The sequence below is a fragment of the Arthrobacter psychrochitiniphilus genome (genome assembly GCF_003185915.1).
Taxonomy (GTDB): domain Bacteria; phylum Actinomycetota; class Actinomycetes; order Actinomycetales; family Micrococcaceae; genus Specibacter; species Specibacter psychrochitiniphilus.
Genome location: NZ_QHLZ01000002.1, coordinates 344,638 through 459,980, shown reverse-complemented (window position 1 = coordinate 459,980; position 115,343 = coordinate 344,638). Strand labels below are relative to the sequence as shown.

The window sequence follows — 115,343 nt, the reverse complement described above, 5'->3', positions numbered from 1 at the left end:
CCTGCACCGTTGGCTAGCACGGCCTCAAACTGCTCAAAGGTGGGGACAAAGAAGAACACCGGCGGATTGGACGCGGCGGCCGATTCCGGCTTGAACGCCGTCATGACCAGCCAGATCACAGGGGCGAAGAATACAAAGGCGAGCAGCCACGTGAGGGTGGTGAGAGCGGAACCTGAGAAACGCCGTCGTGCTTCACGGGACTTGCGCTCAGCGGACTTGACGGCCGGGGGAAGAGTGGATGGTGTGAGGGTGGTAGTCACGGCTTAGTCCTTTGCGTCAAAGCTGCGGAAGATCAGGCGGAGGGCGAACGTGGCGATGATGATGGTGGCAATGACAACCACCACGCCCATTGCTGCGGCCTGGCCAATGTCGAAGCCTAGGAAGGCCCGCTGGTAGATGTAGAACGGCAGGTTGGCGCTGGCAGTGCCGGGCCCGCCGGCCGTCATGAGGTAGATCTGGTCGAAGGTGTTGACCACGTAAATGGTGCCCAACAGCACACCGAGTTCAATGTAGCGGCGCAGTTGGGGCAGGGTGACCCAGATGAACGTCTTCGTCCAGCCGGCGCCGTCGATCTGGGCCGCCTCAAGCACATCCTTGGGTTGGGACTGCAGCCCGGCCAGTACCAGCAGCATGGTGAATGGGGTCCACTGCCAGACCAGCGCCATGAGGATGGAGACAATAGGGTGCGACGCCGTCCAATCGACGGGCGGGATGCCCACCAGGGAGATGACCCAGTTCACCAGACCGAAGCTGGGGTTCAGCATGGAGATGCTCCACAGCGTGGCACCTGCAACCGGCATGATCAAAAACGGGGTGATCAGCATGGTGCGCACCACTCCCTGGCCGCGGAATTTGCGGTCCAGAAGGAGGGCGAAGATGATGCCCAAAACCATGGCGAAGAAGACACAGCCCAAGGTTATGAGGATGCTGTTCAGTGCAGAGCTGCGGAACGTGGAATCCATGAAGATGTCCACATAGTTCGTCAGGCCGATGAACTGGTTGCCGTCGGGGCGCAACAGGTTCCAGTTGCGCAGTGAGTACCAAATGGTAACGAGGAAGGGTAGTTGAGTGATGACGATGGTGAAGATCAGCGCTGGCAGCAGCGGGCCGCGGCGGCGCCAGCCTTCGGCCTTGGAGATGCCGGGGCCCTGCTGGGGGGCCTTGGCATTCTTGGCGCTCTGGCGGGCGTGTTGTTTGAGGTTGTGTTGGTCAACCAGCGTGTTCGCCATCACTTGCCTCCTTCTTGGTAGGACTTGGCAACGGGTTCGGCATACTGCTGGGCCTGTTTGAGTGCCTCATCAACGGATTTTTGGCCGGCAATGGCGGCCGAGATTTGCTGGCTGACCCGGGTGCCCAGGTCCTGGAATTCCGGGATTCCCACAAATTGCAGGCCCGGGTAAGGGACGGGGTTGACCATGGAGGTGGCCTGCTTGGCGCCGTACATGGCGTCAAGTGTCGGCTTGGCGTAGGCCTTGGCGACAGCGGCGTATTCGGGGATCTCATAGGTTGACTGGCGGCTGCCGGGCGGCACCCGCTCCCAGCCAATCTCATTGCCTACTAGCTTGATGTAGTCCTTGTTAGTCATCCAGGAAATGAAGTCCCAGGCGGCGTCCTTGTGCTTGCTGGTGGAGGGGATGGCCAGCGACCAGCTGTACAGCCAGCCGGCATCCTCTGTCTTTTCCACGGGTGCCGGAGCATACTTTGACTTCCCGGCAACCAACGACGACGACGGGTCCTCAATGCTGGAGACCATGGCCGTGGCGTCGTACCACATGGCCGCCTTACCCTGACTGTAGCGGGTGATGCAGTCGCCGTAGCCGCTGGTTGCGGCTCCCGGCTGGCCGGCGTCGTGCAGCAGGTCAACGTAATCTGTGACGGCAGCCTTGACCTCGGGAGAGTCCAGCTTCGCGTTCCAGTCCGTGTCGAACCACTGGCCGCCATAGGTGTTGATGACGGTGTCTAGCGGGGCCATGACCTCGCCCCAACCGGCCAGGCCGCGCAGGCAGATGCCGGCGAAGTCCTTGGTGGGGTCGTTCAACTTGCGGGCGATGGCGCCGATCTCATCCCAGGTGGGGTGCTCCGGCATGGTGATGCCGGCTTCCTTGAACAAGTCCTCGCGGTAGACAACAAAGGAAGACTCGCCGTAAAACGGCACCGAGTACATATCACCTTGGTAGCTGAGGGCATCCTTTATTGTGGGGATGAAGTCCTCGGTGTCGTAGCCTTCGGTGGCATCGGCTGCGGGCTGTAGATTGTCAATCCAACCGTTTGCCGCCCACATTTCGGTCTCGTAGTTGGAGATCATGACGACGTCGAATTCGCCACCGCCGGTGGCCACGGATGCGGTGATCTTGGCCCGGGCCTCATTTTCCGGCAGGGTGACGAATTTGACGTTTACTCCGGGGTGTTTTGCCTTGAAGTCATCCTGTAGGGAGACGGCATCCTTCATCTGCGGGTTGGCCACAATGGCAACAACAATAGACTCCTGTGCTGCGCCAGCGGGGGTACAGCCGCTGAGCGCAAGTGCTGCTGCGGACATGGCCGCCAGCCAGATCGGGGGCCGGGTGGCAAGTGCAGGCCGGTCTTTCGGGCGGTTAGCGGCCTTAGCTCGGAATGGGGGGAACTTCATCGGTCACTCTCAATCTCGTTGCTCATTTGAGAACATGATCTTGCTCATTTGTTAAGTGACTCTAGTCATATATACTCATTTGAGCAAGAGCAGTGGCTCAAATGTTTCACATGAAGTCAGTTGAGGAAGGTGCGCAATGCCTGAAATCTCCCATGAGGAGCTGCTTGCCCGCATTGGGCAGGCCTATTACCTAGATAGTCGTTCCAAGGTGGAGATCGCCACTGAACATGGCATCTCGCGTTTCCAAGTGGCACGGTTTCTGGACGAGGCGCGAGCCGCGGGCATAGTGCACATTGAAATTCGTCGTACCGGGCGCCACACGGCGGTGGACGCTGCGGCGCTCGCCGCAACCCTCGGGCTGCAGCGCGTGGTGGTGGTCAACACGCTCGATGACGACTTCGCGCAAAGAGACCTCCAAGCTCAGGCAGTGGCGTCGGAACTCATGGCAGAAGTCCATAAGGGAATGACGGTGGGCATCTCCTGGTCGCGCACCCTGGATCTGGCCGCCCGGCATGTCAAAGAGCTGCCGCGTTGTAATATTGTCCAGCTTGCCGGTGCGCTGCCTGTCCCGGGAGCAGGTAATCCGCTGGAAATCATCCAGCGGCTGGGGCGTTTAGGTGGCGGGACCACTTGGCCCATGTGGGCACCGCTAGTTGTTGACAGCGCCGCTACAGCATCAGGGCTTCGCCGGCAGCCGGAAATTGCCGATGCCATGGCCAAGGCTGATGCTCTGGATCTGGCATTTGTTGCCATTGGTGCCTGGGCCCCCAACCTCTCCACCGTCTGGGACCGCGTGGATAACTCCTCACGCCAGGACGGCATTGCCAAGGGTGCCGTGGCTGAATGCTCCGGACGGCTGATAGCGGCGGACGGCTCTGCGGTAGCTGCAGAGCTCGACGCGCGGATCCTCTCCGTGACCCTCAAGCAGCTTCAACGCACGCCCAAGGTCATTGCCGTTGCCCAAGGCGAAGCCCGCGCCGACGCCGTACGGGCCTGTATTGCCGCCGGTATTGTTCACACGCTGGTGGTTGATGAGTCTCTCGCCTTGGCGTTACAGGCATCAGCTGATGAAGAAGGAGCCTTGGTTTGAGCGAGAAAATGAGTGCAGCCAAGGCTTCCGGCCAGTTGGTGGTGGGCATTGACTCCTCCACGCAGTCTTGCAAGGTGGTGGCAATAGAGCTGGCCACTGGGGTGCAAGTGGCTACCGCATCTGCCGCGCACCCGGACGGCACCTTTCTTGATCCACGGCTGTGGACCGCTGCGCTAGAAGAAGCCTGGGCGGCGGCCGGCATTGCCGCCTTGGCAGGCAAAGTGGCGGCAGTGGCTGTGGCCGCGCAGCAGCACGGCATGGTGGCTGTGGATGCAGAGAATGTGCCTGTCCATGACGCGCTGTTGTGGAATGACATCCGCAGCGCCGAGGAGGCCAGCACCATGGTTGCCGAGCTGGGAGCCCAGACGTGGATTGACGCCGTCAATGTGCTCCCCGTGGCCTCATTTACGCTAACCAAGTTGGCGTGGCTTGCCCGCAACCGGCCTGCTGCGGCCGCCCGGGTGAGAACCGTGGGGCTGCCGCACGACTGGCTGAACCTGCAATTGACCGGCTCGTGGAGCACCGATCGCAGTGATGCCACCGGGACGGCCTATTTTGACCCGCTGAGCAACGGCTACCGGCATGAACTTTTGGAGCAATTTTTTGGCGGTGTCCCTGAGCTGCCACCGGTCCTTGACCCGGAGGCAAGTGCCGGGACGCTGCTGCCGTGCTGGGGCGAAAGTGCCGCCGTGGTGGGGGCAGGGATGGGGGATAACGCCGGGGCTGCGTTGGGTCTGGAGCTGGCGCCGGGGGAGATTGTGGTTTCAATCGGCACCTCTGGCACTGTTTTTGCCGTCTCTGAGCACCCCATTCATGATGTCAGTGGCCAGATAGCTGGTTTCGCTGACGCCACGGGCAGGCACCTGCCCCTGCTAGCCATGATCAACTCGGCCCGCGTCATGGCGGCCGGCGCCAACATGCTCAATGTGGATTTGGCCGAGTTTGACCGGCTGGCGCTCGCCGCCGCGCCAGATGCTGACGGCCTAACGCTGCTGCCGTACCTTGACGGGGAACGTACGCCCAACCTTCCCGACGCCACGGGCACGCTGGTTGGGCTGACCCGGACCAACATGACGGCTGAAAACATGGCGAGGGCCTCGGTTTTGGCCGTGCTGAACTCGCTGGCCGACGGGCTGGATACCCTTGCCGCTTCCGGGGTTCCTGTTGAGCGCGTGCTGCTCATTGGAGGCGGCTCCAAGTCCCGGGCGCTGCGCGAAGCTGCCGCAACTGTGTTTGCTGTTCCCGTGGATGTCCCTGAGCCTCGCGAATATGTTGCTCTGGGAGCCGCACGGCAGGCTGCCTGGGCTGCCACGGGGGAGCTTCCTGTCTGGGGCCGCCGGATTGAGGAGTCCTTCATGCCCGGCGGCGGCTGGGGTGCCCAGGTGCGCGAGCGGTATACGGCTGCGCGAAAGTCCGTGTACGGAGTGTAGTTAAGCACCGCCACATTAAAATCTGCGCCCGCCCCCCGCATCTGCCCCCGTTAGACCGGGCGCGGATGTGGGGGACGGGCGCGGGAAGCGCCGGGGAGGTTAGCGCCCCAGATTCACCAGCTCCTGCACGGCCGCGCGGGCGCCCTTGCTGTGCAGGGTGTCTAGGGTGCGCAGGTAGGCGTCGGTGAAGCGTTCGTTGTCCACCAGGTCACCAAAAATATCCCGGTTGCGCAGGAAGGCGAGCTTTTCCTCACTCTGCTTCGCTGCCGCGGCTATGAGCGGCTCCCTGAGCCGGTCAACCACCGTGATTGGCTGCCCCGACTCGTCCGTCCCCTCGGCATAGCGGGCCCAGGAGGCGACGATGCCGGCGGAACGGGCGATGGCGGCGTCGTTCTTCAGGTTGATCCACACCACCGGCACCAGCCACTTGGGAATCCTGTCCGAACTCTCGGCGCACAGCCGGGCCAAGGTGTCGCGGACGTGCTCGTTGGCGAAGCGCTCAATGAGCGTGTTTTTGTACAGCTGAAGGTCCACACCGGGCAGCGGGGAGAGCGCCGGCGTGCCCTCAAGGTCCATGTAGTCCAGCAGGAACTGCACAAAGAGCGGGTCCTGGGCCACCTGGTGCGCGTACTCGTAGCCGGCCAGGACGCCGAAGTAGCACAGGGCCTGGTGGCTGGCATTGAGCAGGCGAAGCTTCATGAGCTCATACGGCTCCACGTCCTCAACAAGCTGCACACCGGCGTCCTCGTAGGGCGGGCGGCCCAGCGTGAAGTGGTCCTCCAAAACCCATTGCTCGAAGGGCTCGCACACCACGGGCCACTCGTCCACGATGCCGAATTCCTTGGCAATGGCGGTGCGGTCGGCGTCGGCTGTGACGGGCGTGATGCGGTCCACCATGGAGTTGGGGAACATGACATTCTCACGCATCCAGGCGGCCAACTCCGGATCCCGCAGCTGCGCAAACGCCGTGAACATCTTCTTGGCCACATCGCCGTTGCCCTGGATGTTGTCACAGGACATCACGGTGAACGGGGCAATTCCACGGGCTCGACGGCGGGAGAGTGCCTCTGTGACCAGGCCAAACGTTGTGCGCGGGGCCGCGTTGGGGGCCAGATCGTGAATCACATCCGGGTTGCCGGCGTCGAATTCACCCGTGACGTGGTGGAAGTTGTAGCCGCCCTCCGTCACGGTGAGCGAGACGATGCGGGTGTTGGGGCTGGCCATCTTCTCAATGACAGCGTCCGGGTTTGCCGGGGCGAAGAGATACTCCGTGATGGATCCGATCACGCGGGCCTCACGGCGGCCGTCGGGGTGCTTGAGCAACATGGTGTACAGGCAGTCCTGCTGGGCCATGACGTGAGCCATTTTCACATCATGGGGCAGAACGCCCACACCGCAAATGCCCCAGTCGAGTGCCTTGCCTGCATTCATGAGCCGGTCAATGTACATGGCCTGATGGGCTCGGTGGAAACCGCCCACACCAAAGTGCACGATCCCCGTGGTGACCTTGGCGCGGTCATACTGAGGGACTGCGACATTTTCAGGCAGGCGGCCGAGGTTCTCAGCGGTGAGTTGCGGCATGAGGGGCTCCTTAAAGACGTGATCTTCATCCCACTGTATCAAATGAGCGCAATGTAACTTCTCATCTGAGCGTGTGGTGAATTTGGGTCGCCTCGATGCGTCGGGTTGGGCGAGGGGCTATATTGGCCAGTATCTGCCCACCCACACCTTGCAGCAGGAAGGTCCCCCCCATGGCCAAGGAACTTGCCACCCAGCTCATTGAACAACTGCAGCTTGCCGGCGTGCAGCGCATTTACGGGATTGTGGGTGACAGCCTGAACCCCCTGGTCGATGCGGTGCGAAAAACCGGCGGCTCCGCCAACGGAGGCATTGACTGGATCCATGTCCGGCATGAGGAGGCGGCCGCCTTCGCGGCGGGCGCAGAGGCTCAGCTGACAGGAAACCTAGCCGTGTGCGCTGGATCGTGCGGGCCGGGAAACCTGCACCTGATGAACGGGCTGTATGACGCGAACCGCACAGGGGCACCGGTGCTGGCTATCGCCTCACACATCCCCAGCAAACAAATTGGCAGCAGCTTCTTCCAGGAAACCCACCCGGACCGGATCTTCGAGGAATGCTCGGTGTACTCCGAACTTGTCAGCACGGCAGAACAGGCCCCACGCGTCATGCACAGCGCCATCTCGCATGCGCTGGGCTTGCGCGGGGTAGCCGTTATAACCCTGCCGGGCGACATTGCCAGCCTCCCGGCCAGTGCCCCTACCCCGCAGTGGCAACCATTCACTCGGGCCTCGCTGGTACCGGCCCCCGAAAGTGTCGCCGAGCTTGCCCAAGCCATCAACCAAGCGGATAAGGTGGCAATCTTTGCGGGGGCCGGCGTTGCAGGCGCCCACGATGAAGTCATAGCCCTGGCCGAAAAGATCAAGGCTCCCATTGGGCACAGCCTGCGGGGGAAGGACTTCATCCAGTACGCAAACCCGTACGACATTGGGATGACCGGCCTGCTGGGCTATGGTGCTGCAGCCGAAGGAATTGAAGGCGCTGATTTGCTCATCCTGCTGGGCACCGACTTCCCCTACGACCAATTCCTGCCCGGCACCCGCACCGCACAGGTGGATTGTGCACCTGAGCATCTGGGCCGGCGCACCGACGTGGACATCTGCGTCCACGGCGACGTACTGCCAACCCTGCAGGCCCTCATGCCACTGCTCGAAGCCAAGACGCATTCGAAGTTTCTGGACCAAATACTGAAAAAGCATGACCGGCTCATGAATAAAGCGGTGGGTGCCTATACGCGCAAGGCGGATAAGTTGGTTCCCATTCATCCGGAGTATGCGGCGTCGCTGCTGGATGAAATTGCGGCCGAGGACGCCATCTTCACCGCAGACACGGGCATGTGCAACGTGTGGAGCGCCCGCTACATCAACCCGTTGGGCACCAGGCGCCTCATTGGCTCCTACCTGCATGGCTCCATGGCCAACGCACTGCCGCAGGCCATTGGCGCCCAAGCCGCCCACCCCTCCCGGCAGGTCATCTCCATCTCCGGGGACGGTGGGTTGTCAATGCTGCTCGGCGAATTGATCACGGCCGCGGCCCACAAGCTGCCCGTGAATGTGGTGGTGTTCAACAACTCCACACTGGGCATGGTGAAGCTGGAGATGCTGGTGGACGGGCTGGCCGACTTCGGTGTGGACGTGCCCGACACCAACTATGCGGCCATCGCCACGGCCATGGGGTTCCATGCCATGCGGGTCACCGATCCGGCAGACATTGCCGGCGCCTACCGCGCCGCATTTGCCCACAATGGGCCTTCGCTCGTGGAGCTCATCACCGACCCCAATGCACTGTCCATCCCACCGAAAATCAAGGGCAGTCAGGTCCTTGGCTTCGCCACGGCCATGTCCAAGATCGCGCTGAACAAGGGCGCGGGCGAGGCGGTGAGCATGGCCCGCAGCAACATTCGAAACATCCCCCGCAACTAACCGCGCGCCACAGCGAAAAGTCACCTACACCCTGAGAAGGTCTCAATGCTCCTTGCATCCCTCGTATTCACCGCTTTGGCCGCCTTGGTCCACGTCTATATTTTCGTGTTGGAATCGCTGCGCTGGACGGCGGAGAGTACCCGGAGGACCTTCGGACTCAACGCTTCGCAGGCTCACGCAACGAAGGAAATGGCGTTCAACCAAGGCTTCTACAACTTGTTTCTGGCATTGGTGGCTGCTGCTGGCATCATCGCCGCAGCCTTGGGCCACCACGGTGTGGGTGCGGCGCTAGTCCTGGCAGGGTGCGGGTCCATGGTGGCGGCTGGGATGGTCCTTCTCATTTCCTCGCCCAAGAAGGCCAAGGCCGCGGTGGTTCAGCTCGCGATGCCGGCGTTCGCCGTCGCCCTTTTGCTGTTGTGGCTGGCGGCCAGCTCGTGAGTCCCACGTAGTGCACAAGCCGGGAAGCGCAGCCGGACGCGGTGGTCCTTGGGTGGTGAGCGTGCTGGCGAGGAAGCACGCCAGTTACTGGCTGGACATCACCAGCAGCCATGTGCCGAACACGCTCAATGCCACGAAGGGCAGGCACAGGATCAGGTGGAGTTTCTTATGTTCGCGCAGGATGGCGGCAAATTCGCGGAGGAACGCGCTGGGCAAATAATAGCGGGCCGTGGGGGAGCCCACCACCTGCGCGTCGAGCCCCAGCTTGCGGGACAGCAGCGCTGCACGGAGGACGTGGTAGTTATTCGTGACCACAACCATGGCCCCGCCTTTCCCGCGCTCGCGGGCCACCGCAGCAGAAAACTGCAGGTTCTCCGCTGTGGAGGCGGCCTTCTCCTCGGCCACCACATGGCCCGCTGGCGCCCCTGCCATGAGCAAATATTCGGCCATGGCCTCGCCCTCGGGTCGGGACTCGTTGGCACCCTGTCCACCGGAGGGAATCAACAGCGGCGCCGTCCTAGCGGGACCGTTGGGGCTGAGGGCTTCCCGGTACATCGCAAGGCCTTTGTCGAGACGTGAGCGCAGCAGGGGAGGAACCGTACCGTCGATGATCTGCGAACCGAGGATGACAACTGAATCCGGTTCAACGGTGTGTTTCATCCGCCCGTAGGCAACCGCATAAGCCAGGAACACGACGAACACCACACCAAAGTAGCTGCACAGCGAGAACAACAGTGCGGCAAAGCCAATGGCTACCGGGTTCAGTGTGGCCACGAGTAGAACTGCCAGGACGGGCAGCCCCAGTAACGCAATGCCGGCCAGCAGGGATAGCAGGTTCCCGATGCTCCGGCCCTCACGGCGCAACATGGTGACACCGTTGCTGATAAGAAACCCGGCCAGGACAATAACGGCCAGCGGGGTCAGGGCCACGATGCTGAGCGCTATCAGGGCTGTCCACGGGAACCATTGGGAGAGAATGTCGGCAACGCCCGTGAGCGTGAACCAGCAAGCAGCCACCAAGACAATTCCGTTGCGCAGCATACGGGCATCCTTGCGGCGCAAATATACGTAGGTGGCGGCAAGGATTGCGGCCAAAAACAGGGAGAACATGTCCTCAGCCTAGTTGTTTCAAGTGCCTGCCGGCGTGGCACTCCGGGTGGAGATTTCGCCGTGCGGTCAAGGAAAAAATGTGATCTTGGCGGCGGACGCGGGACACTGAAGGGGAAGTAGGGGATGATGGAAAGGATGACTTCCCCCAAAAACATTCCCAGCCCCGCCGTCTCCGCTTCCGCCGCGAACGATGCCAAAACCACGACCGCTCCCAAGAGCCGGACTGCCGAGGCCCGTTCCGCTGCCCGCCGCCCGGCCCAGGTCATGCCTGCCACGGAGGGCTGGGATCAGGCTAAGAACCCAGAAGGCCGCCCGCTGCTGCAGTTCAAGTCCCCGCGCGTCTCTCAGCCACCGGTGCACCTGGCGGATATGACGCTGCCCGAACGTGAGGCGAGGTTCAAGGAGATGGGCCTGCCGGCGTTCCGTGCCAAGCAGCTCTCCGTGCACTACTTCCAGCACTACACCACCGATCCCGAGCGCATGAGTGACCTGCCCAAGGACCGCCGCACCGAGATCACCGAGACCATGTTCCCGAAGTTGCTGACAGAGATCAAGCGCCTCACCACGGACAACGGGGACACCGTGAAGTTCCTGTGGCGCCTCTTTGACGGTTCCCTCGTGGAGTCCGTGCTCATGCGTTACCCCGGCCGGATCACCCTGTGCGTGTCCAGCCAGTGCGGTTGCGGCATGAACTGCCCGTTCTGCGCCACGGGCCAGGCCGGGTTGACCCGCAACATGTCCACGGCGGAGATCCTGGACCAGATTGTCCAGGCCAACCGCGTGATTGCCGAGGGTGGGTTGGGGAACCTGCGCCGCGATGGCGGGCACGACGCCGACCGGGTCACCAACATTGTCTTCATGGGCATGGGTGAGCCGCTTGCGAACTACAAGCGCGTCATGAACGCCGTGCACCGCATGGTTGCCGAAGCCCCCGAGGGTCTGGGCATGTCCGCCCGCGGCATCACCGTATCCACCGTGGGCCTGGCCCCGGCCATCAGGAAGCTGGCGGAAGAAGGTGTGGCCATCACCTTCGCGCTCTCCCTCCACGCCCCGGATGATGAGCTGCGCGACGAGCTGATCCCGGTCAACGACAAGTGGAAGGTGGATGAGGTGCTGGACGCCGCGTACAACTACTACAAGGTCACCGGCCGCCGCGTGTCCATTGAATACGCGCTGATCAAGGACATGAATGATCACCCCTGGCGTGCCGAGATGCTCGCCAAGAAGCTCAACGCGCGCGGCCGCGGCTGGGTCCACGTGAATCCGATCCCGCTGAACCCCACCCCCGGCTCCATTTGGACCTCCTCCGAGCCAGCTGTCATGGCGGAGTTCATCAACACGCTGATCGATCTGGGCGTGCCCACCACGCTGCGCGATACCCGCGGCAAGGAGATCGACGGCGCCTGCGGCCAGCTCGCCGCCGCCGAGTAGCGCTGACGCAACTGATCCACAGCGCAACTATAGAACGACGCCGGAACTTAGGTTCCGGCGTCGTTCTTTACGTTATGCGGTGGTTGGGCCCGCTAGCGCACCTTGGTGGCGCTCACATAGGCGGTGGTGGAACCGGGCTCAATCTCGGTCCGGCCCGCGTCCTGAATGACGGGCCCGGCTGACTTCCGTGCACCCTTGCGGAACTCCTTCGCCGGGAGCTCAAGCACGCTCAACGGGAAACCGTCGGCCACCCAGGCCTCCACCGTGCCGGGTTTGGATTCCAAAACCCACGCAAAGAGTGCGTGGGCGGCCTGGGCGGCGGCCTTGCCCGTGGACATCTCCAGGGAGGCGTTGAGTACAATCGTCAACGGTGCCGGCGGCAGCGGTTCGCCGCGGGGCAGCTGGGTGCCGGAAACCTGCAGCTTGGCCAGCAGCTTCGGCAGTGCGGCGGCGGGCATGGGTGGCAGACCCGCGGCGCGTCCTTCGCCAACTTCGACTAGCGCATGCTCCGGGAACGCTGCGAGCACCTTGGCGAACATTTTTGCGTCGGCCCGGCGCACCGTCTTGCCGAATGCCGCGGAGGACCAATCCTGCCAATCCGGGTTCTCGGGGTCGCGCAGGAACGCCTGAACGGAGGCCAGGGCGGCAGCCGCAATACCGTGGTGTTCCCCTGCCGGATCTTCCCGGTCCACCAGCAAAATGATGGGTTGAATCAATTCTTCATCGCTGCGTTGCGTGTATTCACTCACCCCACCAGCGTAGGGGTAATGCTTGCTGCGTGTGACAAGCTGGGATCCTGGCCGTGATTCCACCGGCCGTTCCAGCTGCAGCATCCAAGGAGTTCCCATGACCAAGCCGCTCACTGTTGCCAGCCGTGCCCAAGTACCGCCCTTTCAGGTCATGGACATCCTGGCACGCGTGGCCGAACTGCGTGCCGAGGGGCGGGACGTCATTTCACTGTGCGCAGGGGAACCCGGCAGTGGCGCGCCGGCGGAGGTCTCGGCCGCAGCAGCCGCGATCCACGCGGCCGGAACACCACTGACATACACCCCGGCGCTGGGCATCGCCGAGCTTCGCGAAGCCATCTCCGGACACTACCGGCGCTGGTACGGGCTCGCTGTCCCGGCGCGGAACGTGGCCGTCACCACCGGCTCCTCCGGCGCCTTTGTGCTGACTTTCCTCTCAGCCTTCAACGCCGGTGACCGTGTAGCCCTGGCCCGGCCAGGTTACCCGGCATATAAGAACATCCTGAGTTCGCTGGGTGTGGAAGTGGTGGAGCTGGACTGCGGCCCCGAATCCCGCTTCCAGCCCACACCAGCACAACTTGAGCAGGCAGTACGCACACACGGACGGTTGAGCGGGCTAATGCTGGCTTCCCCCGCAAACCCCACCGGAACCATGGTGTCCAAACCGGAGCTCGAAGCACTCACCCGGTGGTGTGCGGATGCGGGAGTACGCCTCATCAGCGACGAAATTTACCACGGCATCGCATACCCGGAATCCGGTGCGGAGAACCCGCGCGGAGTGTGCGCTTGGGAACTTGACCGCTGCGCCGTCGTGATTTCCAGCTTCTCCAAATACTGGGGCATGACGGGCTGGCGGCTGGGTTGGGCCATTGTGCCCGATGACCTCATCGACACCGTGGATGCACTCGCTGGGAACGTGGCCCTGTGCCCACCAGCTCCCGCCCAGATGGCGGCCGTGGCGGCGTTCAGCGAGGCGTCCTATGAGGCGGCCGATAATTTTGTGGCCGAATATGCCCGTACTCGGGAGTACTTGCTGGCCAACCTTGACCGGTTGGGGTGGGGCGATGCTGCGCCCGCGGACGGCGCTTTTTACCTCTACGCAAACCTAGGTGCAGCCATGGACGGATTTGCCGATTCGGCTGCGTATTGTGCGGCGTTGCTGGAATCGGCAGGGGTTGCGGTTGTGCCCGGGCTGGACTTTGATTCGGTGGCCGGAACGGACACGGTCAGGCTGAGTTTTGCTGGCGGGTACAGCACCGTCCGCGAAGGTTTCGAGCGGATCGTTGCCTTCCAGCAGGAACGGTAGAGGCGCTACTGGTCAACTTCTTTTAGGTGCATGGGCAACCTGTCGCGGTCGTAGGTGATGCAGTCATAACCGTGGGCAGCAGGGTTGCCGTCAGAGCCCAAGTTCACGAACACAATCTTTTCGATGGTCAGGATTGATTTCCGCGTGAACATGTTGCGTACTTCGGCGCGCATTGTCAATGAAGTGCGGCCAAAATGAGTGGCTGTCAGGCCCATTTCAATGAGATCGCCCTTGACAGCGGACGAGACAAAATTGATCTCCGACATGTATTTAGTCACTGCCATGCCGTTGCCGAGTTGGACGATCGCATAGATGGCCGCTTCCTCATCGATCCAGCGCAGCAGGCTGCCGCCGAAGAGGGTGCCGTTGGCGTTGAGGTCCTCCGGGCGGACCCATTTGCGCGTGTGGAAAGTAATATCACCATTGTTCATACAGCCAAACCTAACGGCGAACACTGCTCGCGGCCCCGGATTGTCGTCGGAAACACAGCATGGGTGTGCCACAGTGGCCGGGAATCCTCAGTGTTCATTCCTTTCAAAGCTGCAGCCGCCGGGACCTTGTTTACAAAACTCGTTGTTGCCCTTTTGCGCGGATTCCTGAACTGGAAGTTTGGATCCATGGAAAGGAAAAACCATGGATGATTCTTTTGGCCCCAATGACCACGGTACCTGCGAGAATGAGGCTGATCGAGAGTTTCTTCAGCTGAGAAATTCAATGGGAACCCCTCGCTACAACGAATGCCTAGTGTGCTTCCTGGGACGAGTCATAGCAATGCTGGAGCCTGCGGGTTCACCATGACCCAAGTATTTCGGACAACTAATGCCCCACGTGCCACCAATCTCGGCGAACGGCTATCGCACCTGGGCATTTACGGTGATGCCCAGCTCCTCCAGACCGGTGTCGTAGCCAATTCGACGATTTGGGAGGTTGAACGCTGTGCTGACTGCGGTATTCCCTTGGGGGCGCCGAATTGCTTCTGAGTCCGTAAGGGATCCACGCAGCCGTGGCCGTTTTAGGTAACAGTGGTTCGCACGGCTCGGCACTTGAATCCGCCCACTTGCCGATTCCGTTAGGAATGACACTCACTACTCTCGGCGTTATGGTGCTCGGAGCATATGTCTTCGATCGCGTTTCACGGCGGAAGAAAAACGGGGCCGCATCGGTCTCTATCGATTCAGGAAACCACCTATTATCGAACGTTGGTGCGGCGCCGGCGAAACGCTCAATTGCCACTGAACTTGCACTTCTATCTGAACTATCTTCACAAGGGGCTCTCTCCGCGGCCGAATTTGAAGCGGCTAAGCGCCGTGTCCTCCATAACTGATCCTTGAGTTGCCGCGCCTAGCTTCCATAAACGACGGCGGCACCCAAGGTGCGCTTGATGCGGCGGATTCTAGAACTCGCCTGCGCAAACTTCAGTGCCGCCGTCGTACTTCATCTTCGCCAAAAAACGGCGGAGGGGGTGTTACTTGTTCAGGTGGTCCACCAAGGACTCTGCGATGCCGATGTACTTGCCAGGGGTGAGGTCCAACAGGCGGGCCTGCGCCTCCGCGGAGAGGCCCAATCCGGAGACGAACTCCTGCATGCGGTCCGCGTCCACGCGGTGACCGCGGGTCAGGTCCTTCAGGCGCTCGTAAGGATCGTCCATGCCCTCAACACCGGCGATGGCCTCGGCGCGCATGACCATCTGGATGGCCTCGGCGAGGACTTCCCAGTTGTGGTCAAGGTCGTCGGCCAGCACGGCCTCTGCAGTGTCTAGGCGGCCCAGGCCGCCCAAAACATTGTTGATGGCGAGTATGGAGTGGCCAAAGGCTACGCCAATGTTGCGCTGGCTAGAGGAGTCTGTGAGGTCGCGCTGCCAGCGGCTCGTGACCAAAGTGGCGCCCAGAGTGTCAAGGAGTGCGTTGGAGATCTCAAGGTTGGCCTCGGCGTTTTCGAAGCGGATCGGGTTGACCTTGTGCGGCATGGTGGAGGAACCTGTGGCGCCGGGAACCGGAACCTGGGCGAAGTAGCCGATGGAAATATAGCTCCACACATCAGTGCACAGGTTGTGCAGGATGCGGTTAAAGCGTGCCATATCGGCGTACAGCTCAGCCTGCCAGTCGTGCGATTCGATCTGGGTAGTCAGCGGGTTCCAGGTCAGGCCCAGGGACTCAACGAAGGACTTGGCAACCGCTTCCCAGTCAGCTGTGGGAACGGAAGCGTAATGGGCGGCATAGGTGCCGGTGGCGCCATTGATCTTGCCCAAGATTTCGGTTTTGGCAATGCGGTCCAGCTGGCGGGTCAGGCGGAAGGCGGTGACGGCCAATTCCTTGCCCAAGGTGGTGGGCGTGGCCGGCTGGCCATGCGTGCGGGAGAGCATGGGGACGGCGCGGTTTTCCTCAGCCATCGCGGCGATCTTGGCGACCAGGGTCCGGGCTGCGGGTAGCCAGACGTCCTCGACGGCGCCCTTGACGCCTACGGCGTATGAGAGGTTATTGATGTCTTCGCTGGTGCAGCCAAAGTGGACCAGGGGCTTGAGGCGCTCCAAGCCCAGGGCGGCAAGACGGTTGCCAATGAAGTATTCCACGGCCTTGACGTCGTGGACCGTGACCTTTTCAATGTCGGCCAGTTCTTTGACGGATTCGGCGTCGAACTCGGTGACGATGCCGCGCAGGCCAGCCTGCTGCTCAGCGGTCAGCAGCTCGGTACCGGGCAGCACGTTGTTGTTGGTCAGGTGGATGAACCACTCGACTTCAACACCCACGCGGTCGCGGTTCAGGGCGGCCTCGGAGAGGTAGTCAACCAAAGGTGCAACAGCACCGAAATAGCGGCCATCGAGTGGGCCCAGAGCGATGCGCTCAGAGGAGGCGGCCAGGGACTTACGGCCGGAAGGGATGCGGGCTGTGGCGTTTGCGGAATCAGACATGGTGCCAATTCTTCCATGAACCGCCAATTCCTCCACAGCGGTGGCTTCCTCCCGGACGGGCCACAATCCAAGGCAGGGATGTAGCGCAAGTAAAGAGTGGACTTTTAGGCTGGCAACACGGGGGCATTTCGGGAGAGTTTCTTTAAAAGGTGGTGCCGCAGATGGCAGGGGCAGGAGATTTTCTTGGTGGACCGGGAGCCAGGGCTGGACCGCCGCCAGATGCTGTGGCGGCACTGGCCCAGAGGCTGGCAGGAATCGCAGCTGATATTGAGGGCCTCCGGCTGCAACTGGGCCAGCTAGTTTCTGTGGATTGGAAGTCGCCGGCGGCAGCTGCTTTCCGAGATGCGCTGACCGAACGGAACATGGCGATACTGGCCGTGGTCAGGGCCATTGAGAATGCAGCGGATGAGACTCGCAGCTATGGGCTTTTCTTAAGCACCAGTGCGCAGTCATGCCTGCGCCCGGGCCTAGACGGGCCGCATACTGGCGGAATCGTGTGGGTACCGCCGAGATGAGCCGAGTAGAAGGGTGGTATTTCCCGTGACGGGTTAAATCGTGGGTCTTACTGCCAGCGCCGGTGACAGTGCCCGTGCCGTGGGATGGCCCGGGCCAGGGTGCGGGAACAGTAAGGCAGCGAAACGCCGGGGTGGAGGGCAGAGGGTGGAGGATATGGCTGAAGAATATAAGGAGCGGACAGTGTTTTCCGTTGAGGGCGGCCCAGGATCCGTCAGCTACACATTGGCGGAGATTGCTGGGGCCGGTGTCGAGTTGGGCCAGCTAGCCAGAGATATGCTCTCGCTCGTGGAGCGAATACAGGCGGAATGGTTTTGGCTAAACGGAGCTGCTGCGGGAGCAGCGCCCTATCCCCACGGCCCACTTGACGCACTGCTCAATGCGCTGTGGGCCGGCAGGCGTGTGCAGGAAGACACCGCCGCACTTGCCCGCAAGACGGCTCAAGCGGGTGCTAGTTATGCTGCCGCGGAAGCGCGCAATGCAGCCATCACGGCACGGCTGGAAAGTCTTGCTGCACTTCGTCAGGGCCTCCATGCTGGCTCGTTGGGCCCGCTGGCACTCTTTGGAGTTGCCCAAAACATCGCGACGTCGTTACGCAAGCCAGGAACCGGGTTGCGGGATGTGGTGGAGAAGATTCTCAATGATGCTGGACCCTACGGCGCAGGCCTATTGGGTCCGGGCTTTGGGATGGCGTACCTGCTCTCCCAACTCCGGGGGCAGGGGACCAGCACGCCCGGAGTTAAGCAGGCGTTTGTGCTCCGAAAACTATTTGATACGGCCGGATTGGCCCATCCCGGTCATATGGTGGTTCGGCAGCTTCCGGCGCAGGAATGGGACTCTGCTGAGCCTTCCTTCCCGTCAGGGCATGCCTCCTCGACCGAGGGCCGGCCTTGGACGGTCAAAGCAAGTATTGAGGGCCTGCTGGATGGAAGTAACGACGCCTACAAATATCCGCCCGGGTCCATCGGGGTGGTACGTGTTCAGCGGCCCGACGGCACTCCGGTTTGGTTGGTCCACCTTCCGGGAACTGAAGACTGGTCCACGGTGGATAGTGCCAACCCCTTCGATATGGAAGGGAACTTGGAGGGGCTGACAGCTGCCCAAGCAGAAGCATTCAAACAACAGGAAGTGCTGATGCAGCAGCTCATCAAGGAATCTCTCAGGGCTGCGGGGGCCTTGCCAGGGGAAGAAGTGCTCCTCACCGGCCACAGTGGCGGCGGCATCCATGCTGCGGCGGCGGCCGCAGATCCGGCTTTTCTGGCCGAGGTCAATGTGAAGATGATAGTCATTGCAGGAGCACCTGCACGGAACGCGGAGGTTCCCGCCAGTACAGCTGTGCTGGATCTGGAAAATGAGCACGATCTCGTGACGGCAGCAGACTTCGGCCCACCCGCCCCAACTCCCAACTGGGTGACGGTGACTTCTCACCGGCCCCCTCTGCCCGAGGGGACGGATTTGGGGGACATCCTCAAGGAAGCCCACTCCCTCGACAACTATCTTGACGACGCCGCAGCCCTAGACAATCCCGAAAATTCGGCAACTGACGGATCCAGAGAGGCCATCAAAACAATTTTGGGCGCTGGCGTTGCTGGAGCGGCAGTGGCAGGGACAAAATGGGTTTTCCAAGGGAAGGACGTCGACGATCAGCCCAGGTCCGGAACAAAATCCGAAAAAGGGGCCGGGACGAAGAACAAAAGTGAAAAAAGTGACCGCTACAAACTCGGCGTCCGTTAGAGGCAGGAAGTTCTTAGTGCCGAGTATCGTACTTTCTCAGGTTCCCAGTCAGCATGGACACCACGCTGATGATGAGCGCGGCGAAGATGGCTGTCCAGAAGAAGTCATCAATGCTGAAATCGACCGGAGTATAACTACTTAGCCAAGCGGTCAGCCACAACATGGCAGCGTTGATAACGATCGTGAACAAACCCAATGTCAAAATAGTCACCGGTAAAGACAGCAGTTTCACAATCGGTTTCACCAGCGCATTAACTACCCCAAATACCAGGCCGATAAACAAATACCCCAAGACCGTATTGACGGTAGCCGCAGTGCCTTCGGGTCCGCCCAAATTGGACTCAAGAACCGCTGCGGACGCGATGTGCATGCCGGGCAGGATCCAGCTGGCAAGCCACAGCCCAACGGCGTTGATGACTACTTGAATGATGAATCGTCGCATGTCCCCATGGTTACATAGTCCAGCAGCAGACGGCTGCAATGAATCCTTTTCTAGCACCCTCCCCGGGCTCACTCCGCTCGCGTGGGGCCCCTCGGCCGCTACGCTTGGGGGTATGACTGAGATGAATGCTGCCAATTCTTCGGTGCGGCCTCGCCCTGTAGTTGCCCGCCTGCCTAAATACGCTGCGGGAAAGCCGCCGGAAGACGTCCCTGGGCTGGAAAGCTTCAAATTGTCTTCCAATGAAAACCCGCTAGGTCCGGTCCCTGCAGTTCTGGACGCGATCCGCAACGCCACGGATGTCCACCGTTACCCGGACCCGAGTAGCACTGGACTACGCACGGCGCTCGGCGCATTCTTGAACGTGTCAGCTGATGACATTGTCACAGGCACAGGAAGTCTCGGGGCGCTGGATCAGATCCTTGCGGCCTTTGCTGGACAAAATGAGAACGGCGTGCAGGACGAGGTTGTCTACGCGTGGCGGTCCTTCGAGGCTTACCCCATTTCTGTTGGGCTTGCCGGCGCCAAGAGTATTCAGGTCCCGGTCCGCGCTGATGGCAGCCACGATCTCAAAGCAATGGCTGGCGCCGTCACCAACAACACCAAGGTAGTGCTGTTGTGCACGCCCAACAACCCCACCGGCACCGTGCTGCGTACGGAGGAAACAGAAGAGTTCATCCGTAGCATTCCCCAAGACGTCGTAGTAGTCATCGACGAGGCCTACCAGGAGTTTGTCCGTGCGGAAGATGCCGTCAGTGGCCTGGATTTGTACCGTAAGTACCCCAATGTGATTGCCCTTAGGACATTCTCCAAGGCGCATGGGCTGGCTGGGTTGCGGGTTGGATATTCAATTTCACAGCCTTGGATCAGCCAATATTTGCGCGCCGCCGCAACACCGTTTGCCGTCTCCGGAATCGGAGAAGCCGCAGCGGTCGCCTCGCTGGAAAACAATGACCAGGTTGTGGAAAGAGTACAAAGCCTGGTGGAGGAACGTGACCGCGTTGTGGCGGGCCTGGAGAAACTGGGATGGGAGATTCCCGATGCCCAGGGCAACTTTGTGTGGCTGGCATTGGGTGCCAATAGTCAAGAGTTTGCAACATTGGCACAGAGCCACGGCCTCTCATTGAGGGCCTTTGGTGATGAGGGCGTGCGGGTCAGCATCGGGGAAACGGCAGCAAACACACGATTCCTTGAAATCTGTGCTTCCTATACAAAAGAGCCACGGCGTTCCTAGCGATTAACAAAGGCAGGTTTTGCCGGGCTCTACCGATACAGTTGTAAATCGAAAACGTATATATATGCGCCCCCCGGAATGCATTCCGTAGGTGGCATATATCGGTACCAACGAGTCGAGGCGGGGCGCTTGAAGCCCTGGGTTTGGCAGACGAGGAGACAGCATGGGCACCGCCCAGCAAGCTGACACAGGCAATTCGCGCACCAGTGCCCAGGCATCGACGCGCCCACAAGCGGGGACCTCAGCCGGCGTCCTGCGCGCAGCCACAGTGGGCCCAGATGAGGCAGTCCAGCTCCTTGATGAGCATGGCGCCATTCATCACGACGCCACCTTTAGCCCTTACATTGAGAAGCTGGACCCTGAAGTTGTGCGTGGTTTCTACCGCGACATGGCAATCGTGCGCCGTTTCGACACGGAAGCAACCGCCCTCCAGCGGCAAGGTGAGCTGGCCCTGTGGGTTCCTGTTATTGGCCAAGAAGCCGCCCAAATTGGTTCCGGCCGTGCCATGAACAAGGCCGATTATGCCTTCCCCACGTACCGTGAGCACGGGGTGGCGTTGACGCGCGGCTTGGATTTGGCAGATCTCTTGAAGCTCTTCCGGGGCATTTCCAATGGCGGCTGGGATCCTCGCGAGACCAACTTCCATCTCTACACGCTGGTGCTCGCCGCGCAGACATTGCACGCAGTGGGCTATGCGATGGGCATCTCGCGCGATCTGGCAGCTGACCCCACAACCGAGCCGGCCGCCGTGGTGGCTTACTTTGGTGACGGTTCCAGCAGTGAGGGTGACGTTCACGAATCCATGGTGTTCGCCGCTTCCTACGACGCCCCCGTGGTATTTTTCTGCCAAAACAACAACTGGGCTATCTCCGTTCCCTTCGAGGTTCAGTCCAAGGTTCCGCTGGTCAACCGCGCTGCCGGATATGGCATCCCGGGCGTTCGCGTTGACGGCAACGATGTTCTGGCCGTCTACGCCGTGACCCGATGGGCGCTGGAGCATGCCCGCGATGGCCATGGCCCCGTATTCATCGAAGCCTCCACTTACCGCGTGGGCGCACACACCACGGCCGATGACCCCACCAAATACCGTATGAGTGCTGAAGAAGAGTTGTGGAAAACCCGGGACCCATTGGACCGGCTAGAAACGTACCTGCGTGCCGCAGGATTGGCTGATGAGGCGTTCTTTGAACAGGTAACAAACGACGGCGACGAGCTGGCTGCCCATGTCCGCCGCGCCACATTGGCGATGGGTGGGGCGGATATTCGCCAAAAGTTTGCCACGGTCTATGCGCAGGCCCACCCTCTGGTGGCCGAAGAGCTGGCCTGGTTTGAAAACTATGAGGCGTCCTTTGCTGAGGAAAATACCGAGAATTCGCAGACCCAGGGCGGCGCAGCATGAGCACAATGACCATTGCCAAGGCCATCAACGAAGGTCTGCGCGCAACACTTGCCAATGATCCCAAGAGCTTCCTCATGGGTGAGGACATTGGTTCTCTGGGCGGGGTCTACCGTGTGACGGAAGGCCTGAAAAAGGAATTTGGCGCCCACCGTGTCATGGACACGCCGCTGGCGGAATCCGGCATTATTGGGACCGCCTTGGGCATGGCTTTGCGCGGCCACCGCCCCATCTGCGAGATTCAATTTGACGGTTTTGTGTTCCCGGCGTTCAACCAGATCACCACGCAGCTGGCTAAAATTCATACCCGCTCCGACGGCCAGCTCAGCGCCCCAGTGGTCATCCGTATCCCCTACGGTGGCGGTATTGGCTCCATTGAGCACCACTCTGAATCTCCCGAGGCGCTCTTTGCCCACACTCCGGGGCTGCGTATCATCACCCCCTCCAACGCAAATGACGCCTACTGGATGATCCAGCAGGCCGTTGAGTGCAAGGATCCGGTGATCTTCTTTGAACCCAAGCGCCGCTACTGGCTCAAGGGTGAGGTCAATACGCAGGAGAGCCCGGGGGATCCGTTCAAGGCACATGTAGTGCGCGAAGGTAGCGACGCCACCCTTGTGGCCTACGGCCCGCTGGTCCCCGTGGCCCTGGCTGCTGCCAACGCGGCTGCCGAGGATGGTCACAGTGTGGAAGTCATTGACCTGCGCTCCATCTCCCCGATCGACTTTGACACCATTGAAGCGTCCGTGAAGAAGACTGGCCGCCTGGTTGTGGCCCACGAGGCTCCAACTTTTGGTGGCATTGGCGGGGAAATTTCCGCACGCATCAGTGAGCGTTGTTTTTACTCGCTGGAGGCACCTGCCATCCGCGTGGGTGGCTTCCATATGCCGTACCCGGTAGCCCGAGTTGAAGAGCACTACTTGCCGGACATTGACCGCATGTTGGAGGCGCTGGACCGCGCCTTCGCATACTAGGAAGGCCTCCCATGTCTACCCAGAATTTCTTTAAGCTGCCCGATGTTGGCGAGGGCCTTTTGGAGGCCGAAATTGTCTCCTGGAAGGTCAAGGCCGGCGATGTTGTGGCCGTCAATGACGTGATTGTGGAGATTGAAACAGCCAAGTCGCTTGTTGAACTGCCCTCACCCTACGCGGGAGTAGTTGCGGCGCTGATGGTTGCTGAAGGTGACACGGTTGACGTGGGAACACCCATCATCGCCATTGGCTCTGAGGCGCCAGCCGGTGATTCCAAGGGTTTTTCAGCCGAGGCTCAGGGTCCGGCCCCCGCCGCCTCCGAGGTGCCGAACGAATCAGAGCAGATAAAGCCGCTGGTAGGTTCTGGACCCAAGGCTGACGCCGTCAAGCGCCGTGCGCGGAAAACTCCAGCCCATTCCACTGCAGCCCCTTCCACTGCAGCCCCTTCCACCCCGGCCCCTTCCGCTCCGAATGGGGACCCATCTTCGGCTCCGGTCTCGGCTCAGGCAGAGCCGCAGTTCCCGGCGGCAAACACTGCGCTCTCGGCGCAAGCAAAATCCAATCGCGTGTTGGCAAAACCGCCGGTGCGTAAGGCTGCCAAGGATCTGGGTATCGATCTAAGTCTGGTCTCCGCCTCCGGAGTGCGCGGCGAAGTGACCAAGAAGGATCTGCTCAGCTACCAAGATCAGCGCGCGGCTGGAGAAGGCCAGGGCGCATCAGCTCCGGGCCAGTCAGCCCAGTTCTGGTCAGCCTCAACTCCCGCCACCGGCAAGGTGGAAAACCCGCGCCAAGATGACCCTCGCATTGAGCGCATCAAGGTCAAGGGTGTCCGCAAGGCGACCGCCAAGGCCATGGTGGAGAGCGCGTTCTCGGCCCCGCATGTCAGCATCTTTGTTGATGTGGACGCCTCACGGACCATGGAATTTGTGAAGCGGCTCAAGGCGTCACGCGATTTCGAGGGCATTAGAGTTTCCCCCCTGCTGATTCTGGCCAAGGCCGTCATCTGGGCCGCCGCACGCAACCCCTCCGTCAACGCCACGTGGGCAGGCGATGAAATTATCATCAAGCACTTCATGAACCTAGGCATTGCGGCAGCCACGCCGCGCGGGCTTATGGTGCCAAACATCAAGGACGCACAGGACCTTTCCTTAAAGGAACTGGCCATTGCGTTGAATGGATTGGCCACAACCGCGCGGTCAGGCAAGACGGCACCGGCGGACATGGCCGGCGGCACGCTGACGGTCACTAACATCGGCGCACTGGGCATTGACACGGGCACGCCCATCATCAACCCGGGCGAGGTGGCAATCGTGGCCTTTGGTACCATCAAACAAAAGCCGTGGGTGGTGGATGGTGAGGTTGTGCCGCGCTGGATCACCACGCTGGGCGGATCCTTCGACCACCGCGTGGTGGACGGCGACCTCTCAGCCCGATTCATGGCTGACGTTGCCGCCATCATGGAAGAGCCGGCACTCCTGCTGGACTGAACCGGTCAGAAAATCCGCGCCTTGTGAAAAATGCCGCCGTTTGACGTAAATGCCATGGTTCAAACTAGGGCATTTACGTCAAACGGCGGCATTTCTGTGTAGCTACCGTACATGGCGGCTGCGGGCAGGGCCTCCGCTACACCCCGGCGATCGCCTCGGCCAGAACTGGAGCCAGCCGCTTCACTCCTTCACGCAACGTTTCCGGAGGTACGGCGCTGAATGCCAGGCGCAGCTTGTTGCTGGGGCCTTGCTGGGGAGAGAATGCTGCGCCAGGAACAAACACCACACCGGCATCGATCCCCTTGTGCAGCAGCGGGTATGTGTCGATCCCTTCAGGCAGGCTCAGCCAGACGAAGAAGCCGCCCTCGGGTTTGGTCCAGGAGACAGTGTCCGGCATGAACTCGGCCAAGGCCTGCAGCAATGCCGTGCAGCGCTCCTGGTACAGCGCACGGTAGGTGCTGACCTGGCCCTGCCAGTCGTAGTTGTTCAGGTAGTCGCTGACCAGCATTTGATTGAAGGTGGGCGGGCATAGGGTCACGGCCTCGCTAGCCAGGTAGAAGCGCTGCTTCAAATGTGCCGGGACCAGGGCCCAGCCAATGCGCAGCCCCGGTGCAAAAATCTTGGAGAACGAGCCCAAGTACAGCACGTCTTCAGCGTTGGCCGCACGCAGGGGCTCCGGGAGAACGCCGTCGAACTTCAAGAGCCCGTAGGGATTATCTTCCAGTACCAAGATATTTGCTTTACGGCATATATCTACAATTTCCTGGCGCCGTTCCCGTGCCAGCATGACGCCGGAGGGGTTGTTGAAGTTCGGGATGGTGTAGAGCAGCTTGATGCGCTTGCCCTCGGCCTGTAACGCGGCAATGCGCTCCCGCAGCAGTGCAGGGACAATGCCGTGCTCATCGCCAATCACTGGCTGTACGTCAACTTCGTACGCCTCGAAAGTGTTCAGTGCGCCAACGTAGGTGGGATCCTCGATCAAGATGACATCGCCTGGATCGCAAAAAACCTTCGCCGCCACGTCCTGCGCGGATTGCGATCCGGCCGTGATGACCACGTTCTCCGGATCGGCATCGAGAATTCCCTCCGCTGCCATGACCTGGCAAATTTGGGTCCGCAGTTCCAAGGTGCCCTGCCCGCCGCCATATTGCAGGGCCTCCAGACCGTGCGTGGCAATGATGGCGGACGCCGAAGCGGCCAGCCGATCCAGCGGCAGTGACTGCAGGTAAGGGTTGCCTCCGGCCAAGGACACCAGGCCCGGCTGCATGGAAATTTCGAAAACATCCCGGACGGCTGATTGCTTGATGTTGGCAGCCCGGGCAGAGAGCAGGGCTTCATGCCTGTGCGCGCCCGGGGGCAGTGTGCTGGCGGAGGCTCGCGTCAGGGCGTCGACGGCTTCTTCGGACAGGGTTTCGGCGGCGTAGGCGTCGGAGGCTGAAGTGTTCACGTGCTCAGGATATAACCAATGTTGCTAAATAGGCATCAAAAGTTTTTCTTTAGTGCGCGCTACTTCAGGCTGAGTGCCGCGCTGAGCGGTTGCCCATTGAGTGTGATCGCCACAGGTGCTCCGGCGGCCTGCTTGGCGGTGAGTAGAAGTTGCGCTTCCACCCGCGGGATGTCACATTCCCCGCCCATCACCAAGGTGCCCGTGAGGTGGGCCGTAATGCTTGTCCCCGACCGCTCAACTGAGGACACCGCAACAGCAGATTGCCAGAGAGCATTGAGCAGACCTGATTGTCCGTAGCTCTTCGAATGGTTATCGAGAAGTGTTTGCAGCGCCGCCTGGACGGGGTCCGTATAAGTTACGGGCGCGCTTTTTACGGCAACCGCACTATCCCCGCAGCCCACCGCCGGTCCAGAGACGCCGGAATCGTGCTCGGCGATGAAGTACAGGCTCAAGGTTGCCGTGGTGGGCGCAGCTGTTGCGTGTGTCGAGGACGACGCCGGATCCTGGCTTGGTGCCCCAATCCCACCAGTGCTTGAGGTGCTCAGGCTTGAAGTGGGGGAGGAGGTGGCCGTTTTGCTGGCGGCTGTGTCGCTGGCCGCCGGGCTTGCTGAGCCGCCCCGGTTGCCTCCCGTGCATCCTCCCAATGCCAGGACGATTCCTGCCAAAAGTACCAGAGCTGATGATGTCCTCATGACGGCCTCCCGATGAGACGTAGGTGGATGCGATGCTTGCACACCGCTTCTGAGCTGCCGCGTTTCTGAGCCGCCACTTTTTTCTGGCAGCCACGCTTTTGGCAAGCAGTATCTCTACAAATCACGCTACGTCAGCCCACGGTGCGAATAAAGGAGCGCAAGGCAACAGGCGTTCAACTGCAACCACGTCGCAGGATGGTCACGAGCCCACGAGCCCACGAGCCCACGAGCCCCTAACTGCGGCGATGAAGCCTCATACGAGCACGCGCCAGTCAGTGCTCAGTGGCAGGCCATGTGCCGTGGAAACCGAATGGTGCGTGATGGAGCCGCCAGCCACGTTGAGCCCTGCCAGCAGGGCTGGATCGGCGTCAAGCGCGGCGGCCACGCCACGGTTTGCCAGGGCCACCACGTAGCGCAAGGTGACGTTGGTCAGTGCGTAGGTGGAAGTGTTGGGTACCGCGCCGGGCATATTTGCCACACAGTAAAACAGTGAATTGTGGACAGTGAAGGTGGGATTGTCGTGTGTGGTGGGCCGGGAATCTTCAAAGCAGCCGCCCTGATCAATGGCGATGTCTACTAAAACCGAGCCCGGCTTCATGCGGGACACCAATTCATTGCTGACAAGCTTGGGGGCCTTGGCGCCGGGAATCAGCACGGAGCCAATCACCAGATCTGCCTGCAGTAGTGATCGCTCGATCTCCAAGGTGTTAGAGGCCACGGTTTTGAGCCTGCCATGGTAATCGTCATCCAGTTCCTGCAACCGCGGGATGTTAATGTCCATGATGGTCACGTCGGCGCCGGCGCCAATGGCCATGGCCGCGGCCTGGGTGCCAGAGACCCCCGCTCCCAGGATGGCCACATTGGCTGGGCGAACACCCGGAACCCCTCCCAAGAGCATGCCCTTTCCGCCAAACGGGGCAGTCAGGTACTGGGCTCCTACCTGTACTGACAGGCGCCCTGCCACAGCTGACATGGGTGCCAACAGGGGAAGAAACCGTCCCACCTGAACGGTCTCGTACGCAATGGCCGTGACCCCCGAATCCATGAGTGCGCGCGTTAGTTCCGGCTCTGCAGCCAGGTGCAGATACGTAAACAGCACCAGCCCCTTGCGGAAGTAGCCGTATTCGCTGCTGACGGGTTCCTTGACTTTGACCACTATCTCAGAGCGAGCCCAGATCTCACCGGGATCCCCAAGGAGTTCCGCGCCAGCTAAGGCAAACTCGGCGTCACTGATACCTGAACCAGTTCCGGCCCCGTTCTGGACCAGCACGGTGTGCCCGTTACGGACCAGTTCATGAACCCCGGAAGTAGTGAGGGCCACGCGGAATTCGTTATTCTTTACTTCTTCTGGAACGCCAATGATCATGATGTACCGTCCTCACTAAATTATTGTCAAAAAATTGGCTGGTTTGGCGCCCTCAAAGAGGTGCGCTGAAGGGACGTGCGGCCGCGGCTGGCCGGTCAGGGTGAGCGCCGGTCAGGGCGAGCACCGGTCCGCGCGAGCCGGAAAGCGGGCTACTGGGGGGGCTCCCCGGCACTGAGACCTTTTGGCTGGCTAACCAGTCCGTAATATCTTGACGGCGGATGCGCCGGTGCGAGCCGCGGTATTCCACAGCAATCTCGCCTCGATCCGTAAGGTTACGCAGAAAGGTGTGGGAGATCCCGGCCAGTTCTGCGGCCTGAGACGTGGTGAGTAGCTCAGCAATGCTGGCTACATTCACGGCGTCCCCTTGCGAAAGCCGGCGCAGGAGGTCCAGCACGGCTTCCCGCGCACCAGTATCAAGACGGTGCGCGGTTCCGTCCACGAATACCGTCACATCATCACTGTCGGCGAGGGTCCGTGTCAGGGCAGCCTGTTCTTCGGGACGCAAAGGGGAACTGATTCGGGGCGCATGCAAGGTCATGGATCACATGGTAACCCGGACTGTAGGGTATGACCCATGGAACAAAGAATCCGCACGGCAGTCTTGGGATATGGATTGGCGGGAAGTGTTTTCCATGCCCCGTCAATCGCCGCGTTGGATACGTTTAGTTTGGACGTCATTGTCACCTCGGATCCGGCCCGCCAAGCCGCGGCACTAGCAGCCCATCCAAGTGCCCGGGTGCTCTCCCGCGAGGAGTGGGATAGCGCCACAGGGGATGGGGCCAACAGTCATGAAAACCTTGACCTGGTAGTGGTGGCCACCCCGCCAGCTACACACGTGAGGCTGGCAAGCCGGGCGTTGGCAGCAGGCTGCGCGGTAGTGGTGGACAAGCCTTTCACACCGAGCAGCGCTGAGGGCGAGGCGTTGATTGCCCTGGCCAAGGCGCGCGGACAAATTCTCACCACCTACCAAAATCGGCGCTGGGACGGGGAATACCTCACGCTGGTGAAACTACTCGCTGACGGTGCCCTCGGTTCGGTCCACCGTTTCGAATCCCGTCTGGAACGGTGGCAGCCAGTCATCACCAAGGCCTGGAAGGCGCAGGCAACAGTGGATGCAGGTGGCGGGATCCTTTTCGATCTGGGCACCCATCTCATTGATCAGGCGTTGGAACTTTTCGGCCCCGTGACGCGGGTCCATGGGGAATTGGCCGCCAGGCGCCCGGCAGAAATGGCCGACGACGATGCTTTCGTTGCGTTGGAACATGCCAACGGGGTGATTTCTCACCTCTGGATGAATCTGACAGCCGCGCATAAAGGCCCGAGGCTGCGTGTGCTGGGCTCGGAAGGTGCCTATGTGAAGCAGGATGGCGATATCCAAGAAGCGCAGCTCCAGGCAGGGATCCGCCCGGGTGATGCAAGCTACGGTGTTGAGTCCCCGGAGCAGTGGGGAAATGTGTGGCGGGCGGGGGAGGCCGCACCGGTCCCCACCGAACGGGGAGATTTTTCAGTTTTCTATGAACTGCTGGCGGACGCTATTTCCCAGGGCGGCCCAGTGCCGGTGGATCCGGCCGATTCCGTGGAAGGATTAAAAATCATTGAATTAATTCGAGCCAGCGCAGGGCGATCTTTACCCGGCAGCGCAACTTCCGGCAGCGCTACTTCCGCCAGCGCCGATTCCTAAAGGGTCACTTCCGCGGAGTCAGCGTCAAAGTCGACGCGGCAAGTAGCTCGGCACGTAGGCTGGGGCCATGCAATTCAGGATGGTACGGATCAGTTGGACTGAGCGGGAGGCACGGGCGTGACTTTCAAAGATGCAGATGCAGGAGCCATGCCCACCGCCCAAAGTGTGGCGTTGGCTGAACCCACAATCAATGTCAGGCACCGCTGGACAGCGTCTATTGTGCTAGTCAACGTGGGTATTAACGCCGCCTTCTTTGGCCCCATACAAGTTCTGCTGGGGCAGCAGGCCATGACCTTTAACGCCGATGAGAAAGAGGGCATTCTAGCGTTGGTGACAGGTGCAGGTGCCGCTGTCTCCCTTGTTGCCAACCCACTTTTTGGCACGTTCAGTGACAGGACAACCTCACGCTTTGGCCGGCGCGTCCCCTGGGTTTTCATCGGCGCCTTACTGGGCACCATTGGCCTGGTGGGATTGGCGGGTGCGCCCAGTGTTGCGGCCATGACGCTCCTGTGGTGCCTGGTGCAATTGGGCTGCAACGGGGCGCTTGCCGCCACCACGGCGGCCATCCCGGACCAGGTTCCGGTGCGCCAGCGCGGCAGCATTGGCGGGTTGGCGTCCATGGGCACCGTGGTGGGCATCCTGGTGGGGGCGGCCATTGGTGCCGTAGTGTCCGGAAACTTCGCACTCGGTTTCATTATCTGCGCCATTGGCCTGGTGGTGGGCATGGTGCCGTACTTGTTTTTCGCCAATGACCCAGTATTGGATGCGAGGGAGAAGTCGCCCTTTCGCTGGGTGAGTTTCATCGCCGGCTTTTGGATCTCACCACGCCGTTACCCGGACTTTGCGTGGGCGTGGATCACCCGCTTCCTGGTCAACGTGGGCAACCACCTGGTCACCTTATACTTGCTGTTCTTTCTCACTGACGCCGTGCATCACAAGGATCCCGCGTTCGGCGTCCTGGTCCTGACGGGCATCTACGCCGTTTTGACGCTCATCACGGCCGTCATTGGCGGGCGGTGGACTGACAAGGTGGGCAGGCGCAAACCATTTGTTATTGCCTCATCGGCAATCATTGCCCTCGCCGCCCTGATTCTTGCCTTTTTCCCAACCTGGACCGGAGCCATTGTGGGCGCTGCGGTTCTGGGTATTGGCTACGGGGTGTACCTGGCCGTGGACTTCGCGCTCCTGACCCAGGTCCTGCCATCTTCCGCCAGCCGGGGTAAGGATATGGGGGTCATCAATGTGGCTAATTCCCTGCCGCAGGTCATTGCGCCCATCATTGCGTGGCCACTGGTTACCCTGTTCGGTGGCTATGTGACCCTGTATGTGGCGGCCGCCGTGATTGGGCTGCTTGGCGCCGTGTTCGTCGTCAAAATCAAGGGGGTTGACTAAGGGAGGGCCGAGGGCTGCGCCCCTCTGAGCAATTTGAGTGACACTGTGTCGTTAAGATCTTGACAGACTGTCACTATCTTTGATTAGCTAAGGCTTACTTAATCTAATTATGGAGTTTGCCATGTCTGCACCCGCAGTTGAATCCGCTCTACCCGAGACTGCTGCTGAGCTCTCGCAGGAACTTAAAACTCACACCGCGGCAGCCCACGCGGCGGCAGAGGATTCCAGCTTCGTGGCCGAGCTGATGGGTGGGACTTTAGATGCTGCCGCCCTGATCAGCCTGCTGGATCAGAGCCTGATCATTTACCGCGCCCTGGAAGCTGCCTTGGCTTCCCATGTAAACCACCCCCAGCTGGGTGCTTTCATCGATCCGAAGCTGGCCCGCGTTGGAGCACTGGAACGCGATATGGCCTACCACCACGGCGCCGACTGGGAGGCGCAGCTTGCTGACGGGCGCATCACCATTGTGCCCGCCACCCGCACCTACGCCGATGAACTCTCAACTCTGGGCCGCGAATCAATCGAGTTCCTGCTGGCCCACCACTACGTGCGCTACATGGGCGACCTCTCCGGCGGGCTCATCATCCAGCGCATGGTCCAGCGCCACTACGGCATTGCCGATGAGGGCCTGAACTTCTACGCCTTCGATCAGATCGCCAAACCCAAGCCGTACAAGGACGCTTACCGCACCCTCCTGGACACCACCGATTTCACCCGGGAACAAAAGGATTCCATCCTAGCTCACGCCTCGAATTCCTTCGAACTCAACCGGGCAGTATTTGTGGACTTGGACGCTGCCCGCAAGGCCGCTGCCTAGTCACACCCTCAACAAGTCACGCGCTTAACAAGCCACACGCTTAACCCAAAGAACGACGGCGGCACTCCCGTGCCGCCGTCGTTCTTCCTCCCGAAGGGGTACTACTCCTTGCGGGCCACTTGGTAGTGAGCGTCCGCATAAACAGTGACAAAGCGGGTACCGGGGAAGCGCTGTTCCGCCTCCTGGGCGATGGCGGTGGCAGCCAGGCCAGGGCGGCCGGAAACATCGAAGAAAACGTAGTCCGGGACCGGATTCTTGTTGCCAATCCAATACACTTCGGTGCGGTCCACCAAATAGCTCATGAGAGAAATATCGGTTTCCACCGTGACACCATCCGGCACGGCGGCCAAGGCGCTTTGTGAGGAAGCTGCCGTGGTGAGCGGGAAGTTTTTGGCCGGGTCGGCCAACTTTTCAAAAGCGTATTGGCTGCTCAGTACCACGGCAATGACCATGATGGTGGTGCCCAGCAGCAACCGTAGCCGCATGCCGGAGAGGACTTTGCGCCGGGACAGCGCATCAATGGCGGCGATGAAAACCACTGGCATCAGGACGGCGCTGTATTGCCATTCCTGCCCCCAGTACACGGGGAGTTCCGAGAGGAAGCGCCAGGCCAGAGTGGGCAGGACAATCAGCGTTAGTGGTGAAAACAAGCAGAGGCCGGCGGTGATGGCTGCCAGGAGCAGCACTGTGGTGACCTTGTCCGGCTGGAAGAGGGTTGCGGGGTCTTTTAAGAGGCCTGCGATGTTGAGCTGGCTCTGGTAGGCCCATTCGGATCCGGGGTTCATCGAGGGCAGAATGACTTTGGTGGTCAGCACGAACCAGCCCACACCCCAGGCTGAGAGCCAGAGGCCGGCGGCGGTTCGGGCTCGCCACGCCATGACCAGGCCAATGACAAACACCGTCAGCCCCAGGTCCTCCTTGACGAAGACAAGCAACGAGGCCCATATCCAGGCGGAACGCCACTTTTCCTCCAAGAGTGCAACCAGGGATAGGGCCAGCAGCGGGACAGCAAAAGCAATCTCATGGAACTGTGAGTCCACGGCAGATTGCAGCCCCCAACTCAAGGCGTAACCAACCCCCAGGCATGCGCCGGTGATCCTGCCCAGCCGTTTGATGGCCAAATGGGCAACAACCACCACGGAAATAGCCAGCAGCATGTTCTGCACCACCAGCAAGGTGTAAGCGCTGGGGAAAAGCTTGTAAAACGGGGCCAGCAACACCAGTATAGGGTGGAAGTGATCGCCGAGCAGGTTGTAGCCATCGCCCTTCAGGCTCACAATGGGCGGGCGGAAGTTTGCGTAGTCCTTGGCTAATTGGGTGAAGATACCCAGATCCCAGGACCGGACGGTGAAGCTTTGCCACTGCAGCCAGGAAAACATGGAATACACCACGAAGGCCATGGCGCCTACCAGTCCAGACAGGGACAGGGCTGAGGCAGCCACCTCCCGCAGTCCGGCCGAGATGCGGGGTCTCGTACCGGGCGGAACGGCCGCCGCGTCCTGCCCATCCCGGGCGTCCTGGCGACTAGTCGCCTCGGGGCTGATTTTTTGCACTGTGCTCACCGTGAAAGTCTAGGCTGGGAGCCTGCTAACCCGGGCATTGTGAAATGCCTGGCTGCGGCCGCGGGCACTGCAGAGTAAGGGCGTGCCCAAGGTCTGGGGCTTGTTAGCTGCGCTTTACCTGCGCGGAAAAATGATTGTGCGGCCTGTGACGGGATGGGCCATGACATCGATTCCGTGTTGGTAAACGCGGCTGAGGATCTCCTCCGTCAACACCTCTTCGGGTGTGCCAAGGGCGGCCAGCTGGCCCTTCTCTAGAACCGCAACCTTATCGGCATAGCCAGCTGCCAGATTCAGATCATGGAGCACAACCACCACGGCGCGGCCGGCGGCGGCACGAGCGCGGGCCACTTGGAGCACCAATTCCTGGTGCCGCAGATCCAAGGCTGCGGTGGGCTCATCGAGCATCAATACAGCGGTGTCTTGGGCCAGTATCCGCGATAACGCCACGCGAGCCTTCTCGCCACCCGAGAGGTGGGAGAAACGCCGTTGGGCAAAGTCACTGATATCAGTGGCGGCCATGGCAGCGGTGATGAGTTCGTCGTCGTGCAGGGAAGCTGCCGTGTTGGACCAAGGGGCGCGGCCCATCTGGACCACTTCAAGCACATTGAAGGGGAAGCTGAGCTGGATCTGCTGCAAGAGCACGGCCCGTCGCAGCGCCAACTCCTGTGCACGCCATTGGTGCAGTGGGCGGCCGGAGAGTTCAATCTGGCCGCTTTCTAGCTCTAGATCGCCGGCCAAGGCGGCTAGCAGCGTGGACTTTCCGGCGCCGTTGGGCCCCACCAGGGCCAGTACCTCCCCGGCCATGACGGATAAGTCAACACTGTTGAGCACCCTCTTGCCACCCAGCTCTACGGAGACGCCGGTGGCCACTATTGCTACCTCGCCGGGGATCAAAGGGTCCGGAATCTCTGTGGGCGGGGCGCGGAAAACATCCAACATGCTCATGCCCAGCCTCCTTGTTCGTTGCGGGTCCGGCGCAGGAGCCAGAAGAAGAAGGGGCCGCCAATGAGTGCCGTCAACATGCCCAGGGGAAGGTCTGAATACGTGACGAGGGTGCGGGCTCCAAGATCGGCCAGCAACACTAGGAGTGCGCCGCCCAAGGCGCTGGCGGGCAGGAGTAGTTTGTGGCCCGGGCCTGCGATGATGCGGATCAAGTGCGGCACCACGAGTCCCACGAAGCTGACAATCCCAGTGAAGGCCACCCCTGCCCCCACTAGCAGGGCTACCGTGATAATCATTCTCATGCGAAGCCGTTCCACATTGACACCCAAATGCCTGGCCGAGCGTTCTCCCAGTGCCAGCAAGTCCAGTTTTCCGGCCGCAGAAAAGGCCATGACCAAGCCGGCAACTAACAGTGGCAGCACGGAGAGAACACTGATCCAACTGGTTCCGTTGAGGCTGCCCAACTGCCAGAAGATGAGCTGGTCACGGGCGTTGGGATCGGCAACATAGGTATAGAAGGCGATCATTGCGAACGTGAAGGCGTTCACCGCAATACCCGTCAAGACAAGCGTCACCACTTCAGTGCGGCCCTTGCTGCGCGAGAGGCTGTACACCAGCAAAGTGGTGATGAGCCCGCCCATGAACGCGAAGATGGCCACCACCCAATTCCCGTGCGTGGCCAGACCTGTCACTATGGCGGTGCTGGCCCCCACAGCTGCGCCGGAGGACACCCCCACCACAGCAGGTTCCGCCAGCGGGTTGCCAAAGACTCCCTGCATGACGGTGCCCGAGCACGCCAGTGCGGCACCGACAATCATGGCCAAGGCGACGCGGGGAAAACGGACTGACCAAAGGGTTTCATAGCCTCGAGGATGTTCCGGAAGCGGTGCTCCGCCGAAGGGGGCACTCAGTCCGGTGCCGAAGTAGTCCAGCCAGCCCTGCAGCCAGTTATTGATGCCGTGAAGAATGCTGCCAATGACTTCCACGGGGGCAATGTGCAGTTGTCCCGTGCCGGCGGCGATGATGGCGGTAATGGCCAGTGCCGCCGAAAGGACACCCAGGATGAGGCGGTCCTTCGCTCTACCTCTAGATTTCTTTGGGGCTTTGCGGGGCTTGGGTGGTTTGCTAATTTCTAGCTGTGCGGCGGCGGACTCCGTGGTGTTGGTGGACGTTTTTGTGCTCATTCGGAGTTTCCATGGATGGCTTGAGAGAGTGCCTTGATGATTTGGCCTGAGCGGGGGCCGAAGCTGAGCAGCGTGCCATCGGCCACATCAATCACACGCTTGTTGGCTCCGGCAGGCGTCTGGGCAATGCCTTGAATCTTGAATAGGCCTTCTGCTCCACCCACGCTTTCGAGGCCTCCGGACATAAGGAGCAGCACGTCAGGGGCGGCCTTGATCAAAGCTTCGGAGGTGAGAGGAGTAAAAGGCATCTTCAAGCCAATGTCTGTTCCGACGTCGGCAGCGCCAGCAGCCTTGATCATGTCATCGGCGCCGGATCCGGGGCCCGCCATGAGGTAGACGCCAGCGGTGCCGCGTACATACAGGAAAGCGATGCGCGCCGGGGTAGCGTCGCGGGGAACCATGCTCAGTGCGGCAACCATGTCCGCGCCAACCAGCTTGTTGAGCTCAACGCCGGCGTCAGGAATACCCAGGGCCCCGGCAACGGCGGTGATCTGGTGACTGACCCCGTTCATGGTGCGGGACGGGTCAAAAAATATTACCGGGATGCCTACTGCCCGCAATTGTTCTTGTACTTCCAGCGGGCTGATGGTGGTGTCAGTGAAGATGACGCTGGGGTTCAGTGCGGTAATAGATTCGGCATTGAGATCATGGCCTGTGGGGGTGACAATCGTGGCATTTTTCGCCTGCGGGAAGTCTGCTGCACGGTCCCGGCCAATGACGTTGGCTCCCAAGCCCAACCCATAAACAATTTCAGTCAACGTGCCGTGCAAATCAATGGTGACGATTCGGCTCACATCTGTAACTGACACTTGCACCCCGTCGCAAGAAAGCACGGTGGTGGGGAGTGCGGGGGTGGGGGTGGCGGCCACTATGGGCAGGGTGATCCCCGATGTATCAACTGTTGTGGGGCCCGCCTGAGTGGAACTGGTAGAGGTTGTGCTGCCGGCTGAGGCGCCCGGGCTTGTGCTTACTGCCTGCCATTCGGTGGGGAGCGGTAGCTTGCCGGCTGTGCCGTCCGTGCATGCGGACACAGGAGCCGCGGTTGTGGAGGTGGCCGCGCTGGGGGAGTCTGCCGGGCCCTTAGTGCCGGGTTCTGCGGGAGCGCATCCACTGACAAGCCAGGAAAGCAACACCACTGACGCGAGGGTTGCAAAAGAGTGTTTCCGGGCGCTTGATCGGCGTTCGGGCGCAGCAAAGGGCTGAAAAGCAAAAGTCATTAGTTCCCCAGAGAGAGGCGGCGACGGTGCAAAAGTCGGTCCGCAGCAAGCCGTAAACCGTCCTTTTTCTTAACTAAGCCTACCCTAGGTTAGGTTATGTTTAGGTCAATCTAATCTTGCGTAATGTGCGTGCCTGAAAAGTTGCTACATGCTTCGCCGGGAATCCAGAGAATCAACGCGATATTGCGTCATCACAGCATGCGCACGGACAGTTCGTTCTGTGCGCATGGCGGGCTGCTTCCGGGCAGGCCCCCAACAAGGAGGATCATGAGGGGAATCACCAGCCGCGATGTGGCACAGGTGCCACAAAGGGGTGCTCAGACGCGCCTCACCCGCATTCTGGGTGTTTTAGTGCTGTCAGGCGGCTTGGCTCTGGCGTCAGGTGCTGGTGCGTTTGCAGCATCGAGCAGTGGGCCCAGCGGCCAGTCGCTGACTGTGGACAGGTCAACAGGGTTGGCCGAGGCAGGAGACTCCGTGCAGGTCAGCGGTGCCGGTTTCGATCTGAGCAAGGGCATTTACGTGGGTGTCTGCGTCAATAATGGTCCCGGCGTTGTAGCCTCGCCATGCCTCGGCGGTGTAGATATGACCGGTGGGAGCGGCAGCTCATTGTGGATTTCCTCCAACCCTCCGGCCTATGGTCAGGGACTTGCGCAGCCGTTCTCCCAGAGCGGAGGCAAGGGCTCATTCTCTGTCTCGTTGGCTGTGAGTGCGGCCGATGCGTTGACGAGTTGTCAAGATCCGGCCACTGCGCCCAATGGTTGCGTCATTGCCACTCGCGCAGATCACACCCGTAGTGCAGACCGCAGCGCTGATGTCATGGTTCCCATTAGTTTCGGGGCCGCAGCCGCGGAAAAGGGCGCCGGTACAGTCGCCGACGCCGCCGGGCAGAGCGGCGAGAAGAAGGCAGCCAAGGGTGGCCTGGCAAAAACGGGTGCCACAACAGGCATTTACATTGCTGGCGGCGCAGTGCTGCTGGCGCTGGGCGGCGGCGCCGTTGTCATGACCACCCGGCGTCGAGGTGGGAAATGAACCAGCCCAATTCCACAAGAAATTCTCCCCGATCACAGAGGAAGACCATGACATCGCAACAACGAGGCCTCTGGTGGCGGCGGCCTTTGGCCGTCCTTGCCGCACTCGCCATGACAGGAGGCGCCGTGGTGGTGAGCGCCCCGGCAGCTTCTGCCGCACCGGCCACCCCTGAAGTGAGTGCTGGCAGTCTCGATTGGGGAGTTAAGGAATCATTCCGCAACTACCTCAAGATGTCTTTTGCCGGGGGAACAACAACACTAGGCGGCGGGGCTAGCGAAAACGCTGATGGTACCTACAATTTTCCGGCCGCGGCTGTTGACCCTGCCGCGCAACTTGTCAGCTTTGGCGGGTCAGTAAGTTATTCTGCCCATGAGGGGCAGCTCGCCGTCGAGATTTCGGACATTCGTTTAGACCTGGCGCGTGGCTTTCTGGTAGCTGATGTGGTGAGCAAGTCGCGCGTGGGCACCGCAATGGTGACTTACGACGACGTGGACCTCACCACCCTGGGCGCTGGTGCGAGCGTGGCGGACGGTGAAGCCAGTGGGACTGCTTTGCCTGCGAAATTGACCGCCGGTGGAGTTCCTGCGTTTGCATCCTTTTACGGTGAGGGTGATCCTTTTGACCCCGTAAGTTTTGCGGTTTCCTATGTTGCTCCCGTTGAGGTGCCGGTGGTGACCGCGTCGCCGGCTGCGCAGGCAGTGGAGAGTGGCGCTCCGGTGACATTCACGGCCGCCGCCACCGGGCATGATGCGCTGCAGTGGCAGGTTCTTGCCGCTGGCTCCGCGGACTGGGCTGATATTGCTGGGGCTTCAAGCCCCACACTGACCATTACTGCCTCGGCGCTCGAGAATGGCAACCAATACCGTGCCGCGTTCACCAACGCAGGCGGTGTTGTCTACAGCGGGGCTGCGGCTCTGACAGTGACCGAAGCGGAGGAGCCTGTTCCTGTGTTTACGCCTGAGTTGAAGGTGTTTGCTGCTGATGGTGTGACGGTTTTGAGTGGTCCTGTTGCTGAGGGTGCGAAGGTTGTTGTTAAGGGATCTGGTTTTGATCCGCAGGCCAATATTGCGCCTGCTGGTTCGCGTCCGCCGATTGCTGCTGGGAATCCGGCGGGTGTGTATGTGGTGTTTGGTAAGTTCGCTGATAAGTGGCGGCCGTCTGAGGGGGCTCCTTCTTCTGCTCGTGTGGTGGGGGATCAGTTGTGGGCTTTGAGTCAGGCTGCGCTTGATGCAGTTCCAGCGGCGTACAAGAAGGTTGTTAGTGATCAGTGGGTTGAGATTTCCCCTGAGGGTAATTTCACTGCGACGCTGACGGTGGCGAAGAAGACTGACAAGAACGGTGAAGTTCAGTGGCCTGAGGCTGGCAATTTTGGTGCTTACACCTACCCTGCGGGTGGGACGAGCAAAGCTGCGCAGGAACTTTACGCACCAATCACCGTTGGCAAGCCTGTTCCTGTGTTTACGCCTGAGTTGAAGGTGTTTGCTGCTGATGGTGTGACGGTTTTGAGTGGTCCTGTTGCTGAGGGTACGAAGGTTGTTGTTAAGGGATCTGGTTTTGATCCGCAGGCCAATATTGCGCCGGCTGGTTCGCGTCCGCCGATTGCTGCTGGGAATCCGGCGGGTGTGTATGTGGTGTTTGGTAAGTTCGCGGATAAGTGGCGGCCGTCTGAGGGGGCTCCTTCTTCTGCTCGTGTGGTGGGGGATCAGTTGTGGGCTTTGAGTCAGGTTGCGCTTGATGCAGTTCCAGCGGCGTACAAGAAGGTTGTTAGTGATCAGTGGGTTGAGATTTCCCCTGAGGGTAATTTCACTGCGACGCTGACGGTGGCGAAGAAGACTGACAAGAACGGTGAAGTTCAGTGGCCTGAGGCTGGCAATTTTGGTGCTTACACCTACCCTGCGGGTGGGACGAGCAATGCTGCGCAGGAACTTTACGCACCAATCACCGTTGGCAAGCCTGCAGAACCCGTTGCCAAGCCTGCTCTGAAAGTTGAGCCGGCAACGGGCCTCAAGCATGCTAGCAAGGTCATGGTGTCCGGTTCTGGTTACACAAAAGACCGCTGGATTTATATTGCAGAAACCGCTCAGGGCCCCGGTGCTGACAGGGTGCCGGAGTCCTACGAGAACGCTGTTCGGCTGAAGGTGGATCCAGACGGAACCTTCGGTCCGGTGGAATTCTCGGTAACAACAGTATTCAAAAATGGTGGCTTTAATGCCATCGACAACACGCTCTACATTTCCACGTTTTCCTCACCGTTGGATATTGACAACATTGAGCACAACTACTCCGCGGACCGCAGTCAAGACGAATTCGTCAAGCTAGCCTGGGCCGATGCCTCAGCACCGAACGTCCCGGAGCCCGAAGTTCCTGCCAACGAACCGACTCTGACTCTCGATGCGGCCAGCGTTGAAGCGGGCAAAACCGTCAAACTCACAGGCGCTGACTTTGCCCCGGGCAGCACACTTGCCTTTGACCTCAATGGTGAAGAGATTGCGCCAGGGGCTCCCTCCGCAGCCGTCGGCGGACTGGAGTGGGGTGTTAAGGAATCATTCCGCAACTACTTGGGCAGCTCCATCGCACAGGGCACCATCGTCACGGATGGTGGCGCCACGGACAACCCGGACGGCACTTACCACTTCCCGGCAGTCAGCTTCGATGCTGCGAACAAGATTGCTAGCTTTGCCGGCTCGGTATCCATGGTGGGTCACGACGGTGCGCTTCAAGTCACCTTGAGTAATCTCCGCGTGGACGTCAAAGCTGCTAGTTTGCTGGCCGATGCAACTAGCAAGTCATTGGACGGCGAGCTGAATAAGTACTCTGACGTTGCCCTGGTTTCAATCGATACCACTGCAGTCACGGGCGGCAATGAGGGCGTTTCCGGTAAAAATCTGGCCACGGTCCTAACCAAGGCAGGGGTGCCGGCTTTCGCTGACTTCTACCCGGTGGGCACATCCTTTGATGGCTTGAGCTTCGAGGTGCGGAGCCTGGCTCCTGCAGAGCAGCTGCTGGTTGATGCCAACGGAGCTTTCTCACTCGAGTGGACTGTTCCCGCCCGGCAGAAGTCAGGCAAGTACACCGTCACTGCCACAGCAACTGCTCCTGAAGTAGCCACATTGGCTCACGGGGTTGTTCAGACTGGTGGGGTGCAGAAAGCTTCGGCAGCCCTAGAGATTACAGCTGCTGCGATCACGCCGCCCACCACTGACAAGCCCACGGCACCGCCAGTGACTGACAAACCGACGCAGGCTCCAGAAGGAAGCCTAAATGCGGATGCGAAGTGCAGCAATGGCAAGGTTGTGGGCGGCACCCTGACGTGGGGAGTCAAGGAATCCTTCCGGAAGTACATCACCGGCAACATTGCCAAGGGTCAGATTACTTTCAACGGTTCTCCCGCAACGTGGGACCAGCTCTTCACCTTTACCAAGGGTGCCGGCAGCATTGATGCCGGCAAGCGAACGGGTGAGGTTGTCTTCGACGGCGTTGTCCGCTTCCAGGGCCACGATTACGGATCCGGCCCGGTCCTGTCCGTGACAATGCAGAAATTGACCTTGGTCATGGACGGCAACGTTGGCACGCTGCAGGCAGATGTGGTGAGCCGTTCCTTGGAATCGGCAACTGTTGGAGCAAAGCCCGGTGCCAACACCACCTACAACTCGGTGGTTTTGGCAACATTGGATCTGTCCGGCGCCGCACTGAACACTGCGGAGACCATGTACTCCGGAACCGCCGTCCAGACCACACTCGCAGCCAGCGGGGTTGCGCCGTTTGCTGATTTCTATGCAGCAGGGGAATCACTGGATGCCTTGAGCTTCAACCTTGGCTGCTCCGAAGGTGCTGTGTTGCCTGAGAACAATGCAGGCGCTTTAGCTGGTACTGGTACTGGTACTGGTACTGGTGCTGGTGCGTTGGCGAAGACAGGCGCCATGGGCATGGATGCATCCGTCATTGGGGCCCTGCTGGTCCTGATGTTCGGTTCTGGCGTCATTGTAAGCAACCGTTTGGTGCGCCGCCGCCGCTACTAAAGGACGATGGTAATACCAACGTCTCAATAGAAACGTAGCTGTAAATAGCTAGGAAGGGGCGGCTTGTGCTGATGCACAAGCCGCCCCTTTGTTTAAGTTTGTCAGTGATTGTGCTTCTTGACGTAGCTGACGAGGAGTTGCTCGAGTGGGCTGGCGTTGCTTTCGGTATTCGTCCCGGATGCTGCAGGTTGTGAGGTCCCGTGCGCAGTTTCTTGTGCAACAGCGGGAGGTGCGGATGGGTTCAGGAGCTTCTCGAGCCACGTGGGATAACAGGGACGCTGATGGTCCTTGCGCCGGGTGCGGTGCTTCCTGCCCGATGGTGCCACCCAGTCAACGCTCCCGCCAAAGTCCACGGTGGGGGTCCAGCCGCGCAGGCGAATGTTATGACGATCGGGATCGTCAATGCTGCGGCAGATTCCGTGCCGGTTTTTATCGTCCTTGTAATGCCGAAGTGCGTGGTGACGTTTGCAGGCGGGACGTAGGTTTTCCAGTAAGGTCTGCCCGCCGTTTCCGTAAGCCAACAGGTGGTCGGTTTCCGTATCCATGACGGGATTGGGGCAACCCGGAAAGTAGCAGCCGCCAACAAGCGCCCGCAGCACTGCCTTGTCCGCTTCGCGGAGCTGGTATCTCTCCGGATGCAACCCTAGAGGTTCACCTGTGGCCGGATCGGTCAGTACACGCAGGAAACTGCCCGCGTTGATTAGCAGCTTGCGGGCTATGTGCAGTGAAACCGGCCCGGAACAGGCCTCGGATCCTACTAATTCAGCGGGCTCATGGGTGATGCCCAAGGCCCCCAAGAAGGGCACAGTGATCAGGACCGTCGCTTCGGGTAGGGGTGGGTCAGCAACTGGCAGGTTGGCTTGGAGCGCTGCCAGCTGATCCAGATATTCCTGCGAAGCGTTTTCGTCGATTCCGTCCACCAACCCGTGTGCATACCCGCTGGGCCTTGCTTGCGAGCCTGGAGGGGTGCTGCTTGCCCCTGTGATGCTGGCGCTGTCCTCGGCGCCAAAACCAGGAAGCGGCGGCTGCCCGAGCAACAAAGCTGCGGCAACATCCACGCGCAGCTGCGTCAAGGTGCGGTTCTCGGTGTCCCGGGCCAGAGGGCTGCTTGCCAGATCCCCGCCCCGATCCCTGCCTAGATCCGCTCCTGCTCGCGGACGGTTCTTGAGAGCGCGGGCAGTCCGGGTGCACTTGACCCAGATTCCTTCCGCCGCCAGTGATGGAACGTGAAGTGTCAGCCAGGACATGCCATCCTTGCCCGGCGCCAAGGTCATGGAGCGTGCTGCGTGGGCGGCTTTGCTGCGCGTGCTGATGGTTGCCGGATGGAGTGACTCTCTGGTCCGTCTGGCTTTTGGCGCAAAACTGGCGGCGCTGGAACCTGGTGCCAGCTGAAGAAGGCGCTGTTCAAAGGCAGCCGTTTGAGCGGCCGTTATGCCGGGGGTCTCAAGGAGCGTTTCCACCTCATCCACAATGATCCACGCGTGCCTGGCGGAGAGGGCCCCGGCCTGCAGTTGCGCGAAGGCCAGGGGATGGTTATTGAATAATTCCGTGGAGTGGTGGGCCAAGGTAGCTGCCGTACGTTCGGGGATGCACAGGGTTAAGGCGAGCTCACTATGGGCGCTGGATTCGCAGATTCCCGCCTGCCACGGATCCAGAGACATTGACTGACCTTCCACGGCGGCTGCCCCCATGAGCTGGGCCACCAAAGCGGCCTTGCAGGCGGCCACCCCGTCTTCAAGGCATTTCATGGCACCTAGCGCGGCTACCGCAGAATCGTAGACAGTCCGGGCCACGCTCAGTCTTGAACGTGGTTCCTGCGAAGGAGACTGAAAAGGAGCCGGAACATAGGCGGGTAGACCCTCAAGGGCAGGACTGTCAGTGCCAAAGGGTTCAATGGAAGGAAGAGTAATTGCGCGAAGGGCTGAAGCCACATCCTGTGTGGCTTCAGGGCCCCGGTCTCCGGGGTCAATCTCCGGAATACTCATATATCCATTATAGAGAATACGTTATAATAATGCTATAGTTCCCCATAAATTTATTCTATAAAATAGTCAGTCACCACCGCGGCTGGGAGAGTTGCTCTATGGATGCGCAGATCGTTTGGACAGTGGTTTGTGGGCTCGCTATTGCTGTCGGTGCCGTTGGGATTATTGTTCCGGTGCTGCCCGGCAGCATGCTCATTGCGGTGAGTCTGCTGGTATGGGCGCTAGCGGTGGGTGGCCCGGTAAGCTGGATTGTTTTCGGTGTGGGCCTGGCCCTCGTGGCTTCGGGTATGGCCTCCAGCGCCGTGCTGACGGGCAGGGCAATGAAGAAGCGGTCCATTCCCGGCCGTTCGGTGGTCATTGGCCTGGCGCTCGGCGTTGTGGGCTTCTTTGTGGTTCCCGTGGTGGGGTTGCTGTTGGGCTTTGCGGCAGGGCTGTTCCTCTCGGAATTTGCCCGCCAGAAGGAGTTCAAGCCGGCAGTGTCCTCATCCGTGGCTGCGCTTAAAGCCACCGGGTTGGGGATCTTGGCCGAATTTGGCTTCGCCGCGCTGGCTGCCGGAACGTGGGCTGCGGGAGTGCTGATCTACTTCGTGAATCGGTAGAGCTTCTTCGGCGGCCACTAGCAAGCCATGCGCCTAGGGGACGTTGAGCACCACGTTGATGGAAGCCATGCGTCCGCCGCAGCGCTCATCACCTGAGATACGGGTCCAGTTAAGGGCGGTGGACTGAGCAGCCACAACGTTCCACGCTTTGTCATAAACGCGGAACGTGACAGCTTTGGGCGGATTTGTAGCAACTTTGAAGAGCCAGGACCCATCCTTTTGCTGCGTCAGCATGCCGGAATTTTTTGCCGAGCTCTTCGCAAAGGTGGGTGGCAGTGGGACGCATTCCGTTCCGGAACAGGCAGTCACGGCACCCGCGTCAACGTTGCCCGTCAGCGAGAGTGTGAGCTGGTTGTTCCAGGTGGGAGCGGGGCAGGGCCCGGAATCTCTGTCAAGAACTATGGCACCAATGATGAAGGCCATGCAAAAGGCGGCCACTAGGGGAACTAAGACAAGTTCCACACGGCGGCGGGTAAGCGGAACGGCAGGCATGGCCACATGCTACCGAACCACTCTGACTGTTTGCCGCGAATTCGGCACTAGTATCTGTACATGCAAGCTGACACCTCCAAGATCCCGGTAGCAACTCAGCCCAACTACCCTTTCGTGCGGGGTGATGTTCGGCTGCGACCCGTTACCTTGGGCGATATCCCTGCTGTGAATGGCTACAGATCAATGGCAGAGGTTGCCCGTTATCTCCCGCACCAGCCGCAGACACTGGCAGACACCGAGCTGACAATCTCCTCCATGGTGGCCCAACAGGGCCTGACTATCCCTGGGCAATGGTTGGACCTTGCTGTGGAGGAGGGGCCGTCGTCGGAGGTGGTGGGGGAGGTGTTGCTCAAATGGGATGCCGAAAACTGGCGCCGTGGTGAAATTGGGTTCGTATTCAGCCCGGCAGCTCAGGGCCGGGGTATCGCCTTCGCTTCGTGTACTGCGGCCTTGGATATGGCATTCAACCACTTTGGTTGGCACCGGGTCGAAGGGATTTGTGATGAACGCAATGAAAAATCGTCCGCGCTAATGGCCCGGCTGGGGATGCGTTTGGAGGCCACCTTTGTAGAGTCGGATTGGAGCAAGGGTGAATGGGTCACCTTGGCGCACTATGCCATCTTGAACCGAGAATGGCAGGATCAAAAACAGAAAAGGAGCGCCACTCATGGCAGTGCCTGAGGGGATGCCCGACGCCGGAGTGCGGCTTACGCTCAATGTCCCCCTGCGCTGGGCAGACATGGATGCTTATGGGCACATTAACAATGTAGAGGTCCTGCGGATCTTGGAAGAGGCCCGTGTGCACGCCTTTGGCCAACCCGCTGGCACCGGGCTACCGGGAGTGGAGGTGGCCTTGCCAATATTTTCCGATCTTGCGCAGGACATCCAGGCGCTGGTGGTGGAGCACCGGGTGAAGTACTTGGCCCCGCTGAACTACCGCAATATTCCGGCGGTTGTTGAGGTGTGGGTCAGCGCCATCAAGGGCGCCAGCTTCACTGTTGCCTACGCCATTTTTGATCCGGTCACAAAGAGCAAATGTGTCATTGCTGAGACGGTCTTGGCGTTCTTCCATGAACCGAGTGGCACGGTGGTGCGGCTGGCAGAGTCCAAGAAAGCCCAGTTGGAGCCGCTCAAGGGAGTCAAAAACTTCAAATCCTGATCCTGGGAAAGTAAATCCCTCAACTGCATACCAGCCGAAATCGGCCTCAAGTAGTGTCCCGAAGGACTTTCCTTGCAAGGACGGAGGTTCACAGTCTTCGTCATGGGGTTCGGCGCTGACGATTTTGGTGATGTCGAACGGATGGTGCACGTCAAACATCGTTTCTCAGTATGCCGAGCCGAGCACGATCAGGATGGCTGATGTTAGGGTTCAGTGATGGGTGGAACGTCGCGGCCACCACCTGGGCAGGAGGCGATTGGTGTGACGGCGGACGAGGTAACGATCGGGTCCTACCCACGGGATGATGTCTTCAATTCTTGGGTGAAGGACGGTCGGGTCAGGGCAGGAACAGCAAAGATCAGCGTCCGCATCGCCGACGGTTCACTCAAGCAGGTCGGTGAGCTGGTCCTCGGGAGTCTTGACGTCCTGCATCCTGCCGTCGAGGTCGGTGCTGAGATCATAATCGACCTACACGGGCAGTTCGACGGTCTGGTTTTCGAGCGGCAGGTCACTTTCTTCGCCACCGGCGACGAGGGTCACGACGTGTATATCTCCGCAGTTGGCCCTGGGGCACGCGCAGAGCCTAAGACAGGTCGCCTATTTAGTAAGACGCGCTACTCTGGATTCGAATTCGGGGTGCTGGCCATGGCGGTGACGACACAGCAGGGCACTCGGGTCACGAGTCGATCAGGTCCGCTGATCGAGCACGATCCCGGTGATGGCGTAGCCCCGAGCTGACAGCGCTCCAACGATCAAGTACACATCAGGCGTTCCCCTTGCAGCGCATCGACCCGGTGCAGACGTGTACTGAAATTGGTGGTGCCGGGTGCGGCAACATGGCTAAGGCAGCTCCGCCGTTGACGGCACTGTATTCCAAACTCTCCACTAGTGGAATGTGCCAGGAGTGGCCATGCCAACTCCCGGATCGGCAGGTGATGCACAGACCATCGCTGGTCGCGAGCATCAAGGCATCAAGAGTGTAAATCCACGCAGCATGGGCCGCCACACTCCAAATGAGGTGGATCAATCCCCTTGACAATGTGTCGGGCTTCACACAAGATGGGACAACAAAAGTTTTCTTTCAGACAACATTTGTTTACCAATTTCGTCCGCTAGTGAATGTTGAGGCGCCAGTGCCCATGAATACCGAAGTGAGTGCTCAGCGAAGAAGCGGGCTCTCCCCCTGGGGCCGGCTCTCCAAGCGGCTTAACGCCGATTCCGATGGCTACGGCCCCATCAAGGGCACCCTTGGCGCCCGGCGCATAGGCCTTATTTGGCTGGCGGCCAATCTTGTGGTCACCACCCTCCTGACCGGAACGCTATTTGTCCCCGGAGTCTCATGGCCCCTAGCCATCGGGCTGATCATTGCCGGGTCTCTAGTAGGCGGTGTGGTTCTGGTGCTCATCGGCAACATGGGGACCCGAACAGGGCTTCCCACCATGTCACTGACCAAGGGAGCCTTTGGCCTCCGGGGATCCTTCCTTGCAGTGGCCGCCAACGTGGTGATCCTGATGGGCTGGAGCTGGGTCCAGGCCATGCTGGCAGGGGTGACGGTCAATTTCCTGGTTGAGCAGGCCACCGGCTTCTCGAATCCAGTGCTCTTCTCCGTCCTGTGCCAGCTGTTTGTTGTTGGGTTGGCAATATTTGGTCACGCTGGTATTGCCAAGGTTGAGCCATGGCTTGCGCTGGTAATTCTCGCCATCATGGCCTACATCTTCATTGTTGCCTTTACCTCGCACCCGCCTGCTGATTTCGCCGCCATCAAGGTGGACACCACTTTGGGCTGGTCAGGCATCACCGTGCTTGACGTCGTCATTGCCACGGCCATCTCGTGGACGGTGCTATCCGCCGAATTCAACCGGCTGGCCAAGACACAGGCCGCGGGGGTAGTGGGTTCAGGCATTGGGTACGTTGTCTCCACAGTCCTGTCGATGAGCTTGGGGGCCACCGCCATCGGATACGTGGTGCTGTCGGGCGGTGATGCGCTTGGATTCGACCCGACGGTCATTGTTGCCGCCTTTGGCGCTCCGCTGGCGATCGTCATTTTCCTCTCCGTAATGGCAACTAACACCATGGTTGTCTACGGCATGGTCTCCTCGGTGGTGAATATGGCCCCCTCACGCAGGATCCGGTTCCTGCCCACTGCGCTGGTTCTGGGGGCCATCTCCGTCCTAGGAGCAACATGGCTGGCACTCCTGGAACAATTCACCTCGTTCCTGACAGTTGTTGGCGCGTTGTTCCTGCCCGTGTTTGCCATCATGATCGTGGACTACTACATCGTGAACAAGTGCTACTACGGCTCGGACATCCTGCGTGGCCGCGGTGGGCGCTTTTGGTACCAGGGCGGGGTGAACATCGCCGCGATTGCCGTGTGGTTGGTGGGCGCCGGCACCTCAGTCATCTTGACCTATGTGGCGCCCAGTCCTATTGGTGCCACCATCCCCACTTTCGTCATTTCTTTTGCCCTTTACCTCGGGTGGGCGCTGCTCACCCGGAGCATCAGGACAGACAAACCGGTCTCACGCCACCTGACGGTGACAGAGCCCGAATCAAGCAACCCAGAAAGACAAGAAAATGCACATCGTTGACCTGAGCCAGCCCGTTTCCACCGGAATGCAGGTTTTCCCGGGGGATCCGGTTGTTTCATCGAATGAAGTGGCCACCAACGCCGCCGATGGATTCCAAGTCGCTGAACTCCATCTGGGCACTCACACCGGCACCCATGTTGATGCTCCCCTGCACACCGTCGACGGCGGCATGGCCGTTGACGAGCTAGATCTGGCGAGGCTGTACGGCCCCGCGCGGATCGTCCACGTGCCGGGGGCTGCCCCCCGCAGCATGATCGAGTTCAGTACGGTCGAAGCCCAGCTGAACAACCTCAAGCCAGGCACCATTGTACTTTTCCACACGGGCTGGTCCGCATACTTCAACACATCCGCTTACCTTGACCATCCCTACCTGGACCCGGACATTGCCGCGCACTTGCTGGCCCAAGGGGTTTCTGTCATCGGTGTGGACTCACTGAATCCAGATCCCACACCGGAGACGCAGACAGAGGCTCCGCTGCACTTGCCCGTGCACCAGCACATTCTAGGAGCAGGAGGTGCCATCATTGAGAACCTCACCAACTTGGCAGACATAACGTGGAAAGATCCACTGTTCTCTGCGCTGCCGCTGCGACTAATGGGCTTGGACGGTTCCCCAGTCCGGGCCGTGGCCATGCGTCCGTTCCCCGGATAGGGCCAAGGGAACAAGGCACAGGGGTAAAAAACGGTAGTGCACGTATCCATCTGACACACAGATTGCTGTGATGGTCTATGGGTCTGCTACTAACTTGGCAGGAGCAGCCAAGTTAGTAGCAGTTCAAACTCGCGCTCTTATTGTTGACGGATCTGATAAAAATGGGGCGCAAATTGCTCTGGCAGAGCACACGGCACCGCACATGAGAATCCCGTCAGTGCGGCGAGGGTTTACACCCTCTGTTATTTCTTTTCCTCAAGTTTTAGTGCCACACCTAGGGCGAAGAACGTAGGTGCCCAATGGCCAACAAAAATGCCCCACCGGTCCGATTGGGCCTTGGAATGGTCGGATTTGGCCCGGCTGACCAGCCAAGAACCTAGGGAGAGCGCGATGGATGCGAATCCCCCTGCGTATGCGTACTCGCTCTTGACGCCGGCATTGTGCAACATTTCGATCATGATGGCTTTCTCCACTCTAGAAATTACTGAGGTAACTCGACTCTGCCACAAGAGAAGCCGTATTTGAAGAGGCCTTCCGCTCGGAAGCGGATTAATTTGGGCTAGGTTGCAGCGATAGGGCTCAGCGGTTCGGCCGCTGTGAGATCGGAGAAATAGTTATCCTCGTAGTCCTGCCCTATCTGTAAAGTCTATCTACCAATGAGGACGTCCCTGCCATCTAGCCGGATACTAGAATTCCGTCTGGATCGGCATAGATCATGGCCCCGGGACGGATCTGAACGTCACCTAGACGCACGGTTCCATCCAGGTGGCCCAAGCCGTCCTTGGCGCTCTTGGCCGGGTTGGTGCCCAGCGCCTTTACCCCCAGGTCCAGGGTGCCGATGGCCACGGAGTCGCGGATGGCGCCGTTGATAATGACGCCCGCCCAGCCATGATCCACAGCAGATTGGGCAATCATGTCCCCCATCAGGGCGCTCTGAAGGGAGCCGCCGCCGTCCACCACAAGGACCGAACCGTTCCCTGGTGTGGCCAGAACCGCCTTCACCAGCCCGTTGTCCCGGTGGCATTGAATGGTCCGGGCCGGTCCGCTGAAAGCGGCCACGGCGCCAAAGTCCCGAAATTGCAGCGAGACGGAGGCCAGCTCCGGCCCCCGTTCGTCATACATATCTGCCGTAGAGATACCCAAAGTGTTCCTGTTCTGTGAGATCGTCTTTGGCCAGCATAAGGTGCAATACTCGTGGAACGCGAGGGATACCTCCAACAGAAGCGAGGGCGCTGCGTTTCTGGCGCAGCGGAATTTAGCAGGGAATGCAAAGGGGTTGGGATGGCGGCGCAGACACACGGAATTACTGGGGACACAACAACGCTGGGCGGATTCTTAGAGCGGGAGATCCGCGCCGCTATGGCGGACCCGGCACAGACCCGGACCCGCGCCCTTGACCGGCACGCCAACGCGCATGACGCCTCCCATTTTCTCCTGATTCCACAGGCCGTGGCGGTCCCTGCGGATGCTGCCGAGGTTGCTAATCTCATGCGCGTCAGCGCCACCCATGGGCTGGAGCTGACACTTCGCTCCGGTGGCACGAGCCTGAGCGGGCAGGCCGTTAGTGGCGGGCTGCTGGTTGATGTGCGCAAGAACTTTCGCAGTATTGAAGTGCTCGACGGCGGTGCCCGGGTCCGTGTGCAACCGGGGGTTACGGTGCGGGATCTAAATGCACGGCTGCTGCGCTTTGGCTACAAATTCGGCCCGGACCCGGCCAGTGAAGCTGCCTGCACCATTGGCGGGGTGGTAGCCAACAACTCCTCAGGAATGGCCTGCGGCATTACCGATAACGCATACCGGACCCTTGAATCCCTGACGCTTGTGCTCCCCAGCGGCACCGTGATTGACACGGGCGCCCCGGATGCCTCCGCCCGGCTGCGCTCCCTAGAGCCCGAACTTTTCAAAGGACTGGGCGAACTTGCGCAGCGAGTCCGCAGCAACCCGGCCTCCCGGGCCACCATTGAGCGCCAGTTCGCCATGAAAAACACCATGGGTTACGGGCTCAATTCACTCTTGGACTTTGATGATCCTGTGGACATTCTGGCCCACTTGATAGTAGGCAGCGAAGGCACTCTGGGCTTTGTGGCCGAGGCAGTTTTCAGAACTGTTCCCCGACTGGCCCATGCCACCGCTGGGCTGTTGGTGTTCAAGGATCTGCATGCCGCCAACATGGCCTTGCCAGCGCTGGTGGACAGCGGCGCCGCCACCGTTGAATTGCTCGATTCGCTCTCATTGAAAGTGGGTCAGGGACTCACCCAGGTGCCCGGTGTGGTGCGGGATCTGCGTGTGGAGCAGCACGCCGCCCTGCTGGTGGAATATCAGAGTGGCAGTGCGGCGGAACTTGTGGACCTCAACGCCAAGGCTGTGGCGCTCGCAGGATCGCTGGGGCTGGACGGGCCAGCGGATTTCAGCTCAGATCCCACGATTCGAGCGGAGCTCTGGCACCTGCGTAAGGGGTTGTACACCTCGGTGGCCGGCGCCCGCCCGCAGGGCACCACTGCGCTATTAGAGGACGTGGTGGTCCCGGTCCCGGCACTGGCCCGCACCTGCCTAGAATTGAACACCCTCTTTAATAAGTACAACTATGCTAATTCCGTCATTTTTGGACATGCCAAGGACGGCAATATCCACTTCATGTTGACTGACAAGTTCTCCAGTGCGGACGAGCTGAGCCGCTACTCATCTTTCACCGAGGACATGGTGGATGTGGTGCTCGGTGAGGGTGGCTCACTCAAGGCCGAGCACGGCACTGGCCGCGTCATGGCGCCCTTTGTGCGCCGCCAATACGGCGATGAGCTCTACGGTGTTATGCGCAGAATCAAGGAGCTGTGCGATCCCTCCGGCATGCTCAACCCCGGCGTTATTTTGGACGACGATCCAACAGCACACTTGCGCCATATAAAATTGGCACCGCCGGAGGTTGATCCCGAAGTGGACCGCTGCGTCTCCTGCGGATATTGCGAACCCGTATGCCCCAGCAAGAACCTGACCTTGACCCCGCGGCAGCGTATTGTCACCCTGCGCGACATGGAGGCGGCCCGCCAGCGCGGGGACACTGAGCTCGCCGAAGCCCTCGCCAAGGACTATGACTACGCCGGTATTGACACCTGCGCAGTGGATGGCATGTGTCAGACCGCCTGCCCCGTGGATATCAACACCGGCACCATGGTCAAGCGCCTGCGCACCAAGGACGCCGGCATGGGAGAAAGTGCTGTGTGGGGGACCGTCGCCAAACACTGGGGTGCGCTCACCCAAAGTGCCGGGCTGGCACTGAGCCTTGCCGCGAAGGTGCCCTCTGTGGCCATGCAGCCTGTGAATAGATTGGGGCGGAAGGTGCTTGGGGCGGACACGCTGCCGCTGTACTCCTCCGAATTGCCGTCCGGTGGGAAGGCGCGACGCCGGCCAGCACCGTCCGGTGTTCCGGCGGCCGTGTACTTCCCCGCCTGTGTCAACGTGATGTTCGGCCCTGCCGGTGACGGCAATGCCGGGGTGCAGGCAAGTTTTGAGCAATTGTGCACGGCTGCCGGGGTGGAGCTGTTAGTTCCGGAGGGTATTTCCGATGCGTGTTGTGGAACGCCGTGGTCCTCCAAGGGGATGGCGGCCGGGCTGGAGACGATGCATGCACGGACACTGAAGTTGCTCCGCAAGGCAACCCGGGACGGCGAGCTGGAGGTTATTTGTGATGCCTCAAGCTGCACGGAAGGGCTGCTACACACCATTGAAACCGAGGTTCTGGACCCTGGCCAGCGGCCGTTGAGGGTGGTGGATGCCGTGGAATTTACCGCTGCGGCGCTGCTGCCGCTACTACAGGGGACCTGGAAACGGGTGGAATCGATGGCCTTGCACCCCACATGTTCATCCGCCCGGATGGGCCTGAACCCCGCCCTCTTGCAGATCGCCGAGGCCGCTGCAGAAACAGTTCAGGTGCCGGAAAGCTGGGGTTGCTGCGGATTTGCTGGAGACCGGGGCATGCTGCATCCGGAACTCACGGAATCAGCTACGGCCGCACAAGCCGGCGATGTAGTGGCGATGGGCGCAGCTGTGCATGCTTCCTGCAACCGGACCTGCGAGCTGGGAATGACCCGGGCCACGGGCGCAGACTACCGGCATGTGCTGGAAGTGTTGGCCGAGGTGGTTTCCCGCGAGATTCCCGTAACAGGGCAGTAAGTTCGCGCACGTTTAGGCCTATTTGTGCAGCTTTGTGACTAAAGTAGGTCAAAAGACTGGTGTCAGTGCGCAAAGCATGGGCGCCTTGGATCAAATAAGGGGATTAAGCATATGGCTGGAATCATCATTGTCGGCGTAGACGGCAACTCAACGTCCATGAAGGCTGCCCGTGTTGCCGCGGAACTGGCTAAGGCAACGGGCCGCACCCTGCGCGTTGTGACAGCATTTGGCGAGGACAAGACCGAGAAGGTCTCTATTGGCAACGACGAATGGTTCCTCTCCACGGCGGATGAGGCTGAGCGTGTGGCCCAGCGCGTTGCCGAAGAGCTGAAGATCAGCGGCGTCAAGACCGAGTACTCATCATCCCTGGGCAAGCCTGCCGATGTCCTGCTGGAAGAAGCCACCAAGCTCCAGGCGGACATGATTGTTGTGGGCAACGTCCGCATGCAGGGCCTGGCCCGCGTACTGGGTTCGGTTGCCAACGCGATTTCACACAACGCCCCGTGCGACGTGTACATCGTCAAGACCGACGGCTAATAACTGTTGTTTGCAAAACCCCCGCGGCCTGAATAGCTGCGGGGGTTTTGTGTTTTGGTGCGGCAGCCTGAGTGTTATCAGCATTCAGCGGTATGTGCGGTGCTGATTTTCCCGCTGTGATGGGCCCGGCGAGGCATCAGCGATCCAAGGACCCGTGCCCTCGGAAGGGTCCAATACGCCGTCCTCCAGCCAGTTGAAGTTCCCGGCCAGCACGTCCTGGGAAAGTTTCCTGTCAGAGTCATCCGTGTTGTTCCACAGCTCGGCGAACAAAGTCTCTACGCGCAGCCTCGACTGCCAGGAAAAGGCATCCGCGAGTGCCAACGCGGACCGGCCCTGGCCGGCGTCCTTGAGGCGCAGCATTTCCGCCCGGGAGCAGCATGCTGAAATGGCAAACAACTCGGCGCCGATGTCCACAATCCGGGCCAGGAACGCCTGCTTGTATTCAAGCTTTCCCTGCCAACGGCCCATGGCGTAAAACGTCTGGCGGGCCAACTTGCGTGATTGACGTTCCACAAAGCGCAGGTGCTTGGCAAGCGGCCCAAACTCGTTATAGGAGCGTGGATCCATACCCTTGCCCACAACAAGTTGTGGCAGCCACTTGGCGTAGAAACCGCTGGCACCCACGGCAGCCCTGCCCTTCTCGGCCAGTGTTGCCGTAGTGGAGGCTAAATCGCCAGCCGCAGCAAGATGGGCATCAACTGCCTCGCGGGCAATCAACAAATGCATGATCTCAGTTGATCCCTCGAAGATCCGGTTAATGCGTAAGTCCCGCAAAAGCTGTTCAGCGGGGACGGCACGCTCGCCACGGTCAGCCAATGACTGAGCTTTCTCATAGCCCCGACCGCCACGAATCTGCACCAGCTCATCCGCACACTGGTAGGAGAATTCAGAGGACCAGAGCTTGGCCAGCGCCGCTTCAATGCGAATATCCTTCATCCCTGCATCGGCCAGTGCTGCCGAGAGCTCAAACACTGCTTCCAACGCGAAGGTGGTGGCCGCCATGAATGCCAGCTTCTTGCCTACGGCCTCGTGCTGGCCCACCGGATGGCCCCATTGGGTTCGGGCGTTTGACCATTCGCGAGCGATCTTCAGTGACCACTTTGCAGCACCGGCGCTCATGGCTGGGATGGACAAACGCCCGGTGTTCAGTGTTGTCAGGGCGATTTTTAGGCCCTGCCCCTCCCTGCCCAGCCGGTTTTCCGCGGGCACCCTCACCTGGTGGAAGCGGGTCACCCCGTTTTCAATGCCACGAAGACCCATGAATTCGTTGCGGTTCTCCACCGTGATGCCAGGGGAGTCCGCTTCAACCACAAACGCCGTGATGCCTCCCGTTTTTCGGCCGGCCGGATCAAGCCCCCGGGACGGCACTAGCGCCATGACCACAACAAGTTCAGCAATGACGCCGTTGGTTGTCCAGAGCTTCACACCGTCCAGGACGTACTCGCTGCCGTCTTCCGTGGGCACCGCAGCGCACCCCATACGGGCGGGGTCAGAGCCCACATCGGCCTCGGTGAGCAGAAATGCCGTTACGGCGCCCGCGGCGCAACGAGGCAGAAACTTTTGTTTTTGTGCAGCTGTGCCAAAAACCTTTACGGGTTCCGGCACACCAATGGATTGGTGTGCGGAGATGAGGGCGCCAAAAGCCGGGTGGACGCTGCCCAAGACGGCCAGTGCCCGGCCGTAATAAGTCAGGTTGAGCCCCAGCCCGCCATACTCCTGAGAGATTTTCATGCCGAACACGCCCAGCTCTGCCAGCCCGGCCAGGTATTCCTCCGGAATTTTCGCCTCCCGCTCCACCCGGGCCCCGTCCAGGGTTTCGGCATAGGTCTTCACCTTGTCCAAAAACTCCTCCCCACGCTCGGTTTCTGCGGCGGTGGCTTGCGGGTGTGGATGGATCAGGGAGATCTCAAAATCACCTAAATACAGTCCCTTGGCGAAACTGGGCCTCTCCCACGTTGCTTCCCTAGCTGCTTCAGCAGCGTTTCTGGCATCCTGGGCACTGACCTGATGAGCGTCAACACCCGGATCAGCGGTGTTGGTGCTCTCAGCAGCTGAGTTGTGGCTCATGACAACCTCAATTCCGCCGGCACAACGGTGTCCGCATTGCCGGCTTGGGGCGAATCCCGGTATTGCCTCGATGCTACGCGCCGGTAAGTGTGCCCGCTAGGGTGCGTGCGTCCCGGAGCTAGTGCCATGCGGCACCGGGTACACCAGTGGTGAAAGGGGTGCCAGCGTGCATCAACTCGCCGCGTCGGCGTAAAAGTCCTGCACCACTTCCCTAAACAGCGGGCGCAACGTGGCAGGGTGGGCTCCGTTCTCCCACTTCCCTGTGATTCTTGCGGCCAGTTCATCCGCCAACGAAAGCCCCTCCGGCCATCCCGTTGGGACCCGCAAGAACCAGTCAAAGCCGGAGGGGCGGGCAGGAATTCCAGCCGCCAGTAGATACTCATTGACGGAATCTTCTATGGTGCACCGATCCTCTGGGGTGAACGGCGCCGCGCGGGTGGTCGCGGTCTCACCCTGATGGCATGTCACACGGACAGTTTTGGCCCAGTCACACTGAACCGCTTTTCGGGTATTGCCGGGCCCTGCAGCCCAGGCCATCATGGCAAACCAACCATTTTCACCCAGCAGCTCCCAACCGTCTGCGGATTCCTCAAAGGCCGCCGTGTCCCAGCGTGATACCTCATCCCAGTACGCCACTTCACTGAACATGGACGTCCCTTCCGTTCTAGTTGACCACGTCGGTGATGCCGCGGGCGGCGAGGTAATCGGCGTCGGAGGTCTTGGTGGAACGGACCAGGGTGGGCTTGGTGCCGGACGCTGCGCGCGCCAGCCAGGCCGTGAACAGCTCCCCCGAAGGGTCCGCAATGCTACGCCCAACACCGGTGGCCTCATCGCCTGGATCGAAGGACAACGCCGTGGTGCGTTGTAGCGGCGCCGTGGGGTTGGCTTTCTCGGCGGCAATCAGCTCAGCCAGGCGCAGGCCCGCGGGTTTGGGGCGCCGGTCCGAATCCAAAAGGCCCAGCGTGTATTCCAGCTCAGGGAAATCGGCCAGCTTGCGGCTGACATCGTGCGAGCACCACCACGTGACACCCCATAGGTTGGGGGTGTCCAGCACAGGAAGCAGGCTTTGCTCCAGGAAGTCGGCCGCGCCGTCGAAGGGCACCGCTGGATAAGGGGCACCGATCTCCTGCAGCCAGATGGGCCGGGCGGGATTCTCGGCGTAGGCGTCGGCAAGCTGGACCAGGTAATCGGCAAAGAGCGTCCTGGCCGGGTGGCCCTGCGGGAAGAGGTGCGCCACGGCAACGAACACCCACGAGTGCACCGTGGTGGCATCGCCCAGGGTTGCGGCATGGCGCGGCGTGACGGGGCAACTGTCCACAAACCAGGCGTTGTCATCAAAGCTGTGCTGATGCATGCCGGTGGGCCAGGCCTTGCGGGCGGCCGCGAGCAGGGTTGTGAACCATTCGCCCATCTCTGCCGGAGAGGTGACTTGCTGGTCAGGGTGGCGTTCCACCGCGAACTGGTTGGTCTCATTACCTACCGTCATGCCGAGCACGTTGGGGCGGGAGGTGACCTCCTGGGCCAGAGCCGTGATGAGTGCCGCCTCCGCAGCCACAACCTGCGGATCGGTGTAGATGTTGCGCCGGTGCCAGCTCGTCACCCAGGACGGCAGGAAATCAAAGCTTGAAAGGTGCCCTTGCAACCCGTCCACCGAGACGTCTAGGCCAAATTCGGCCGCCGCATCCACCACTGCGCCCACATCGGCAATACCTGCCGGGCGAATGAGCGACCGGTTGGGCTGCAATAGCGGCCACAGCGGAAAAATGCGCACATGGTCAAGTCCCAGCTTGGCGATCGAGGAAAAATCGGCCCGCACCGCATCCAGATCGAAATCCTGCCACGAGTGGAACCAGCCCTCGCTCGGGGTGTAGTTCACACCCCAACGCAAAGGCATCTTGCGGGCGGGTGCGGCGTGGTGTGCGGAGGGAGAAACAGGGAGGCTCATTGGCCAGCTTTCTGCAGACGGAGGGTGAGAATTTGGAAGGGACGCAGCTTCAGCGTGATGGTGGGGTTGCCAGATGTGCCGGGATCTCCGGGAGCGCCGGCTGCGCCGGGATCACCGGGGGCGCCCACGGTGAGGGATCCGGATGCGTACGGCTGCTCAAGGAGGTTGTTCTCCGCCACGGAAGCCACGGCGAACGACGCGCTCAGGGTCAGCTGCGCGCGAGCACCGAGCGGTTCGTACAGACGCACGATGACGTCGCCGCTGCGGTCATCGGCCAGCTTGACGGCCTCGATGATGGCGGACTGCGAATCCGTGCGCACCAGCGGCTCAATGGGGCGGCCGGTCCAATCGCCCGGTACGCCATGCCACGGCAGGTTCATGGCGTAGCCGGCAGCCACGGCGTCGGCCACCTCGGCGCCCACCACCAGCCCGTACGTGAAGGAATGCTGCCCCTGATCGGTGGTGGGATCGGGGAAGCGCGGCCCGCGCAGCAGGGAAAGCCGCACGGTGGTGAAGCTGGAGCCGTTGGTACCGGGGTGGCGGGAAACGTCGTGGCCGTAGGTGGAATCGTTGATGACCGCTGCGCCAAATCCGGGCTCGCCCACATGGACCCAGCGGTGCGCACACACCTCAAAACGTGCGTTGTCCCAGGACGTGTTCTCATGCGTGGCACGCTGAATGTGCCCGTACTGGGTCTCAAAACGGGCATGGTCCGCGTGCACATCGAGGGGGAACGCGGCCTTGAGTAACGTCTCCTGCTCCCGCCAATCAACCTCGTTGTACACGGTGATGACCTTGGAATCCGGGGAGATCCGCACCCGCTGGGTAATGTGCGAGGCCCGGAAACTGCGCTTAATGGTGATCTCCGGCTGACTGCCCAACATGGTGACCTCCAGCGAATCCAGCTCGCGAAGATCCGTGACGGTGTTCTTATAGAAGGCGTCAATGTCCCAGGCATCCCACATATTGGGGAAGTCGGTGTGCAGCTGCAGCAGGTTGGCGCCCTGACCAGCCGGCACCAGCTCGCGGTTCGCGGCCACATCCACAATGGAATTAATGACACCGTCCGCACCGAACCGGACCGTGATCAGCCCGTTGTGTACGACGACGCCCGTGCCGTCCCGCTCCACCGTCACCTCCGCGGTGGCCGTGTCCGGGACGCCCGCGCTGAGTGGGGCGATGCCGCGGCGGGGGTAGGGGGAGGCGTTGAAGTGCAGTGCGGTGTCGAAATCCTTCTCAGTGGGCGGCCCGGACGTCAGCTCCGAGATTGCCTGGGGAGTCAGGGGCGCCAAGGCGTCCACCGCCGCAAAGATGACTGCCTGGAGGTCTTTGGCGATCTGGGCGTATTGCTCAGCAGCTTCGCGGTGCACCCACGCGATGGCGGAGCCGGGGAGGATATCGTGGAACTGGTTCAGCAGCACCAGCTTCCAGATCCTATCCAGCTCGTCGTAGGGGTACGCGATGAGTGAGCGTGCCGCGGCCGTGGCACTCCACAGCTCGGCCTCACGCAGCAGGTGTTCGCTGCGCCGGTTGCCCTGCTTGGTCAGCGCCTGCGAGGTGTAGGTGCCGCGGTGCAGCTCAAGGTACAGCTCACCCTTCCACACAGGGGCATTAGGGTATTCGGCCTCGGCTGCCGTGAAGAACTCTGCCGGGCTGGCGATGGTGACCTGAGGTGAGCCTTCTAAATCACGGGTGCGCTTGGCCCGGGCCAGCATTTCACGCGTTGGCCCGCCGCCGCCGTCGCCCCAACCAAACGGGATAAGCGAATTTTTAGCAGCACCCTTGTCGCGGAAATTCCGCACGGTATGCGCCAGCTCGGCGCCGGAAAGTTGGGAATTGTACGTGTCCGCGGGCGGGAAGTGCGTGAACACGCGGGTGCCGTCAATGCCCTCCCAGTTGAAGGTGTGGTGCGGGAACTTATTCACGGTGTTCCACGAGATTTTCTGCGTCAGGAACCACTTGGCCCCGGCCTGCTTCACAATCTGTGGCAGCGCTGCCGAGTAACCGAAGGAATCCGGCAGCCACACCTCCTGGCACTGCATGCCAAAATTTTCACGGAAGAAGCGCTGGCCGTACGTGAACTGCCGGGCCATGGCCTCCGAGCCCACCATGTTCGTGTCCGATTCCACCCACATGCCGCCCACGGGGATGAAACGGCCCTCTGCCACGGCGGCCTTGACCTTGGCGAAGACCTCAGGGCGTTGCTCCTTGAGCCATTCGTACTGTTGGGCTGAGGACATGGCGTACTGGAATTCCGGGTTATCTTCCAGCAGCTTCACCACGGACGACGCCGTTCGGGCCACCTTCCGCACGGTCTCGCGCACGGGCCACAGCCACGCCGAGTCAATGTGCGCGTGCCCAATGGCGGTGATCTGATGCGCGCTGGCGTTGGCCGGCTGGGCCAGCACAGCCGCTAGATGTGCCCGGGCCGCGGCAGCGCTGCCGGGTATGTCGGTGAGGGAGACGGCGTCGAGCGCGCGTTCCAGAGCGTACAGGATGTCCCAACGCCGGGGATTGCCCAAATCCAGCTCCTGCTGGAGCTGGTCCAGCACCTCAAGATCTTGGACCAACTCCCACACTTCGGTGTGGAAAATGTTGATGTCGGCGCGGGCCATGGTGTAGCGCGGGGTGTCCCCGGCCGTGAACTTTTCGCCCAACGGAGTGGGGACGAACGGGTTGTCGGTGAACACGAACGGGTTCGCAGCCGCCTCCACATAGAGATCGATTTCCTCCCCGCCCTGCGCCGGCGCTCCGGGAGCGATCCCATCCACGGGCACCCAGGTGTTCAGCGGGTTCAGGGCCTTCACGGTCTCCCCATTGGGACGGTAAATTAGACCTTCGGCCTGGAAGCCGGGCCACGACTGGCTAAAGCCTAAGTCCACCACGAGCTCCACCCGTTGCCCGCGCGCCTCTTGGGGGACAGTGCCCGTGAGATGAATCCAGCTGGTGCCCCACGGTGGACCCCACGCCTGGCCCACGGCGAATGGCTCAAAAACGACCTCAGCGGCAGGTGGGGCTTCCGCGCGAGCCGGGTGTCCGGCGTCGTCCGGCAAAGTGCTCTCACTCAACCCGAGTGCGATGGCTGGTGCCACAGGTTCGCCCTGCCCGCCCTCCACATGCCAGGCGCGTAACTCTAGCGGCGCAACGGGGGTGTGGATGGCCGGAACAATCCGCTCCGTGAGGACTCGCTTGAGCCGGTCCTGAATCAAGGCGTGCTTGTCATGCATGGGCAAAAAACCTTCCGGGAGGGGAATTGTTCGCTCGGTACGGCCAGTCTAGTGCGGCGCCACGCGCGGGTGGCTTCAGCTGTCCGAACCGCCCCTGAGGGTGGCGGCAAAACCTTGTCCTGACCGGAGCATTCTTTGTGCCGTTGGCAACCGCTGATGCTCGTAGGCGCTGCGGACTTGGCTGCCGCGCCGCCCGATCACCCCGTGGAGAGTGAGTTCGCCTAGGGATTGAGCATCCCCCAGCCCCGTGTCGAACCCGGCGCGGGACATATTCGGCGATGGTCTTCGTCTCTCCCACGATCATGGCCCCGTCCTGGTTCGGCAGGGAGCTCATGTCCATATAGTTGTGTCCCTGCTGCCATCCGGGGGGCCGCCTCAAAGGGTGCTTTCCCGGTCCAGATCGTGTACCCCGCATCCGGGTATCCACGCATCCGGGTATCCGGGTATCCCGGGTCCACATGCTGGCGGACCAGGCTGCGGTGCCCGTCAGCACCGAGCCGGATGTCGCTGCGGTGCCCGTCAGCACCGAGCCGGATGTCGCCGCGGCGCCCCCGGCATCAACGGCCCACGCCGAATCGGTGCCCTGCCCGATTTTCACGGCCTCATTCCCATAGTGAATGCTGAGCCCCGGCTCCTGCTCCGCGGCTGCCGCGAGCCGACGCCGGACTGTGGCCCAACCTTCGGGGCCGGTGGTGCCGGGGAGAGCTCAGGGCGTTTCACGGCGGGCGCACCGGCCGGCCCCGAGTGGGGATGGTGCCGGGACATTGCTGCCCATAAGTGTCTAGAAGTCCTTAGAGTGGAGGCATGACACATTCACTGCCACGCGGCGCCGGTGCATCCCAAGGTTTGACCACAGAGAAGTTCACCAGCGTTCGTGAACTTTTTGATTCCATGCTCGACGCCGACCCTCGCTACAGTGCGCAACTGGCCGTCTACGTTGCGGGGGAGAAAGTAGTGGACCTGGTGGGTGGCCCGGATTCCTCTGCCAATTCCCTCACGGGCGTGTTCTCCTGCTCTAAAGGCGTCTCCGCCCTGGCATTCAGCCTGCTGGTCCAGGACGGTTTGGTGGATTTGGACGCCACAGTTGCTAGTTACTGGCCCGAATTTGCGCAGAACGGCAAGGCGTCCGTGACGGTGCGTCAACTGCTCTCACACCAGGCGGGATTGGTGGGGGCCCAGGGTGGCTTCGCCATGGAGGAATACAGTGACCTGCCCGCTGTCGCTGCCCGGTTGGCCGCCATGGCACCCATGTGGCGCCCTGGCAGCGGCACGTTTGGTTACCACGCGCTGACCATGGGCGTGTTCCTGGAGGAGTTGTGCCGCCGGGTTTCGGGGGAGCGGCTGCAGGACGTGTACAACCGCCGCATCCGTGTGCCCTTCGCCGCCGACATGTTCCTGGGGCTGCCGGAGTCGGAAGAGTCACGTTTCCGTCCCGTACTCTTTGATGAGGAGGCTCCCCCGGCCTTTTTTGACCCGTTCTGCCTTGCTGGAGTCTCCGGCAATGTGCAGGCAGGAAACTTACTGGAACTGCCCAATGTGCGCAGCGTCCGGGCCGCAGGCAGTTGCAGCGGAGCCGGCGTAGGCTCCGCTGACGGGCTGGCCCGCGTGTATGCGGGTGCCATCACCGGAATTGAGGGCCAGCCGGCTTATCTAACCCCGGAAACGATTGCCCTCATGAGCCAGGAACAGGTGTGGGGGCTGGACAGGGTCTTTTGCGACACTGGTGCCTTCGCCATCACGTTCATGAAAGCCCACCCGCGCATGGACTTTGGCAGTGCCCAAGCCTTCGGCCACGATGGCGCCAACGCAGCACTGGGCTACGCTGACCCGCTGTACGGGATTGGATTTGGCTACGTGCCAGCCTGGAATGAGGAAGGCTCCACCACCGGCCGGGCCATGCAACTCAGCGCAGCCGTCCGCCAGGTGTTATTAGCTGGCAACTGATCTCCAGGCTCCGCATCTGCTGCCATTGCCTCTGGTGCCATGGCCACTGCTGCCATTGCCACTGCTGCCATGGTCACTGTGGCGATGTGCCCCAGCGTCTAGTCCATGCTGCACGGGAGCATCAGTGAAGGTTTTTGAGGGCTTCCGGGATGGCCCGGTGGAACGTGGGGTAGGCGTAAATCATGGATTCCAGCGTGGAGACGGGGATCCGCGCATGCACGGCCAGTGTCAGCATGGACAGCACCTCCCCGCCCATGGGCCCCACAGAAGTGGCGCCCACTAAAACTCCCGCATCGGCGTCTTCAATGACCTTGATGAATCCGTCGTTGCCTGCGCCATGGATCCAGCCGCGGGCGGACTCGCTCACCTTTGTCAGGCCTACCCGCACCGACAGGCCGGCGTCCCGGGCTTGGCTCTCGGTCAGGCCCACTACGCCGATCTCCGGATCCGTAAACGTCACGCGCGGCACGGCGTGGTTGTCTGCGGTGCCCCGGTCCGCTTGTTCTAAATGGCGGGCCAGGATGTGCCCTGCAACAATATTTCCTTGATACATGGACATGTGGGTGAATGCTCCGGCCCCTGCAGCGTCACCAATCAGGTAGAGCCCATTCGCTAGTTGTAGGTACTGATCGAGCGCGGGGGCGCCCTTTAGATCCCAGCTGATTTCTGCCGCTGACAGGCCCACCTCTGCCAGAGCCTGGGCGCGTCCGGTGGCCACGAGCAGTTGCTCGGCCCGCAGAGATGAGGGGGAGATGCCGTCGGAAAAGCTCAGCTGGAAACGGCCCTGCGCATGCGTCACCGACGTGAGCGCCTTATTTGTCAGGATCTTCACGCCCTCGTTGCGTAACACCGAGGCCAGCAGTTCGGAGGTCTCCGGTTCCTCCCGTGTGAGCAGGCGTGACCCGCGCAGCACCATGGTCACCTTGGTGCCAAAACGGGTGAAGGCCTGTGCCAACTCAACAGCGATGGGTCCCCCGCCCCACACAACCATGGAGGCAGGGGCATCCGCGGCCTGGACCGCCTCCCGGTTAGTCCAAAACGGCGTCCCAGCAAGGCCCGGCACCTCCGGAACCGCAGGATTCGTGCCCGGGTTGAGCACTATGGCTAGCCTGGCGCGGAAGGTGCGGTGGCCGCCGTCGTGCGTGGAAACAGTGACCTCACGGGGACCAGTGAGCCGGCCCGTGCCACGCACCAGCACGCCGCCCTTGGCCGTAAACCGCTCGGCGGCTACCGTGTCATCCCAGTTATCGGTGCCCTCGGTACGGATGCGCCGGGCCACTTGAGTGAAATCCGGTGCCACCTCAACGGTTCCGGCGAGGTCTGGGATACGCAACGCCTCGGCCATGACATTGCCTGCCCGGATCATCATTTTGGACGGGATGCAGCCATAGTACGGGCATTCCCCGCCCACAAGCCGGGCCTCAACACCCACCACGGACAAGCCCGCGGCAGCCAGCTCACCGGCAACCGATTCGCCGCCCGGACCCATGCCGAGCACCACAACATCAACAGTTTCGGGCTTGTTCTTGGAGGCCATGAGAGTTCCTTACTTGGTGATGCCCTTGTCCTTGAGCCACTGTGCCGCGGCATCCTTAGGGTCCATCTTCGCTGTGCCGCTCACCTGATCGTTGAGTTTGATCAGATCTTCCGTGGTCAGGAGGGAGGAAACCTTGTTCAAAGCGTTCTTGGTTGCGTCATTGACCGAGGCGGTCTTTATCACGGGCAGAACTTGCTGTGCCAGCCAGTTGTTCTTCGGGTCGGTCAGGACCACCAACTTGTTGGCCGGGATGGCAGGGGACGTGGTGAAGATGTCTGCCACCTGGATCTCATTGTTCAGGAGCGCCTTGATCGTCAGCGGCCCGCCACCGTCACTGATCGGTGTGAACTTTTTTGGCACGCAGTTATAGTTTGCCTTCAAGCCGGGGAGCCCGTAGGAGCGGGTGGCGAATTCCGGAGGGGCACCGATGGTCAGCTCGCTGCACACCTTCGCCAGATCCTCAATGGAGGTCAACTTGTACTTGGCGGCGGTCTCTGCGGTGACCACCATGGCGTCCTTGTCCTCTGCCTTGGCGGCATTCAGCACGGAGAGGCCCTCGGGCATGGCAGCCGGCAAGGCAGCGAGAACCTCTTCGGCCGTGGTGGCCTTGGTGTTCTCATCAAAATAGCCCAGCAAGTTCCCGCTGTAGTCCGGGATGATGTCAATGGAGCCGTCTTTAACCGCGGTGATGTAGGCCTCACGGGCGCCAATGTTCAGCTTTGTGGTGGCGGTAACGCCTGCGGCATTGATTGCGCCGGCATAAATTTCTGCCACCGTGGCGCTTTCGGGGAAGTTGGCGGAGCCCACAACTACCGATTCGCCACCGCCAGCGGGTGCGCTGCTGTCACTGGCCAGCGGATCTCCGCCGCCACAAGCCGTCACTGCTAGTGCCACGGAGAGGCCAGCTGCCGCCCCCAGGATGGCCCGGCGGGTGGGTCGCAAGTGCTTGTTCATGTTCTAACTCCTCTAGATGAGACTGCATAAATCGACGTGACTAACGGGTTGGTGCCGGTTCTGCCAGCTGTGCCTGTGGTGCCGACACTTGGGTGGGAGCGGCGGAACGCTGCAACCCGGGAGAAACAATAAGCCGTTGGGCCAAGACTAGTAGCCCGTCCAAAGCTATGGCCAACCCGGCAATTACCACTGCGCCGCCAAGAACTTGACCGTAGTCCTGCACCGCCAAGCCGTCAATGATGTACCTGCCTAAACCGCCAAGGCCCAAGAGTGCCACCACTGCCACTGTGGAAACAACTTGCAGGACCGCTGAGCGGAAGCCGCCAAGCATCACTATCAGCCCGTTGGGTACCTCTACTCCGAAGAGGATCTGCGGCTCGGTCATGCCCATGCTGCGTGCGGCATCAACCAAGTCCCGCTCAACGGAGGAAATTCCGGCATAGGTGGCACTCACAATGGGCGGCACCGCCAACAACACCAGTGACCAAATGGCTGGCATGAGAGACAAGGTGGAGGTGGCAATCAGGGCAAACAATGTCATGACACCCAAAGTTGGCAGGGCCCGGAGCATGCCGGCGAGGGCAATGATGATGGCACGCCCCCTGCCCGTGTGCCCCACATACAGGCCCACCGGAACCGCGATCACTAAGGAAATTACCAAGGTCAGTCCGGTATAACCCAGTTGTTCCAACACGCGTGTGGGCACTCCCATGGGTCCTTGCCAGTTAACCGGATCGGTGAGCCACTGCCAGCCCTGGGCGAAAGCGCCAGAAGCAGTGTATTTCGTGGCCGGAAGCAGCATTGCTGTGGCACTCATGCGATCACCTCCATGGTCTGCGGGGACGCCTTGCTGGCCCGCAACCACGGTGTCAGCAAGCGCTGCAAGAGCACCAAAAGCACGTCCATGAGCAAGGCCAAAATGAGGGTAATGACAATTCCGACCACAATTTCAGTGGGAAAATTGCGTTGCAATCCATCTGTGAAGAAGAAACCCAAACTGGGGATGCCCAGCAGTGAACCCACCGTGACAAGGGAAATGTTACTGACGGAGATAACGCGCAAACCGGCAAATAACACCGGGATTGACAACGGCAGATCCACCGTGAGGAAGCGTTGTAGCGGCCGGTAGCCCATGGCGGTGGCGGATTCGCGGATGGTGCGCTCAACTGAGTTGAGCGCGTCCAGTGTGGAACGGACCAGCAGGGCTACGGCGTAGATGGTCAGGGCAACAATGATGTTGGCGAAGTCCAGTATTTTGGTGCCAAGAATGCTGGGCAGAATCACAAACAGTGCCAGCGACGGGATGGTGTACAGCAGGGAGCCCACGGACAGAATGGTTGCGCCTACGGCCTTATTCAAGCGGGCCAGCTGCGCGAGCGGGATCGCGATGATGACGCTCAAAACAAGCGGCACTACGGACTGAATCAGGTGGTAGCCGGTCAGGTTAAGCACCTGCGGCAGGTTTGCCAGGAACCAGTCCATCAGAGCCGGCCTTCCCGGGCGGCCTCAATGGCTGCCAACACTTCGGAGGCAAGGACGACGCCGGTCACGCGCCCTTCGCTATCAACGGCAACTCCCAGCCCGGAGGGGGAGGACAACGCCGCGTCGAGGGCGTTGCGAAGGGGATCGCCCGCACGGAATAGGGAGCCGCCGGGGATCAGGCCCGTGGTGGCTTTGGCGTTACCGGGACTGGCGGACGTGCTGGGGGCGTGCCAGCCCAGCGGCCGCTGCTCATCATCTACGGCCAGAGTCCAGCCGGATTGCGGTGTTGTTGAAAGCGGTGCCGGGTGCACGGGTGTGGAGGCGCCCGGACTGAAGGAAAGGTGCCTGAAGCCGCGGTCACGGCCAACAAAGTTGGCCACGAAGTCGTCCACGGGGGCGCGCAGGATTTCTTCGGGCGGCGCATATTGAGCAACCCTGCCTCCGGTGGCAAAAACAGCCACACGGTCACCAAGGATGGTGGCCTCGTCAATGTCATGCGTGACGAAGATGATGGTCTTCGCCAGTTCTCGCTGCAGCCGGAGTAGTTCTTGTTGGAGCTCTGCACGGACCACCGGGTCCACCGCGGAGAAGGGTTCATCCATGAGTAGCACGGGAGGATCGGCGGCCAGAGCACGGGCCACTCCAACACGCTGTTGCTGTCCGCCGGAGAGTTGGTTGGGGTAGCGCTTTGCCATCGAGGCAGGCAACCCCACGGTTTCTAGCAGCTCCAAGGCGCGTTGGCGGGCGGGCGCCCGCGGCACTTTGTTCAGGCGCAACACGGTGGAGACGTTATCGATGACTGTGCGGTGGGGGAGTAGCCCTGCTTGTTGCATGACATAGCCCATGGAACGGCGCAGCTCATGGGCGGGGATGCTACTGACATCGCGCCCGCCCACTGTAATGGTGCCGGAAGTGGGTTCCACCATGCGGTTGATCATGCGCAGTGACGTGGTTTTCCCGCAACCTGACGGGCCCACAAAGACAGTGATTTTGCCCGTATCCACGCTCAGGGTGAGGTCCTCAACGGCGGCTTGACCCGGATAGATCTTACTGACGCCGTGAAATTCAACCATGGCACGCCCTGCCTTGCCGATGGTTTCCCGCGCGGAGATGCTGGTGCCGTGCGTTGCTGCCGTGGCTTCTTGTGGCGCCATGGATAGTCCTGACTGTTGCTGATGCTTAGCTTCTGCCAATAGATCATAGGCAAGGGAAAATTTCAGAGTAAAGAGTCATTGTCTGTGACAGCGAACTTACCCCGGATGGATTCAGGCAGCAAACATCGCGGGAGGGGTTCATGAGCTATTCGGAGCGGTAGGTGTGGCCGGATTGGATAGCTGGGGCATAGGCTAATTTTATGGCCACAAAAAGCACCAAAAACGAGACAGAATTCAGCACCAAGGGCGCCTACGTGACGGGAGCACAGTTCACGCGGGACACCAATTATATTGAAACCCGTATTACGCGTGATGGCGCTGATGGCTACCCCGTTGAAGCTGGCCGCTACCGGTTGGTGGTCTCTAGAGCGTGCCCGTGGGCGCACCGCTCCACCATTGTTCGGCGCCTCTTGGGCCTTGAAGATGCCATTTCTATCGGTGTGTGCGGTCCCACTCATGATGTCCGCTCCTGGACCTTCGATCTAGACGAAGGCGGGGTTGATCCGGTTCTGGGCATTGCACGTCTGCAGGAAGCGTACTTCAAACGCACCCCCAACTATCCTCGCGGCATCACTGTCCCAGCCATGGTGGATATACCCAGCGGGGCAGTGGCAACCAACAACTTCCCGCAAATCACCCTCGATTTCTCCACAGAATGGAGTGAATTCCACCGTGAGGGCGCCCCGGACCTGTACCCGGAAGCCCTGCGCGAGGAGATGGAAGTAGTCAACAAGCGGGTCTTCACCGAGATCAACAACGGCGTGTACCGCTGTGGGTTTGCCGGTAGCCAGGAAGCCTACGAGGCAGCCTACAGCCGCCTGTTCACGGCGCTCGATTGGCTCGAGGAGCGCCTGGCAACCCAGCGTTTTCTCATGGGTGAGAGCATTACGGAAGCAGACGTGCGCCTCTTTACTACGCTGGTTCGCTTTGACGCCGTCTACCACGGTCACTTCAAATGCAACCGGAACAAGCTCACCGAGATGCCCGTCCTCTGGGCCTACGCCCGTGATCTCTTCCAAACCCCCGGGTTCGGTGACACCGTGAATTTCGAGCAGATCAAAGCGCACTACTACATTGTCCACACGGATCTGAACCCCACACAGATTGTCCCGGTTGGTCCGGACACCTCGGGCTGGGCCACGGCGCACGGGCGTGAAGCCCTGGGAGGTCGGCCGTTCGGAGCGGGCACTGCGCCAACGCGTCCCATGGATGCCTGAGAGCGTGTGCAGTGTTGAGGGCGCGGGGGGGTGTCCGTGTTGTTGGGCGAGGCGTGAAAAGATGGCGCCATGACAAACACGGAGCCCCGCTGGCTGAATGTGCAGGAGCGCGCCGCGTGGCTCTCCCTGTTGTCCGTAATGACACTGCTGCCAGGTACGCTCGAAGGGGCGCTTCAGCGGGAAGCTAAGCTCTCTCTTTTTGAGTACAACATCCTGGCCATGCTCTCCGAGGCGCAGACCGAGGCGCAGGTGCTGCCCATGAGTGAACTGGCCGCCCGCACCAGCGCATCCCTTTCACGCTTATCTCATGTGGCCAAAAAGTTGCAGGCCCGCGGCCTCGTGGAGCGTTCCGTCCATGCCGAGGACGCCCGGGTAACCGAGGCATCCATTACGGAGTCAGGGATGGAACTCATTCGGGCCTTGGCGCCACTTCATGTGGAGTCCGTGCGGGCCAGCGTGTTCGATCAACTGAGCACGAAGGACGCTGCTGACCTGGCCCGCATTGGCCGCAAGCTGGTACAGGGGCTGGATGAGAGCCATTGGACGTTGCGCCCGGCTCAACCCGCACCTAATTGCCGCGCCGATCCCTGAGGTGCCGTCCAGCTGACTCGGGAGCGTGATGCTAGGCACATTTCAGCGTAAAAATGCCCGAGTTTTTGCCACCACCAAGCCCCGACCGTCAAATAGGCCAGCAAAATGTTGCCTAATCACTTCAAGGTGCCGTAACGTAGCTAAGGCTTGCCTAACTCTGGCGAGCGTAGTTTTGGGGGTTTACGGAATGGGAAGTGCTATGGAATTTACTCGCCGCCAGGGTCTCAAGCTGGGTCTGAGCGCATCGCTCGCCGTATTGGGAGTTGGCTTGGCCAGCTGTTCCACGGGCGCAGTGGGTGGAACTGAGCCGCAGGACACGCAGGCCGCAGCGGATAAATTCCCCGTCACCATCAAGCACATCTACGGCGAGACGCTCATCAAGTCCGCCCCGCAGCGCATCGCCACCGTCTCCTGGGTCAATGACGATATTGTCATTGCCCTGGGTGTGGTCCCCGTTGGCATGCCCACGAATGAATGGGGCGGCAATGCCCAGGGCTCGGCGCCGTGGAAGGATGCCGCGCTGGAGAAGCTCGGCGCCGCCATTGGCACCGAAAAGGCGCCCGTACAGTATTCCGAGGCCGACGGCGTGAACTTCACCGAAATTGCCAAGACCAGCCCGGACCTGATCCTTGCCGCCTACTCTGGCATCACGCAGGAAGACTACGACAAACTCAGCAAAATCGCCCCCGTCATCGCCTTCCCGAAGGACCCTTACGCCACCGCTTGGCAGGATTCCACCACCATGATCGGTGCAGCCCTGGGCCGCTCGCAGGCCGCCAAGGACCTCATTGGTGCCACGGAAAAGACCGTTGCCGAGCAGGCAGCCAAGTACCCCGCCATCAAGGGCAAGACGTTCATTTACGGCAATCTTGAGCCGGCCAAGTCCGACGGCGTCAACGTCTACCTCTCCGGCGACAACCGGCCCAAGTTCCTCACCAGCATCGGCATGGAATTGGCTCCCGTTGTTGTAGAGGCGGAAAAGGGCGCCAAAAACTTCTACCTCCCCTGGTCCGCTGAGAAGGCCAACGAGCTGGTCTCCGACGTCTTTGTCAGCTGGGTGCCGGATGACAAAACCAAGGAAGTCATCGCGAAGGACCCACTGCTGGGACAGATCCCGGCAGTGAAGACGGGCGCCTTCGTGGCCGATTCCGATCAAACCCTCACCCTGGCTATTTCTGCTGCATCACCGCTGAGCCTGCCGTGGGCGCTGGATGCGTTCCTGCCGCAGATCAACACCGCTGCCGAGAAGGTTTAAGGGCCGTATCTTATGGCCAGCGCAGCAGTGTCAGTGAAGGAAGGTACGACGCCGGAGCCAGCCTCCGTGCCCTTCGCCGCTGCCGCTGTGCCCACCCCGGGTCACACAACTGCCGCCAGCCAGGGCTCTAGCCAGCGTTTTTCCACGGTGCCGGCCAAGACGTTTGGCACGCGCCGACGCCTGCTGTGGCTGACTGCCTTGGTGCTCGTCTTGGGCGTGGTGGCCCTGGTGTCGCTGGCCATCGGCGCACGTAGCATCGCCCCCGGCACGGTGCTGGATGCGCTGTTCCATTTTGATCCGGCCAATGGCGACCATGCTGTTGTGCATTCGCGTGTTGTTCGAACCGTGGCCGGGCTCATTGTTGGCCTGTCACTGGGCTTGGCCGGCACCTCCATGCAGGGCGTGGCCCGCAACCCGCTGGCCGATCCGGGCATTCTGGGCATCAATGCCGGCGCCTCATTGGCCGTGGTGGCCGGGATCTTCTTCCTTGGTGCTGCGAACGTCTCCAGCTACCTGTGGTTCGCCTTTGCGGGGAGCGCGGTGGCCGCCGTCGTGGTTTATGCCGTGGCCAGTCTGGGTCGCAGCGGCGCAACTCCTGTGAAACTCGCCCTGGCCGGGGCTGCCATTGCGGCCGGCATGGGCTCGCTCATGAGCGCCATGCTGGTCACGAGCCAGGATTCGCTGGAGCTGTTTCGCCGCTGGCAGGTGGGCGCCTTGGCCGGGAAGTCGTGGGATTCAGTGGTGGCGGTGCTGCCGTTTGTGGCCGTTGGTGTCGTGATCCTGCTGTGCACGGGAAGGCTGCTGAACATGCTCGCACTGGGTGATGACATGGCCCGCGGTCTGGGCCACCGGCCAGGGCTGGGGCGTGCCATTTCCGCCGTCGGCATTGTGCTGCTCTGCGGCTCCGCGACGGCGCTCGCCGGCCCCATTGGGTTCATTGGACTCGTAGTTCCGCACCTGCTGCGCGGACTGGTGGGCCCGGATTACCGCTGGCTGCTGCCGCTTTCACTGCTGGGCGCACCCGCCATTTTGCTGGCTGCCGATGTTGTGGGCCGGGTCATTCTGCTGCCCAGTGAGGTGCCTGCCGGGATTCTGGCCGCGCTCATTGGTGCCCCGGTGTTCATTGCCGTGGTGCGGCGTGGAAAGCAGGCAGAGCTGTGAGTGTCCAGACTGCTGTCAAAGGGCATGGCAAGACTGCGTCCACTGTGGTGGGTGGCGCCTGGGTGAGGGATGCGCGGAAGGCGCCGCGCCGGCGTCGTGCCTGCCTTATGGGCACCATGGCTGCTCTGGTGTTTGCGCTGTTGGCCGTGAACATCCTGCTCGGCAGCTACACCGTCACCATCCCCGACTTCTTCGCCATGCTCGGCGGGAAGACCATCCCCGGGGCGAGCTTTATCGTCATGGAAAACAAGCTGCCGCAGGCGCTGTTGGGAATGCTGGCTGGGGCGTCGTTCGGCGTGGCCGGTGCCGTGTTTCAGACCATGCTGCGCAACCCGCTTGCCAGCCCGGACATCATTGGCATCAGCTACGGGGCAAGTGCCACCGCGGTTGCCGCCGTGGTGCTGTTCGGGGTGCGCGGGGCGGGTGTTTCGGTGGCCGCGATCATCGGTGCGCTACTGGTGGCCCTGGTCATCACGGCCCTGGCGCGGAGGCGTGGCGGCACAGGCCTGATCCTGATCGGGATCGGCGCTGCAGCATTCATGCAGGCCGTGGTCACGTTCTTAATGTCGCGCGCGGACGTCAGCAATGCGCAGGAGCTCATGGTGTGGCTGACCGGTTCGCTGAACTCCGCCAACTGGGAGCGGGTGGGCCTGCTGACCATTGCCCTTGTGGTGCTGGCACCATTCGTGGCGGTGGGTTCGCGGGAACTGCGCGGGCTCTCGCTGGGCGGTGATACGGCCGCGGGCCTGGGCTTCAATGTGCCGCGTGCCCGGCTGCTGCTGACCATTCTCGGCGTGCTGCTCGCGGCACTGCCGACGGCGGCTGCCGGGCCCATTGCCTTCGTGGCGTTCCTGTCCGGACCCATCGCCAAGCGGCTGAACGGGGGAGCGGCGTCGCTGCCTCTATCCGGTTTAGTGGGGGCCGCAATAGTGCTCGCAGCCCACTTTGTCGCCGTCAATGCCATACCCGGAACGTCCCTGCCCGTGGGTGTTGTCACCGGTGCGCTCGGTGCGCCGTTCCTGCTGTGGCTGCTCATTTACACCAACCGCGCCAACCAAGGAGGCTGACATGGCCATGCGCCCAAACAACCCGGATGCGATGCCCCCGGTAGCAACCCTGAGTGCCACCGGCCTCTCGCTAGGCTACGGCGAGAGGACCATTGTGGCGGACCTGGACGTGGAACTGCCGGCAGGGAAGGTGACCATCATTGTGGGCGCCAACGCCTGCGGCAAATCCACGGTGCTGCGCGGGTTGGCCAGGCTACTCAAGCCAGGTGCCGGCGTCGTCCATCTGGACGGGGAGGATATTCACAAGGTCCCCACCCGTACCCTGGCCCGCAAGCTGGGCATCCTGCCGCAAACGCCCACCGCACCGGACGGCATTAGCGTGGCCGACCTTGTGGGGCGTGGGCGCAGTCCGCACCAGGGCTGGTTCCGGCAGTGGAGCACGGCGGATGATGACGCTGTGGCTGCCGCGCTGAACGTCACAGGTACGGCGGAACTTGCCGGGCGCAGCATTGACGAACTCTCCGGCGGGCAGCGCCAACGCGTCTGGATTGCCATGGCGCTCGCGCAAGAGACCGATGTGCTGCTGCTGGATGAACCCACCACGTACCTTGATTTGGCGCACCAGGTGGAGGTGCTGGATGTGGTCTCGGAATTAAATGCGCGGCGCGGGATTACGGTGGCCATTGTGCTGCACGATTTGAACTTGGCCGCGCGCTACGCCGATCACCTGATTGCCATGAAGGACGGGGCAGTGGTGGCTCAGGGTGCGCCCGAAAAGGTCATGACGGCGGAGCTGGTGCAGAAAGTGTTTGGGCTTGAATCCGTGGTGGTGGCCGATCCCGTGGTGGGCACGCCCATGGTGGTGCCCATTGGGCGCCGGGCCGCACTGCTGGCGGAAGCTGCGGCGGCGAAATTGCAGGGTCTTGAGAGTGTGCCCGAAGTGGAAGGAGTGCAGGCATGAGCGCAGCAGTTGAGGAACAGAACGGGGAAGTCGGCACCGTGCAGGCGGACGAGATCCGGCCCATCAGGGCGTTTGACCTAAAAGTCAGTGCGGTGGCACAGCTGAGCTCGCACTTCCGTCGCATCACCTTCCGTGGGGATGACCTGGCATTGTTTGGTGCCAACGCAGCCGGGCAAACGCTGGATTTGCGGATCAAGGTCATGATCCCCTCGCCCGGGCACGCATTGCCGCAGCTGAGCCATATCCGCGGCTCCCTGCAGAACGACTGGTACACACAATGGCGCGCCCTGGACGAGTCGGTGCGCGGGGTTATGCGCACCTACACCGTCCGGGCCTTGCGCCGTGCGGTGCCCGCTGCCGGTGGCCGCCCTGCCGTTCCGGCCGAGCTGGATGTTGACTTTGTGCTGCATCTCGACGGCGGCTCGGGTCCGGCCGCCGAATGGGCCGCGGCTGCCGCGCCAGGGGATCCCATGATGATCATTGGTCCGTGCTCCCGGTGGGGAGATTGCGTGGGCATTGAGTATGCGCCGGGCGAGGGCCGCCGGATGCTGCTGGTAGGGGACGAAACGGCCGTACCCGCCATTGCCGCCATCCTGGAAAGCATGCCGGAGCACGCCACCGGCCACGCAGTCCTGGAAGTGCCCACCGCCGAGGATTTCCTGGACCTGGCTGTCCCGCCTGGGGTTGAGGTCCGCTGGTTTGCTCGGGGGGAGAAGCCGCACGGTCAGGCGTTAGTGGCGGATGTGGAGGCTCTTATTGCCCCTGCCGCCTGCGAACGCGGAGAGGAGCCCGAGGACGTGGACATCGACGCCTCCATCCTGTGGGAGACCCCGGCCGCAAGCCCCGGCCACGGGCTTTACGCTTGGCTTGCGGGGGAAGCGGCCACCATCCGGACGCTACGCCGCTACTTAGTGCGGGATGTGGGGATGGACCGTAACGCCGTCGCCTTCATGGGCTATTGGCGCAAAGGCCAAGCGCTCCCCGGCTGACCCGAAGAACCGACGCTATCCCACCTTCGGGGCGTTTCTGACAAACGCTATCCCACTTTCGGGGCGTTTCTGACAAACGCTATCCCACTCAATGGGTGACGTGGGCAGCCCTGGGGAGGACAATCTCAACGGTCACCGTGAATCGCCACCCCGCAGGAGGAATGCCATGACTGTGCGACCGAACCCCTACCTGAACTTCCGCCACAGCGCTCGTGCCTCCTTGGAGTTCTACCACTTAGTGTTTGGTGGGACACTAGAGCTAAGTACCTATGGGCAGATGCCGATGTTTGAGGACCCCGCCGAGGCAAACAAGATCATGCACGGCATGCTGACCAGCGAGCACGGACTTGTGATCATGTGCGCCGATGTCCCCAACGGCATGGACTTCATCGCCAATTCGAACGTTTCCCTCAGTGGGGACGACGGCGCCGTGCTGCGAGGCTGGTGGGACGCGCTCGCCGACGGGGCAATCATTTCCGAGCCGCTCACCACAGCACCCTGGGGTGACACGTTCGGCATACTCACGGACAAATTCGGCGTCCCATGGATGGTTAATATCCCCGGACCCCCGCAGGGCTGAGCCCAGCCGGGTGATGCTCCGTGCGTTTTTGGTTCCGGTGGCCTGTGAACCCGGCTGCCTATGAGACGGTGGCTGGCTCCCGCAGCAGAGCCAGCGCCGCATCATCGGTGGCCAGTGCCTGCGCCGTGTCGATCCGGGATAGCGTCGGCCGAAAACGCACCATTGCTGGGATAGGGACGGTAGTTGGGTGCGGAGGGTGCGGTGAAAACCCCCGTAAGGTAACCGACGGTCTCTAGGGAACGCCCCGAAAGTGCGGGAGCGCACCCGTCAGTGAGGGAGTTGGGACAGGATTCTGGCCAGGTCGGTTCGGTCCGCCTCGTTGAGCCGGGCAAAGTATTCGCTGGATTTACCGCGCCGCTCCGCTTGAACGTTAGCGAAAAGTTGGTCCCCGGATGCCGTGGCCACAATGTGTGTGGCCCGCCTATCGCCAGGATCCGGTTCGCGGCGCACCAAACCCTTGGCCTCGAGCTGATCAACCACTTCGGTGGCCGATCGCGGGGCTATCCGCAGCCGCTGCGCCAAATCCTTTAACCGCACATCACCGGAACCGGTGCAGTCTGCGGCCGGGGCGCCACCTCCGGGCCGCATGAGGGTCAGCAGCGCTCGCCACTGGTGCGGGGTCAGACCCCACGGGGCAAGTTGCTCGGACCAGGTGCGGCGTAAGCCCCGGAATGTGGCGTGAAAGAGCTCGCCGAGCTCGGGTGCATCGTCAGGGGAAGCCATAGGCCCAAGCATAACAATTTGACCTGAAACCACATAGTGAGGTAACCTCTGTATGAGTTGGCGCGAGTCCCGTGCCCCGCACACCATATGGAGGTGTCGCCCATGACGGAGAACATCCGCCCTCAAAAGAACCGCTCGCAAAATTCAGGCCGTGAAGACACCGGCCCCTCAAATTTCACCATGCGCGGCCCCGCCCGCATCAACCCTGCGGACAAGAAGCAGATCCAGCTCCACCCCGTTGGCCTCAACCGCATCGCGGCACTATTTGCACCCCACAAGGGGACCATCGCCGTCGTGGTGCTTCTCATCAGCGTCTCCAGCATTGTTGGACTGGCGCAACCATTTTTGGTCCGCGGCATCATCGATCAAGCGCTGCCCGCCAAGGACCTGCAGCTGTTGGGTCTGCTGGCAGGCGCCATGATTGCCGTGGCCGCGGCAACCGCGTTTATCGGCGTGATTCAGACGTGGATGACCACGGCCATGGGCCAAAAAATCATGCACACACTGCGCACCCGGCTGTTCACACACCTGCAAAAACAGTCGCTCGCATTCTTTACGCGAACCCGCAGCGGCGAGGTGCAATCGCGGCTTAACAACGACATTTCCGGCATGCAATCAGTCATCACCTCAACGGCCACGGGCATTGCCTCCAATGTGACCACCGCCGTTGCCACGGCGGTGGCCATGGTGGTGCTGTCCCCGCAACTGTCCCTGCTGTCCCTGTTAGTGATCCCGCCCGCCGTCTGGTTCTCCCGCCGCGTGGCCCTGCTGCGGCGCGACATCACCTCTACCATGCAGGCCGAGCTCGCCACCATGAACACGTACGTCGAGGAGGGGCTGAGCATATCCGGGGTGCGCCTGGCCAAAACGCTCGGTACCACGGGCCGCGACGCCGCCCGGTACACCGAAAGCTCCGAACGGCTCATTGGCCTGGAACTGCGCTCGCAGCTGGCCGGCCGCTGGCGGATGGCCACCATGAGCATCATCTTCTCCGCCATTCCCGCGCTGATCTACTTCGTCGGCGGCCTGCCCGGGACCACGCTGAGCATCGGCACCATCGTGGCGTTCACCGCCCTGCAATCCACCATTTTCCGCCCCATCATGGGCCTACTGAACCTCGGCGTCCAGTGGGTCAGCGCCATGGCCCTGTTCAGCCGCATCTTCGAATACCTGGACATGGTTCCGGAGATCACCGCCCCCGAGAACCCGGTTCCTCTGGATCCCGCCACAGTGCGGGGTGAGGTTCGCTTTGAAAATGTCCATTTTGCGTACGACGGCGGAGCTGACGTTTTGCGCGGCATCGACCTTGCGCTGTTGGCTGGCACCAGCACCGCCGTGGTTGGCCCTACCGGCTCCGGCAAGTCAACGCTGGGCTCTTTGCTGCCCCGGCTGCACGATGTCACGAGTGGCCGCGTCACAATTGACGGTGTGGACGTGCGCCAGATTGCCCCGGATGTGCTGGCGCGAATTGTTGGTGTGGTTTCGCAGGAAAGCTACCTAGCCCACGCCAGCATCCGCGAAAACCTGTTGCTGGCCGCTCCGGATGCTGACGACGCAACCCTGTGGCAGGCGCTCGCATCAGCCCAGATTGCGGACCTCATTGCGTCTCTGCCGGAGGGGCTGGACACACTGGTGGGCGCCCGCGGTCACCGCTTCTCCGGGGGCGAGCAGCAACGGCTGGCCATTGCCCGCACTATTCTGCGCAATCCGCGGGTGCTGGTGCTGGATGAGGCCACCTCGGCGCTGGATAACACCACGGAAGCGGCAGTCCAGCTGGCTCTGGACCATCTGGCGGTGGGACGCACCACGCTGATCATCGCGCACCGGCTTTCCACGGTGGAAGACGCCGAGCAGTTGGCAGTGCTCGCCGGTGGTTTGCTCGCCGAAGTGGGCACACCGGCAGGGCTGCGGGACGCCGGAGGAGCATACGCGGCGCTGCGGGCCGCCCGCGAAGAAGAACACGCGGGCGAAGAACTCGAAACGGTCGCCTAAATCGGCCCAGCCGAGGAGCCCCGATCTGCGAAAGGCTCATATAAGTTCCGCTTGTTCCTGCGGCGCTGCGGTACCAGCTAGCTCACAAACTGGCTGGCGAGCCCACTCGCAGAAAAAGTGGAACCCTAGAAAAGTGGAACCAAGTCATAGGATTAGCGTAGTTAATTTATTGGCGAAACAAGACCGCAGGTGATCGGCTATATGCTTGATTGGCGGCGAGGAGCAGCGTGGATTTCTCGGCACGGTACGTGGCATTGGGCGACTCATTCACAGAAGGCCTGGGTGACACCGACCCTGCCCTTCCCAACCAGGTCCGGGGGTGGGCGGACAGGACCGCAGAGCAACTGGCCCTAGCCCACCCGGAAGAGTCCTGGGGTTATGCCAACCTCGCCATCCGCGGCAAGAAAATGAACCAGATTCTCGCTGAGCAGATAGATGCGGCCGTGGCCATGAACCCCACCCTGGTCACCATTTACGCCGGCATCAATGACATCCTGCGCCCCAAGGTGGACATTGACGCCATGATCGCCAAATATTCCGACGGGCTGGGCAAATTGGCGGCCACCGGTGCGCGCCTGCTGGTCTTCACCGGGTACGACGCCAGCTCGTCCAAGGTCTTCGCCAGCATCCGCGGCCGCACCGCTGTTTACAACGAACTTGTCCGCGAGGTTGCCGAGTCCCACGGCGCCGCCCTTGTGGACTACTGGCGTTTCCGCGAGTACAACGACTGGCGTCTCTGGGGCATTGACCGCATGCACATGTCCACCCCGGGCCACATCAACATGGCCAACCGGGTCCTTGAACAACTGGGTGAAACTGTCCGTATTCCGCTGCCGGATTTGCCGCCCATCCCGGTGCGCACCACGGCTGTCACCATCAAGGAAAACGCCGCCTGGACCAAAGAATACGTGGGTCCTTGGGTGAGCCGCCGCCTGCGCGGGGTATCTTCAGGAGACAACCTCAGCGCCCGCTGGCCGGCCTTGCAATCCCCGCTGGCCTGATTTTTTCGCAGGCACCAAACCATGCAGTGGTGCCCCTCCGGGTGAAAGATACGTAGTAATTACCGATGCCGTGCCTCCGGCCCGCCCGTAGTGTCTAAAGCAACGATCAAGGGAAGATCGGAATGCTGGGGATGCTGGAAGGAATGCGCCATGAGCGTTGCAGTGGGATCGGTCTTGAATTTAGTACAGAGGCAATTAGACGTGCCTGAAACGCAAAAATTTATTGGTGAGCAATTCTTTGCGGATGAAACTGAATCCGTTTTAGCAATGGCGGTGGATCAGCCGGCTGACCACCAAGAAATCCGGGGGATTTGGCCCGTCCGTTTCGCCCGTAATTTTTGAGCCTAGGGCCCTGTTCCTAGGGCACTGGGCGTGGAGCACTGAAGGATTTGGGGGACAGGCGGCCGGGGCGCGAGGATACCTTTCCGCCACCGTCTGCCCGTTTGATGTGCGCCATGATATGGGCCAATTAGGGATAATCGAGCCTTTCCAACTAGACTGGGTAGGCGCTAGGTAGCGCGGAGCGTGTGCAATTGCTCCGGTTTGCGGTGATTATCCTCCCGCTGGCCGGTAGTTAGGGGCTCAAGTTGCGTGCATTCGGGTAGTCGCTTCGATGGCCTTTTCCCCAACATCATGAAAATGACGGTTGGGAATCATGCTGTCCAAGAGCGGACGCTGCCTATTCGCACGGTTTACACCAGTGAACCGTATTCACATATTTATTAGGAGTGATCATGGCAGCTCATTGCCAGGTGACTGGAGCCGAGCCGGGCTTCGGACATAGCATTTCGCACTCGCACCGCCGCAACAAGCGTCGGTTCGATCCGAATATCCAGAAGAAGCGCTACTGGGTACCGTCCTTGCGCCGCAACGTTACGTTGCAGCTTTCCGTCAAGGGCATCAAGACCATCGACGTTCGCGGTATTGACTCCGTCGTCGCCGACATTCTCGCTCGTGGGGTGAAGCTCTAGTGGCAAAAGACAAGGACGTACGTCCGATCATCAAGCTCAAGAGCACCGCGGGCACTGGTTTCACGTATGTAACACGCAAGAACCGTCGTAACACTCCGGACCGTTTGGTTCTGAAGAAGTACGATCCCAAGATCCGTCAGCACGTTGAATTCCGAGAGGAGCGCTAAGACTATGGCTAAGAAGTCCATGATCGCGAAGAACGAGCAGCGCAAGGTCATCGTAGAGCGTTACGCCGAGAAGCGTCTCGCCCTCAAGAAGGCCCTCGTTAACCCGGCCTCCACTCCGGAAGAGAAAGAAGCAGCCCGCCTGGGCCTGCAGAAGCTCCCCCGCAACGCCTCGCCGGTACGTGTTCGTAACCGCGACGCCATTGACGGCCGTCCGCGTGGAACGCTCCAGAAGTTCGGCATCTCCCGTGTACGCTTCCGCAAGATGGCGCACGCTGGCGAACTGCCCGGTATCAAGAAGTCCAGCTGGTAATACCGGCTTAGGCTGGTAAAGCTAGTCTGAAAAAGGCGGTGACCTTCGGGTCACCGCCTTTTTGCTGCCCTCTTAATTTGCTCAGACGACCTTCTGGGTGGCTGCGGTGGCGGGTGTTGCGGCCCTGTTCTGGCCCCGGACTTCGCGGCTGGGGGAGGTAAAAAGCTCGGCTGAGAGCGAAATAACCCTAGAATCCGGGGAATTTGTCTGCGAAATCACTGAAAAACGCCCAAATTTGCCGGATTTCCGCGGAAATACTGGTAAGTTCGCTAGCAGTGGTTGACACTCAACCGCGTGGAATTGGATTCACTTTACGTCCAGGAGGACAAACATGGCTAAGAACCGTAGCGAATTGGTTGCTGAAGTTGCTGCAAAGGCTGAGACCAGCCAGACCGCAGTTAACGCTGTTTTGGATGCACTCTTCTCCGTCTTCGAGAGCTCCGTTGCAGCTGGCGAAAAGATCACCATCCCGGGCTGGCTCTCCATCGAGCGCACCGACCGCGCAGCACGCACCGGCCGCAACCCCCAGACGGGTGAGGCAATTGAGATCGCAGCAGGCCACAGCGTGAAGCTCTCCGCTGGCTCCAAGCTGAAGGCTGCTGTCAAGAAGTAATTTCTGCACAGTTTCCCTGAAGGCGGCCGGCATCAGCGGGCCGCCTTCAGACATTTAAGGCCGGTTCCTACCCGGTTGCGGCGCCGCTGCCCAACGTTCGGGGGAAACGGTGGCCAGTTTTTATTGGCTCCGGGACATTCCTGTGAGATCCCTGATTCGCCCGATGTTCACAAGGTGCAGGAGAATGGGAGGGTGTCACCCAAAGAGTCTTCCTCAGTAGCCACAGTCCGCACCCCTGCTCCAGCGCGTGGGGGTACTTTTGCCGACGGTATTCCCAGCCCCTGGTGGTGGCTGGGTTTGGCAGCTGCCATGGTGGCAGTGGTGTTATCGCTGCTGTGGACCGGGGCCACTGCTGTGCAATTGCTCGCCGATCCGGGCGCGTTCACGCGCTGGGGCCTGCCCGTGGCTACCACCATTCATAATCTGGCCCTTTCCGCGGTCATTGGTGCGTTGGTGTTCGCGGTAGTGATTCTGCCTAAGGACCTCAAGACGCACCGTCCGCATTCGGGTAGCCAGAAGATCGACGCCGCCAAGCGCGTCACAGTGCCGGAACATCCAGCTTTTGCCCGGGCCATGACGCTTGCCATGGTGGCTGGCGGAGTATGGACCCTTTCAGCTATTGCCGTACTGGTACTGACGTACTCCAGCATTTCGGGTCTAGCCTTGAACGGCAGCAGTGACTACACCAACATGTTGGTGTTCTTCATCACCGATCTTCCTGTGGGACAAGCCTGGTTGATCATCACGATTGTTGCCGCTGTAGTCACCACCTTGACTTTTGGCCTGCGCAATATCAGCGCATTGGCTGTGCCTCTGGTGCTGGCGGTACTCTCCTTCATCCCGCAGGCCCTGATTGGGCATTCGGCCTCCAGTGCTGACCACAAGGGGGCAGTGAACTCGCTGTTCCTGCATGTTACCGGCGCCTCCCTGTGGGTGGGGGGCATCATTGTCCTGGTGGTAATTTCCGGGGTTTTAGGCAAGATCACGGCCCAAACCTTGAAGCGTTTCTCCGCGCTGGCACTTTTTGCCTTCGTGGCCGTGGCCGGCTCGGGCGTCATCAACGCGGCCATCCGCATCACCAGCTGGCATGACCTTTTCTACTCCACCTACGGACAACTCATCGTGGCTAAGTCCGCGGCAACAGTAGTGCTGGGAGTCATTGGTTACATGCACCGGGAATGGATTATTCCACGGTTGGCAGGCGGCCGGAAGGAGACGGCAAATTCCCGCCGCTTGTTGTGGCAGCTCATTTTTGTGGAGCTGTTGGTCATGGGCATTGTCAGCGGTATTGCCGTTGGCCTTGGCCGCTCGGCACCACCGCAGTCCCGCGAGTTGAGCGTCGAGGCTCTCTCTCCTGCACAAATCCTCACGGGCTACCCGCTACCGCCGGAATTGGTGACCTCGCGCTGGTTCAGCGAATGGCGGATGGACTGGCTGTGGGTGGCTTTTGCCGTGCTGGCCGGTGCCGCCTACCTGATGGGCGTCATAAAATTGCGCAAGCGTGGAGACAAGTGGTCTGTGCTGCGCAGCGTCTCCTGGTTCGCTGGCCTGCTGGCCCTGGTTTACATCACCTCTGGTGGTCCGGCCGTTTATGGTGCCGTAACCTTCAGCGCCCATATGGTGGAGCACATGGCACTGATGGCGGTGGCCCCGCTGTTCATGGCGATAGGTTCACCTATCTCGCTGGCCTTGCAGGCGCTCGCGCCACGCAGGGACGGATCGCGGGGAATCCGCGAATGGATTCTGGTACTGGTTCACTCCAAGTACTCCAAAGTCATCACGCACCCGTTGTTTGCTGCCGCAAACTTTTCCGGCAGCCTGTTCCTGTTCTACTACTCGCCGGCTTTCAACTTCGCGATGCGCTACCACGTGGGTCATGAACTCATGATTGTGCACTTCACCATCACCGGTTACATCTTTGTGCAGAGCATGATCGGTGAGGACCCCCTTCCCACCAGGGCGCCCTACCCCTTGCGGTTGGTTCTGCTGTTGGCCACCATGGCCTTCCACGCATTCTTTGGCGTGTCATTGATGATGTCCACCTCACTGCTCAGCGGTGAGTACTTCGGCAACATGGGCCGGCCCTGGGGTGATTCCGCGCTGGTTGACCAGCAAACCGCAGGTGGCATTGCGTGGGGGCTGGGAGAATTCCCCACTCTTCTGATCGCCATGGGTGTGGCCTATATGTGGTCAAAGTCTGATGCGCGGGAGACTAAACGCAAGGACCGGGCAGCGGACAGGAATAAGTACGCCGAACTGGGTGCTTACAATGACATGTTCGCCCAGCTGGCGGCCCGTGATACGGCCATGGCGAACAGCGGCCGGGTTCCGCACCTACCGCAGCGCCACCGTGCCACCGCGGGCGCCACCCACGGAGACTCCGGTCTGGGAGTCGCTGAGCAGGAGCGGCCCGCCGAGACCGGAGACGCCGAGAACAGGGCGGCGAAGAACAGCACCACCGAGAACAGATATATCCGTGAGTCGGAGACCCCGGCCGGAACACAAGGAGAAGCGAACTAGTGGATTCCGCAACAAAAACCACCTCCACCTCAGCCAACCCTGTCAGGGTGCGGGCATCGGAGCTTGAAGGTCGCGGCTGGTTGAACACCGGTGGCGTTGAACTGACTCTGGAAAAGCTGCGCGGCAAGATCGTCATTTTGGACTTTTGGACCTTCTGCTGCATCAATTGCCTGCACGTCCTGGATGAGTTGCGCCCCCTGGAGACCGAATTCAAGGACGTCCTGGTGACGGTTGGTGTGCATTCTCCCAAGTTTGAGCATGAGGCTGATCCGGTAGCCCTTGCCTCTGCCGTAGAACGTTACGATATCCAACACCCGGTCCTTGACGATCCCGAGTTGGTCACTTGGCAGGCGTACGCCGCCCGGGCCTGGCCCACGCTGGTGGTTGTTGACCCGGAGGGCTACATTGTGGCGCACCTATCAGGTGAGGGCCATGCCGCTGGCCTGGCCACCCTGATCCCCGAGCTCATTGCCGAGCATGAGGCCAAGGGCACTTTGCACCGGGGAGATGGCCCCTACGTTGCGCCAGAACCTGTTATTCGCGATCTTCGATTCCCCGGCAAGGTGCTGCCCCTGACCAATGGCAACTTCTTGGTCTCGGACACCGGCCATCACCGCCTCGTGGAAACCGGCCCGGATCTGACTACCCTGGTCCGCACCATAGGCTCGGGCACCAAGGGCTTCCTGGACGGCACGGCCGAGGACGCCATGTTCAATGAACCTCATGGTTTGGCACTGCTCCCGGAGCAGCTCGCCGCCTCGGTGGGTTACGACGTTGTTGTGGCGGATTCGGTCAACCACCGCCTGCGCGGGATTACGCTGGCAACGGGGGCGGTCCGCACGTTGGCTGGCAACGGTATCCAGCGGCTCCTGGATGCTGGCCCCGCCCGTGTGACTGACCACGGCGAAGCAGCCTCGGAGACTTACCTCGGCACCGCGCCGCTTGAGATAGCACTGTCCTCTCCGTGGGACGTTGCCTACTCTTCGGCTCTGGAGACAGTGGTGGTGGCGATGGCTGGAACCCACCAGATTTTTGATTTTGACCCGCTCAGCGGCGCCGTCACTGTGATCGCTGGCAATGGCCTTGAAGGCTTGCTGGATGGCCCGGGAGCGCAGGCCTGGTTTGCCCAGCCCTCAGGTGTCACAGAAGACGCCAAGGGCAATATCTGGGTTGCTGATTCTGAAACATCCGCCTTGCGCGTGCTCAAATTCTCAGACGGAGGCGCGGTGGACGTTGAGACGGCCCTTGGCGAGGGACTCTTTGATTTCGGTTTCCGTGACGGCGAGGCAGCCCAAGCGCGCCTGCAGCACCCACTGGGTGTGGCGGTGCTCCCTGATGGTTCAGTGGCAGTTGCAGACACCTACAACGGTGCCGTGCGCCGCTATGATCCGGCCACAAAAACCGTCAGTACCCTGGCCCGCGGTTTGGCCGAGCCCAGTGATGTTCTGCTGGATGAAACGGGAGAGGTGCCGCTGCTCATTGTGGTTGAGTCCAACAAGCACCAGCTGATCCGCCTTCCCCTGCCCAAGAACGCCTTGCAGGTAGATGAGGGAGCGGCTCAGACGCAGCGGCCCAAAACCGAGGTTGCCCCCGGTGAACTGGAACTCACCATTAACTTCTCCGCACCAACCGGGCAGAAACTCGATGACCGCTGGGGGGACCCCACCCAGTTGAAGGTCTCTTCCACACCGCCGGAGCTGTTGCTAAGCGGCGGCGGAACCTCCGTGGGCCTGCACCGGACACTGGTTCTGGCCGCCGGCATTCCCGAAGGTGTGCTGCACCTGACCGCCAGGGCCGCCGCGTGCGACGGTCCCGAGGACGCTAACGGTGAGATCCCTGATCATGCGGCCTGCCACCTGTACCAGCAGGACTGGGGTATCCCGGTAGTGCTTTCAGCAGCAGGGGCCACAGAGCTGGTGCTGGATCTACGCGGGGTCTAAACGCTGCGCTGTTGTACTAGTTTTGCAAGTTAGATAAGAGGACCGGACCCGGCAAGGGTCCGGTCCTCTTATTCTTGGAATGAGCCGGTGGGCGCATGTGGCAAAAACACTGCCCGGCGAAGACGCTCTTAGAAGTCGAGCACCGGGGTGACCAACACGTTGTTTGCCGTGATGGTCAGCTTGGTGGTGAAGCTGAAGTCTGACGTTTGTTTGACGGGGGAGACCTGGCCCGTGAAAAGGTCCTGTTCTTTGAACGCCACCTGAGCCTTAAACTTCAGCGGCGCCATGATCCATTGCCCACCAAACGGTGTGATGGTGATGGCTGGGTACTCCACAATTGACCACGCAACGGAGGAAAGAACCCTATTGTTGGTGGCCGCGTTCAGGGGGCAGCCCGTGGGCATCAAAACAGCCTGTTTGGCGCAGGCATCCAAATACTTGCGGATGGTTCCATCTACCTGGGCCAGCAGATCGCTGGTGGGTCCTGTTGCCAGGCTGACAGGGGAGACTGCTTCGGTGGACCCGGTGACGGTGCGCGTCACGGGCGGAGCCGCGAATAGTGGCGAGCGGTATTCCAGCTCATAGTTGCCGGGGTAGAAGACGGCAAAGGAGTTCTTACCATCAGGCATATTGGCTTCGACGCCGTTGATGCTGGATTGATTGGCGTTGACCACGGAGGCGTTGATGACCGGCAGCGTGACGGGAACCATTTCCCAACTGTCAAAGAACAACCAGTGTTTGGGGCCCTTTTGGAGCACAAAATCAGTGCTCAACGGGACATCAGTAACCGTGTAACTGACAGTGACACGTTCTGTGTTCTCGTCGGTAGGGACGGAAGGAGCAATAGAAAGCTCCTTGACGTCCTTCTGGGACTGCGCCAAGGCTTTGCCGTCCAGGGCTGCTGCGTTTGCACCGGGGATTTTGGCGTTCAGCAGGCCCCTTGCGGTCCCGCCATCACCGGCCTTGAGCGCGTCCAGATACCTGGCCACAGTCTTCTCAGGCCCAAAATCCTTGGTGTTGACAACCGCAATGGTCACGATTGACGCGGCAACACCGAGCAGGAAAATCAGCAGCCAGACGGCGGCGATCTTGATGAGTTGGGTCCCGTTCTTCACGCGGTCAACTGTACCGGGTTCAGGGGCAGGGGCTTGAATCAGGGCTCTGTACTCAGTTGTCATCAACCCGGCCCTCCCGCCACGTCAGCGTCGCCGTTTCCGCGGCGCAGTCCCAAACATGTCCCGCATCAGGTTCCGGCCCAGGGATGAGCCCATGGAGCGGACCATGCTTTTTAGTCCCCCACCCAACGCCCCGCCCAAGACTCCAATGACGTCGGAGGCCATGCCGCTTTCGTCCGCGGGGGAGGGAAGCGCCACAGGGGGAGGTGGCGGCAGGGGTGTCCCCACGGCAGGGCCTGTGCTGGGGGCGGCTTTGGTGGCAGACGCCAGCTTTTCATAGGCGGAGACGGGATCCACGGCGGTCCCATAGGTGGCCAGCAAGGCCGAAGCTGCGATGACAGCCTTGACGGTGTCCTCCGTGCTGGGACCCATGAGAGAGCCCGGAGCGCGCAGCCTGGTCAAGGCCACGGGGGTGGGAGCACCGTTCTCATTCATGACGGTGACCACGGCCTCACCAATGCCGGCACTGGTCAGGATCTCGCCCAGATCGTAACTGCTGGTGGGGAACGTGGAGACGGTTGCTTTGAGCGCTTTAGCATCCTCGGGGGTGAAGGCGCGCAGGGCGTGCTGGACGCGGTTGGCCAGCTGGGCCAAAACCTCGCCCGGCACATCCTTGGGCGTCTGGGTGACGAAGAAAATACCCACACCCTTGGAACGAATGAGCCGCACCGTGCTAGTGATGGCGTTCAGGAAGGCCTTGCTGGCGCCATTGAACAACAAGTGCGCCTCATCGAAGAAGAACACGAGCTTGGGCTTCTCGGCGTCGCCCACCTCGGGGAGTTCACGGAAAAGATCCGCTAGCAACCACATGAGGAACGTGGAGAACAGCAGTGGCTTGTCTTGGATGCTGGGCAGTTCCAGGCAGGTGATGACGCCGCGGCCGTCCGGGGCCGTGCGCAGAAGTTCGGCGGTGTCGAACTCGGGCATGCCAAAGAATTCACCCATGCCCTGGGCATCCAAGGTGATCAGATTACGTAAGATGACTCCGGCCGTGGCCTTGGAGAGCCCGCCGAGTTCGCTCAAGTCCGCTTTGCCCTCATCCGAGGTGAGGAACGTGATGACAGCGCGTAGATCCACCAGATCATAAAGTTCTAGATTTTTGGTATCTGCGTAGTGAAAGACCAGCTGCAGACTGGATTCCTGGGTGGCATTCAGGCCCAGTACCCGGGCCAGCAGGATGGGGCCGAATGAGGTGACGGTGGCCCGCACGGGAACACCGTTGCCGTTGCCACCCAGAGCCAGAAATTCGACGGGGAACGCTGTGGATTCCCACTGCTGGCCGAGAGCCTGGGTGCGTGCCGTCAGCTTCTCGCTACCCGAAGCCGCCGTGGCCAGGCCCGTCAGATCACCTTTGATATCCGCCATGAAGACTGGGACGCCCGCAGTGGAAAGCTGTTCAGCCATCATGTGCAGCGTGACGGTTTTTCCCGTACCGGTGGCCCCGGCCACCAAACCGTGCCGGTTCATCATGGCCAGCGGCAGTGACACCTGCGCTTCCGGGTGGATGGCGCCGTCGATCATGGCCGCGCCCAAGGCTATGGACGGGCCCTCAAAGATGTAGCCGGCCTGGATGGTGGTGAGCAACTCTGCTGCGGAATTGGTAGCCATAACGACAGCGTACCGTGACTCACCCGCACGTGACTCACCCGAGGAGGAGGGCAACCACGAACATGGCCGGGATGGCCAACACGGTGGTAAGCAGCACGGTGTCCTTGGCCACGGCAAGGCCCACCTGGTAGCGCTGGGCGGTGACATAAATATTCTGGGCCGTGGGCAGGGCTGCGGCAACCACCACGGCGAACAGCGCGGCACCGTCCAGCCCCAAGGCAAAATGTCCCAAGAGAAAAGCAACGAACGGGTGCAGGATGAGTTTGAAGCCCGTCCCCAGCAAGATATCGGTACGCCGTTCATCGGCGGCATTGAGCGGTTTAGTGGTTCCCAGGGACATGCCAAAGGCAATCAAGATGGCCGGGATAGCGGCACCGGCAATGAGGTGGAGGGGTTCTGCCACCAGTGCGGGCAGCACCCATCCTGTGCTGGCCAGGATCAAGCCGGCAGCCGTGCCTACAATCATGGGGTTGCGCACAACCTGTACGAGGATGCGTCCGGGCGTGGCGCGGTGGCCGCTGGTCAGACTGTCCAAAAACATGAGGTAAATGGGAGTGTAAAAAGCTAGCTGAAACACCAGCACCGGGGCAATCAGGGCGGCATCACCTAGAACGTATGCCGCAATGGGAATCCCCAGATTGGCGGCGTTGGAGGTGGAGGATGACATGGCCGCCAGCAGCGACTCAGCCAGGGAACGTTTGAGCCAAAACTTCACAATTAGCAAGAACAGTGTGGCCGTGATGATTGCGCTCAGTGCAGCCACTAGGAGCGGTTGGGCAAAAACAGTGCGCAACTGTGCGCGGGCCAGGGTTTCCACGAGAAGCGCGGGGCTGGCCACGAAGAAGGAGAGCCTACTGAGTACCGTTTGGGCGTTCTCACCCAGAACTTTTTTACGCCCCACAAACCAGCCCACCAAGATGATGAGCCAAACTACGGAGAATCCCTCAATAACAGCCAGCACACATCACAGCATAGTGACAGCAGGCCTCGTGTTAAGGGTGCAGGGTATTAAGGGTGCAGTGCGTTAGGGGCGCAGGGCGAAGGCGGGGCGCAGCAGCCCCTCGGTGATGGCCTCGGCGGGATCGGTGCCCAACTGCACTATTGCGTTATGCGCATCAACGTGGACCACGGTGGGCACGTAATCGCGCGCCTCGGCGTCGTTCATCTGGGCGTAGGTGATCAGGATGACCAGATCTCCAACATTGACCAGATGCGCGGCGGCACCATTGATGCCGATGACGCCGGAGCCCCGCTCACCGGCAATGGTGTACGTTTCCAGGCGGGCACCATTGGTGATGTCCACTATGGAGACCAGCTCGCCGGGGAGGATATTTGCAGCGTCCAGCAGATCGGCGTCAACTGTCACGGAGCCAACATAGTGCAGATCAGCGTGGGTGACAGTGGCGCGGTGGATCTTGGATTTAAACATGGTTCGCATCATAACGGGCTCAAGTCTACCGCTCCCGGTCACGGGTTGGCTGTGAGCTTGCTAACCTGGCCTCACTCGAGAGTTCTAGCGCCTGCCCAGCGGGGTGAGCTTGCGGCCCATGATGGCTTGGGTCAAGGCATCCACCACTTCCGTGTTGGCCAGTGGGTTGCGGATCAGTGTGAAGTCCACATCACCCACGGGCGGCAGGTCAAAGCGCTTGGTGATCACCTTGAGATCCTCCGGCACCAGCGAGGTGGGCATCACGGCAATGCCAATCCCGGCACGGAGCGCGGCCAGAACGCCACTGATCTGTTTGGTGGTGCAGGTGACACGCCACGTGCGGCCGGCCTGCTCGAGGGCATCCAGTGCCAGTTTCCGGCTCAGGCTCGGGGCCGGATACACAATGACGGGGACGGGTGCGCCAGGCTCCAAAACTGTCTGCTCCAGCCCCACCCAGGCGAAGGTGTCCTGCTTGACCACTTCACCTTCCTGGGCGCCAGAGACCCACTTGACGAATACCAGATCCAGGGCGCCAGCCTTTAGCCGGCGGTGCAGTTGATCGCTCTGACTCACCGTGAGTTCGAGGTTGATTTGTGGGTACAGTTGGCGGAACTCACGCAGGATCCGTGGCAGGCCCGTGATGGCCAGATCATCCGCGGTGCCAAAACGCAGCCGCCCGCGCATGGCGGCACCGGAAAAGTAGCGTGTGGCGGCGTCATTAGCGGCCAAGATGGTTCGGGCGAAACCGGCCATGGCGTCCCCATTGTCCGTCAGGCGCAACACGCGGGTATCTCGGGTGACAAGCACCCTTCCCGCGGCCTGCTCCAACTTACGCACATGCTGACTCACGGTGGGCTGGCTAATGCCCAGGCGCTCGGCTGCCCTGGTGAAGTTGCGGGTTTCGGCAAGCGCAAGGAAGCTTTTGAGCTGGATGGGGTCAAAAGTAGGTGATTCGGGCATGCGCATCCTCAGAACTATTACGTACCTCAATAGTATTTATAGGCATCATACTCTTTCGGCATAACTTGGTGCCGTCTAGGGTTGAAAAGGTAAAGTCCCCTCCGCCTTTTTAGCCCCATCCACTTTTCGAGTCCCAGGAACAACGCGTTGACGCCCCCACCAGCTGAATTGAACGCTTCCCCAACCGCCCCCATCAACCTAGTTGCCACGCGCCCGCCGTGGAGTCAGACATTTTCCTCGCTGAAAATCCGCAATTACCGCATCTTTGCCTCCGCCAACCTCCTTGCCGTCATTGCCCTCTGGATGCAACGGGTGGCCCAGGACTGGGTGGTTCTGGAGCTGTCAGGTTCGGTGACCGCAGTTGGAATCACCGTCTTCATGCAATTTCTGCCCTCCTTGCTACTCATGCCATTGGGTGGGATCTTGGCCGATAGGTACTCCAAACGGCTCATCCTCATGATCAGCCAGGGCGCTGCCGGAGTGCTGGCAACACTCATGGCCGTTTTGGCGCTGACCGGCAACCTTCAGGTGTGGCACATCTATGTGATTGCCTTTGTTCTTGGCTTGGTGGTGGTGGCCGATCAGCCTGCACGTCAAGTATTCGTCAACGAACTTGTTGGTCCGCGGCAATTGCGCAACGCCATCAGCTTGAACTCTTCGATTTTCCAGATGGGTGGCATGATCGGCCCCGCCGTTAGCGGCGTGCTGATCATGGCAGTGGGCGGCGGCTGGGCCTTCGCGGCCAATGCGCTGGCCTGCACCATCACCGTGATCTCGCTGTGCCTGATCCGCAGCAGCGAACTGGTCAAGATGCCGCCCGTGCAACGTGCCAAGGGCCAGCTCATGGAAGGCGTACGCTACGTGCTGCGCAAGCCCACCATTTTCTGGCCGGCCATGATGGCAGCGGTTTTTGCCGTGTTCGGCTTGAGCCTGGCCGTGCTGCTGGCGGCCTATGCCAACAACGTGTTCGACGCCGGGGCCGGAGGCTACGGCCTGCTGAACACTTTGGTTGCGCTCGGCGCCCTGTGCGGGGCGATCGCCTCCACCCGTTTTGCCACGCTGCGACTGCGCGGGGTGATGGCAGCTGCCGGTAGCTACGGGGTGGTGCTCATGATTGCCTCACTGGCCCCCAATATGGTTACCTTTGGAGCCGTCATGGTGGTGGCAGGGTTCGCCTCCCTGCTGTTTCTGACCAGTGCCAACCAGCTGGTGCAAATGTCAACCAACGTGCGCATTCGTGGCCGTGTTATGAGCCTGTACATCATGGTGCTCATGGGTGGTCAGGCTCTGGGTGGCCCGCTCATGGGCTGGCTGGCCGAGCATTGGGGTGTCCAGTGGGCAACGGTGGTTGCTGGCGGCATGCCAGCTTTGGCCGCCGTGGTGATCGGATTGGTTCTGGCCAAGCGCGGGCAGCTAACCTTGCAGATCAACCTGCGTAGCGCCAAGAAGCCCGTGTTTATTGTCCCGAAGACGAGCTGAGCAGCTAAAAAGTAGGTGGGGGTGCGCCTCGCACACCCCACCGTTTAGCCAGCCACCGGCAGGTGCGGGTAGCTTTCCTGGCGATTCTGGAACTCGAGGATCGCCGGGTTGACGATCACGCCGTCGGATATTTCAATGGCGCGGGTGATGGTGTCGCTGCCAGTCCACGCCTCGGGGCCTCCCAGCACCGTTTCAAGGAAAGGCATGAGCGCCTCGCTGATTTCCCAGGTGGCCGAATTCCAGAGGTAGCTCGGCGTGTGGTCTACGGCGTAATAGTTGATGTTCTCGCCCACCGTGAACATGGGGTCGGTGAACGTGGTGTTGCGGGCCCAGCTGAACCCCATGCCTTCGTCACAGGACACATCCACGATCAGGCTGCCGGGCCGGAATGCCGCAAGATCGGCCTCGGTCAAATACGTCATGGGCGCGTTCGGGTCCTGAAGGGTGCAATTGACCACGATGTCCGCCTCGGCGAGGAAATCGGCCAGCGGCACCTCACCGTCATCGAGCATGACGAAACCGGTGTACGGCGGTTCTGGGGCGAAATCGAACTGCACCATCTCTGCCGAGTGGATGGGTGAGGCCACGGCTGCCACGTTGCGGCTGGTCAGCACCTGCACCTCATGGATGCCCAGCGCGCTCAATGCCGTCACCGCGCCACGGGCGGTGGCACCAAAACCAATGACGACGGCGTTCAGGCGGCGGCCATAGTCTCCGGTGGAACCGATCAATGACAGCGAATGCATGACCGAGGAGTAGCCTGCCAGCTCGTTATTCTTGTGGAACACGTGCAGGCCGAAGCCGCCGTCGGAGGCCCAATGATTCATTGCCTCAAAGGCAATCAGCGTCAGCTTCTTGTCAATGGCCTGCTGTGTGATGGCACGGTCCTGGACACAGTGCGGCCAGCCCCACAGGACCTGCCCGTCTTTCAGATCGGCCAGATCGGCGGCTTGGGGTTTGGGCAAGAGTATTACGTCTGTTTGCGCAATGACCTGCTCGCGGGGGGCCACTGTGCCCACCAAAGTGGCCAGCACGGCGTCGGACATGCCAAAACGGGTGCCGTAACCCTCCTCCACCACCATTTTGGCGCGGATCTCAGGCTCAATCCGGGAGAAATGGTCGGGGTGGATGGGGGCGCGCCGCTCATCAGGCTTGTGTGACTTGCCCAAAACTCCAAGACGAAGTGTGGGTCCATGGTGAACGGTGTGTGGATCGTGGGTCATCGTTGCTCCTCATCGAAGAACCCGCCAGGGCCCTTTCTTTTTGACCCTACACGCATGGGGCGTCGATGTGGGTGCTCTCATGCAACGGTGAGCAGTGGCTTTTGACCTCCGCTTCGATGTGCATGGTTGCAACCGGGCACCTCGAGGTAGGGGTCAGAATTTGGATTGTGGGTTGCAGGTTGTGGGTTGCAGGTTGCGGGTTGCTGAGTACGGGTTAGCGGCACGGCGCCACTGGCAGCACCAAATGTTAAAGCAGTTTGGCCCCCGAGATGTCGGGGGCCAAACTGGGAAACTGAGCGGGCGACGGGAATCGAACCCGCGTATCGAGCTTGGGAAGCTAGCGCTCTACCATTGAGCTACGCCCGCAATGGAACGTCCACAGCAAGCTGCAGCATTTGTTCCGCTATTGATTCTAGCCCGAGCAAGGCCATGGTCATGACCAATGACACGGGGTTGCTTGCGCCGATCTTGCCAGCGGCATGCATAGTTAGCTGATGATGGAGGCCTTGCCGGCGGCAAACTCGGTATCGGTGAGGGCGCCTGAAGCATGTAGTGACGCAAGCCGTTCCAATTTACTGAGCAGATCATCCGCTGCTGCAGGTGCGGGAGCCGCTTCCGGAACAGGCAGCAGCTGCGCCTGCTGGGGGAGGTGTTGCTGCTCAGCTTCCTGCTGGGCGGCTGCTTGCCGGGCAGCTCCGAGCCGCTACTTTCTTCATGCCGCCGCACCTCACAAGTGGCACTGATACCGCAACCGGTGTGAGGCCGTGGTACTGAACAAGAATGGTTGCTCTGGGAAGAGGGTGGGTCTAGAAAATCGGCTCAGGCTCTTGCTTTTTGCCCTGGATCAGCCGCACAAGAGGCTCCACATAGCGGGCTGCGATGGGGCCGCTGACGGCCATGATCAGCACATAGGTGGTAGCTAGCGCGGCCAGTTCAACGGGGACGGCGCCCGAGGCCACAGCTAGCCCGGCAATGACGATGGAAAACTCGCCGCGGGCAATCAAGGCGGCGCCGGCACGGGCCCGGCCCGGTATTCCGATGCCTTGCCGCGATGCCGCCCACCAGCCTGTCACCACCTTCGTGATGGTAGTGACCAGTGCCAGCAGCAGGGCGAACCCGAGCACGGGCGGGATGGTGTGGGGATCGGTGTTCAAGCCGAACAGGACAAAGAACATGGCGGCGAATAGATCTCGCAACGGCTCCAGCACGCGGGCGGCGTTCTCTGCCGTACCGCCGGAGATCGCGATGCCCAAGAGGAAGGCGCCCACGGCCGCTGAGACCTGCAGCGCCGAGGCTACACCAGCCACCAACAAGGCGGCGCCCAGCAGCTTGAGTAGGAACGATTCCCTGTCAGGGCTGTCCAAAACAGTCGAGACCATATGTCCGTAGCGCAGCGCACCCAGCAGCACCAAGGTGATCACGGCCAAGGAAATTCCGACTGCGGTGAGCCCGCCCAGGAATGAGACTCCCGCTAAAACGGCCGTCAGGATGGGCAGGTACGCGGCCATTGCCAGATCCTCGATGACCAAGATGGCCAAGATGACGGGCGTTTCACGGTTACCCAGCCGGCCTAGATCACCTAAAACCTTGGCGATAATCCCTGATGATGAGCTATAAGTAATGCCAGCCATGACCAGTGCCCCCACCGGGCCCCACCCCAAGATCAATGCCACGGCAACACCCGGAAGCATATTCAGCACCAAGTCCAGCACCCCCGCCATCCACGACTGTTTCAGTCCCGTGACGAGTTCCTTGGCCGTATATTCCAAACCGAGCATAAGCAGCAGTAAGATGACACCAATTTCACTGGCAATATGGGCGAATCCATCAATGCCGCCAAGATTGACCAGGCCGCCCTTTCCAAAGGCCAGACCGCCTAAAAGATAGAGGGGGACGGGGGACATGCCGATCCGTCCAGCCTGACGACCCAAAAAACCGAGCCCGAAAAAGACGATGCCGAGCTGAACCAGGGAAAGGGTCGTTGAATCCATGGCGGGCTAGGGTCTGGACTGCAAAATATGTGCAGCCTCTGCCAGTCCGTCTTCAGTGCCGACAATGACCACCATGTCCCCAACATGGAGGACCTCATCAGGGCGCGGAGACCCCACCACGTCACCATCGCGCAGCAAGGCCACAATGGAAGCGCCCGTGCGCGTGCGCATCTGGGTCTGCCCCAGCGTGCGCCCGGCGAAGGTGGAGCCCGGACGGATCATGAATTGGTGCGTGGTGATGCCCGTGAGGTTTTCTTGTTCCGTGCTGAGTTGGGCAATGAGCTGCGCCGATCCCAGCAACTGTCCCAGCCCGGCGGCTTCCTCGGCGGTGAGCGGGATGGAAGCTGCACAAGCATCAGGGTCATCAACACGGGACAGGATTAACTCAGCGTGACCATCCCGGTGGGTCACCACGCCTACGCGCCGTCCGGTAGCAAGCCGCAATTCCCTACGCACACCAATGCCGGGAAGAGGCGTCTCTTCAATATTCATGGTTCTTACCTTAGCTGCGCTGCGCGGATCTATGGGCTTTAGTACAACGCCAAGAACGCACATATTAGTCCTGCCGCGTTGATCCTGGCCCTTTCCGGCCCGGCCAAGGGGATCTTTCTGCTGATCTTGGTCTAAATACGCTATTTTTAGAGGGTGCTGATCTCTGACCGCGACATACGTGCCGAAATTGACGCCAAGCGGATTGTCTTGGACCCCTACGACCCTTCCATGGTGCAGCCATCGAGCGTTGATGTGCGCATCGACAGGTATTTCCGGCTCTTTGACAACCACCGTTACGCCTACATTGACCCGGCGGAGGAGCAGCCTGAGCTGACCCGGATGGTGGAAGTTGAACCCGACGAGTCATTCATTTTGCATCCGGGTGAATTTGCGCTGGCCTCCACCTATGAGACGGTGACGTTGCCCGACGATGTCGCTGCACGCCTCGAAGGCAAGTCCTCTCTGGGCCGCCTGGGCCTGCTCACACACTCCACCGCCGGCTTCATTGACCCGGGTTTCTCCGGTCACATCACCTTGGAGCTCTCCAACGTGGCAACCTTGCCGATCAAACTCTGGCCCGGTATGAAGATTGGCCAGCTGTGCTTCTTCCAGCTCAGCTCCCCGGCCGAAAACCCTTACGGTACGGGCACTCATCAGAACCGCTACCAGGGCCAGCGCGGCCCCACAGCCTCGAAGTCATTCCAGAATTTCCACCGCACCAAGATCTAGGGTTCGCAGTGGTGTTTAGGGCTCGGGGACTATCCTCCCCTAGCCGTGCCGCTAGTGTGAGCCCGCACCGTGTGGCGGGGCCTTGACGGGCAGAAGTAGCAACAAGCCGAGCAACAGCACCACCAAAATGCCAACGATGCCCCACCGTTGCGCTCCGAAGATCACAATAGCGAGCCCAAACAGTTGTGGGGCCAAGAAGGATACGGCGCGGCCTGTGGTGGCGTACAGCCCAAAGATCTCCCCTTCCTGCCCTTCCGGCGCTAAACGGCCCATGAAGGTTCTTGCAGAGGACTGTGCCGGGCCCACGAACAGGCACAGGATCAGCCCGAAGACCCAAAACGCGTTCTTCCCATCCAGGAAGAGCAAGGCCCCGCCGGAAATGAGCAGGCCTATCAGTGAGGTCACAATGACGGCCTTGGGGCCGAACTTGTCATCGAAGAATCCGGCGGATAAGGCGCCCACTGCGGCCACCACGTTGCCGGCGATGGCGAAGATCAATACGTCACCGGTGGCAAAACCAAAGGACCCCACCGCCAAGACCGCCCCAAAGGTGAAGATGGCGGCCAGGCCGTCACGGAAAATGGCGCTGGAAATCAGGAAGTACAAAGTGTGCCGTTCAGTGTGCCAGAGCCGCACAATAGTGTGAACGAGCTCCATGTAGGACTGGATGAATCCCACCTTGGGCATATTTGGATCGCGTTTGGTTTCGGGGATGGCGAACATGATCGGGATTGAGAACACCAATATCCACAGGGCCGAGAACACGGCCACGGCCCGGTACGTCATGCCGTCGGCGCTCGTGATGCCGAAGATGCCTACCTCGGGCTTGATCAACGCGAAGTAGACAATGAGCAAGGCCACGATTCCGCCGAGGTATCCGGCGGCCCAGCCAATGCCACTGATCCGGCCAATGCTCTTCTTCGTTGAAATCTGCAAGAGCATGGCGTTGTAGTTCACACCCGCGAGCTCAAAGAAGACGTGGCCGGCAGCAATGAGCATGCACCCGAAGAGCAAAAAAGACTCTTGGGGCTGAACAAAGAAGCACGCTGCCGTCAGCACCACCACAATCAAGGTGTTGATGCCCAACCAGAGCCTGCGGCGTCCGCTGTGATCGGTGCGTTGCCCGGCAACCGGGGCCAGCAAGGCGATGGCCAAACCAGAAATGGACATGGCAAATGCCAGTGTGACCGTTGCCTTGTCGGCACCACCAAAGTCATCGCCCGTTAGATAAAGGGCGGTGAAGATGAACGTGGTCATGACGGCGTTGAAGGCGGCGCCGCCCCAATCCCACAGCGCCCAGGCCGTGATCTGCCACTTGGTTGCCGGTGTTTTGGCCGGAGTCGCGGTGAAGGCGGCGGCAGAGGGAGGGTACTCAGTCATACGGCACATGCTATCCGGCGGAATCAACGGGGCGGGGTAAGGCGCCGGAACATTTCGCGCAGGTGGTCCCGGGCAGCCGCATTCGGGACACCGACATGGAGCCAAAGCTCACCCTGAGAAGGGGCAGGGTTGGTAGACTAGCGGTGTCGGGAACCGACTTTAACCCCCGTGATTCGCTCATTTCCAGCCCGAAACATGTGGAGCCCTTAGTGCTGTTTGTCCTGTGTGCACACTTCCTTGTGGCCATTTTCTCGCCCATTTTGTTCTCCAGATGGGGTCGCTCGGCGTTTTACATCCTTGCTTCGGTGCCCGGGATCAGTTTCGTCTGGCTTGTGGCGCAGTACAACAATGTGTATTCGTCCACGTTGCCCAGCCCGTCGCTGGAGATCCCGTGGGTTCCCGTCCTTGATCTGAACCTGAGCTTCAAAATGGACCAGCTGTCCTGGCTCATGTCACTGCTGGTGCTTGGGGTTGGTGCCCTGGTGCTGGCCTATTGCGCCAGATATTTCAAGACCAACGACGCCGGCTTGGCCGGCTTTGGTGCCCAGCTGCTCGCCTTCGCAGGTGTCATGTTTGGTCTTGTGACGGCGGATAACCTCATCCTTTTGTTTGTTTTCTGGGAACTGACAACAGTGCTTTCCTACCTGTTGATTGGTTACGCCCGCACTCGCATCGCCGCCAGGCGTGCGGCCCTGCAAGCCTTGATCGTGACAACCTTCGGCGGGCTGGCCATGCTGGTGGGCTTGATCATGGTGGGTGAAAGCGCCGGCACATACAGCATCTCCGAGATCTTGGCGAAGGCACCCGAGCTGATCTCCGCCGTGGGAAGTCCCCAGCTGATGCTGGATATTGGCATTGCCCTGCTCCTTGTGGGGGCCGTGACCAAGTCGGCGCTGCTACCGTTCCACTTCTGGCTGCCGGGCGCGATGGCAGCCCCCACACCCGTGAGCGCCTACCTGCACGCAGCAGCAATGGTGAAGGCCGGGATCTACCTCATTGCCCGTCTGTCTCCGGGCTTCTCCGAGACCGAATATTGGCAGCCCATCATTGTGGTGCTGGGGCTGGGCACCATGCTGCTGGGCGGATGGCGGGCCCTGCGCCAGCACGATCTCAAGCAGATTCTGGCCTATGGCACTGTCAGCCAGCTCGGTTTCATCGCCCTGGTGGTGGGCTTTGGCGGTCAGGAAGCTGCCATGGCCGGTATGGCGATGGTCCTGGCGCACGGCTTGTTCAAAGCCTCCCTCTTCCTTGTGGTGGGGATCATTGACCACCAAAGCGGTACCCGCGATATTCGTGAGCTTTCAGGGGTCTTCAAATCGGCTCCGAAGCTGGGCATCGTTGCCCTGATCGGGGCTGCGTCAATGGCCGGGCTGCCGCCCATGGCAGGTTTTGTGGCTAAGGAGGGCATCTTCCAGGCGTTCATTGCCTCTGCCACTTATGGGCCAGCCGGCCCCGTGGTGGGGTGGACTGTCTTGGCCGGGATGGTTCTGGGCTCGGTGCTGACCTTTGCCTACAGTGCACGGTTCCTGTGGGGCGGTTTCGCCACCAAGGCCAAAGGCATGTCCACAGCCTTCAAACCCGTCAGTTGGCTTTTCCTGGCAGCCCCTGCCCTACTGAGCCTCCTGACGCTGGTTTACGGATTCTTCCCGCACCTCGTTGAAACGTGGATTAGACCCTATAGCGATCAGTTCCCCGCCTATGACCCGGACGGCATGCATCTGGCGTTGTGGCACGGCTTCTCACCCGCGCTGGGACTCAGCGCGCTAGTGATCGCAGTGGGAGTCATTCTGTTTAAACTGCGGGATAAGTTTGAAGCCTTCCAAGCTAAGTTGCCTGCGGGGATTGATTTTGAGCGTGCCTACCGGAAAGCAATTGTGGTGCTGGATGCTGTAGCCATTTGGGTTACGGGCCGCACCCAGCGTGGTTCCTTGTTCTTTTATCTTTCCGTGATCCTCTCCACCGCGATAGTTTCCGTGCTAGCTGTCTTGCTCCTGAATGTGCAGGACTGGACAGAAGATATTTACTTTGTTGACCCAGGCTCGCCGTTCCAAATCATTGCTGGGGCGGTTGTTATCATCGGCGCACTTGCTGCGGCCAGGGCGAACAAGCGCTTCATGGCCGTACTGTTGGTGTCCGTCACCGGGTACGGGTTAGCGCTGATTTTTGCTTTGCAGGGAGCACCGGACCTGGCTTTGACCCAGATGCTTGTAGAAACCATCATTTTGGTGGCTTTTGTGTTGGCCATGCGCTCACTGCCGCCTGGTTTGCTTGAACGCAAGCAGGCGGGCAGTCACCGCCTGGTACGGCTGATCTTAGGCATTGGCTTCGGCGCAACCATGGTGGTTGTGGCCGTCGTTGCCATGGGGGCCAGGATCCATGAGCCCGTGAGCCTTGCCCTGCCCGTGCTGGCCTATGAGGGCGGGGGTGGTCTCAATGTTGTCAACGTGACCCTCGTAGACATTCGGGCGTGGGACACTTTTGGTGAGATTTCCGTCCTGGCCATCGCCGCTACAGGTGTAGCCAGCCTGATCTTTGTCAGGGGCCGCGGCCAGCGCCTTCCCCGGGCAGAGACCGTGGAAACGGGCAGCATTGGCAAGCTGCCCGTGTCCCAGTTTGAACCCACCATTCACCTTGCCAAGAAATTCACTGCCTCACCGAGCAACCCTTGGCTCGTGGCCGGGCGGACGCTGGCACCAGAACGGCGCTCCATCATTATTGAAGTTGTCACCCGGCTGTTGTTCCACAGCATCATCATCATCTCCATCTACTTGCTGCTGGTGGGGCACAACGGCACTGGTGGAGGCTTCGCAGGAGGGTTGATAGCAGGGCTTGCCCTGACCATCCGATACCTTGCTGGCGGACGTTTTGAACTAGCCGAGGCCACCCGCATCTCAGCGGGAACTCTTCTGGGTCTGGGCCTAGCCATGGCGGCGCTGACAGCACTGGCACCACTGTTCTTTGGCGGGGAAATCTTCCAAAGTGCCATTATTGCTTTTGATCTGCCGGTTTTTGGTCATGTGAAGTTTGTGACCTCCACGGTCTTTGACATTGGCGTCTACCTGGTGGTTGTGGGGCTCGTGATTGACGTTTTGCGCAGCCTGGGCTCGGAGATTGACCAACATGAAGAGGACGGTCTGGACTCCATGGAGATGATTGAGGACGACGAGCCGTTGGAGGTTTCTCGATGAGTGTCAACCTCACACTGCTGCTGGTGATGGGCGTTCTTTATGCCGTGGGAATTTACCTGTTGTTAGAACGCAGCCTGACACGCGTGCTGCTTGGGCTGATGTTGCTGGCCAACGCCACCAATCTGCTCTTGCTGGCCACGGGCGGCTATGCCGGTTTAGCACCCATCTTCAATAAAGACATTCCGCCAACGGAATATAATGATCCCTTGCCGCAGGCCTTTATCCTGACCTCTATTGTGATTTCCTTCGCCGTCACAGCGTTTATGCTCAGCCTGATCTACAGGTCCTGGCTGCTCAGCCGAGCCGATGACATCCAGGTGGACAGGGAAGACCTTCGGGTTGCCAAGCAGGCGCTGTATGACGATGAAGAGGACTCCGAAATTCCCATTGAAGTCTCCGACTTCCATGAGAATAACCAGCCCGCAGCTAAGCGCGAAACCATCCCAGGTATAGGGCCGAAGAAGGCAGTGCAGCTACTTTCTGAACCTGCCGTCCCCCACAAAAAGCCCAGAAAGGATAAGGCATGAATGTTGCAAGTTTCGCCCCGCTCGCGGTAGTTCTGCCCTTCTTGGGTGCCGCCTTGGCTTTTGTGTTGATCAGAAAACCGCGCGCTCAACGCCGTGTCAGCCTGGCAACCCTCACCCTGACCCTTGGTTTGGAGGTCTGGGTATTGGCCAGTGTGTGGACAGTGGGGCCCATTGCCGTCCATCTTGGTGGCTGGGCGCCGCCCTTTGGGATCGTCATGGTGGCCGATCAGTTCTCCTCATTGCTGTTGGTGATTTCTTCAGCGGTGAGCCTGGCCGTCCTTGCCTACGCATCAGGTCAGGGCGCGGCTGACGGTGAACAGGGTGGCCCCCTGTCTGTTTTCCACCCCACCTATCTGATCCTGGTGGCAGGTGTCTCTAATGCTTTCCTGGCAGGGGACCTGTTCAACCTTTATGTTGGCTTCGAAATCCTCTTGACCGCGAGTTATGTGCTGATGACACTAGGTGGCACCGGATCGAGAGTCCGGGCTGGCATCACCTACGTTGTGGTCAGTGTTGTTTCCTCGCTGCTGTTCCTGATCGCCATCGGCATGGTTTACGGTGCCACTGGAACTGTCACTCTGGCGGATCTGGCCGTGAAAATTGGCGAGCTGGACTCGGGAACTCAAGACCTTTTGCATGTTCTTTTGCTTGTAGCGTTCGGCATCAAGGCCGCCGTCTTCCCGCTATCATTCTGGCTGCCTGACTCCTACCCCACCGCCCCCGCCCCCGTAACTGCAGTGTTCGCCGGGCTGCTCACAAAAGTTGGCGTCTATGCCATCATCCGCACGGAAACCCTGCTCTTTCCCTCCGATAAGTTCAATGCGGTGCTGCTAGTTGTTGCCCTTTTGACAATGATCGTAGGAATTCTTGGGGCGCTGGCACAGACGGACATTAAACGTATGCTCTCCTTCACTCTGGTCAGTCACATTGGGTACATGATCTTTGGTGTAGCACTTTCCTCCGTGCTGGGGCTGGCCGCCACCATTTTCTACGTCATTCACCACATCACCATTCAAACCTCGCTATTTATGGTGACAGGGTTGGTGGAACGCCGTGGCGGAACATCCTCGATCATGCGTCTGGGTGGGTTGGCAAAGCTCTCCCCGATCCTTGCGGTGCTTTATTTCATTCCCGCCATGAATCTGGCCGGCATTCCACCCTTCTCAGGGTTCCTGGGGAAGTTGGGGCTGCTGCAAGCGGGGGTGGCTGACGGCTCACCCATGGCCTACGCAGTGGTGATTGGCGGTGTTGTGGCTAGCCTGCTGACGTTGTTGGTCATGGCCCGGGTATGGAACCGAGTATTTTGGCGCAGCACTGCCGACGCCGAGAACCCGGACCCCGTCCTTTTGGCCACGGCACCTGACTCCTCCGGCCAGCCCAGCATGAGCGCATTGCGCACTAGCAAACATGTGGATGCCACCGAAGGACGTTTTTCTGGAGAGAACGAGATCCCCATCCTGCCCAAGATGATGGTGTATTCAACCATGGGTTTGGTGGTTTTGGGCCTTGCAATGAGCATCTTTGCGGGACCATTGTTTGAACTGAGCCAAGATGCTGCCACCAGCATGCTGGCCCGCACTCCCTACATTGAAGCCGTGCTTGGCGAAGGGGCAGGTACGCCATGAGCCAGAGCATCAACGCCAGGCGCAAGCTGAACCCTTTGCAAAAACTACCGCTGCTTATTTGGCTGGTCCTTGTCTGGGGCGCCCTGTGGCAGGACTTCAGTGCCGGGAATCTTCTTTTTGGGGCCCTCATAGCGCTAGCAGTGTCACAAGTTTTTTACCTGCCGCCCATTGAGCTCAGTGGACGCTTTAACGTGCTGCAGGCCGTGATCTTCCTTTTGTGGTTCCTCAAGCAAGTCACCGTTGCCAGTTGCCAAGTGCTGTACTGGGCGGTTGCCAAGGGGCCCAAAATCCGCAACGCAGTCATTGCCGTCCCGCTTCGTAGCCCCTCGGATCTACTCATGACCGCGGTGGGTCACGTGCTCTCACTGATTCCGGGTTCCTTGGTGGTTGAAGTGGATAGGGGTTGCGCCACTCTCTACGTCCACGCAATGAACGCGCCCACTCCAGAAAGCGTGGAGCGGGTTCGTACAGGGATCCAAGACATTGAAGCCAGGCTGATCACTGTGATGGGGACCAAGGAAGAGCTGGCGGAGCTGCGCTCTGAACGCACTGGGGCATCCATGGTTGCGTATGCGGATATCCTCAAAAGTCCCGATCAGCAAGATTCTGATCAGCAAAGTCCCGATCAGCAAAAAGACCTAGGTGAGGGGCAGTGAGCGTCATGGATGTTGTGGTCATTATTGTTGCAGCGGTGCTCACGCTCGCGGCTGCCGGAACTATCTACCGGATTGCCTCCGGGCCGTCATTGCTGGACAGGGTGATCGCCGCTGATGTTTTGCTGGCCATCTTCGGCGCCGCACTGGCCACGGACATGGCCGCAAATAAACATACGGACAATCTGGCCCTGCTGGTGGTCCTGACGGTGATTGGGTTCATTGGATCAGTCACGGTGGCTCGTTTTGCGGCCCATAAGAGAGGCGACGGATGAATACGCTCATTGATGTTTTGACAGTGATCGCCCTGCTGGGTGGCGCACTCATGAGCCTTGCCGCCGCCATTGGGCTGCTGCGGTTTCCGGACTTGATGAGCCGCATGCATGCTGCAACAAAGCCACAGGTTTTAGGTTTGCTGCTGATGTTGACGGCCATTGGCTTGCAAATGCGCGTCTGGTCTTTGCTGCCGGTACTGCTTGTGGCCTGGCTGTTCCAGCTACTCACGGTGCCGGTATCGGCGCACATGGTGGGCCGGTCCGGCTACCGGACCAAACACCGCCGCCCTGAGATGCTCAGCGTTGATGAGCTAGATCAGGTGGTTGCCGCAGTGGTGGAAGAGGAAAGTATGCCCTAGCCATCCGCCGTCGTAGTTTCACGGAAGCCGCAGTAACTCGGGAGCCGCATTTGTACTGGCGCCGCAGTAACTTTTGGGGGAGGGACTGCTGCGTTTTTGGGAGGAGTGGGCTCAGATTTCTTCGGGGTGCTTGTTAAAGCGTGCAATGGCCTTCTGGGTGGTGCGTGAAGCCAGGGTCTGAATGATGGCCGCAACCACCGAGGAGACCAGCGCAAAGGTCAGTGCTGAACGGAGACTGTTATTTAGATCCGCCCCATCCTTGGGCGGCTTGTTGCCGGTGCTCTTTTCCCAGACGGAATCCACGAGCTTGCTGGCAACAAAGCCGGCACCGAGGCTGATGCCGGTTCCGAGCAACTTAAAAACGATGTTCATAAAGGACTCCTTCGTGGGGATTCACGCTGGTGCGGGAAAGCACTGTAGTTCAGCCTAGCGCCTTCGCTGCCTTAGCTGCAGCGGGTAACCCGGGAGCTGGCGAGATTCACTGGGGCTTTGCGTGCTCTCACAAGGCAAGCCGGGTCCGTAACCAGTTGACGTGATCCGCGCCACGTCACTAGGGTCACGGCAAAATGCGATCCATATCAAACATGGTTTGCCGTGAGCTTGAAACACCAAGGGGAACAGATTGAAACGAGCGTATAAGAACGTCACTTCCGGGGCTCTGGCCCTGGCGATTATTGCCGGAGGTGGAATGGCTGCGTTGTCTCCGTCAGCGATTCCGGCCGCCCAGGCAGCGGTTTCGGCTGCCGAAATTTTGCCCACTCCCCAGGAAGTCAGCACCGCAGGCGTTGCTGTTCCCTTGACAGGCGCAGTAAAAGTGGCAGTCGGTGAAAATACGGATGCCGCAGCCAAGAAGTTGCTAGCGGAAGTAATTACCGCTGCCGGTGGTACCGCCACCTTTGTCAGCGGTGCGGGCACCACCGGCGCCACAGTCTTCCTTGGCACCGTTGCGGACAACCCGGCTGTATCCACCGCGCTCACGGCCGTGGGATCCGGCAGCGCAGCTGGACTGGATGCTGATGGACATGTCATCGCCACCGGAACCATCAGCGGCAAGCCCGCACTGGTGCTCAACGGCACCGATGCCACAGGTACCTTCTACGCCGTGCAGAGCCTGAGTCAGGTTGTTGCCAACGGTGTGGCGCCAGCTATGACGGTCAAGGACTGGCCGTTGATGTCCATCCGTGGCGGCATTGAGGGCTTCTATGGCATCCCGTGGTCTCATCAGGCCCGCCTGGATCAGTTTGATTTCTACGGCAAGCACAAGATGAACACTTACATCTACACGCCCAAGGACGATAATTACCTGCGTGCCAAGTGGCGTGATTTGTACCCGCAGGCGCAGCTGAACGATTTGAAAGAACTCGTGGATGAGGCCAATGCCAACCACGTTAATTTCACTTTTGCACTCTCACCGGGCAATGACGTCTGCTACTCCGACGATCAGGATTTCGCCGCCACCGTGGCCAAATTTGATCAGCTGCGCGCAATCGGTGTCAGCAGCTTCTACATTGCGCTCGATGACATCAACCCGTACCTGAACTGTGCCGCGGACAAGGCAAAATTCACCTTGCCGGGATTCCGTTCACTTGCCCGGGGCCAGGGGTTCTATTTGAACCGGATCGTCAAGGACTACATTAACGTCCATGGGCTGGCACCGTTGCAGACAGTGCCCACCAACTATGCCGGTTCCGGTCCAGACCCTTACAAGGGTGAGTTTGGTCTGCAGACGGATGATTCGATCCGTATTCAGTGGACCGGTGAAGGCGTCTTCTCCAACACCATTACGGAAGCTTCAGTAACCAAGGCGGTGACTTCCTACAACGCCGAGCATTTCTACATCTGGGACAACCTGCCCGTGAATGATGGACAGCGCGGACGCCTGTTCCTGAACCCGCTGGAGGGCCGCGACGCCAACCTGTACAAACACATTGACGGCATCACTTCCAACCCGATGATCGAACCGTATTCTTCGATGATCGCCCTGGCCGGGTTCGGCGACTACTCCTGGAACGGCCCCCAGTATGTGCCCGCAACAACACAATCCTCCATTATCAGTGAGCTTGCCGGCCCCAATGAGGCCATCAGGGCGTCTCTGGAAACCTTCGTGGACCTGAACCAGAGCTGGAAGCCCTACCGTCCGGAATCCAAAACGGCGCCGGCCCTGAGCGCAGACATCGCAACCTTCTGGACAGCTTTCGACGCCGGAAACACGGCCGGAATGGCACCGTTGAAGGCTCGTTTGGCCACCATTGCAGCAGGCCCGGAAACCTTGCCTGACATGGCCATGACAGGCTTCTACGATGATTCCAAGCCGTGGATTGACGCCGCAGCACACTGGGCCACGGCCATGGAGAAGCAAATCAGCATGCTGGAGGCCATTAAGGCGGGAAATGGCGTAGCCGCCACGGATGGTGCGCTTGCAGCCAATGGAGATATTGCTCTGGCCAAGGCGGCCACCGTGCCCGATGTTGGGCCGAACAACATTGGCATCACGCCTAACGTCATTGTTCCTTCGGTGGGAGATGGACTCTTTGAAATCTTTAGCAAAGAGGCACAGGGACGGTACAACACCTGGCTGAACCTGAGCCCCGTGGCAGCGTCCAGCTACTTCCCCGCAACGGCTACTTCCTCACTTCCCACCTACCAAAGCAACGCGCTCACACGCATGGTTGACGGCGATCCCAGCACTCTTTGGTGGTCCAGTGCACCTCCCGTGAACGGTTCCACCGTCACCATTGACTTAGGCGCCGTGAAGACGGTGGGCAAGGTGCTGATCCAGCAGGCCGATTCCGACACCAATAACGGTGACATGTTCTACCACGCACGGGTGGAGTATTCGGCGGACAATGCCACCTGGACACAGGCCGGAGTGTTTGAGAGCAAGCCGCGCATTGAGCAGAACTTTGATACTCCTGTAAGCGCACGGTACATCCGTCTGGTGTCCACGGGCACCAACCCGGGTGGCCAGTGGGTGAAGATCCGCGAGTTCCAGGCCCTGGAAGCAAATGAACGGCTGGCCAGCAACCTGCCGGGCGCAAATGGTACTGGTGCGCAGAGTGCCTTTGACGCAACCATTGCCACAGCCTTCGAGCCTGCCCAGGCCCCGGTAGAGGGTTCATACCTCTCCAATACCCTGGATGCACCGGCCGCCATGAAGTCAGCCGTTGTGGTGGGCCATGTGGCAGGGGACCTGCAAGTAAAGGTCGACGGCGAATGGGTCACCGTGGGTGCCTTGGATCCGAAACGCAGTTTCCAGGAAGCTGTTCTGGAGCAGGAAAGCATTGAGGGTATCCGCATCCTATTCACTCCGGGCGCAGCAGCCATGGGTGAGCAGACCTTGGCCGTTTATGAGCTTGGTTTGCGCGCCACCGGTCCTGTGGCTGGCGGCCCGTACATTGGTGAGGAAGTGGTGGAACCGACTCCGACGGCCACGGCGACCCCGACTCCGACGGCCACGGCGACCCCGACTCCGACGGCCACGGTTACTCCGACCGAATCGGCCACCGCCAGTACCGCACCCAGTGACACCCCGTCACCGAGTGCCTCGCCCACGAAGGACGGTTCAACCACACCTTCCGCCAGTGCCAGCGCCACGGCAGGTGCCGGTGATGACCTCGCCAGCACCGGGTTCAACCTCGGTGCAGCAGGTGGGATCGCTGTGATTCTCATGCTCGGTGGGTTGATCATGGCTAGCCGACGCAAGGTGCGCCAGCACTAGCAACAGCAAAAACTGAAAAAGGTTCCATCAAGTACTGCAGGCCTCCATCTCACGGTGGGCGTCTGCAGTACTTTTTTCATGACGCATTTCTTTCCACGCATTGGCTACCGGGTGTGAGCGGGGGTAAGCTGAAGCCGCAATTCAAACACGACAGGGGAGCGTGCACCCATTTATCGGGTGTCGGCGCTGAGAGTGCGGTTCGCCGCAGACCCTCGAACCTGCTCCGGCTAGTACCGGCGAAGGGAGTCGAGTTCTCTTCGGCTGCGCGGAAAGACCGCTGCAGCCGCCCCTCCTGAAAAGGAGGAAACATGAGTAAGTCAGTTACGGGCACGTCCGCCCCGAAAAACACGCAACAAAAGAACAAAAGCACCTGGCGGGTTGTCGACATTGTTGTCGTCTCGGTTCTGGGTGTTGCCGTTGGCGTTATCTTTTGGCTCTGGTCCGCCGGCTACGGTTTCATCGCAGCCTTCACCGTAGCCTTCCCACCCGTTGGTGCACTTTACGTTGGCGGCTGGCTGATTGCCGGCGTGCTGGGTGCCTTAGTGGTCCGCAAACCGGGCGCGGCGTTATATTGCGAATTGATCGCCGCCACCGTTGAAGGACTGCTGGGAACCCACTTCGGGTTCACGGTGCTGCTCTCAGGCTTGATTCAAGGCCTAGGCGCCGAGCTGGCCTTCGCCGTATTCCGTTACCGCAAATTCAATCTTCCCGTTGCCATCTTGGCCGGAACCTTGGCCGGCTTGGCGCTGGGCGTCTATGAAAACCTTATCTACAACGTGGCCTGGGCCTTGGAATGGAAGCTCGTCTACGCGGTGCTGGCCATGGTCTCCGGTGCTCTCATTGCGGGGGTAATTTCTTGGCTGGCCGTGCGCGGGTTGGCACGCACAGGCGCGCTGGCGAACCTGCCCTCACGTGGGGCCGCCACCGAAAAGGCAATCTAGTCATGGCCATCGTGCAGAACCGCGGTGCACCAGTACAGGTCTCTGTCAGGGGGTGGGGCTGGCAGCATTCGGGCCGGAACAACCAAGCCCTCCACGGCCTGGATTTGGAAATCTCCCCGGGTGAACGCGTACTGCTGCTGGGCCCTTCGGGTGCCGGAAAATCAACCTTGCTGCACGCCCTAGCCGGTGTGCTCGGGGATGACGAGGACGCCAATGAGATGGGTGAGCTGCTCATTGACGGGCGCCCTGTGCACGAATCGCGCGGCCGTACCGGGCTCATGCAGCAGGACCCTGATGCTCAGGTGGTGCTCTCACGCATTGGTGACGACGTTGCCTTCGGCGCTGAAAACCTTGCCGTGCCGCGCGAGGAAATTTGGCGCCGCGTCCCGGCTGCCTTGGAGTCGGTGGGCCTGAACCTGCCACTGGACCACTCCAGCTCCGCACTCTCCGGCGGGCAGAAGCAGCGCCTGGGACTAGCCGGTATTTTGGCCATGCGGCCCGGCCTGCTGCTGCTCGATGAGCCCACCGCCAACCTGGATCCGGCCGGTGTGGTGGAGGTCCGTGACGCCGTGCGCCGCAGCCTCGATGAAACCGGGGCCACCCTGGTTGTGGTGGAGCACCGCGTCTCCGTCTGGCTGGAGGTGGTGGACAGGATAGTGGTGTTGGCTCCGGCCGCCCTGGGAGAGCCCGGTGGCGTGCTGTTCGACGGTCCTCCCGCCACGGTTCTTGCCCAGAGCCGGGACTTACTGGCCAAGGCTGGTATTTGGGTTCCTGGCCACGTCCCGGAAGTCCGTGCCCGCATCACCAACCCGTCCGACGCCGGACGCCCCCTGCTGCTAGAGGCGGAGGGTTTGGCGGTCTCCCGCACCAAGGGACGCAAGCGCCGCCCGGTGGTGCCGGCAGCCGTGGTGCCTTCAGTGCAGGTGCGGGCCGGGCATGCGCTGAGTGTGACCGGGCTCAATGGATCCGGAAAGTCAACGCTCGCGCTGACCCTGGCCGGACTGCTGGCCCCAGTGAGTGGTCACTTGGCTGCGCTGGAACCCTTGGCGCGCGGTGCCGGGCCCGAGCCGCTGAAATGGCGTGGACGGGATTTGATCAGCCGGATTGGCACCGTCTTTCAGGAACCCGAGCACCAATTTGTTGCTGGTACTGTCCGGGATGAGCTGTTGTTTGCGCCGAGGCTGCTAGGCCGTGGCGAGGATACCGTGGATGAACTACTGGTGCGCCTGCGGCTAGAACACTTAGCGGACGCCAACCCGTTCACACTTTCGGGTGGGGAGAAGCGGCGGCTGTCAGTGGCAACAGTGCTGGCGGCGAGCCCACAACTCCTGGTCTTGGACGAGCCTACGTTTGGGCAGGACGCGAACACGTGGGCCGAGCTGGCCTCCTTGTTAACGGAGCTGCTGGATGCAGGCACGGCCGTGGTGTCGGTGACGCATGACGCCGCCTTCAGCGCAGTGCTCGGTGGGGACCGGCTGGTCTTGGGCGCACCAGCGGATCTTACCGGGGCACAGGCGGCTACAAAGGTGGCGCGGCGATGAGCGTGGACATTATTGCCACGCCGCGCTCCACCGCACTGCTGGCCCGGGCCAACCCGTTGGCGAAGCTCGGAGCCGGAATGGCCCTGACCGTGGTGTTGCTGGTGAGTGTGGACTGGGTCTCTGCCACGGTGGCACTCGTACTCGAATGCATACTTCTGCCGCTGGCTGGATTGAGCCTGCGAATGCTGCTGACCCGCGGCTGGCCCATCCTGCTGGCTTCCCTGGTGGGTGGCTACGGAACAGCTCTTTTGGCGCCCAAGACCGGTGAACTGCTGCTGGCCTTGGGCCCGGTCACCTTCAGCACCGGATCCCTGGAGGCTGGCGTGGCTATCGCCTTGCGTGGTCTGGCGATTGCCCTGCCTGGGATCATCGTACTGGCCTCCACCGACCCCACTGATTTGGCCGATGCGCTGGCCCAAAAGCTGCGCCTGCCCCATCGCTTTGTACTGGGCGCGCTCGCAGCGATGCGCCTAGTGGGGTTGCTTGTGGCCGAATGGCAAACGTTGGGGATGGCGCGCCGCGCACGTGGTGTGGGCGGCGCTTCCGGGCTGTTCAGCCGGTTAAAGGCGCAACTGGGACAGGCCATGGCGTTGCTGGTGCAGGCTGTTCGGCGGGCATCGCGGTTGGCAGTGACCATGGAGGCGAAGGGCTTCGGTACGGGTGAGCGGACCTGGGCCCGTGAATCGACCTTTAGCCATATCGACATCGCGGTGGTGGCCACAGGATTGGTGATCGCCGGCGTGTCAGTGAGCGCCGCCGTCGTACTGGGCACCTGGAATCCAGTGTTCTGATAGTTCCGGCTTTAACGCACCGTTCCCCGCGGCGTGCACGCGGGGAACGGGATTTGCGCTCTGGCTGAAGTGCTAGGACATAATCCGTGTCTGTCCGGCTGGGCGGGGATACTTGGAGCATGACTATCCCTCGCAGTACCAAACTGACCATTGTTGGCGCCGGCAGTGTCGGGACCTCACTGGCCTACGCCGCCCTGATCCGTGGATCCGCCCGCGAGGTGGTGCTCTATGACATTGCCACGGCCAAGGTTGATGCCGAAGTTTTGGATTTGGCCCACGGCACGCCCTTTACCGGATCCTCACGAATCACCGGCGGCAGTGACATAAATTTGGTGGCCGATTCGGACGTCATCGTCATCACTGCGGGGGCCAAGCAGGAACCGGGGCAGACCCGGCTGCAGCTGGCTGAGGTCAATGTGGGCATCCTGGAAAAGATGCTGCCGCCCATGGTGGCACTGGCGCCCAACGCCGTTTTCATCCTTGTCACAAACCCGTGCGATGTGCTCACCGCTGTGGCCGAACGCATCACCAACCTGCCTCCCGGGCGGATTTTCAGCTCCGGGACGGTGCTGGACTCCTCCCGGTTGCGCTGGATCGTAGCCGAGGCGGCGGCCGTTGCGCCGCAGAGCGTGCACGCGCTGATCATTGGCGAACACGGTGATACCGAATTTCCGTTGTGGTCCTCTGCCACTATTGGGCAGACTCCACTCTCGCAGTGGACTGATGGCGCTAAAGGCTTGCTCTTTCCCCGCGAACGGCTCGAAACCATCACTCATGACGTGGTCCACGCCGCCTACAAGGTCATTGCCGGAAAGGGTGCCACGAACTACGCCATAGGGCTTTCCGGTGCCCGCATCGTGGAGGCAGTGTTGCAAAATGAACGCAGTATTCTGCCGGTCTCCAGCGTCCTCCACGGCTACCGCGGTATTGATGGTGTGGCCCTGAGCGTGCCCTCAGTTGTTGGAGCTGGTGGAGTGCAGCGGGTCTTGGACACCCATCTGGATGAGCGCGAGGCAGAACAGCTCCAGCACTCGGCGGAAACGTTGGCAGCAAGCATCGCGCTCTTTTCCTAGACCCCGTAATTTTCTGTGCCCGCTGCGGTTCAAGGGCGGCAGCGGACCAATGTGGGCAAGTGTTTGGTTAAGCGTTGGGCGTGTAATGGGCGTTGAGTGGGGCAGCTGGCACAAGCCGGGGTACCGTAAAGGGAGAGCCTGCCAGCTTGGACTGGAGCAGCCTGGATTTATCGCATGAAACGGTTGATTTAGAGGTTTTTTGCCATAATTGACCATCAGGTCACATAATTCCTATATAATATGCATCCTGTGATATAAAAGTTGTTATGACTCAAGTGGCTGCAGAAACCGTTGGTGTGTTGGTGCGAGACGCACGTAATGAAAAAGGTTGGACCCAAGGCGAACTGGCAACCCAGTTGGGGACAAGTCAGAGTGCTGTAGCCAGGATGGAACAGGGCAAACAGAACCTGAGCCTGAAAATGATCCAACGCATGGAAGCGCTCTTGGAGGCCAATCTGGTCAGCCTGGGGGCGGTCAGTAAGAACGAGGTCACCCATTTGCGCGTGCGCGGTGGGCGTGAACTCTCCGGAAGCGTTGATGTGAACACCAGCAAGAATGCGGGAGTGGCCCTGCTGTGCGCCAGTCTGCTCAACCGCGGCACCACCACGTTGCGCCGTGTAGCTCGCATTGAAGAGGTCAACCGCATTGTTGAACTTCTGACATCCATCGGGGTCCAGTGCCGTTGGCTCGAAGACAACGACCTCCAGATCCGCCGCCCTGCCGTTTTGAACTTAGCTGCCATGGATGTTGCCGCAGCCAAGCGCACCCGGAGCGTCATCATGCTGCTGGGCCCACTCCTTGATGAAGCTAACCCGTACCGTATCCCTTACGCCGGCGGCTGCGACCTTGGCACCCGCACGGTGGAGCCGCACATGCAGGCGCTGCGTGAATTCGGCCTCATCGTCAACGCACATGACGGTTTCTACCAGGTACAGGCACCTGTCAGCGATGCCGAAGACCGCACTTTTGTCCTGACCGAGCGTGGGGACACTGTCACGGAAAATGCCATCATGGCTGCGGCACTGCGTAGCGGAACCACTGTCATCCGCAATGCCAGCCCCAATTACATGGTCCAGGACCTCTGCTTCTACTTGCAGGGTCTGGGCATCTCGGTGGACGGTGTTGGTTCCACCACGCTGACCATCAAGGGCAAGTCAGTGATTGACGTTGACATTGAGTACGCCCCATCAGAGGACCCCATCGAGGCCATGAGCCTAATCACCGCCGGCATCGTGACCAAGTCCAAGGTCACGGTCCGCCGCGTGCCGATCGAGTTCATGGAAATTGAGCTGAAGGTCCTCGAGCAGATGGGTTTTTGTTACCTTAAATCGGCTGAATATATGGCCCGCAACGGCAAGACACGGCTCGTGGATATCACCACTTTGCCGTCCGAGCTAAAGGCTGCCCCGGATAAGATCCATCCCATGCCATTCCCGGGCCTGAACATTGACAACCTGCCGTTCTTCGCCGTGATTGCCTCCTGCGCCGAGGGCACCACGCTCATCCACGATTGGGTTTACGAGAACCGGGCCATCTACCTGACGGAACTGAACCGCCTCGGCGCCGGCGTCCGCCTGTTGGATCCGCACCGCATCGACATCAAGGGCCCCGTTGCGTGGCGTGCCGCCGAGATTGGCTGCCCGCCGGCACTGCGTCCGGCCGCCTGCATCCTGCTGGCCATGCTCGCCGCCAAGGGCACTTCTGAATTGCGCAACATATATGTGATTGAGCGCGGCTACGAAGATCTGGCCGAGCGGTTGAACACCATTGGCGCCGAGATCGAGTACTTCCAAGACTAAGTACAAACGCCAGCGGCCTTGCCACTGCTGTTTTGGCCAGCCTAAATGGCCGCCAGGGCTGCCGCGAGATCCCGCTTCAAATCATCCACGTCCTCCAGGCCCACCGACAGGCGCAAGAACCCGTCGCTGAGACCGATCGCGGCGCGCCCCTCGGGGCCCATGGCACGGTGCGTGGTGGTGGCCGGATGCG

99 protein-coding genes, 1 tRNA gene and 1 riboswitch (2 of these 101 only partly in view) are annotated in these 115,343 nt (G+C 60.8%); of the genes, 57 read left to right on the top strand and 43 right to left on the bottom strand.

Going from position 1 to position 115,343, the window contains the following annotated elements; translation table 11 throughout:
• The 3 genes in view from CVS29_RS05420 to CVS29_RS05410 are tightly spaced (at most 3 nt apart) and all read right to left on the bottom strand, a layout consistent with a single transcriptional unit that may run on beyond the window.
• A protein-coding gene (locus tag CVS29_RS05420) for a carbohydrate ABC transporter permease (RefSeq protein WP_179442308.1) crosses the window boundary here: on the bottom strand, window positions 1-260 show its 5' end (the start). It extends 625 nt beyond the left edge of the window; only the first 260 of its 885 coding nucleotides appear in the window; it begins with the start codon at window positions 258-260; its stop codon lies beyond the left edge, outside the window.
• A gap of 3 nt (window positions 261-263) precedes the next feature.
• Window positions 264-1,229: a carbohydrate ABC transporter permease gene (locus tag CVS29_RS05415; RefSeq protein WP_110105295.1), complete on the bottom strand. Its 966-nt coding sequence runs from the start codon at window positions 1,227-1,229 to the stop codon at window positions 264-266.
• Window positions 1,229-2,629, bottom strand: a complete 1,401-nt coding sequence (locus CVS29_RS05410; protein WP_110105294.1) for an ABC transporter substrate-binding protein — start codon at window positions 2,627-2,629, stop codon at window positions 1,229-1,231. Before CVS29_RS05410 ends, CVS29_RS05415 begins: the two co-directional genes overlap by 1 nt.
• Before the next feature lie 136 nt (window positions 2,630-2,765).
• Between CVS29_RS05410 and CVS29_RS05405 the strand changes: the two genes are divergently transcribed.
• Together CVS29_RS05405 and xylB are read left to right on the top strand one after the other, a co-directional pair.
• Window positions 2,766-3,719: a sugar-binding transcriptional regulator gene (locus tag CVS29_RS05405; RefSeq protein WP_110105293.1), complete on the top strand. Its 954-nt coding sequence runs from the start codon at window positions 2,766-2,768 to the stop codon at window positions 3,717-3,719.
• A complete protein-coding gene (xylB, locus tag CVS29_RS05400; RefSeq protein WP_245932073.1) occupies window positions 3,716-5,149 on the top strand; it encodes a xylulokinase in 1,434 nt (477 codons plus the stop codon). Before CVS29_RS05405 ends, xylB begins: the two co-directional genes overlap by 4 nt.
• 99 nt (window positions 5,150-5,248) lie before the next feature.
• Here the strand turns inward: xylB and CVS29_RS05395 are convergent, their stop codons facing one another.
• Window positions 5,249-6,730 carry a mannitol dehydrogenase family protein gene (locus CVS29_RS05395; protein ID WP_110105291.1) on the bottom strand — a complete coding sequence of 494 codons (1,482 nt, stop codon included), beginning with the start codon at window positions 6,728-6,730 and terminating at the stop codon, window positions 5,249-5,251.
• Between the two features lie 170 nt (window positions 6,731-6,900).
• Between CVS29_RS05395 and CVS29_RS05390 the strand changes: the two genes are divergently transcribed.
• Together CVS29_RS05390 and CVS29_RS05385 are read left to right on the top strand one after the other, a co-directional pair.
• Window positions 6,901-8,649: a pyruvate dehydrogenase gene (locus CVS29_RS05390; RefSeq protein ID WP_110105290.1), complete on the top strand. Its 1,749-nt coding sequence runs from the start codon at window positions 6,901-6,903 to the stop codon at window positions 8,647-8,649.
• A 45-nt stretch (window positions 8,650-8,694) separates the two neighbouring features.
• Entirely contained in the window at window positions 8,695-9,087 is a 393-nt protein-coding gene (locus CVS29_RS05385; RefSeq protein ID WP_110105289.1) for a DUF1304 domain-containing protein, read from the top strand.
• Between the two features lie 84 nt (window positions 9,088-9,171).
• On the opposite strand, the gene CVS29_RS05380 is transcribed toward CVS29_RS05385, so the two are convergent.
• Window positions 9,172-10,197, bottom strand: coding sequence for a YdcF family protein (locus CVS29_RS05380; RefSeq protein WP_218867968.1), 1,026 nt, complete (start codon window positions 10,195-10,197; stop codon window positions 9,172-9,174).
• 264 nt (window positions 10,198-10,461) lie between these two features.
• Here CVS29_RS05380 and rlmN point away from each other — a divergent pair, with 264 nt between their 5' ends.
• Complete coding sequence (gene rlmN, locus CVS29_RS05375) at window positions 10,462-11,628, top strand: dual-specificity RNA methyltransferase RlmN (protein ID WP_245932081.1); 1,167 nt, start codon at window positions 10,462-10,464, stop codon at window positions 11,626-11,628.
• Between the two features lie 92 nt (window positions 11,629-11,720).
• Here rlmN and CVS29_RS05370 read toward each other — a convergent pair whose 3' ends face one another.
• Complete coding sequence (locus tag CVS29_RS05370; RefSeq protein ID WP_146212996.1) at window positions 11,721-12,476, bottom strand: peptidyl-tRNA hydrolase; 756 nt, start codon at window positions 12,474-12,476, stop codon at window positions 11,721-11,723.
• Between CVS29_RS05370 and CVS29_RS05365 the strand changes: the two genes are divergently transcribed.
• Window positions 12,475-13,680: an aminotransferase class I/II-fold pyridoxal phosphate-dependent enzyme gene (locus CVS29_RS05365; RefSeq protein WP_110105286.1), complete on the top strand. Its 1,206-nt coding sequence runs from the start codon at window positions 12,475-12,477 to the stop codon at window positions 13,678-13,680. The genes CVS29_RS05370 and CVS29_RS05365 overlap by 2 nt on opposite strands.
• A gap of 5 nt (window positions 13,681-13,685) precedes the next feature.
• On the opposite strand, the gene CVS29_RS05360 is transcribed toward CVS29_RS05365, so the two are convergent.
• Window positions 13,686-14,111: an acyl-CoA thioesterase gene (locus tag CVS29_RS05360; RefSeq protein ID WP_110105285.1), complete on the bottom strand. Its 426-nt coding sequence runs from the start codon at window positions 14,109-14,111 to the stop codon at window positions 13,686-13,688.
• A gap of 1,034 nt (window positions 14,112-15,145) precedes the next feature.
• Window positions 15,146-16,588, bottom strand: a complete 1,443-nt coding sequence (purB, locus tag CVS29_RS05355; RefSeq protein ID WP_110105362.1) for an adenylosuccinate lyase — start codon at window positions 16,586-16,588, stop codon at window positions 15,146-15,148.
• 161 nt (window positions 16,589-16,749) lie between these two features.
• On the opposite strand from purB, the gene CVS29_RS05350 reads away from it, so the two are divergent.
• Together CVS29_RS05350 and CVS29_RS05345 are read left to right on the top strand one after the other, a co-directional pair.
• A complete protein-coding gene (locus CVS29_RS05350) occupies window positions 16,750-17,103 on the top strand; it encodes a WXG100 family type VII secretion target (RefSeq protein WP_110105284.1) in 354 nt (117 codons plus the stop codon).
• 154 nt (window positions 17,104-17,257) lie between these two features.
• On the top strand, window positions 17,258-18,835 hold the full coding sequence (locus tag CVS29_RS05345; protein ID WP_110105283.1) for a hypothetical protein: 1,578 nt from the start codon (window positions 17,258-17,260) through the stop codon (window positions 18,833-18,835).
• Window positions 18,836-18,848: 13 nt separating this feature from the next.
• Here the strand turns inward: CVS29_RS05345 and CVS29_RS05340 are convergent, their stop codons facing one another.
• Entirely contained in the window at window positions 18,849-19,277 is a 429-nt protein-coding gene (locus CVS29_RS05340) for a phage holin family protein (protein ID WP_110105282.1), read from the bottom strand.
• A 112-nt stretch (window positions 19,278-19,389) separates the two neighbouring features.
• Here CVS29_RS05340 and hisC point away from each other — a divergent pair, with 112 nt between their 5' ends.
• The 4 genes from hisC (at window position 19,390) to CVS29_RS05320 (ending at window position 24,362) form a co-directional block, all read left to right on the top strand.
• Window positions 19,390-20,508: a histidinol-phosphate transaminase gene (gene hisC, locus CVS29_RS05335; RefSeq protein ID WP_110105281.1), complete on the top strand. Its 1,119-nt coding sequence runs from the start codon at window positions 19,390-19,392 to the stop codon at window positions 20,506-20,508.
• A 163-nt stretch (window positions 20,509-20,671) separates the two neighbouring features.
• Window positions 20,672-21,907, top strand: a complete 1,236-nt coding sequence (gene pdhA / locus CVS29_RS05330; RefSeq protein WP_110105280.1) for a pyruvate dehydrogenase (acetyl-transferring) E1 component subunit alpha — start codon at window positions 20,672-20,674, stop codon at window positions 21,905-21,907.
• Window positions 21,904-22,878, top strand: coding sequence for an alpha-ketoacid dehydrogenase subunit beta (locus tag CVS29_RS05325; protein ID WP_110105279.1), 975 nt, complete (start codon window positions 21,904-21,906; stop codon window positions 22,876-22,878). Before pdhA ends, CVS29_RS05325 begins: the two co-directional genes overlap by 4 nt.
• Before the next feature lie 11 nt (window positions 22,879-22,889).
• On the top strand, window positions 22,890-24,362 hold the full coding sequence (locus tag CVS29_RS05320; protein ID WP_110105278.1) for a dihydrolipoamide acetyltransferase family protein: 1,473 nt from the start codon (window positions 22,890-22,892) through the stop codon (window positions 24,360-24,362).
• A gap of 136 nt (window positions 24,363-24,498) precedes the next feature.
• Here the strand turns inward: CVS29_RS05320 and CVS29_RS05315 are convergent, their stop codons facing one another.
• From CVS29_RS05315 to CVS29_RS05295, 4 genes are all read right to left on the bottom strand, one after another.
• Entirely contained in the window at window positions 24,499-25,809 is a 1,311-nt protein-coding gene (locus CVS29_RS05315) for an aminotransferase-like domain-containing protein (RefSeq protein WP_110105277.1), read from the bottom strand.
• A gap of 59 nt (window positions 25,810-25,868) precedes the next feature.
• Window positions 25,869-26,501: a hypothetical protein gene (locus tag CVS29_RS18175; RefSeq protein ID WP_146212995.1), complete on the bottom strand. Its 633-nt coding sequence runs from the start codon at window positions 26,499-26,501 to the stop codon at window positions 25,869-25,871.
• 253 nt (window positions 26,502-26,754) lie between these two features.
• Window positions 26,755-27,867, bottom strand: a complete 1,113-nt coding sequence (gene ald / locus CVS29_RS05300) for an alanine dehydrogenase (RefSeq protein WP_110105274.1) — start codon at window positions 27,865-27,867, stop codon at window positions 26,755-26,757.
• Window positions 27,868-27,919: 52 nt separating this feature from the next.
• Window positions 27,920-28,405, bottom strand: a complete 486-nt coding sequence (locus CVS29_RS05295) for a helix-turn-helix domain-containing protein (RefSeq protein ID WP_110105273.1) — start codon at window positions 28,403-28,405, stop codon at window positions 27,920-27,922.
• Between the two features lie 36 nt (window positions 28,406-28,441).
• Between CVS29_RS05295 and CVS29_RS05290 the strand changes: the two genes are divergently transcribed.
• The 3 genes from CVS29_RS05290 (at window position 28,442) to CVS29_RS05280 (ending at window position 31,757) form a co-directional block, all read left to right on the top strand.
• On the top strand, window positions 28,442-29,548 hold the full coding sequence (locus CVS29_RS05290; protein WP_110105272.1) for a Gfo/Idh/MocA family protein: 1,107 nt from the start codon (window positions 28,442-28,444) through the stop codon (window positions 29,546-29,548).
• A 147-nt stretch (window positions 29,549-29,695) separates the two neighbouring features.
• Window positions 29,696-30,940: an MFS transporter gene (locus CVS29_RS05285; RefSeq protein WP_110105271.1), complete on the top strand. Its 1,245-nt coding sequence runs from the start codon at window positions 29,696-29,698 to the stop codon at window positions 30,938-30,940.
• A gap of 121 nt (window positions 30,941-31,061) precedes the next feature.
• Entirely contained in the window at window positions 31,062-31,757 is a 696-nt protein-coding gene (locus tag CVS29_RS05280) for a biliverdin-producing heme oxygenase (RefSeq protein WP_170120895.1), read from the top strand.
• Between the two features lie 101 nt (window positions 31,758-31,858).
• Here the strand turns inward: CVS29_RS05280 and CVS29_RS05275 are convergent, their stop codons facing one another.
• The 4 genes from CVS29_RS05275 to CVS29_RS05260 all read right to left on the bottom strand — a co-directional run bounded on the left by CVS29_RS05275 (window position 31,859) and on the right by CVS29_RS05260 (window position 36,662).
• Complete coding sequence (locus CVS29_RS05275; protein WP_110105269.1) at window positions 31,859-33,319, bottom strand: DUF2079 domain-containing protein; 1,461 nt, start codon at window positions 33,317-33,319, stop codon at window positions 31,859-31,861.
• A 114-nt stretch (window positions 33,320-33,433) separates the two neighbouring features.
• Window positions 33,434-34,264: a heme ABC transporter ATP-binding protein gene (locus CVS29_RS05270; RefSeq protein ID WP_110105268.1), complete on the bottom strand. Its 831-nt coding sequence runs from the start codon at window positions 34,262-34,264 to the stop codon at window positions 33,434-33,436.
• Entirely contained in the window at window positions 34,261-35,445 is a 1,185-nt protein-coding gene (locus CVS29_RS05265; protein ID WP_110105267.1) for a FecCD family ABC transporter permease, read from the bottom strand. The genes CVS29_RS05270 and CVS29_RS05265 overlap by 4 nt, the downstream gene beginning before the upstream one ends.
• Window positions 35,442-36,662 (bottom strand): ABC transporter substrate-binding protein, encoded by a 1,221-nt coding sequence (locus CVS29_RS05260; RefSeq protein WP_110105266.1) that lies wholly within the window; start codon window positions 36,660-36,662, stop codon window positions 35,442-35,444. Before CVS29_RS05260 ends, CVS29_RS05265 begins: the two co-directional genes overlap by 4 nt.
• Window positions 36,663-36,929: 267 nt before the next feature.
• Here CVS29_RS05260 and CVS29_RS05255 point away from each other — a divergent pair, with 267 nt between their 5' ends.
• Window positions 36,930-37,691, top strand: coding sequence for a hypothetical protein (locus CVS29_RS05255; RefSeq protein WP_110105265.1), 762 nt, complete (start codon window positions 36,930-36,932; stop codon window positions 37,689-37,691).
• Window positions 37,692-37,738: 47 nt separating this feature from the next.
• Window positions 37,739-41,710 carry an HtaA domain-containing protein gene (locus CVS29_RS05250; RefSeq protein ID WP_170120894.1) on the top strand — a complete coding sequence of 1,324 codons (3,972 nt, stop codon included), beginning with the start codon at window positions 37,739-37,741 and terminating at the stop codon, window positions 41,708-41,710.
• Between the two features lie 101 nt (window positions 41,711-41,811).
• Here CVS29_RS05250 and CVS29_RS05245 read toward each other — a convergent pair whose 3' ends face one another.
• Window positions 41,812-43,695, bottom strand: a complete 1,884-nt coding sequence (locus CVS29_RS05245; RefSeq protein ID WP_110105263.1) for an HNH endonuclease signature motif containing protein — start codon at window positions 43,693-43,695, stop codon at window positions 41,812-41,814.
• A 98-nt stretch (window positions 43,696-43,793) separates the two neighbouring features.
• Between CVS29_RS05245 and CVS29_RS05240 the strand changes: the two genes are divergently transcribed.
• A complete protein-coding gene (locus tag CVS29_RS05240) occupies window positions 43,794-44,294 on the top strand; it encodes a DUF456 domain-containing protein (RefSeq protein ID WP_110105262.1) in 501 nt (166 codons plus the stop codon).
• 33 nt (window positions 44,295-44,327) lie between these two features.
• On the opposite strand, the gene CVS29_RS05235 is transcribed toward CVS29_RS05240, so the two are convergent.
• Window positions 44,328-44,786 carry a hypothetical protein gene (locus tag CVS29_RS05235; RefSeq protein WP_110105261.1) on the bottom strand — a complete coding sequence of 153 codons (459 nt, stop codon included), beginning with the start codon at window positions 44,784-44,786 and terminating at the stop codon, window positions 44,328-44,330.
• A 60-nt stretch (window positions 44,787-44,846) separates the two neighbouring features.
• Between CVS29_RS05235 and CVS29_RS05230 the strand changes: the two genes are divergently transcribed.
• From CVS29_RS05230 to CVS29_RS05210, 5 genes are all read left to right on the top strand, one after another.
• Window positions 44,847-45,467 carry a GNAT family N-acetyltransferase gene (locus tag CVS29_RS05230; protein WP_110105260.1) on the top strand — a complete coding sequence of 207 codons (621 nt, stop codon included), beginning with the start codon at window positions 44,847-44,849 and terminating at the stop codon, window positions 45,465-45,467.
• Window positions 45,454-45,945: an acyl-CoA thioesterase gene (locus tag CVS29_RS05225; RefSeq protein ID WP_245932072.1), complete on the top strand. Its 492-nt coding sequence runs from the start codon at window positions 45,454-45,456 to the stop codon at window positions 45,943-45,945. The genes CVS29_RS05230 and CVS29_RS05225 overlap by 14 nt, the downstream gene beginning before the upstream one ends.
• A gap of 261 nt (window positions 45,946-46,206) precedes the next feature.
• Entirely contained in the window at window positions 46,207-46,683 is a 477-nt protein-coding gene (locus CVS29_RS05220; RefSeq protein WP_110105259.1) for a hypothetical protein, read from the top strand.
• Window positions 46,684-47,084: 401 nt separating this feature from the next.
• Window positions 47,085-48,533, top strand: coding sequence for a purine-cytosine permease family protein (locus CVS29_RS05215; protein WP_110105360.1), 1,449 nt, complete (start codon window positions 47,085-47,087; stop codon window positions 48,531-48,533).
• The gene (locus CVS29_RS05210) at window positions 48,520-49,185 is read left to right on the top strand and encodes a cyclase family protein (RefSeq protein ID WP_110105258.1); all 666 of its coding nucleotides are present in this window, start codon (window positions 48,520-48,522) and stop codon (window positions 49,183-49,185) included. Before CVS29_RS05215 ends, CVS29_RS05210 begins: the two co-directional genes overlap by 14 nt.
• Before the next feature lie 242 nt (window positions 49,186-49,427).
• Here the strand turns inward: CVS29_RS05210 and CVS29_RS05205 are convergent, their stop codons facing one another.
• Window positions 49,428-49,643: a hypothetical protein gene (locus CVS29_RS05205; protein ID WP_170120893.1), complete on the bottom strand. Its 216-nt coding sequence runs from the start codon at window positions 49,641-49,643 to the stop codon at window positions 49,428-49,430.
• Window positions 49,644-49,860: 217 nt separating this feature from the next.
• Window positions 49,861-50,328, bottom strand: a complete 468-nt coding sequence (rraA, locus tag CVS29_RS05200) for a ribonuclease E activity regulator RraA (RefSeq protein ID WP_257032256.1) — start codon at window positions 50,326-50,328, stop codon at window positions 49,861-49,863.
• Between the two features lie 216 nt (window positions 50,329-50,544).
• Between rraA and CVS29_RS05195 the strand changes: the two genes are divergently transcribed.
• Together CVS29_RS05195 and CVS29_RS05190 are read left to right on the top strand one after the other, a co-directional pair.
• Entirely contained in the window at window positions 50,545-53,352 is a 2,808-nt protein-coding gene (locus CVS29_RS05195; protein ID WP_245932080.1) for an FAD-binding and (Fe-S)-binding domain-containing protein, read from the top strand.
• Between the two features lie 111 nt (window positions 53,353-53,463).
• A complete protein-coding gene (locus CVS29_RS05190; protein WP_110105255.1) occupies window positions 53,464-53,889 on the top strand; it encodes a universal stress protein in 426 nt (141 codons plus the stop codon).
• A gap of 84 nt (window positions 53,890-53,973) precedes the next feature.
• On the opposite strand, the gene CVS29_RS05185 is transcribed toward CVS29_RS05190, so the two are convergent.
• The 4 genes from CVS29_RS05185 to CVS29_RS05170 form a co-directional block, all read right to left on the bottom strand.
• Window positions 53,974-55,956, bottom strand: coding sequence for an acyl-CoA dehydrogenase family protein (locus tag CVS29_RS05185; protein ID WP_110105254.1), 1,983 nt, complete (start codon window positions 55,954-55,956; stop codon window positions 53,974-53,976).
• A gap of 171 nt (window positions 55,957-56,127) precedes the next feature.
• A complete protein-coding gene (locus tag CVS29_RS05180) occupies window positions 56,128-56,604 on the bottom strand; it encodes a DUF5956 family protein (protein WP_110105253.1) in 477 nt (158 codons plus the stop codon).
• Window positions 56,605-56,620: 16 nt separating this feature from the next.
• A complete protein-coding gene (locus CVS29_RS05175; protein ID WP_245932071.1) occupies window positions 56,621-57,901 on the bottom strand; it encodes a glycoside hydrolase 5 family protein in 1,281 nt (426 codons plus the stop codon).
• Window positions 57,898-61,128, bottom strand: a complete 3,231-nt coding sequence (locus CVS29_RS05170; RefSeq protein WP_110105252.1) for an alpha-mannosidase — start codon at window positions 61,126-61,128, stop codon at window positions 57,898-57,900. Before CVS29_RS05170 ends, CVS29_RS05175 begins: the two co-directional genes overlap by 4 nt.
• 804 nt (window positions 61,129-61,932) lie before the next feature.
• Here CVS29_RS05170 and CVS29_RS05165 point away from each other — a divergent pair.
• Window positions 61,933-63,072, top strand: a complete 1,140-nt coding sequence (locus CVS29_RS05165; RefSeq protein ID WP_110105251.1) for a serine hydrolase domain-containing protein — start codon at window positions 61,933-61,935, stop codon at window positions 63,070-63,072.
• A 121-nt stretch (window positions 63,073-63,193) separates the two neighbouring features.
• Here CVS29_RS05165 and CVS29_RS05160 read toward each other — a convergent pair whose 3' ends face one another.
• The 5 genes from CVS29_RS05160 to CVS29_RS05140 are packed head-to-tail and all read right to left on the bottom strand — an operon-like array spanning window position 63,194 to window position 68,118.
• Window positions 63,194-64,609: a dihydrolipoyl dehydrogenase family protein gene (locus CVS29_RS05160; protein ID WP_110105250.1), complete on the bottom strand. Its 1,416-nt coding sequence runs from the start codon at window positions 64,607-64,609 to the stop codon at window positions 63,194-63,196.
• A gap of 9 nt (window positions 64,610-64,618) precedes the next feature.
• Window positions 64,619-65,563 (bottom strand): ABC transporter substrate-binding protein, encoded by a 945-nt coding sequence (locus CVS29_RS05155; RefSeq protein WP_110105249.1) that lies wholly within the window; start codon window positions 65,561-65,563, stop codon window positions 64,619-64,621.
• Window positions 65,564-65,603: 40 nt separating this feature from the next.
• Entirely contained in the window at window positions 65,604-66,380 is a 777-nt protein-coding gene (locus tag CVS29_RS05150) for an ABC transporter permease (RefSeq protein ID WP_110105248.1), read from the bottom strand.
• Window positions 66,377-67,045, bottom strand: coding sequence for an ABC transporter permease (locus CVS29_RS05145; RefSeq protein WP_110105247.1), 669 nt, complete (start codon window positions 67,043-67,045; stop codon window positions 66,377-66,379). Before CVS29_RS05145 ends, CVS29_RS05150 begins: the two co-directional genes overlap by 4 nt.
• Complete coding sequence (locus CVS29_RS05140; protein ID WP_110105357.1) at window positions 67,045-68,118, bottom strand: ABC transporter ATP-binding protein; 1,074 nt, start codon at window positions 68,116-68,118, stop codon at window positions 67,045-67,047. Before CVS29_RS05140 ends, CVS29_RS05145 begins: the two co-directional genes overlap by 1 nt.
• Window positions 68,119-68,399: 281 nt before the next feature.
• On the opposite strand from CVS29_RS05140, the gene CVS29_RS05135 reads away from it, so the two are divergent.
• The 8 genes from CVS29_RS05135 (at window position 68,400) to CVS29_RS05100 (ending at window position 75,960) form a co-directional block, all read left to right on the top strand.
• Window positions 68,400-69,416 (top strand): glutathione S-transferase family protein, encoded by a 1,017-nt coding sequence (locus tag CVS29_RS05135; RefSeq protein ID WP_110105246.1) that lies wholly within the window; start codon window positions 68,400-68,402, stop codon window positions 69,414-69,416.
• 69 nt (window positions 69,417-69,485) lie between these two features.
• Window positions 69,486-70,007: a MarR family winged helix-turn-helix transcriptional regulator gene (locus tag CVS29_RS05130; protein ID WP_110105245.1), complete on the top strand. Its 522-nt coding sequence runs from the start codon at window positions 69,486-69,488 to the stop codon at window positions 70,005-70,007.
• Window positions 70,008-70,206: 199 nt separating this feature from the next.
• Window positions 70,207-71,262: an iron-siderophore ABC transporter substrate-binding protein gene (locus CVS29_RS05125; protein ID WP_245932070.1), complete on the top strand. Its 1,056-nt coding sequence runs from the start codon at window positions 70,207-70,209 to the stop codon at window positions 71,260-71,262.
• A 12-nt stretch (window positions 71,263-71,274) separates the two neighbouring features.
• Window positions 71,275-72,423, top strand: a complete 1,149-nt coding sequence (locus tag CVS29_RS05120) for a FecCD family ABC transporter permease (protein ID WP_110105243.1) — start codon at window positions 71,275-71,277, stop codon at window positions 72,421-72,423.
• A gap of 107 nt (window positions 72,424-72,530) precedes the next feature.
• Window positions 72,531-73,490, top strand: coding sequence for a FecCD family ABC transporter permease (locus CVS29_RS05115; RefSeq protein ID WP_110105356.1), 960 nt, complete (start codon window positions 72,531-72,533; stop codon window positions 73,488-73,490).
• A gap of 1 nt (window position 73,491) precedes the next feature.
• Window positions 73,492-74,391, top strand: a complete 900-nt coding sequence (locus CVS29_RS05110) for an ABC transporter ATP-binding protein (RefSeq protein WP_245932069.1) — start codon at window positions 73,492-73,494, stop codon at window positions 74,389-74,391.
• The gene (locus tag CVS29_RS05105) at window positions 74,388-75,380 is read left to right on the top strand and encodes a siderophore-interacting protein (protein ID WP_110105242.1); all 993 of its coding nucleotides are present in this window, start codon (window positions 74,388-74,390) and stop codon (window positions 75,378-75,380) included. The genes CVS29_RS05110 and CVS29_RS05105 overlap by 4 nt, the downstream gene beginning before the upstream one ends.
• A 166-nt stretch (window positions 75,381-75,546) precedes the next feature.
• Window positions 75,547-75,960 (top strand): VOC family protein, encoded by a 414-nt coding sequence (locus tag CVS29_RS05100; RefSeq protein ID WP_110105241.1) that lies wholly within the window; start codon window positions 75,547-75,549, stop codon window positions 75,958-75,960.
• Window positions 75,961-76,227: 267 nt separating this feature from the next.
• Here the strand turns inward: CVS29_RS05100 and CVS29_RS05095 are convergent, their stop codons facing one another.
• Entirely contained in the window at window positions 76,228-76,683 is a 456-nt protein-coding gene (locus CVS29_RS05095; RefSeq protein ID WP_245932068.1) for a MarR family winged helix-turn-helix transcriptional regulator, read from the bottom strand.
• A 180-nt stretch (window positions 76,684-76,863) separates the two neighbouring features.
• Here CVS29_RS05095 and CVS29_RS05090 point away from each other — a divergent pair, with 180 nt between their 5' ends.
• From CVS29_RS05090 to CVS29_RS05050, 9 genes are all read left to right on the top strand, one after another.
• Window positions 76,864-78,675 (top strand): ABC transporter ATP-binding protein, encoded by a 1,812-nt coding sequence (locus CVS29_RS05090; RefSeq protein WP_245932079.1) that lies wholly within the window; start codon window positions 76,864-76,866, stop codon window positions 78,673-78,675.
• Window positions 78,676-78,902: 227 nt separating this feature from the next.
• On the top strand, window positions 78,903-79,676 hold the full coding sequence (locus tag CVS29_RS05085) for an SGNH/GDSL hydrolase family protein (RefSeq protein WP_110105238.1): 774 nt from the start codon (window positions 78,903-78,905) through the stop codon (window positions 79,674-79,676).
• 150 nt (window positions 79,677-79,826) lie between these two features.
• The gene (locus tag CVS29_RS05080) at window positions 79,827-80,018 is read left to right on the top strand and encodes a hypothetical protein (RefSeq protein ID WP_110105237.1); all 192 of its coding nucleotides are present in this window, start codon (window positions 79,827-79,829) and stop codon (window positions 80,016-80,018) included.
• Between the two features lie 392 nt (window positions 80,019-80,410).
• The gene (gene rpmB / locus CVS29_RS05075; protein WP_044574618.1) at window positions 80,411-80,647 is read left to right on the top strand and encodes a 50S ribosomal protein L28; all 237 of its coding nucleotides are present in this window, start codon (window positions 80,411-80,413) and stop codon (window positions 80,645-80,647) included.
• Window positions 80,647-80,814 (top strand): 50S ribosomal protein L33, encoded by a 168-nt coding sequence (gene rpmG, locus CVS29_RS05070; protein WP_044574616.1) that lies wholly within the window; start codon window positions 80,647-80,649, stop codon window positions 80,812-80,814. Before rpmB ends, rpmG begins: the two co-directional genes overlap by 1 nt.
• Before the next feature lie 4 nt (window positions 80,815-80,818).
• The gene (gene rpsN / locus CVS29_RS05065) at window positions 80,819-81,124 is read left to right on the top strand and encodes a 30S ribosomal protein S14 (protein ID WP_062007872.1); all 306 of its coding nucleotides are present in this window, start codon (window positions 80,819-80,821) and stop codon (window positions 81,122-81,124) included.
• 331 nt (window positions 81,125-81,455) lie between these two features.
• A complete protein-coding gene (locus CVS29_RS05060) occupies window positions 81,456-81,737 on the top strand; it encodes an HU family DNA-binding protein (protein ID WP_110105236.1) in 282 nt (93 codons plus the stop codon).
• A gap of 309 nt (window positions 81,738-82,046) precedes the next feature.
• Entirely contained in the window at window positions 82,047-84,257 is a 2,211-nt protein-coding gene (locus CVS29_RS05055) for a bifunctional copper resistance protein CopD/cytochrome c oxidase assembly protein (protein WP_110105354.1), read from the top strand.
• Window positions 84,257-86,197, top strand: coding sequence for an NHL domain-containing thioredoxin family protein (locus CVS29_RS05050; protein WP_110105235.1), 1,941 nt, complete (start codon window positions 84,257-84,259; stop codon window positions 86,195-86,197). Before CVS29_RS05055 ends, CVS29_RS05050 begins: the two co-directional genes overlap by 1 nt.
• Window positions 86,198-86,325: 128 nt before the next feature.
• Here the strand turns inward: CVS29_RS05050 and CVS29_RS05045 are convergent, their stop codons facing one another.
• The 5 genes from CVS29_RS05045 to CVS29_RS05025 form a co-directional block, all read right to left on the bottom strand.
• Complete coding sequence (locus tag CVS29_RS05045) at window positions 86,326-87,312, bottom strand: hypothetical protein (protein WP_146212994.1); 987 nt, start codon at window positions 87,310-87,312, stop codon at window positions 86,326-86,328.
• A gap of 84 nt (window positions 87,313-87,396) precedes the next feature.
• A complete protein-coding gene (locus CVS29_RS05040) occupies window positions 87,397-88,980 on the bottom strand; it encodes a helicase HerA-like domain-containing protein (protein ID WP_110105233.1) in 1,584 nt (527 codons plus the stop codon).
• Window positions 88,981-89,014: 34 nt separating this feature from the next.
• Window positions 89,015-89,941, bottom strand: coding sequence for an AEC family transporter (locus CVS29_RS05035; RefSeq protein ID WP_110105232.1), 927 nt, complete (start codon window positions 89,939-89,941; stop codon window positions 89,015-89,017).
• 63 nt (window positions 89,942-90,004) lie between these two features.
• Window positions 90,005-90,421, bottom strand: a complete 417-nt coding sequence (panD, locus tag CVS29_RS05030) for an aspartate 1-decarboxylase (protein WP_110105231.1) — start codon at window positions 90,419-90,421, stop codon at window positions 90,005-90,007.
• Window positions 90,422-90,493: 72 nt separating this feature from the next.
• Window positions 90,494-91,369, bottom strand: coding sequence for a LysR substrate-binding domain-containing protein (locus tag CVS29_RS05025; protein WP_110105353.1), 876 nt, complete (start codon window positions 91,367-91,369; stop codon window positions 90,494-90,496).
• 147 nt (window positions 91,370-91,516) lie between these two features.
• Here CVS29_RS05025 and CVS29_RS05020 point away from each other — a divergent pair, with 147 nt between their 5' ends.
• Window positions 91,517-92,848, top strand: a complete 1,332-nt coding sequence (locus tag CVS29_RS05020) for an MFS transporter (protein ID WP_110105230.1) — start codon at window positions 91,517-91,519, stop codon at window positions 92,846-92,848.
• Between the two features lie 44 nt (window positions 92,849-92,892).
• Here the strand turns inward: CVS29_RS05020 and CVS29_RS05015 are convergent, their stop codons facing one another.
• The 4 genes from CVS29_RS05015 to CVS29_RS05000 all read right to left on the bottom strand — a co-directional run bounded on the left by CVS29_RS05015 (window position 92,893) and on the right by CVS29_RS05000 (window position 96,554).
• The gene (locus tag CVS29_RS05015; protein ID WP_110105229.1) at window positions 92,893-94,071 is read right to left on the bottom strand and encodes a N(5)-(carboxyethyl)ornithine synthase; all 1,179 of its coding nucleotides are present in this window, start codon (window positions 94,069-94,071) and stop codon (window positions 92,893-92,895) included.
• Between the two features lie 295 nt (window positions 94,072-94,366).
• Window positions 94,367-94,437, bottom strand: a tRNA-Gly gene (locus tag CVS29_RS05010).
• 440 nt (window positions 94,438-94,877) lie between these two features.
• Window positions 94,878-96,062, bottom strand: coding sequence for a cation:proton antiporter (locus CVS29_RS05005; protein ID WP_110105228.1), 1,185 nt, complete (start codon window positions 96,060-96,062; stop codon window positions 94,878-94,880).
• Between the two features lie 6 nt (window positions 96,063-96,068).
• Entirely contained in the window at window positions 96,069-96,554 is a 486-nt protein-coding gene (locus tag CVS29_RS05000) for a cation:proton antiporter regulatory subunit (protein ID WP_110105227.1), read from the bottom strand.
• A gap of 153 nt (window positions 96,555-96,707) precedes the next feature.
• Between CVS29_RS05000 and dcd the strand changes: the two genes are divergently transcribed.
• Window positions 96,708-97,283 (top strand): dCTP deaminase, encoded by a 576-nt coding sequence (dcd, locus tag CVS29_RS04995; RefSeq protein WP_110105226.1) that lies wholly within the window; start codon window positions 96,708-96,710, stop codon window positions 97,281-97,283.
• A 51-nt stretch (window positions 97,284-97,334) separates the two neighbouring features.
• Here dcd and CVS29_RS04990 read toward each other — a convergent pair whose 3' ends face one another.
• Window positions 97,335-98,663 (bottom strand): MFS transporter, encoded by a 1,329-nt coding sequence (locus CVS29_RS04990; RefSeq protein ID WP_245932067.1) that lies wholly within the window; start codon window positions 98,661-98,663, stop codon window positions 97,335-97,337.
• 209 nt (window positions 98,664-98,872) lie between these two features.
• Here CVS29_RS04990 and CVS29_RS04985 point away from each other — a divergent pair, with 209 nt between their 5' ends.
• Genes CVS29_RS04985 through mnhG form a run of 6 tightly spaced genes read left to right on the top strand, consistent with a single transcriptional unit; the run spans window position 98,873 to window position 105,290 of the window.
• Window positions 98,873-101,851 carry a Na+/H+ antiporter subunit A gene (locus CVS29_RS04985; protein ID WP_110105224.1) on the top strand — a complete coding sequence of 993 codons (2,979 nt, stop codon included), beginning with the start codon at window positions 98,873-98,875 and terminating at the stop codon, window positions 101,849-101,851.
• Window positions 101,848-102,378 (top strand): Na(+)/H(+) antiporter subunit C, encoded by a 531-nt coding sequence (locus CVS29_RS04980; protein WP_110105223.1) that lies wholly within the window; start codon window positions 101,848-101,850, stop codon window positions 102,376-102,378. The genes CVS29_RS04985 and CVS29_RS04980 overlap by 4 nt, the downstream gene beginning before the upstream one ends.
• Window positions 102,375-104,003 carry a Na+/H+ antiporter subunit D gene (locus CVS29_RS04975; protein ID WP_110105222.1) on the top strand — a complete coding sequence of 543 codons (1,629 nt, stop codon included), beginning with the start codon at window positions 102,375-102,377 and terminating at the stop codon, window positions 104,001-104,003. The genes CVS29_RS04980 and CVS29_RS04975 overlap by 4 nt, the downstream gene beginning before the upstream one ends.
• Window positions 104,000-104,659: a Na+/H+ antiporter subunit E gene (locus CVS29_RS04970; RefSeq protein ID WP_110105221.1), complete on the top strand. Its 660-nt coding sequence runs from the start codon at window positions 104,000-104,002 to the stop codon at window positions 104,657-104,659. The genes CVS29_RS04975 and CVS29_RS04970 overlap by 4 nt, the downstream gene beginning before the upstream one ends.
• Window positions 104,660-104,664: 5 nt before the next feature.
• Window positions 104,665-104,931: a monovalent cation/H+ antiporter complex subunit F gene (locus CVS29_RS04965; RefSeq protein WP_110105352.1), complete on the top strand. Its 267-nt coding sequence runs from the start codon at window positions 104,665-104,667 to the stop codon at window positions 104,929-104,931.
• Window positions 104,928-105,290, top strand: a complete 363-nt coding sequence (mnhG, locus tag CVS29_RS04960; RefSeq protein ID WP_110105220.1) for a monovalent cation/H(+) antiporter subunit G — start codon at window positions 104,928-104,930, stop codon at window positions 105,288-105,290. The genes CVS29_RS04965 and mnhG overlap by 4 nt, the downstream gene beginning before the upstream one ends.
• A 111-nt stretch (window positions 105,291-105,401) precedes the next feature.
• Here mnhG and CVS29_RS04955 read toward each other — a convergent pair whose 3' ends face one another.
• A complete protein-coding gene (locus CVS29_RS04955; protein ID WP_110105219.1) occupies window positions 105,402-105,662 on the bottom strand; it encodes a DUF4235 domain-containing protein in 261 nt (86 codons plus the stop codon).
• A 250-nt stretch (window positions 105,663-105,912) separates the two neighbouring features.
• Here CVS29_RS04955 and CVS29_RS04950 point away from each other — a divergent pair, with 250 nt between their 5' ends.
• From CVS29_RS04950 to CVS29_RS04925, 6 genes are all read left to right on the top strand, one after another.
• The gene (locus CVS29_RS04950) at window positions 105,913-109,008 is read left to right on the top strand and encodes a glycoside hydrolase family 84 protein (protein ID WP_110105218.1); all 3,096 of its coding nucleotides are present in this window, start codon (window positions 105,913-105,915) and stop codon (window positions 109,006-109,008) included.
• A gap of 142 nt (window positions 109,009-109,150) precedes the next feature.
• Window positions 109,151-109,270, top strand: a riboswitch (TPP riboswitch).
• A 46-nt stretch (window positions 109,271-109,316) separates the two neighbouring features.
• On the top strand, window positions 109,317-109,949 hold the full coding sequence (locus CVS29_RS04945) for an ECF transporter S component (protein WP_110105217.1): 633 nt from the start codon (window positions 109,317-109,319) through the stop codon (window positions 109,947-109,949).
• A gap of 2 nt (window positions 109,950-109,951) precedes the next feature.
• Window positions 109,952-111,490 (top strand): ABC transporter ATP-binding protein, encoded by a 1,539-nt coding sequence (locus CVS29_RS04940; protein ID WP_110105216.1) that lies wholly within the window; start codon window positions 109,952-109,954, stop codon window positions 111,488-111,490.
• Window positions 111,487-112,281: an energy-coupling factor transporter transmembrane component T family protein gene (locus CVS29_RS04935; protein ID WP_110105215.1), complete on the top strand. Its 795-nt coding sequence runs from the start codon at window positions 111,487-111,489 to the stop codon at window positions 112,279-112,281. Before CVS29_RS04940 ends, CVS29_RS04935 begins: the two co-directional genes overlap by 4 nt.
• 119 nt (window positions 112,282-112,400) lie before the next feature.
• The gene (locus CVS29_RS04930; protein WP_110105214.1) at window positions 112,401-113,354 is read left to right on the top strand and encodes an L-lactate dehydrogenase; all 954 of its coding nucleotides are present in this window, start codon (window positions 112,401-112,403) and stop codon (window positions 113,352-113,354) included.
• A gap of 266 nt (window positions 113,355-113,620) precedes the next feature.
• Window positions 113,621-115,153: a UDP-N-acetylglucosamine 1-carboxyvinyltransferase gene (locus CVS29_RS04925; protein WP_110105213.1), complete on the top strand. Its 1,533-nt coding sequence runs from the start codon at window positions 113,621-113,623 to the stop codon at window positions 115,151-115,153.
• A gap of 41 nt (window positions 115,154-115,194) precedes the next feature.
• Here the strand turns inward: CVS29_RS04925 and CVS29_RS04920 are convergent, their stop codons facing one another.
• On the bottom strand, window positions 115,195-115,343 hold the 3' portion of the coding sequence (locus CVS29_RS04920) for an O-succinylhomoserine sulfhydrylase (RefSeq protein ID WP_110105212.1). It continues 1,063 nt past the right edge of the window; only the last 149 of its 1,212 coding nucleotides appear in the window; its start codon lies beyond the right edge, outside the window — the gene reads right to left on this strand; its stop codon occupies window positions 115,195-115,197.

Bases quoted from the DNA above. Each gene is read 5' to 3' on its own strand.
- CVS29_RS05415 (WP_110105295.1), bottom strand. From the start codon at position 1,229: ATGGCGAACACGCTGGTTGACCAACACAACCTCAAACAACACGCCCGC.
- CVS29_RS05410 (WP_110105294.1), bottom strand. From the start codon at position 2,629: ATGAAGTTCCCCCCATTCCGAGCTAAGGCCGCTAACCGCCCGAAAGAC.
- CVS29_RS05405 (WP_110105293.1), top strand. From the start codon at position 2,766: ATGCCTGAAATCTCCCATGAGGAGCTGCTTGCCCGCATTGGGCAGGCC.
- CVS29_RS05395 (WP_110105291.1), bottom strand. From the start codon at position 6,730: ATGCCGCAACTCACCGCTGAGAACCTCGGCCGCCTGCCTGAAAATGTC.
- CVS29_RS05390 (WP_110105290.1), top strand. From the start codon at position 6,901: ATGGCCAAGGAACTTGCCACCCAGCTCATTGAACAACTGCAGCTTGCC.
- CVS29_RS05385 (WP_110105289.1), top strand. From the start codon at position 8,695: ATGCTCCTTGCATCCCTCGTATTCACCGCTTTGGCCGCCTTGGTCCAC.
- CVS29_RS05380 (WP_218867968.1), bottom strand. From the start codon at position 10,197: ATGTTCTCCCTGTTTTTGGCCGCAATCCTTGCCGCCACCTACGTATAT.
- rlmN (WP_245932081.1), top strand. From the start codon at position 10,462: ATGCCTGCCACGGAGGGCTGGGATCAGGCTAAGAACCCAGAAGGCCGC.
- CVS29_RS05365 (WP_110105286.1), top strand. From the start codon at position 12,475: ATGACCAAGCCGCTCACTGTTGCCAGCCGTGCCCAAGTACCGCCCTTT.
- CVS29_RS05370 (WP_146212996.1), bottom strand. From the start codon at position 12,476: ATGGGAACTCCTTGGATGCTGCAGCTGGAACGGCCGGTGGAATCACGG.
- CVS29_RS05360 (WP_110105285.1), bottom strand. From the start codon at position 14,111: ATGAACAATGGTGATATTACTTTCCACACGCGCAAATGGGTCCGCCCG.
- purB (WP_110105362.1), bottom strand. From the start codon at position 16,588: ATGTCTGATTCCGCAAACGCCACAGCCCGCATCCCTTCCGGCCGTAAG.
- CVS29_RS05350 (WP_110105284.1), top strand. From the start codon at position 16,750: ATGGCAGGGGCAGGAGATTTTCTTGGTGGACCGGGAGCCAGGGCTGGA.
- CVS29_RS05345 (WP_110105283.1), top strand. From the start codon at position 17,258: ATGGCTGAAGAATATAAGGAGCGGACAGTGTTTTCCGTTGAGGGCGGC.
- CVS29_RS05340 (WP_110105282.1), bottom strand. From the start codon at position 19,277: ATGCGACGATTCATCATTCAAGTAGTCATCAACGCCGTTGGGCTGTGG.
- hisC (WP_110105281.1), top strand. From the start codon at position 19,390: ATGACTGAGATGAATGCTGCCAATTCTTCGGTGCGGCCTCGCCCTGTA.
- pdhA (WP_110105280.1), top strand. From the start codon at position 20,672: ATGGGCACCGCCCAGCAAGCTGACACAGGCAATTCGCGCACCAGTGCC.
- CVS29_RS05325 (WP_110105279.1), top strand. From the start codon at position 21,904: ATGAGCACAATGACCATTGCCAAGGCCATCAACGAAGGTCTGCGCGCA.
- CVS29_RS05320 (WP_110105278.1), top strand. From the start codon at position 22,890: ATGTCTACCCAGAATTTCTTTAAGCTGCCCGATGTTGGCGAGGGCCTT.
- CVS29_RS18175 (WP_146212995.1), bottom strand. From the start codon at position 26,501: ATGAGGACATCATCAGCTCTGGTACTTTTGGCAGGAATCGTCCTGGCA.
- ald (WP_110105274.1), bottom strand. From the start codon at position 27,867: ATGATCATTGGCGTTCCAGAAGAAGTAAAGAATAACGAATTCCGCGTG.
- CVS29_RS05295 (WP_110105273.1), bottom strand. From the start codon at position 28,405: ATGACCTTGCATGCGCCCCGAATCAGTTCCCCTTTGCGTCCCGAAGAA.
- CVS29_RS05290 (WP_110105272.1), top strand. From the start codon at position 28,442: ATGGAACAAAGAATCCGCACGGCAGTCTTGGGATATGGATTGGCGGGA.
- CVS29_RS05285 (WP_110105271.1), top strand. From the start codon at position 29,696: ATGCCCACCGCCCAAAGTGTGGCGTTGGCTGAACCCACAATCAATGTC.
- CVS29_RS05280 (WP_170120895.1), top strand. From the start codon at position 31,062: ATGTCTGCACCCGCAGTTGAATCCGCTCTACCCGAGACTGCTGCTGAG.
- CVS29_RS05270 (WP_110105268.1), bottom strand. From the start codon at position 34,264: ATGAGCATGTTGGATGTTTTCCGCGCCCCGCCCACAGAGATTCCGGAC.
- CVS29_RS05265 (WP_110105267.1), bottom strand. From the start codon at position 35,445: ATGAGCACAAAAACGTCCACCAACACCACGGAGTCCGCCGCCGCACAG.
- CVS29_RS05260 (WP_110105266.1), bottom strand. From the start codon at position 36,662: ATGACTTTTGCTTTTCAGCCCTTTGCTGCGCCCGAACGCCGATCAAGC.
- CVS29_RS05255 (WP_110105265.1), top strand. From the start codon at position 36,930: ATGAGGGGAATCACCAGCCGCGATGTGGCACAGGTGCCACAAAGGGGT.
- CVS29_RS05250 (WP_170120894.1), top strand. From the start codon at position 37,739: ATGACATCGCAACAACGAGGCCTCTGGTGGCGGCGGCCTTTGGCCGTC.
- CVS29_RS05245 (WP_110105263.1), bottom strand. From the start codon at position 43,695: ATGAGTATTCCGGAGATTGACCCCGGAGACCGGGGCCCTGAAGCCACA.
- CVS29_RS05240 (WP_110105262.1), top strand. From the start codon at position 43,794: ATGGATGCGCAGATCGTTTGGACAGTGGTTTGTGGGCTCGCTATTGCT.
- CVS29_RS05235 (WP_110105261.1), bottom strand. From the start codon at position 44,786: ATGCCTGCCGTTCCGCTTACCCGCCGCCGTGTGGAACTTGTCTTAGTT.
- CVS29_RS05230 (WP_110105260.1), top strand. From the start codon at position 44,847: ATGCAAGCTGACACCTCCAAGATCCCGGTAGCAACTCAGCCCAACTAC.
- CVS29_RS05225 (WP_245932072.1), top strand. From the start codon at position 45,454: ATGGCAGTGCCTGAGGGGATGCCCGACGCCGGAGTGCGGCTTACGCTC.
- CVS29_RS05215 (WP_110105360.1), top strand. From the start codon at position 47,085: ATGAATACCGAAGTGAGTGCTCAGCGAAGAAGCGGGCTCTCCCCCTGG.
- CVS29_RS05210 (WP_110105258.1), top strand. From the start codon at position 48,520: ATGCACATCGTTGACCTGAGCCAGCCCGTTTCCACCGGAATGCAGGTT.
- CVS29_RS05205 (WP_170120893.1), bottom strand. From the start codon at position 49,643: ATGATCGAAATGTTGCACAATGCCGGCGTCAAGAGCGAGTACGCATAC.
- CVS29_RS05195 (WP_245932080.1), top strand. From the start codon at position 50,545: ATGGCGGACCCGGCACAGACCCGGACCCGCGCCCTTGACCGGCACGCC.
- CVS29_RS05190 (WP_110105255.1), top strand. From the start codon at position 53,464: ATGGCTGGAATCATCATTGTCGGCGTAGACGGCAACTCAACGTCCATG.
- CVS29_RS05185 (WP_110105254.1), bottom strand. From the start codon at position 55,956: ATGAGCCACAACTCAGCTGCTGAGAGCACCAACACCGCTGATCCGGGT.
- CVS29_RS05180 (WP_110105253.1), bottom strand. From the start codon at position 56,604: ATGTTCAGTGAAGTGGCGTACTGGGATGAGGTATCACGCTGGGACACG.
- CVS29_RS05175 (WP_245932071.1), bottom strand. From the start codon at position 57,901: ATGAGCCTCCCTGTTTCTCCCTCCGCACACCACGCCGCACCCGCCCGC.
- CVS29_RS05170 (WP_110105252.1), bottom strand. From the start codon at position 61,128: ATGCATGACAAGCACGCCTTGATTCAGGACCGGCTCAAGCGAGTCCTC.
- CVS29_RS05165 (WP_110105251.1), top strand. From the start codon at position 61,933: ATGACACATTCACTGCCACGCGGCGCCGGTGCATCCCAAGGTTTGACC.
- CVS29_RS05160 (WP_110105250.1), bottom strand. From the start codon at position 64,609: ATGGCCTCCAAGAACAAGCCCGAAACTGTTGATGTTGTGGTGCTCGGC.
- CVS29_RS05155 (WP_110105249.1), bottom strand. From the start codon at position 65,563: ATGAACAAGCACTTGCGACCCACCCGCCGGGCCATCCTGGGGGCGGCA.
- CVS29_RS05150 (WP_110105248.1), bottom strand. From the start codon at position 66,380: ATGAGTGCCACAGCAATGCTGCTTCCGGCCACGAAATACACTGCTTCT.
- CVS29_RS05145 (WP_110105247.1), bottom strand. From the start codon at position 67,045: ATGGACTGGTTCCTGGCAAACCTGCCGCAGGTGCTTAACCTGACCGGC.
- CVS29_RS05140 (WP_110105357.1), bottom strand. From the start codon at position 68,118: ATGGTTGAATTTCACGGCGTCAGTAAGATCTATCCGGGTCAAGCCGCC.
- CVS29_RS05135 (WP_110105246.1), top strand. From the start codon at position 68,400: ATGGCCACAAAAAGCACCAAAAACGAGACAGAATTCAGCACCAAGGGC.
- CVS29_RS05130 (WP_110105245.1), top strand. From the start codon at position 69,486: ATGACAAACACGGAGCCCCGCTGGCTGAATGTGCAGGAGCGCGCCGCG.
- CVS29_RS05125 (WP_245932070.1), top strand. From the start codon at position 70,207: ATGGAATTTACTCGCCGCCAGGGTCTCAAGCTGGGTCTGAGCGCATCG.
- CVS29_RS05120 (WP_110105243.1), top strand. From the start codon at position 71,275: ATGGCCAGCGCAGCAGTGTCAGTGAAGGAAGGTACGACGCCGGAGCCA.
- CVS29_RS05115 (WP_110105356.1), top strand. From the start codon at position 72,531: ATGGGCACCATGGCTGCTCTGGTGTTTGCGCTGTTGGCCGTGAACATC.
- CVS29_RS05110 (WP_245932069.1), top strand. From the start codon at position 73,492: ATGGCCATGCGCCCAAACAACCCGGATGCGATGCCCCCGGTAGCAACC.
- CVS29_RS05105 (WP_110105242.1), top strand. From the start codon at position 74,388: ATGAGCGCAGCAGTTGAGGAACAGAACGGGGAAGTCGGCACCGTGCAG.
- CVS29_RS05100 (WP_110105241.1), top strand. From the start codon at position 75,547: ATGACTGTGCGACCGAACCCCTACCTGAACTTCCGCCACAGCGCTCGT.
- CVS29_RS05095 (WP_245932068.1), bottom strand. From the start codon at position 76,683: ATGGCTTCCCCTGACGATGCACCCGAGCTCGGCGAGCTCTTTCACGCC.
- CVS29_RS05090 (WP_245932079.1), top strand. From the start codon at position 76,864: ATGCGCGGCCCCGCCCGCATCAACCCTGCGGACAAGAAGCAGATCCAG.
- CVS29_RS05080 (WP_110105237.1), top strand. From the start codon at position 79,827: ATGAGCGTTGCAGTGGGATCGGTCTTGAATTTAGTACAGAGGCAATTA.
- rpmB (WP_044574618.1), top strand. From the start codon at position 80,411: ATGGCAGCTCATTGCCAGGTGACTGGAGCCGAGCCGGGCTTCGGACAT.
- rpsN (WP_062007872.1), top strand. From the start codon at position 80,819: ATGGCTAAGAAGTCCATGATCGCGAAGAACGAGCAGCGCAAGGTCATC.
- CVS29_RS05060 (WP_110105236.1), top strand. From the start codon at position 81,456: ATGGCTAAGAACCGTAGCGAATTGGTTGCTGAAGTTGCTGCAAAGGCT.
- CVS29_RS05055 (WP_110105354.1), top strand. From the start codon at position 82,047: ATGGTGGCAGTGGTGTTATCGCTGCTGTGGACCGGGGCCACTGCTGTG.
- CVS29_RS05040 (WP_110105233.1), bottom strand. From the start codon at position 88,980: ATGGCTACCAATTCCGCAGCAGAGTTGCTCACCACCATCCAGGCCGGC.
- panD (WP_110105231.1), bottom strand. From the start codon at position 90,421: ATGATGCGAACCATGTTTAAATCCAAGATCCACCGCGCCACTGTCACC.
- CVS29_RS05025 (WP_110105353.1), bottom strand. From the start codon at position 91,369: ATGCCCGAATCACCTACTTTTGACCCCATCCAGCTCAAAAGCTTCCTT.
- CVS29_RS05015 (WP_110105229.1), bottom strand. From the start codon at position 94,071: ATGACCCACGATCCACACACCGTTCACCATGGACCCACACTTCGTCTT.
- CVS29_RS05005 (WP_110105228.1), bottom strand. From the start codon at position 96,062: ATGGATTCAACGACCCTTTCCCTGGTTCAGCTCGGCATCGTCTTTTTC.
- CVS29_RS05000 (WP_110105227.1), bottom strand. From the start codon at position 96,554: ATGAATATTGAAGAGACGCCTCTTCCCGGCATTGGTGTGCGTAGGGAA.
- CVS29_RS04990 (WP_245932067.1), bottom strand. From the start codon at position 98,663: ATGACTGAGTACCCTCCCTCTGCCGCCGCCTTCACCGCGACTCCGGCC.
- CVS29_RS04980 (WP_110105223.1), top strand. From the start codon at position 101,848: ATGAGTGTCAACCTCACACTGCTGCTGGTGATGGGCGTTCTTTATGCC.
- CVS29_RS04975 (WP_110105222.1), top strand. From the start codon at position 102,375: ATGAATGTTGCAAGTTTCGCCCCGCTCGCGGTAGTTCTGCCCTTCTTG.
- CVS29_RS04970 (WP_110105221.1), top strand. From the start codon at position 104,000: ATGAGCCAGAGCATCAACGCCAGGCGCAAGCTGAACCCTTTGCAAAAA.
- CVS29_RS04965 (WP_110105352.1), top strand. From the start codon at position 104,665: ATGGATGTTGTGGTCATTATTGTTGCAGCGGTGCTCACGCTCGCGGCT.
- mnhG (WP_110105220.1), top strand. From the start codon at position 104,928: ATGAATACGCTCATTGATGTTTTGACAGTGATCGCCCTGCTGGGTGGC.
- CVS29_RS04955 (WP_110105219.1), bottom strand. From the start codon at position 105,662: ATGAACATCGTTTTTAAGTTGCTCGGAACCGGCATCAGCCTCGGTGCC.
- CVS29_RS04945 (WP_110105217.1), top strand. From the start codon at position 109,317: ATGAGTAAGTCAGTTACGGGCACGTCCGCCCCGAAAAACACGCAACAA.
- CVS29_RS04940 (WP_110105216.1), top strand. From the start codon at position 109,952: ATGGCCATCGTGCAGAACCGCGGTGCACCAGTACAGGTCTCTGTCAGG.
- CVS29_RS04935 (WP_110105215.1), top strand. From the start codon at position 111,487: ATGAGCGTGGACATTATTGCCACGCCGCGCTCCACCGCACTGCTGGCC.
- CVS29_RS04930 (WP_110105214.1), top strand. From the start codon at position 112,401: ATGACTATCCCTCGCAGTACCAAACTGACCATTGTTGGCGCCGGCAGT.
- CVS29_RS04925 (WP_110105213.1), top strand. From the start codon at position 113,621: ATGACTCAAGTGGCTGCAGAAACCGTTGGTGTGTTGGTGCGAGACGCA.